Genomic DNA, 113,069 nt, shown 5'->3' on the forward strand with positions numbered 1-113,069 from the left:
CTATCCGGTCGAAACCGGTTTGCGCCCTGGAACGGCCGTGACCGCCAAGAACCACGTCCAGATGTTCGTTTTTGCGATCCTGCAGCAAATCACTGTCCTCGTGGGCCAGCCATATGGTGGCCGCACTTCACACTAGCACCGAGTGGCACGCTGACGAGCCATCAAGCAAAACTTCGCCACTGTTACGGTGTGGACTGTCTTCCGGTTCACTGTTTATGGTTAGACGACACGGGACCCTGACCGATGACATTGTCTACTGCCTCATTCGACTTGGGAAATTCTAAGCCCGGTGTCGCTGCCAACGCCGCTGCGGTTCGTAACGCTGTGGAGCAGCACCTCGAGCGGCTCGTTGCGACGCTTCCCGGCGTGCCTCCCAACCTGCAGCGTGCCGTTCGCCATGCCTTGTTGGGCCAGAGCAAGCGGGTGCGCCCGGTGTTGCTGTTCCTGGTCGCCGAACCGGGACCGGGGGAACATCGCGCCGCGCTTGATGCAGGGTGTGCTGTTGAAATGGTTCACACGGCTTCGCTGATCCTGGACGACCTACCCTGCATGGACGATGCGCAATTGCGCCGACAGCAGCCGGCCACTCATATCGCCTTCGGGCAATCGACCGCGATCTTGTCGGCCATCGCACTGCTCAGCCGTGCTTTCGGCATCATTGCCGAGCTCGAGGATGTCCCTGAAGCGACACGCGTGCGGCTGACGAGCATCTTGTCCAATGCCGTGGGGTGGGAAGGTCTGGTGGCGGGCCAGGAACTCGATGTCAATGGCCGTGAAGGTTTGGTGGGCGTTAGCGAGATCGAAGAGCTCAACTGGCTCAAGACTGGTATCCTGTTCGTCGCGGCAGCCGAGATGGGCGCCGTTTTGCGCGGCTTGGAAGACGAGCGCATCGAGGCGATCCGGCGCTTTGCCCGCCACTTCGGCGTGGCGTTCCAGACCGCCGATGACCTGCTCGACCGCAGCGCCTCGGCTGCCGACATCGGCAAGGACGTGCAAAAGGACGGCGACAAGGTGACCCTGATAACGCTTTTCGGTACCAGCAAGGCGCAATTGAGCTACGAGGAACACCTGGCGAAGGCCGAGCAAGCGCTGGTCGACAGTCGCGTCGATGCCGCCCCAATCCGCGAACTGATGCAGCGTCTGTTCGAAACGCGAAGGGCCCAGGAGCAATGAGCGAACCGGCGTTATCGCTGCATGTTGCGGACCTGCATGTCAGCTATGGCCGCCGCGAGGTCCTGCGTGGTCTCGATCTCAGCGTCGCCAAAGGCGAAATCTTCGGCCTCCTGGGCCCCAATGGGGCCGGCAAAACCACCTTGATCCAAACGATTTGCGGTCGCATCCGACCGCGGAGTGGCAGCATCTGGATCATTGGGCAGCCAGTCAGCCGGCTGGCGCTGCGCCATATCGGGCTGGCACCGCAGGAAATCGCGCTTTACCCGCATCTGACGGTGCGGGAAAATCTCGAAGTGTTCGGGCGCCTGTCGGGCCTGCGTCGAATGCAAACCGCGACGGCTATCGACTGGGCGAGCGAGGCGGCTGATATCGGTTCGCGGCTGGGTGATCGCGTTGAAATCCTCTCCGGCGGCTGGAAGCGGCGCGTCAATATCGCAGCCGCGATATTGCATCGGCCAGACCTGTTGATTCTCGATGAGCCGACGGTGGGCGTCGATGTGGAAGCGCGAAATGGCTTGCATCAGGTCATCCAGCAGCTCAGCCATGCGGGCATGGGGGTGCTGTTGGCCACGCACGATCTCGACCAGGCCGAATTGCTCTGTGGCCGAGTCGGTTTCCTGCGGGATGGGGTCATCGCGCCGCAGGGCAGCCCGCGCGCCTTGATTGCCGAAGCGTTTGGCGGTGAGCGCGAGATTATCATCGAACTGCGCCAACTACCGACGCCGGCGCAGACCAAAACGTTGCAGCGCGCCGGCTTTTTGGGCACGAGCAACAATCTGAGCTGGTCCATGATGGGCCAGGGATCGGACCGCTCGGCGACCGAACTTTCGGGGGCGCTGGAGCGGGTTGGACTCGGTATTCGCGAAATACGGCTTCGTGAACCCGGGCTCGACAGCCTTTTTCTTCTGTTATCGCGCGGCGCTTCGCTCACGTTGCAAGACCATGCAGCATGATCTGGGCTTTGGTACGGGTGATGTCCCTGGGCCTGCTGCGCGACCGCGGGGCGTTGGCTATGGCATTTGTGCTGCCGCCGACCATCTTCGTCATCTTTGCCGCGATCTTTGCCGGCGCGAGCGGCGACGAAATGCGCCCGCAGGTGGCGATAGCCGTTTCGGAGCCGTCCCAACTGGCCGGACGACTAGAAGCAGCGTTGCGCGCCGAACCATCCTTACGCATCCTCCCCAAGACCGTGGACAGCGAAGAAGAAGCGGCCAAGCTTGTCGATAGAGGCGAAGCGGATGTGGGGCTGGTGCTCAAAGCAGACCTGGGCGACGTCGCTTCGGCGCCGGTGCTGATCCTCATGGATCCTGCCAAGCTGATCGCCGGTGACATCGTGTCGGGTCAGGTGCAACGCCTGATCGGGCTGCAAATGCCGGATCTCGCCTTGTCCCAAACAGCGCCGGAAATCGACTCGATTGTCGGGGGTTTCACGCCTGAACAATCGGCCCGCCTTGCGAGTGCGATCGAGCAGTTGGCGGCGAACGGGCAAGAGCAAGAGACGCAGGCGAGCCTTGTAGAAGCGCGCACAATCGGACCGGAAAGAAGTTCGGGTGCCACCGTCAGCTATTACGCGGGCGCGGTGGCGATTTTGTTTCTGTTGTTCTCGGCGATGCAAAGCGCAGCGACGTTGATCGAAGAGCGCAAATCGGGGATCGTTGATCGCATCGCGGTCGGCCCGGCCGGAACCGATGTCGTCGTGATCGGTAAATTCCTGTTCTTGACGGGACAGGGCGTGGTGCAGGTCGCTCTCATTTTTGTGGTGGCCGCCATCGTCTATGGTGTGGATCTGATGCCCCATCTCGGTCTTTGGTTGCTGGCCACGCTGGCGGCCTCCATGGCGGCTGCGGGCCTCGGGCTGGCCGTTGCGGCGATTTGCACGACCAAGCAGCAGGCCCACACCATGGCCACCTTCGTCGTGCTCGTGTGCTCGGCGGTCGGCGGATCGATGGTGCCGCGCTTCATGATGCCGCCATGGTTGCAGGATATGGGCTGGTACACACCCAATGCCTGGGCCATCGAAGCCTATCATGGTGTGCTCTGGCGTGGTGAGACCCTGCCCGACCTGGTGCCTGAACTCACGGGGCTTGGAGCGGCGGCTTTAGCGAGTGTCGGTGTTGCACTGGTTGTTTCGAGGCTGCGGCTGCGACTCTGATGGAGCGCGAAATGGCGGCATGGACGAGCGATAAGCATTTGAGCCGGAGCGACACCGCCACCGGGTTGCTGCTGGCCGCGTTGGTGGTCGGCGCCTGGCTAGCCGTGCATGTCGGCGCCATTTTCCTGATCGACTGGACTAGCCCCGGTCTCTGGCTACTCGCGCCAGTGCTCATTGTTATTCAATGCTGGCTCAGCGTTGGCCTCTTCATTGTCGCTCATGACGCCATGCATGGTTCGCTGATGCCGCAGGTTCCGGCGCTGAACCAGGCCATCGGGCGCTTTTGCGTTTTCATCTATGCCGGCTTTTCCTATGACAAGCTCTACGAAAACCACCACGCCCATCACCGCAATGCGGGCACCGATAGCGACCCCGATTTCGACGTCGACCATTCCTCGAGCTTCTGGCCCTGGTACCTCAAATTCTTCCGCCATTATTTCGGCTGGCGGGAGTTCGGCATTCTCACCATAGCGGTCGTGATCTACCTCGTCATTTTGCGGGAGCGGTTCCCGACCATGCTCGTGTTCTGGGCGCTACCAGCCATACTGTCTTCGCTGCAGCTGTTTTATTTCGGGACCTATCGTCCGCACCGGATCGACGACGAGCCGTTCACCGATCGCCACCGCGCCCGCAGCAACAACTTTTCGCCCCTTGTATCGTTGTTGACCTGCTTCCACTTTGGTTATCATCACGAGCATCATGACGCTCCCTGGGTGCCCTGGTGGAAACTGCCGGCCCATCGCCACTCCGCCATACAGTCTGAAATGAGCTGAGACGAATGATCCAAGGTACGCTCCATTATCTGGTTCCCGCCCTGCTGGTCACGGGTACTGTCTTGTTCATGGAGTGGTTCGCCGCCTGGTCGCATGAACACATCATGCATGGCTGGGGGTGGGGGTGGCACAAGTCGCACCACGAGCCGCATGACGAGGGCCTGGAGGAAAACGACCTCTATGCAGCAGTATTTGCGGTTTTTGCCGTCTTTTTGTTTTGGGTGGGCGCGACCTGGTTCTGGCCGATATGGTGGATCGCGGTCGGCATTTCGATTTACGGCGTGCTGTATTTCTTTTTTCACGACGGGCTCGTGCACCAGCGCTGGCCATTCAAATACATTCCCCGCAAGGGGTATTTCAAACGCGTCTATCAGGCGCATCGCCTGCATCACGCGGTGGAAGGGCGCGATGGCTGTGTGTCGTTCGGTTTCGTTTATGCCGAACCCGTCGACAAACTGGTCAAGAAACTGCACGACAACAAGAGCGGATTCGACCAGGGCGCACTCGCGCAAGACGAGCAGCGGCCCGCTGATCAGGGGCGCTGATAAAGTCCGGTTCGGAGGACATCGCGCCTATCAAAGCGAGTGATGCCCACATCTGCCAAGGCCAGCCCGAGGAGCGCAAGCTTTTCCGCCTTGGTGGTCGAGACCCGAGCGTTCCACGCCCATGGCCCCCCAGCGCGCAGCTTGCTGCCGATGGCGCGATAAACGCGTCGCGCCGCGCCGACGGCCCAGGCAGAGCGTGGCGGCAGCGCCGTCATGCCGGCATAGGCGGATGCATAGTAGCGCTCCGCCAGATCCAGCAGTTCCAGAGCCGCGGCGTGCAGTTGGGGCCATTGCGAGCGATCATCCGGCCTGATCTCGACAACGCGGTGCCGCGCCAGGATTTCGGCGGGTAGGTAGACCCGGCCCATCCGGGCATCGTCGATGACATCGCGGGCGATATTGGTGAGCTGAAAGGCCAGGCCGAGATCGGAAGCACGGTCCAGCACCCTTTGGTCGCGCACTCCCATGATGATGGCCATCATGACACCGACGACACCGGCCACGTGATAGCAATAGTCGAGCGTCTCGTTGATGGTTTCGTAGCGGCGATCGACGACATCCATGTAAAAGCCGGCCAGCAGTTCCTGGGGATGGCGGGCCGGCAGCTCATGACGCTCGACCACCCGGCGCAGCGCCTCGAACACCGGATCCTCGGTATGCTCACCAGAAAGCGCCGCGGCCGTTTGCGCGCGCAACTGATCAAGGCGCCCCAGCTGGCCAGCGCGAAAATCGGCCTCCTGGGCAAATCCCAGGGTCTGGCCGTCCACGACGTCGTCGCAATGGCGACACCAGGCATAGAGCATGACCGCATCGTCGCGGGTCTTACGGTCGAACAGCCGCGCGGCGGCGGCAAAGCTCTGGGAGCCTTGGGCAATAGCCGACTCGCTGTTGGCGACTACCGCATCGCTCATGCCCGCGCATCCGCGATCATGAGCCCCGCGGTGGCCTTGGCCGAACCGATGACGCCCGGAATGCCCGCGCCGGGATGGGTGCCTGCTCCCACGATATAGAGGTTGGGGATTTTGTCATCGCGATTGTGCGGCCGGAACCAGGCACTCTGGGTCAGCACCGGCTCGATGGAGAATGCCGAGCCAAGATGGGCATTGAGTTCGTCGCGGAAATCAAACGGCGTGAAATGCCGCACGGTCGCGAGATCATCGAGCAGGCCGGGAACATAGTTGTCATTCAGATATTTGAGGATGCGGTCGCGATATTTAGGGCCTTCGACTTCCCAATCGATCTTGGCCGTGCCGAGATGGGGGACCGGGGAGAGAACGTAGTAAGCGCTCGATCCGGGCGGAGCGAGGCTATCGTCGGTGACCGAGGGGGCGTGCAGATAAAGCGAGAAATCATCGGCCAGGCCATCGACGCTGAAGATTTCGGAGATGAGTTCGCGATAACGGGGCCCGAACAGCACCATGTGGTGCTTGAGCTCGGGATGAGTGGTCTTGAGCCCGAAATAGATCACGAAGAGTGACATCGAAAAGCGCTTGGCCTCGAGCGCCTTGGCATTCCCGATGCCACGCGCCGTGCCGCGCATCATGTGCTTGTAGGTATGGACCACGTCGGCATTGGAGGCGATCTGGTCGAACCGATGACGGCTGCCATCCTTGAGTACCACCGCCTTGGCACGATCGTTGTCGATATCGATGCGGTCGATCTCGGCATTGAGGCGGAGCGTGCCGCCCAAATCCTGAAAGAGGCTCACCATGCCGGCAATCAGCGCACCGGTGCCCCCCTTGGCAAACCACACGCCCCCCTTGCGTTCAAGTGCATGGATCAGCGCGTAGATCGATGAGGTCTGGAAGGGATTGCCGCCCACCAGCAGCGAATGGAAGCTGAAGGCCTGGCGCAGTTGATCGTCCTTGATGAACTGGCTGACCTTGGAATAGACGCTGCGGTGGCTTTCAAGGCGCATCAGTTGCGGGGCGGCCTTTATCATCGACCAGAAATTGAGAAAGGGTACGGTGCCGAGCTTCTGGTAGCCTTCACGATAAAGGTCTTCCGAATAGTGCAGGAAGCGCTGGTAGCCATCGACGTCCGCAGGTGACTTGAGAGCGATCTGGCGGTCGATCTCGGCCTGATCGTCCGCATAGTCAAACCGATAGCCGTCCTCCCAGCAGAGCTGGTAGAAAGGGGTCACCGGCAGCAGCGTCACATAGTCCGCCATGCGCCGGCCCGACAATGCCCACAGTTGCTCGAGGCAATCGGGATCGGTGATAACCGTGGGGCCCGCATCGAAGGTGAAGCCATCGTCGGTGTAGACATAGGCGCGGCCACCCGGCTTGTCGCGCTTTTCGAACAGCGTGGTGGTCAAGCCCGCGCTTTGCAGCCTGATGGCAAGGGCAAGCCCCCCGAAACCGGCGCCGATCACTGCCGCTGTTTTTTCGATGCCGGTCACGGCCTCTCCGCTTTCAACAAGGGCGCCTCTCGCAGGCATGCGAGGGCGCGGTGAATGGGCACGGGAGGCTTCCCGACAAGGATGCGAACGATGTCGCTGGCAGTAGTACGTCCGGCATAGAACCGCTCGATCACTTCGCGCGGCAATTTATAAAATCGCTGCAGCACCAGATGCCGCCGATCGGGACGCGCCGCGCGAAACAGCATGCGGTTGAGCAGGCGATAAAAGCTCTGCTCCCGGTGTCGGTTCCTGGCATGCTGGCGGATCCGGGGCGCCAGCGCCGCGCTGCCGATCGGCCAGTGCATGCCGATGAGGTTGGCAAGGCGCACCGCTTCGGGAAGGCTGTAACCGGTAGTGGGATGAAACAGCCCGGCGCGCATTCCGGCCTGGGGGATATCGACCGGCTTGTCGGCCCAGAAACGATCGAAATCATGCGCCAGCGCGATTGGCAGGACGCCATTCTCCTGCCGCACGATCTTGCGGATCGACCAACCCTGCGCCTCGGCATACTGCGCGATGTCGGCTGCCAGCGCCTGCAGGTCCAGTGCCTCTCCTTCCGAATAGCGCGTGTCCTCGATCAGCACCCGCGTGCGCGAAAACGGCAGGAGGTAAACGAAGCGGTAGCCGTCTCGCTGATCGACCGAGGCGTCCATGATGACGGGGTTGGAAAGGCCATGAGGCGCATCCAGCTCGACCTCGAGCCCGACGAACTTCTGATAACCGAGAGCCATAGCGTCGTTGGCCTCGTATCCGCGGCAGTCGATGACGCAATCGGCAGCAAACTCGGAACCGTCGGGCAACACGACGCGGTCTGCAAAGACGGACCGGACACGCGTTCCGGTTCTGATCTCGACATTGGGAAGCCTGTCAATGGCTGCCGCGACCGAAGCGCTGGTCAGCGAAGCGTAACCGGATTGCAGATCACGGCGAAGGCGCTGGAAACGAACCGATTGTCCCTGCCAACGATGGGCGATCAGCAGCCCAAGCCAATTGAAATCGGCGAGCTCCACATCGTGATCGTGGAACGACCATGTGTGCTCGCCAAAGGGGTTGTCCGTCCCTTCCAGCATGACGATGCGCGGCCCCGTGCCTTGATGCGACAGCCGCTGAGCGATAAGGGCGCTGGCGAGCCCTGCTCCAACCAGAACAAGCGTGCAATCTTCGCCGCGCGGCAAAATCATCTCCCGAACCGGAAAGAGGTGTCTTGAGTGTTCATGCCGCAAATCGCGCCTGCGCCGCAATCGTTGTAGATGTAAAGTGGCAGCGTGAAACTTCCGCGCGTCAGGGCCATTGTGAACAACGCATGGTTTGGCAGGTGTGGTTTATCCTGGTGTCGGATCGAGGGCCATTTATTGCGCATAGCATTCTTTAGCCCACCTCTGCAGGGTCATCTAGCGCCCGCAGCTGGATTGGCAGCGGCGTTGAGCCGACTGGGGCACGAGTGCTTCCTCGTTCACCACCCGCAAACTTCGCCGGATCCAGGCTTTCGCTCCCTGCCTGTCGATGCCGCGCAATGTGGCTGGACGCCTGCGGGCTTCGCCAAGCATACGCGATCCCCCGGCCTGCCCTTTGGCCTGCTGCGCCTGGTGGCGGACATGACCGAAATGACCAATTCGCTTTGCCGGACCGCGCCTGACCTGCTGCGCGAGCATGGCATTGAAGCAATCGTCACGGACCAGCTCGAGCCTGCCGGCGCATTGGTGGCCGACCATCTCGGCCTGCCCTATGTGTCGCTGGCAGCGGCCCATCCCATCAATCGTGAGCCCCTCATTCCCTTGGGGGTGTTGCCGTGGCCTTATGAGGACAGCCCCAAAGCGATCGAGCGCAATCGCGTCGGCACCTGGATTGCCGACAAATTGACTGCGCGTCACGATCGGGCCGTGAGCGAATGGTCGGTGCGTTGGGGCTTGCCTTCGCGCAGCAAGGTCGTCGATTGCCTGTCGCCGATCGCCGACATCTGTCAGTTGGTGCCCGGTTTCGACTTTCCCCGGCGCGAACTGCCCCCGAGTTTTCATTATGTCGGCCCGCTGCGCGCCCCGGGGGAGCGGGAGCAGACATCTGCGCGGGATGGCGACCCAAGACCACTGGTGTTTGCAACGCTGGGGACGCTGCAAGGCCACCGGGTAGGCTTGTTTCGGCGTATTGCAAAGGCATGCCGGCAGGCTGGGGTCCGATTGGTTGTCTCTCATGCCAATTGCCTGACGGACAAGCAGGCGGCGACTATCGACGCCCATCTCGTCCTGCCTTGGGTGGATCAAGGCGAATTGCTGTCGAAGGCTGATGCGGTCATTACCAATGGCGGGCTCAATACCGTACTCGAGGCGCTGTCAGCGGGGCTCCCCATCCTTTGCCTGCCTATCGCCTTCGAACAACCCGGCATCGGGGCTCGCCTCGAACGCTCAGGAGCGGGCAAGGTGGTATCACCGAAATCAAGTTCCAGGCAAATTGCCATGGGCTTGCAGGAGATTCTGCACTCCAAGTCATATCGCCAGCATGCACAGCAACTGGCCGGCGAACTAAGAACTTCCGGAGGCTGCAGCGCTGCTGCCCAGATTGTTGACCAAGCTTTGGCCAGAGCAAGCACGAATAGTTTGCCATAACATTCTGACGAAACAGATCGAGTACCTGTATCAACCGTCGCCTGGGTGGCAGCCTGAATTTCACCGGTGCCCAACACGAGGACACCGAGAGAGTAGTGCTCCTAAAGGTGGATTACTTGAAGCCGATACAGCGCACGCACGACCGCGAACCGTGGAGCATATCGAGGCGCTAGGAACAGTGCCAATACTGCGCTACACGTGACACATACTGCGCTACATAAGACTTCCAACCTTCTCTTAAGTACCTGATTTATCTAATCTATTGACTTAACTTCGATTCCCTTCACCCGCTCCAACCAGTTCTGAACAATGGGACGAGTGTTCGCAGGAGCGATTGCCCGGGCGCGGCAGGAACGGATACGAGACATCGCCAGCTTGTGCTTAGTTGCCGAACCGTCAACCGTGCCGTTAGAGACCTGCCACACAACCTGCCGCAACATTGTCCACGCTCACGCACGCGCTCAGCTCCCGAGTTGTCAACGGCTCCGGTCATCCCAGGCGTTCCAACGACCATGACCGGCAAAGCGCGGTCGTCAGCCGGCCGAGCAGCGCAACAGAAATATTATCCAGCCGCCAGGAGACCAAAGGCAGACCCATAGACAACCCTGTTCCTGCCTTCCGCTTTTGCGGCCAACAAGGCTTCATCGGCGCGATGCAAGAGCGGCATGATGCTGTCATCGCCGGCGATGCGTTCAGAAATGCCGATGCTCACGGTCACCGGCACGCGCTCGCCAACCACCTGGATGTCGAGCGCCGATATTGCCTGGCACAGGCGTTCGGCCACTTCGATGGATGCGGCACGCGTCGTTCCGGGTAGCAGCACGCCAAATTCTTCTCCACCAAGACGCCCAAGCAGGTCGGTCGAGCGCAAACCTGCCTTGACCGTGTGTACCAGGGCCCGCAGGACCCGATCTCCGACATCGTGGCCGAAGCGGTCGTTTATGGCCTTGAAATGATCGGCATCCAGCATCAGGCAACCTAGCGGCGCGTTGGCTCTGGCCGCCAATTTAATTTCACGCGATGCCATTCCCTCGAAAGTCTTGCGCCGCAGCGCCCCCGTCAGCCCGTCCAGGGACGCGGACATCCTCAAAGTCATTTGCTCGACGACCAGCGCCGCCAAATCTTTCATCAATCCGAGCTCGCGCAGGTCCGCGGTCCGGGGCGTTGTGTCTATGGCGCAGACAGCCCCGACCGGTACGCCCTGCGGGGTGACGATCGGAAATCCGGCATAGAACCGGATGTTGGGGTCACCGGTCACCAAAGGGTTGTTGCAAAAGCGTTGGTCCAATGTCGCATCAGGGACAACGAAGGCCTCGCTGCCCAACATGGTGTGTGCACAAAACGAGGCACTGCGCGGGGTCTCCGAAACGCTCAGTCCGATCCTTGACTTGAACCATTGGCGGTGCTCGTCGACCAAGGTCACTGCGGCAATCGGCACCTGGAGCGCTGCTGCCACAATCCGGGAGATCCGATCAAAACTTTCCTCCGCGGCGGTATCCAGCAATTCGTACTGGTTGAGCACGGCGAGACGTTGAGCTTCGCTTCCAGAATATTGTGACATCGCTCGGCTCTCCTTGGAATGGCTGCTGGAGAGCAAACCTAGTGCCGAAGGTTTAAGAATGCGCTTGCGCCATTTCACAAAGGTTCTGCAAACGGGGCCGCAGGGCGCTCAGCCGATCGCGTAGCCGCCGTCGACCAAAAGAGTGGTGCCGGTGACGAAGCTGGCCAAGGGGGGAACAGCTAGAGCACGGCGCTGGCACCTTCGGGGTGTGCCCCAGCGGTCAAGCGGGGTGCGCGCCAGGATCGGGTTGGCGCTTTGCAGATGCACTCGCGATATCAACGGCTTCCTTGAGCATATTGAGCGAATTCGATCATACCTCGTCGTGCGAGTTCTCGATTCACCCAATTCATGCGTGGAAACCGGAGCAAAATCCCTTCAAAACGGCGTCATATGATTGTCATAGGATAGCGATAGATATCGCTCATATGAGCGATAGTATTCACTCAGGCGACAGGATTAGCCGTGTTCAACAGCGCCGAAGACCGTCAGGCCAAGATCATCGCGCTGCTGCGTGACGAGAATTTTCTCGACCTGCGCATGTTGACGGATCGCTTCGGCATGTCGGTGGCGACGGCGCGGCGCGACCTCGTCGATCTCGAAGAGGCTGGTGTGTTGCGCAGGACCCATGGCGGTGCTGTCAGCCTCAATCAGGTCGCTCAAGATAAACCCAATGCCGCCCGTCTGGTCTGGAACCGGGCTCAGAAGGCGGCCATCGCGGCGACGGTGGCCGGCATGATCGCTGATGGTGACACGGTGCTTCTTGATGCCGGAACGACCGCGCTCGAAGTCGCCAAGAAGATTGCCGGCCGCAAAAGCCTGACAGTGATCTCCAATGGCCTGGATATTCTGGCCGAGCTCGCGCGTAGCGAAATGCCGAACGTCTATGCGATCGGCGGAGAATTTACCGAGACGAACCGCTCCTTCCGCGGCCCGCTCGCCGAGCAAGCCATCAGACAGTTCAACGTCGACAAGCTCGTTCTCAACGCCGCATCCATCGATGTGGACCGTGGCTTGATCTGTACGTCAACGCCGGTGAACGCGAGCGTGGCCCGCACGATGATCGAGGTTTCGAGCCGCGTGATCGTCGCGGCCGACCATTCCAAATTCACCAAATCGAGCCTCTCGGTGACGACCAGAATCGAGGATGTCGGTGTGATCGTCACCGACGTCGGCGCCCGGAGCATAATCGAAACGGCGCCCGAAAAACTGCGGAGGAAGTTCGCCATCGCGAACTAGGACTCGACGTCCCCGCATCCCCAAACCGACCACCCGAGCACGGAGGACCCAATGCTCAAGACTACTCGTAGAAGCTTTCTCGTCGGGGTAAGCGCCGCAGCGGTGCTGGCTTCCACCGCCAATATCGGCCTCGCCTTCGGTCAGGACCGTCGCGAACTTCGCATCGGCGTCAATGGCCTGCCCAACTCGCTCGAGCCGGTCAACGCCATCAGCAATACCGGGCCACGTATCGTCAACCAGGTTTTCGATACGCTCATCGTGCGCGATTGGTTCGAAAACGGCGCTCCAGGCAACGGCATCGAATTGGTGCCGGCCTTGGCTGAGAGCTGGGAACGTCTTGATGACAAGTCGGTCCGGTTCGTCCTGCGCCAAGGCGTGATGTTCCATCATGGCGTCGAACTGACGGCCGACGATGTGGCCTACACGTTCTCCTCCGAACGCCTCTGGGGTCCAGACGCCGCCAAGACGATTCCGCTGGGCCAGTCCTATTCGCTCGATTTCGACGAACCGGTGGTTGAAGACAAGTATATTGTCGTCATCCGCACCAAGACCCCCAGCCCACTCATCGAACGCTATGCTGCGTCATGGATGAGCCGTGTCGTTCCCGCCGCTCTTTACAAGGAGCAGGGTGCGGTCGAGTTCGGCAACAAGCCTGTCGGCACGGGTCCCTACAAGTTCGTCGAGTTCATTGCGGGCGATCACGTGGTGCTCGAAGCCAATGACGATTATTGGGGCGACAAGCCAACTGCTGCCCGCATCACCTACCAGATGGTTGCCGAGCCCGCGACCCGTGTCGCCGGCCTCATCAGTGGCGAGTACGACATCGTCACGACACTGACGCCGGACGACGTCGCGCTGATCAACAGCTATCCCGATCTCGAAGCCCGCGGAACAGTGGTAGAAAACTTCCATATGTTCACGTTCAATATGAACCAGACAATCTTCCAAGAAAAAACCCTTCGCCGCGCTCTTGCCCTTTCGGTCAACCGCGACCTTATCAACGAGGCCCTTTGGCAAAACCTCGCTTCGATCCCGCATGGCTTCAACTTTCCCCATTACGGTGAAACCTTCGACCCGAACCGTCGCCCGTTCGAATACAACGTCGAGGAGGCCAAGCGGCTGGTTCAGCAAAGCGGCTACGATGGCTCGCCCATCACCTACCGCACCATGGGTAACTATTACGCAAACGCCATCCCCGCTCTGCTGATGATGATCGAGATGTGGAAGGAGATCGGGGTCACCGTCGTTCCGGAAATCTACGCGCCCGGCACCTCGGTTCCCGACGAAGAAAGCTGGATGCGTAACTGGTCCAACGGCCAGTGGACCACCGACGCCTACGCAACCATGATCCCCGAATTCGGGCCCAATGGTCAGGTTCAGAAGCGTTGGGGCTGGAAGGCTCCGGCCGAGTTCAACGAGCTTGCCACAAAGGTCGTGCAGATCCAGGACGGCCCGGAACGCTTTGACGCATTCAATCGCATGCGCGACATTTTTGAAGCAGAAGCGCCTGCCGTCATCTTGTACCAGCCCTACGACATCTACGGTGCTCGGAAGGACGTCAACTGGAAGGTTATCACCTTCGAGATGATGGAATTCCGGAACAATCTTACCTTCAGCTAAGCCCATCGTAGCCAGGGGCGTCGCGCTTGATGTGCGCCGCCCAAGGAGTTCTCTCAGGTGTCAAAACTTCTGACCGTCCGCGACTTGGTCGTCCAGGTGCCGGCACGAGGCCTCAAAATCCTCGACGGCGTCAGTTTCACCCTCGACGCCGGCCAAACTCTTGGGCTCGTCGGCGAGTCGGGCTGCGGCAAGAGCATGACTTGCTACGCGATCGCAAAAGCTTTGCCGCGCGGCATCGCTCAGACCGCTGGAACGGTGACGCTTGCCGCCGAGGCAATCGGCGCGACCGGCAAGACCGCGCCAAAGATCGCCATGATCTTTCAGGACCCCACCAGCAGCCTCAACCCGGTTCACACAATCGGCTACTATCTCGAGACTGCTCTGCAACGGCATCAGGGCCTGAAAGGGACCGATGCCAGACTCGAGGCCATTCGGCTGTTGGAGCGTGTCGGGATTGATCGGGCGAAAACTCGCCTGCGAGCTTTCCCGCATCAATTTTCAGGCGGTATGAACCAGCGTGTCATGATCGCTCATGCGCTCGCCGCCAAGCCCCAATTGCTGATCGCCGACGAGCCCACGACGGCTCTCGACGTGACGACACAAGCTCAAATCCTTTGTCTGTTGGAGGAACTGCGCTCCGAGACAGGCATGGCGCTCCTGATCGTGTCGCATGATTTGGGGATCATTGCCCGTCTCGCTGACCGTGCGGCGGTCATGTATTGCGGCAAAATCGTCGAGACGGCGCCTGTCGCAGAGCTGCTCGAACAGGCCGCGCACCCGTATTCTCGCGCGCTTATCGACTGCATGCCGAGCATCGACCCCGATGACATCGAGCCGCCACGTCCAATACCAGGCTCGGTTCCGCTGCTCGATAACCTACCCGACGGATGCTACTTCCACCCGCGCTGTTCGCGCGCGACGGAAGCCTGCACCAGTCGGTTCCCCGAGGCGGCAAGCGTTCGCCCGCTCCACCAGGCCGCCTGCTACCATCCGGTGCTTGCATGACGGTCCACCTCCTGCAAGCCCGAAACCTGACCAAACGCTTCCGTCTGAAGTCAGGCTTATTCGCAAAGACGGCCAGCCACACGGCGGTCGACGCCGTCGACCTCGACCTGGCGCCGCGCCAACGCATTGGCATTGTAGGGGAATCGGGCAGCGGCAAATCGACGTTGGGTCGCCTTTTGCTCGGGTTGACCAAACCTTCGGAAGGTGAAGTCAGTTTCGAGGCGAAAGCGCACGCCGATCGCAGTCACAAGGATTGGAAGCGGTTCCGCATGCGGACGTCGCTGGTACAGCAGAACCCACTTTCGGCCCTTAATCCACAAATGAGCATCGGCGAACAAGTCGCCGAGGCGGTTATTGTGCATCGGGTCGCGGACCGCCGCGGCGCTCTTGAGCGCGCCGCCTCGATGCTTGATCGCGTGGGACTTTCCAGTGCCATGATGGAGCGATTTCCGCATCAGCTGTCGGGTGGGCAGCGTCAACGCGTCGTGATCGCTCGCGCCTTGATCTTGCACCCCAAGTTTGTCGTGTTCGACGAGGCGGTTTCGGCATTGGACGTGTCGGTCCAGGCCCAGGTCGCTTCGATCCTGCGGGATCTCTGGCACGAGCTGGAGCTTGGCTACGTCTTCATCACGCACGATCTTCGTATCGTTCGACATCTTGTCGATCGCATCGCGGTCATGTATTTGGGCCGTATCGTCGAGACGGGTGATATCAAGTCCGTCTATTCCGGCCCCAGACACCCTTACACCAAGGCATTGCTGGCCTCGGTGCCGACCATGGACCCGCGGGTCCGAAACGTTGCACCCCCTCTGCAGGGTGAACTCGATATCCACCAGCTGTCTCGCGGCTGTGCCTTCCGCTCGCGCTGCCCGCTGGCGATTGAGCGCTGTGCAACGGAAGTTCCTCTCCTTCGGAAGATGGACCGTCAGTTCGCAGCTTGCCATCGCGCAGAAGAACTGCCCCGGCCGGCCATTGCGCGGATGGAGATGGCGCTATGATGTCGTTTGTGCTGGCTCGTCTGTTGCGGGCAGTTGTGGTGCTGCTTTTGACGGTCACCTTCGTGTTCATTATCCTGCGTGTCAGTGGGGACCCTGCGGAATCCATGCTGGGCGATGCGGCGACGCCTGATGCGATCGCGGCGTTCCGGATCAACTGGGGTCTCGACAAATCGATACCCGAACAATTCGCTGTCTATGTGAGCAATGCCGTCCAGGGCAATTTCGGGAAGTCTGCTGCCGATGGCCGTGACGTGTTCGCAGTGATTGCGGAACGCGTTCCCAAGACGCTCATGCTAACGGTGCCGGCTTTTATCCTCAGCCTGCTCATAGGCATCCCTACCGGTATTCTGGCCGCAGTACGCCGCGGCAAAACTCTAGACAAGGCCGTCATCACCGGTGCCGTGCTCGGGTACAGCGTACCCAGTTTTTTGCTGGGGCTCGGCCTAATCTTTACGTTCGCGGTCTGGCTTCGCGTTCTGCCGAGTTCGGGTAGTTCCACCTGGCAGCACGCGGTCCTGCCGGTGGCGACGTTCGGACTCTTCAACGCAGCAGCTATCGCACGGTTCGCCCGATCTACGCTGATCGAGGTTCTGGAGCAGCCCTACATCGTTGCCGCTCGGGCCGATGGGCTGCCAGGCTGGGACGTCATTGTCCGGCATGCTCTTCCAAACGCGGCGATTCCAATGGTGACGATGCTGGGTTTTATTGCCGCCGGTCTGCTGGGTGGCTCGGTGTTGATCGAGACCGTCTTCGCCTGGCCAGGCCTGGGCAGCGGTTTCGTGCGGGCTACGAGCCTGGGCGACCTGAACGTCGTGCAGGCGATGATCCTGCTCTTCACGGTCTTCATGGTTGCGGTCAACCTGGCCGTCGACATTCTCTACGCGGTCCTCAATCCAAAAATCAGGCTGCAAAGCAATGACGCAAATTAGCGGGGCTGCCCTTCTGAAGTCACCTGCGAGAAAGTTCGGCCAGAAGGTGCCGTTCAGCATCTTGTTGTGCGGTTTGTGGATCGCCGCGGCGGTGATCGTGGCCTTCGGCGCGCAGTGGATTGCACCCTACGACTACACGCAGCAATCCCCTCTGACACGGTTTGCCCTGCCGGGCGTGGTGCCGGGACATCTGCTGGGCACCGACTATGTCGGTCGGGATACGTTGAGCAATTTGCTGATCGCCACGCAGACAACGCTGATGATCGCATTCACCGGCTCGCTCATCTGTGCGCTCATCGGCACGGCCCTCGGATTTGCGGCTGCCCATTTCAGTGGTTGGATCGACAATCTTATCATGGGCTTTGCCGACGCCATGGCATCGGTGCCTTTCATCATTATTGCCATGGGCGTCCTGGCCTTCTTCGGATCGAGCCCACTGCTTTTTATCTTCCTCGTCGGCATTGCGTCCTGGGAGCGCTACGCCCGCCTCACCCGAGGGCTCGTCCTGAGTGCCAATCGCGAGGGCTATGCCGAAGCGGCCAGGATCGTCGGTGTGCCTTCGATGCGCATCTACCTGCGCCACGTCCTGCCCAATATCGCGGGACCCCTGATCGTCCAGCTCACCGTCAACTTCCCGGAAATCATCCTGTTGGAAAGCGGTCTGAGCTTCCTGGGCCTGGGCATCCAGCCGCCCGCAACCAGCCTCGGGCTCATGGTTTCGGACGGCAGGAACTACCTGGCTATCGCCTGGTGGCTGGCTGCCTTCCCCGGCGTGATCATCGTTCTTACCACCCTGTCCATCAGCTTGCTTGGCGATTATCTGCGCGACCGGCTCGATGCACGGCTTCGCTAACCACAGGAACCACAATGAACCCCCTACGTATGACACCAGCCGACATGCGGCTCGGCGGCCATCGCGGCCATAGTGCCGGCGCGCCGGAAAATACCCTCGCCGCTTTCCGCAAGGCGTTCGAGTTCGCCGGAAAAGACGTGACCTGTGAAACCGACCTGGGGATCACCGCGGATGGCGAACTGATCCTCATGCACGACAAGACCGTGGATCGCACGACGAACGGCCTTGGCATTGCACAGGACATGACCTATTCCGAGATCGCTAAACTCGACGCCGGACGCTGGTTTGGCGCAGAATTTGCCGGGGAACAAGTTCCCTTGCTGCGCGATGCCCTCAAGCTGGCTCAGGAGCTCGGCATCATCTACCAGCTCGAGCTCAAGATCTACGATCGCAACGATGTATTTTTCCCAAAGCTGCGTGCCCTTATCGACGAACTGGGCTGCGCCGACCGGCTGCAATTTTCGTCTTTCGACTACGTTCAGCTCAAGGCCGTCAAGAAAGCCATTCCCGAAGTTCCGACCGTCGGGCTCATGCATTCGCGCCTGATTGATCCGGCAGCTCTGGCTCTACAGGCGGATCTGGATGCTATGAACATCGAAATCTACCACTTCGAAAGCGGCGAGGCGCGGCAACTGCACGAAGAAGGGTTGGCAGCGTTTTGCTACCTGCCGGCCCGATACCACGAAAAGCTGATGCAATACGGCGTCGACGTCGAGTCCAAAATCGTTCAATGGGTTCGTGATGGCCAATTGGACCAACTGCTTGGCGACGACGTCGCTCAGGTGGCGCGGCTCAAGAAAGCAGCCAATGTCTGATCAGCATGCAACCATATCAGCACTATCCCCGATCGCGACGGTCGTCGAAAGGATCGCCCGCGAGGCGGGCAATCTTGCCATGACCCACTTCCGTTCGCTGGCAACCCTGCCGGTTGAAATCAAGGGACACCTCGACCTGGTGACCAGGGCAGACAGGGAGGTCGAAGACTTCCTGATCACCCACCTTCGTAGCGCCTTTCCGGCGGATGGCATCTATGGCGAAGAAAGCGGCGAACTTTCAGGGACTTCCGGCCGCATTTGGGTTATCGACCCTATTGACGGGACATTCAACTTTGTGCGCGGCGGGCAGAACTGGGCGATCTCAATCGGGTTGTTCGAGAATCGTCGACCCTCCTTCGGCGTTATTCATGCGCCGGCTCGAGACCTGACGCTTGTTGGGGGCCAAGCTGTGCCAACGCAGCTCAACGGAGAGCCGATCAAGCCGCTGCCGGCGTTGAATATGTTGCAGGCGTCTACTGGATTTAGCTTTCACCCGTCTGCCTCGACAGCGGACCGCCTAGAGGTCATCCGCTTCATTTCCGACGATCTGCGGGCCAGTTTCCGACTCTGCGGCGCGGCGACCCTATCGCTGATTGAAGTTGCGATGGGCGAGACGGATGGCTACGTGTCACTCGGGGATTCAACTTGGGACGTCATGGCAGCGTTGCCGATCCTGAAGAACCTTGGTGTCTCCAGCACCATCGATTGGGACAAGATCGACCTTGCCGCCAAGTTGCGCTTTGCCTGCGGCAGCGAGGACTTCCTTAAAAGGGTTCGTCCACTGATCGAGCGCGTCTCGCTCGCGGCCTGATGCGGCTCACTCCGTGCCATCGAGGGAACCCCCGTTGCCGCCCACCCACAGTGGTGTCACAGGTGTCCGTCCTGTCAAAGACGCCGGATTTGAGGACCTGATCCTTGCGCTCGGGATCGAGCCCGGACACCGCCCCCTTGTAGTCGTGTCAGCTGTGGCCATCGCCTGCGCAGTTTCGCCTCAAGTTTGGTCGCAGGTAGGCGGGCCCTACCTTGACGGTTGCCGGTCGTGGTTAGATGGCGCCTGTGTGGAAGAGCTCGGCCAGCCTTTCGAAAAGAGCTGGCGCTGCTGCGATGACGCGATTTCCTTTGCGCAGCCCGTCATCGGCAAAGAAGTCGTTGCAACGGCCACCGGCTTCGGCGACGAGCACCAGCCCAGCGGTGACGTCCCAGGCATTAAGGTGAGCTTCGAAAAAGCCGTCGAGCGTGCCCTCGGCCACTTGCGCCAGCGCCACGGCGGCCGAGCCGTTGCGGCGATACTCAGCGCCGGTGCCCAGCAGGGACAGCACGTGGGCAGCATGGCGTTCGGGGCGGACACGCGAGGAATATTCAAGCACGACAGTCGACTGCGCCAAAGGCCGCTCAGCAACGCGGAGTGGGACACCATTGCGGCGGGCGCCATGGCCACGCCGAGCGCTATAGAGCGCTTGCTGCGACGGCTGGTAGATGGCGCCAAGCTGGGCCCAGCCAGCGACGACGAGGCCAATCGAGACGCACCAATCCGGTCGGCCAGCGACGAAATTGGAGGTTCCGTCGATCGGATCGATGGCCCAGATGGCGCCGCTGATGCCCTTTATGTCGGTGCCTTCTTCGCCCAGCATGCCATCGGCGGGGAAGGCCGCCGCCAGTCGTCCAACGATCAGCTGCTCGACGGCGACATCGGCCGTGCTGACGAAGTCTTGTGCACCCTTGAGCGAGACGCCGAGCGCGGCGCGGTCCGCCAGGAGCCGCGCCGCGAGTTGCCCGGCTTCCAGGGCGATTGCCTCGGCGGCTAGCAGCCGTTGTGCCAGGCCCACCGAATCGATCGACACGTTTCCTCCTGTCGAATGAACGAAAGACGCCGCTAGCGTGTGAAAACGCCGCCGGGGCCGATATGCATGTTGGTGAGTGTGCGGTCCTGCGACGACAACCGCCAGTTCAGCATCTGCTGCGCACACTCGAGCAGCACATCGCGATAGGCGGGGTCTGCCGCCAGGTCGCGCATTTCATGGGGATCCGCCTCGATATCGAACAGCAGCGGTGGCAGCGCCGCGAAATGCACGTATTTCCAGCGCGCGTCGCGGATGACGGCATAGCAGCACTGGTCCGAGCCGAGGCCCAGAGCGTGCTCGGGGCGCTGGGTGCGCACCTCGCGGAAATCGTGCTCGAAAAACACGGCATGGCGCCAGTCGACAGGTGTCTCGTTGCGCAGGAACGGCGCCAGCGAGTGGCCGTCGCAGGTGCGCGGGACCGGCGCTCCGATTGCCTCAAGGATCGTCGGCATCACGTCAATGGCTTCGCTGAAGGCGTCGATCCGCCGGCCGCGGGCCATGCCGGGACGGGGGTCGCGGATGACGAGGGGCAGGTGAAAGGCCGGATCGAAATAGGTTTCCTTGCCCCAAACATAGTGCTCGCCCAGCGTCTCGCCGTGGTCCGAAGTGACCACGATCAAGGTGCGGTCGTATTGTCCGGTGCGCTTGAGGTGCGCGACGATGCGGCCGACCTGGTCATCGACCTCGCGCACCAACCCATAATAAGTGGCGCGCATCTGGCGGATTTCGAGGTCATCGGCGGCGATCACATCAAGCGGGTTGAGCTCGTCGGTCGCACCGGGTAGACGCTGGCTATCGATCGCGAAACGCAACAGCGGTGCTGCTGCGCCTGCAGTTCGGGCGTCTCGGCGCGCACCGGCATGTCGACATCGGCAGGATGGACCACGGCGTTATATGGCTCGGGCGCGATCAGCGGCGGGTGCGGGCGAAAGAACACCAGATGGGCGAACCATGGCTTGTCCTGCCGCACCAGAAGCCATTTAAGGAAGTGGTCGACAAGGAAAGTGGTTTCGTCATCCTCGGCCGGAAACTCGGACGGGATGAAGCGGAAACCGCGATCGGCGGGTTTTTCAAATCCGCGCTTGGGACGGAACACGTCGGCGCGGCCGTTCGGCAGCTCGTAGCCCTTGGCGATGAGATCGGCGATCCAGGGTCCAAAATCCTCGGGCAGATGCAATGGCGTAACGAAGCCGGGCATAACACCATCGTCATAGGCGGTGAGCGCCGGATCGTTGGGGTGTTTCAGGCGCGGGTCTGGGGTGGTGTCGGTATAGCCGAACATGGCGGGGTCATAGCCGGCCTTGCGCGCCTCGAGCGCGAGGTTGGTATGGCGTGCATCGAGCGGCGTACCGTTGCGTCCCGAGCGGTGGTTCATCAGATAGAGACCCGTCAGCAGGCTGGTCCGCGCGGGGCCGCAGGCTGTGCACTGGCCGAAATGGCGACTGAACAGCGCGCCGTCTGCGGCCAGTGCGTCCATGTTGGGCGTCTGCGCATTGGGGTGGCCAAGGACCGACAGACAGTCGCCGCGCCATTGATCGGCGCAGATTAGCAGCACGTTCATCCGCTCGTGCCGGTTCGGCGTGCTCGTCATGTCATCCCCCATCGGTGCTCTCGTCGAGCGTGTCATAACCTGTGTATCTGCCCGCTTTATGACAGTTTGTGACGCTTAGATGAATTTTTATGCACCCCGTTTACCCCCTTTCGGTCAACATGCAACATTCCTCAACATAAACCAACATTGGCTGAAACCTCAGCAAAGGGGCTGTCATGGGCGCGTTGCGCTTGTCCGGCATCGGGCGAAGCTTTGGCGATTTCGCTGCCGTCAGCGACCTCAGCCTTGACGTCGCCGATGGCGAGTTCGTCACCTTGCTCGGCCCGTCCGGCTGCGGCAAGACCACGACGCTGCGCATGGTCGCCGGCTTCATTTCCCCGGACCGTGGCGAGATCGCCTTTGATGGCGAGCGCATCAATGCGGTGCCGCCCCATCGGCGCGACACCGGCATGGTGTTCCAGTCCTACGCGCTGTTTCCGCATATGATCGTTGCCGACAATGTCGGCTTTGGGCTGCGGATGCGCGGCATGCCGGCGGAGCCGCGCCGCGAGCGCATCGCCGAGTCCCTGGCGATGGTCAATCTCGTTGGCCTCGAGCGGCGACGGCCGGGCGAATTGTCGGGCGGGCAGCAGCAGCGCGTGGCGTTGGCGCGCGCCATCGCGATCCGGCCGCAGATTCTGCTGTTCGACGAACCGCTTTCCAACCTTGACGCCCGGCTGCGCGAAAAAGTCCGGCTCGAAATCCGCGAACTGCAGCGCCGGCTCGGCATCACCACGCTCTACGTGACGCATGACCAGGCCGAGGCGCTGGCAATGTCGGACCGCATCGTGGTGATGGATGCCGGCCGCATCGAGCAGGTCGGCACGCCCGACGAGATCTACCGCTCGCCAGCGACGCGCTTCGTCGCAGATTTTGTTGGCGCGGCCAATATTGTCGATGGCCACAGCCTGGGTGAAGGGGTTTTCAAGACCAAGGTGGGGACGCTGCGAACGCTTGACCGCAACGTTCCCGCCGGCAAGCCGGTAACGCTCATCTGGCGCGCCGAAGATATGCAACGGGCCGGTGCCGGCACACCCGACATCCATGACGCCCGCGTCAGCGGCGTTGTCTATCACGGCGGCTTTGTCGAGGTGATCGTGGAAGTTGCGGGCGAACTGTTGCGCGCACAATTGCCGAGCGACACGCCGCCCCGGGTCGGCGACCGCATCGGCTTCGTCGTGCCGGCCGAGCGGGTGCGCCTAGTGGGTGGATCATGAACACCAGCCGCCTGCAGATCGCCCTCATGGTCCTGCCCGGGGCAGGATTTATTTTCCTATTCCTCGCCGCGGCAATGGTGATGACGGTGCTGCAGAGCGTCGGCATCTACCGCGTCGTCGGCCCGTCGCAGTTCACGCTCGCATTCTGGCAGGGGCTGTTTGACAAATCGTTCTTCGATTCATTCCTGTTCTCGCTCAAGGTCGGGCTCGGCAGCGCCATGGGCACGTTGCTGCTTTCCTATCCGCTTGCCTTGTTTCTGCGCCGCAAGCGTTTCGGCGCTTCGGTGATCGGCGCTATCGTCAAGGTGCCACTGTTCGTGCCGGCGCTGGTGGCAGCCTTCCTCATCCTCAACATGCTGGCCTTCCATGGCTTGCTCAACAGCGGCCTGCTCGCCCTCGGCATCATCGACACGCCATTGCGGCTGCTCAACGACAAGTTTGGCTGGAACGTCCTCATCATCCAGGTCTGGAAGAACCTGCCGTTCCAATTGGTGATTCTTGCCTCGGTGCTGCAGACCATCCGCTCGGACATCGAGGATGCGGCGCGCAATCTCGGCGCCAGCCCGTTGCAGGTGGTGCTGCACATCATCCTGCCGCTCTCGATCCCTGGCATTCTCATCGCCGTGGCGTTGGTCTTCATCCTGAGCTTCGGCGACTACGCAATTACCAGCATAGCGGGGCCGATCAACCCGCCCTCGCTGCCGGTGCTGATGTATACCCGCGCCTTCACCCGGCACGATTGGGACAGTGCGGCCTGTATCGGGCTGGTAATCGTGTTCACATCGCTACTGTTTGTCGCCCTCTATGCCTGGATGGCGCGGCTGCTGCAGGGGGCCGGACAATGAGCGCGCTCGCGGCACCTGTCGCAGTGGCGCCAGCCGTGGTCAAGCGCCGGCGGCTCAAGGCCTGGCAGTTCCTGACGCTGCTGGTCATCGCCCTTCTGATCGCCTGGACCGTAATTCCGCTGTTCATGGTGGTGATGTGGTCGCTGGTCAATCCTGACGATCCGTGGTCGCCCCCTGCGGTGCTACCACCCAGCCTGTCGTTGGCGCAGTGGCACTACGTCTTTGAATATTCCAACATCGTCAACTCGGTCATCACCAGCTTCACACTGGCGCCGGTGGTGACGCTGCTTTCCTTTGTGCTGTCGCTGCCTACCGCCTACGCGCTGGGCCGGCTCGACTTCCTAGGCAAGGAGGTGCTGCGCGTACTCATCCTCTTGCCCATCGTTCTGCCCGGCATGGTGATCGCGATGTTCCTCAGCCGCGCGTTCTTCGCGGTGGGGTTGGGGCAGACCTTTATCGGCCTGGCGCTGGGCCACACCCTGCTCAGCATGCCTTACATGCTGCGCATCCTGACCACCGCCTTCGAATCCATCCCGCAGGACGTGATCGATGCGGCGCGCAATCTGGGCGCCGGGCGCTTGGCCCTGGTCACGTCCATCCTCATCCCCATGGTGCTGCCGGGGCTCGTCGCCGGCGCCATCTTCACCTTCATCAATAGTCTCGAAGAGTTCAGCCTCACCTTCGTCATCGGCACGCCGACGTTCCAGACCATCCCGACCATCCTCTACGACTATCTCGGCTACCATTTCGTGCGCACCAATGCGGCGGTGGTGTCGATCATACTGCTGGTGCCCAGCCTGCTGCTGCTCTTTGCGACCGAACGCTTTCTCAAGGCGGAGTACCTCTCCTCCGCCTTCGGGAAATTCTGAGTGCCGCGTAAGCCAATCCATTCAAAACTGTACGGGAGAAATAGGATGAAATTCCTGCAGACCATGCTGGTCTCGGCCTTGGCGCTGCTTGCGCCGCTGACCGCAACCGGCTCCGCCCATGCCGCCGACGCCGTGCTGAGCAAGACCTGGGACCAGATCGTCGCCGATGCCAAGAGCGAAGGCGAGCTGACGTTCTACGCCTGGTGGGGTGAAGAGTTCTGGCGCGACGCCGCCAAGGACTTCGAAGCCAAGTACGGCATCAAGGTCAATGTCATCATCGGCGACAACACCGCCACAGTCGGCAAGATCGTCGCCGAAACCCCCAACGCCACCGGCACCATCGATGCCACGCTGGTGGGCGGCGTCAGCTTGAAGCTGCTGTTGGATGCCAACTCGCTGCTCGGCCCGATCGCCCCGGTCATCCCCGATACCGACAAGCTCGATGCCAAGCTGTCGGTCGTCCATGAAGGCTATGCCACCGGCGGCTATCTGGTGCCGGTCTACCGCAATCAGGTCGGCTTCCTCTACGACCCGGAAAAGCTCGCAACTCCACCGCAGACCTGGGCAGAGTTTACCGCCTGGCTCGACGCCAATCCGGGCCAGTTCGCCTTCAACGACCCGTCCAAGGGTGGCTCGGGCCAGGCCTTCGTGCAGGCCGCACTGGTCAATACCCTGGGCGGCGACCAAATCGCCTATGACGGCGCCACTGAAGTCGACCCGGCCCTGACCGCCACCTGGACCAAGGCCTGGGACTGGTTCAATCTCAATGAAGACAAGTTCCTCATCACCGGCTCCAACAGCGACTCGGCCGACCGCGTGAACCAGGGGGAAGTCACCATGGCCGCGCAATGGGATGACGATACCGCCATCGCACTGGCCAAGGGCACGCTGTTCAAGCGCGCCAAGCTCTACATTCCCGCGTTCGGCCTGCCCGGCGGTGGCGACAGCCTCGGCATCCCGGCCAATGCGCCGCACAAGGACGCGGCACTGCTGTTCGTTGCCTACCTTATCCAGCCCGAAGTGCAGGTGCAGCTCAACAAGACCATCGGCAGCTATCTGGCGCGCACCGACGTGAGCGGCGAGTCGGCGATCCTGCCAGAAACCGAGCGGCAGCAGAATGGCCGTCCATGGCTCCCGGGCGTGTATAAAAGCCTCTACATTGAGCAGTTCGTTTCCCAAGTGCTACAGAAGTAGATCTTGATCCGGGCGCGGTCTAAACCGACCGCGCCCAACTTTGATAGAAAGCCTGCGATGAGATCAGTTTCGTGCGCCCGTCCGGCTTGGAGCCGGTGCCGATGGTAGCCGAGCGGCGGCGCGAGGCCATCCTGGCGCTGGCGCAGGCAGGCAGCGAACTGCGGGTCGACGAGATGGCGCGGCGCTTCAGCGTCTCGCGCGAAACCATGCGGCGCGATCTCGACCTGCTGCAGTTGCAGGGCCTTCTGCGCCGTGTGCATGGCGGTGCCCTTCCAGCGCAGACCGGCGCCGAGGCGGGTTTTCGCCAACGGCTCGTCGCCAATGCCGAAGCCAAGCAGAAGATCGCCGGATTGGCGACACCCCTGTTCAACCGGGATGATACCTCTTTATCGACACCGGCACGACGACGCTGATGCTGGCCGCGGCGCTCGCCTCGGCCAACCGGCTCACCGTCATCACCAACAGCGTCGGCGTGGCCAAGCTGATAGGTGACTCCAATGTCGACCACCGCGTCTATATGGTCGGCGGCGCGTATCGTGCCGATACAGAACAGATGCTGGGTTCGGCGAGCATTGCCCATGTGGAGCAATATCGAGCCGACCACGCCGTGTTCAGCTGTGGCGCGCTGGATGGCGACGGCACGCTGATGGATTTCGATCTGGAAGAGGCGATGTTCGCCAAGGCGATCATCGCCCAGGCGCGCAGCGCCACGCTGATTATCGACAGCTCCAAGTTCGACCGCATCGCGATCGCCAAGATTTGCGATCTCGCCCCGATCACACGCCTGGTCACCGACCGGTCGCCGCCGCTGCATTATGTGGAACTTTTCCGCGCCAATAATGTGGAACTGCTGGTGGCCGACGACACGCCATAGCCGTCGGCCATTTCGCCTGATGCTCCACACACATTCGAGCCCATGTTGGCATTGCTACGCTCACGCGTTTCTAGGGATGCGCTTCGGGTGCTGTCGACATTTGGCGGATATGACGTATCTCGACCGGCGATCCGTCGCTGCGTCGGGGTGGTCAACGACAATGGCTTATCGGCAGTTCGGCAGATTTCCCTCGTCCGGCGCCTTCACGATGCAGTCTCGATAGCGCTGCATTCCTTCCTCCGCTCCGTTTTTCAGCTGATCGAATAGCCGCCATCAACCACTAAAGTGGTGCCGGTGACGAAGCTGGCGAGGGGGGAACAGAGATAGAGCACGGCGCTGGCGACTTCGGCGGGGATGCCCCAGCGGTTGAGCGGCGTGCGCGCCAGGATCGGGTTGGCGCGGGCGGGATCAGCGCGGAGGGGTTCGGTCAGGGGAGTGGCGATCCAGCCGGGGGCGACGGCGTTGACGCGGATTGCGTCCGGCGCATAGGCGATGGCCAGCGACTTGGTGAGTTGGGAAATACCGCCTTTGCTCGCGGCATAGCCGGGCACGAGGCCGCCGCCGAAAATCGACAGCATGGACGCCAGATTGACGATGGCCCCCGCGCCCGAGCGGGACAGCAGCGGACGCGCCGCCGCGCAGCAGCGCATGGTGCCGCTCAGGTTCACATCGATGACCTGATCGAAGACTGCGGGATCCAGTTCGTCACCGCGGCGGATGATGCCGGCGCAATTGACCAGTACATCGAGGCCCGGCAGGCCGGCGATCAGGGCGTTGACGGCGACACCGTCGCGGACGTCAAGCAGCTTGAAGCTGGCCGTGGCAAAATCCGGCTCGCCCAGGAGAATGTCGATTTCGCTTTGCGCAATGCCGGCGGCGGTGACTGTCGCGCCGCCGCGCAAAAAGGCGCGCGATACGGCTGCGCCGATGCCCGAAGTGCCGCCGGTGACGAGCACGCGTTTGCCAGCGAACCAGCCGGAAGGCCATTCCGAGTTATCGGGCAAGGTGCCTTGCTGATCCATCAGCGCACGAACTGGTCGACAAAGGCGCCGCCCAGGCCGATTTTTTCATAATGGGCGCGGCACATGTCGATCTTGGTGAACACGTCTTCATAGCCGACATGCCGGTTTTGCTCGTCCAGATAGACCATGGAGCCGGTAATGTTGAAAAAGGTGATCATCTCGGGGCAATCGTCCGGCACCATCAGGGTATGCACCTCGCCGGGGGGTTCGAACACGTAGGAGCCGGTTTCGGCAACCCAGTCGTGTTCCTTGTAAAACCAGCGGCCCTTGATGACGTAGCCATGCACCGGATTGGGATGCAGATGGCGCGACAGCACGCCGGCGCGGCGTACGCGCAGCAGGTTGCACCACTGCCCGGCCAAAGTATTCAGCATCAGCGGGCGAAACCACACGCCTTCGGCCTGGGGCACCCAGACGCGCTCGTCATCGGGCATGGCCGGCACCGCAATTTCGGCCGGGGCCAGCGGGTGGGCCGAACCGGCCATGTTCTGGTACATGCAGCAACTCCTCTTGTTGATGCTATTATGTTTGGCCAGCGGCAAGGCGCAATAGCGCTGTTGCTGTTGTCGCATCGACGGCCGATGCCCAATCCGTAATCTAAATCCGGGGCGGCACAAAGCTTGTGCATAGAGTGCGATGGGGCGCTTGCAAGGCCTGGGCGAATTTGTCAGACATATGTCATCTGACACGCTGGGGCGTGACATGAGCGTCGCCGTCGGTCGGCAGTTTGCCGAACGAGGGCGGAGGGTGGACTGCAACATGGAGGGAGTTGAATGAACGCCTTGTGGAAGATAGCCGGCGCGTTGGCGCTGGTGGCCGGGTTGGTGATTCCGGCGGTGGCGCAGACGACGATCGTCGCGCCGGGCCAGAACACCGCTGGCACCTATATGGATTACATGAAGACGGTTTATGCCCGCGCCACCTATGCCGAAGTGCTGCAAGTGCCGCTGACCAGCTTCGATAAGGATTTCACGCTGACCGCGCTGGGCGCCGAAAGCTGGAGCCAGTCCGAGGATGGGTTGACCTGGACGTTCAAGCTGCGGCCGGGCCTGGTGTGGAGCGACGGCGAGCCGTTGACGTCGGAGGACTATGTGTTCGCGCTGCAGCGCGCGGCGACCGATGGCTATGACTTCAACTGGTACTGGGATTTTGCCGGCGGCATCAAGAACTGGAAGGACGTGACCGAAGGCAAGGCCGGCGTATCCACCCTGGGCCTCAAGGCCGTCGACGATCTGACCATCGAGGTTACCACGGCAGCGCCCAAGCCCTATCTGCCCAGCGTGGTCAGCCTATGGTACCCGGTGCCCAAGCACCAGTACGACACGTTCGGCGACGATTGGGCGACCAATATCGACACCGTTGTTTCCTCGGGTCCATTCCTTCTGGACAGCTGGGAAAAATCCAACAACTCGGTCGTTCTGGTCAAGAACCCGACCTATACCGGGCCATGGCAATCGGAGGTCGATCGCATCGAGGTCGATCCGACGCTGGGCGCTCCCGAGGTCGGGCTGCCAGCCTTCCTTGCCGGGGATGCCGATTATTCCTTTCTCAATACCGGACAGGTGCCGGTAGCGAGCCAGCGCTATCCCGATGGCATCCGCAAGAATGCGGTGTTTGCGGTGTCCTATATCTCGTTCGACCTGAGTTCGGCGCCATTCGACAATTTGGATGTACGCAAGGCGCTGTATTATGCGGTCAACCGCGATGAGCTGACCTCGACCGTGCTCAAGGATATCGCCATTCCCGCCGGCTCGATCCTGGCGCCCGGCTATCCCGGCTACAATGCCGAGATAGCTGCCGAAGCCGTGTTCGATCCCGAAAAAGCCAAGCAGTTCATGGCAGATGCGGGTTATCCCAATGGCGAAGGCTTTCCGGAAATCGAAATCTGGTATCGCGAGGAAGGCGGCTATAACAGCGCCATCGTGCCGCCGATGGCACAGTATCTGCAGGCGCAGTTCAAGGACATCCTGGGCATCACCATGAATATCCGCGTGCTGCCGACGCAGGACTGGATGGATGGGCTGTTGACCAAGAAGAACAACATCTTCATCGCGCCCTATGAATATGACTATCTCGACCCGTCCAACTTCTTCGGCATTTTCTACAATGGTGGCCGGCATGACCATCACGTGGCCGCTTACGACAAGCTGGTGGCCGAAGCCGACAGCAATCCGGTGTGGGAAGAGCGCCTCAAGCTGTATGCCCAGGCCGAACAGGTGCTGATCGACAATGCCTCGATCGTGCCGCTGGTGCATCCGATCACCATCGCGGTGCTGAGCGACCAATTGGGCGGGGAGGCATCGACCCCCAATACGCTGGGTTTTACCCCGCTCGACCGGCTGGGCCACTACTTCTTCACCCATCTGACCAAGCAATAGACCACAACCAAGCGCTTCCCGGAGGTTTTCGGGAAGCGCGTCCATTGCGGCTCGAGAACTTCTGATGAAGCTTGTCGAAATCAGCGAACTGACGGTCAGCTTCAGCCAGCATGGCGGTGACGTAGCGGCCGTCCGCGGGGTCAGCTTTCATATCGACGCCGGCGAAAGCCTCGGGATCGTGGGCGAGTCAGGCTCCGGCAAATCGGTAACCTGCATGGCGCTGCTGCGCCTTTTGGGCGGCAATGCCAATATCCGCGCCAAATCGATGATCCTGGATGGCGTCAACGTGCTGGACGCCGATGCCGAGAGCCTCGCGCAAGTGCGCGGCCGATCCGCCGCGATGATTTTCCAGGATCCGATGACGGCGTTCGATCCGGTGTTCACCATCGGCCACCAGATCGTGGAAACCATCCGGGCGCATCGCCAGACCGGCAAGCGCGCCGCCTGGACCGAGGCCGAGCAGTTGCTGGTGCGGGTGGAAATCAAGAATGCGGCGGACGTGCTGAATTATTATCCGCACCAGTTATCTGGGGGCATGCTGCAGCGGGCGATGATCGCCATGGCGCTGTCGTGCCGGCCCAAGGTGCTGATCGCCGACGAGCCGACCACGGCGCTGGACGTGACGATCCAGGCGCAAATCCTGCAATTGATCAAAACCGTGCAGGCCGAGTTCGGCATGGCGTTGATCATGATCACCCACGATCTGGGCGTCATCGCCGAAACGGTCGATCGGGTGCTGGTGATGTATGGCGGCCAGGTTATGGAAGAAGGGCTGGTGCAGGACATTTTCGATGCGCCCCGGCATGCCTATACGCAATCGCTGCTGGCGAGCCTCAAGGCGGGGGCCAGCAAGCCGGAGGGTGTGACAGCGACGAGTGCCGAGGTGCCGGCGCTAGAATTGCGCGGGCTGTCCAAAACTTATCGCGTGCATCAGGGGCGTGGCCTGTCGCGCAAGTTTGCCGATTTTCGTGCGGTGCGTAGGCTCGATTTGGTGTTGCCACGCAACAGCATTGTGGGGCTGGTGGGCGAATCGGGGTCGGGCAAGACCACAACAGGCATGATGGCGCTGCGGCTGACCGAGCCTAGCGGCGGGCAAATCTTGATGGATGGCAGCGATATTTCCAAGTTGGCGCCGGCAGCGCTCAAGGGCTTCCGCCGGCGCCTGCAAGTGGTGTTCCAGGACAGCTATTCGGCGCTCGATCCGATGATGACGCTGGCGCAAATCGTGGCCGAGCCGCTGCACATCCACGGCATTGGTTCGGGGCGGCGGCAAGTCGAGACGGCGCTGGACTGGCTGGAAAAAGTTGGGCTGCACCGCAGTTTCGGGCAGCGGTATCCGCATGAGCTTTCGGGCGGGCAACGGCAGCGCGTGGCGATCGCGCGGGCGCTGATCCTGGGTCCGTCGGTGCTGATCGCCGATGAGCCGACCTCGGCGCTCGATGTGACGGTCAAGGCACAGATCATCGGGCTGCTGAAGGATTTGCAGCGCGAAATGGGGCTGTCGATCCTGTTCATCAGCCACGATCTGGGGACGGTGCGCACGCTGACCGACAGCGTCGTGGTGATGTATCGCGGGCGCGTGGTCGAGCAGGCCCCGACGGCGCGGATTTTCGCCGACCCGCAGCATCCCTATACGCGCGCCTTGCTCGACGCGATCCCGGCGAGCAATCCGCGCGACAAGCGGGAGCGCACGTTTCTGACGGCGGCCGAAATCGAGGCGGCGACGCCGCGCTATACGGTGATCCAGACCGGGGCCGCGCCCAATCTCGAGCCGCAACTGGTCAGCATCGCACCCCATCACCTGGTTGAAGCGGTGGTCACAACATGAGGGAGACCGCGCCATGATGATGTATATCCTGCGCCGGCTGGTCTCGATCGCGGTGACCTTCGTTGCCGTATCGATCCTGGTCTTTTTGATGATGCACGCTATTCCCGGCGGTCCGTTCGACGGCAACGACATGCCGCTGTCAGCGGCGACGCGGGCCAAGCTGATGGCACGGCTCGGGCTCGACCAGCCGCTGCATGTGCAATATCTCAACTATATGTGGGGTGTGCTGCATTTCGACTTCGGGGTGCCCTATCAAAGCCCGGGCGAGACAATATTGGGGTTATTGTCACGCGCCTGGATTCCCAGCCTGGTGCTGGGCGGCGCCGGCGTTTTGATCGGGGCGCCGCTGGGCATACTGCTCGGCATGGCGGCGGCGCTGAACCGCAATACCTGGATCGACTACCTGGCCTCGACGTTTGCCACGCTGGGGCTGACCATTCCGGTATTCGTCATTTCGCTGCTGCTGATCCTGGTGTTTGCGGTGTGGCTCAATTGGCTGCCGGCCAGCGGCTGGGGCAAGCCCGAGCGCTGGATCCTGCCCATCATCGCCTATGCCGCCATTCCGCTGGCCACGTATGCGCGCTACACCCGCTCGGCCATGCTGGATACGCTGAACCGGCCGTTCGTAACCGTGTTGCGCGCCAAGGGCTTAAGCGAACGCCGGATCATCTTTGAGCATGTGCTGCGCAATTCGGCGATCCCGCTGATCACGGTGTTCCTGCCCATGTTCATCGGCACCGCCACCGGCTCGATCTTCGTGGAAGCCATGTTTCGCATTCCCGGGCTTGGCGCTTATTTCGTGTCCAGCATCGAGACGCGCGATTATCCACTGGAAATGGCGCTGATGCTGATGATCACCATGATGTATTGCCTGGCCTACCTGGCATCCGACATCGCCTATGCGCTGCTCAATCCGCGTATTCGCAGCGGGGGCATGCCATGAGCGCAGAAACCCTGGTGCCGCAAAGCGTTGCCCCACGATACCGGCAGCGCAATCCCTTGTATTTCGCCTGGCGGCGATTTCTGGGCAACAAGGCGGCGGTGGTGAGCGGGGGCGTCCTGCTGGTGCTCATCCTGATGGCGATCCTGGCGCCGTTGATCACGCCGATCGCGCCTGAAGCGCAGGCTTTTTTGACGGAGGCGCTGGCGTTTCCATCGGCGGCGCACTGGTTCGGCATCGACGATCTGGGGCGCGATTTTTATAGCCGCATCGTTTATGGCGCGCGGGTGTCGCTGACCATCGGGTTTTTCGCCGCCGCGTTCAGCGTTTTGATCGGCATTCCGCTGGGGGCGCTGGCGGGATATTATGGCGGCAAGCTGGATTGGCTGATCATGCGCATCATCGAGTTGTTCTCGGTGGTGCCGCCGCTGCTGGCCGCCATGCTGCTGGCGACGCTGACGCGGGGCGGGTTCTTCACCATCGTTTTAATTGCGGCGCTGTTCGGCTGGGTCAATGTGTGCCTTTTGGTGCGGGCGCAGGTTAAGTCGTTCCGGGAAAAGGAGTTTGTGCGCGCGGCACAGGCGCTCGGGGCCTCGCCCTGGTACATTATCCGGCGCCATCTCATCCCCAATTCGATCTCGCCGATCATCATCGGCTTCGTGCTCGCGATCCCCCTGGCGATGATGCTGGAGGCGAGCCTGAGCTTTCTGGGAATCGGGGTGCCGCCGCCGACGCCGAGCTGGGGGCAGATGATCAATATCGGGCTCGATTTCATGTTCTTTTACTGGCACATGGCGGTTTTTCCGACCGCGGCGCTGGCCATTACCGTGCTCGCCACCACGCTGTTCGGGGACGGCTTGCGCGATGCCCTCGATCCGACCTTGAAAGGGCGTTGAAGTGTCTGAAAACCTGGCCCGGCAATTCCTCATTGCCGAGGATGTCGTCTTTCTCAACCATGGCTCGTTCGGGGCCTGTCCACGGCCGGTGTTTGCCGCCTATCAGGACTGGCAGCGCGAACTGGAGCGCCAACCCGTTGAATTTCTTGGACGAAAACTGACCCAGTACATGGCCGGCCCGCGGGTGGTACTGGCGGCGGAACTGGGAACGAGCGCGGACAATATCGTGGGGCTGACCAATGCCACGGCCGGGCTCAACATCGTGGCGCAATCGCTCGAGCTGAAACCGGGCGATCAGATCCTGACCACCGACCACGAATATTCGGCGCTGGAAAAGACCTGGGCCTATGTGTGCCGCAAGACTGGCGCAGAGGTGGTTAGTGTTAGCGTTCCGTTACCCCTGACTACAGCAAAGGCCTTCACCGAGACGCTGGTCGCGGGCATGACGGAGCGTACCAAGGTGTTGTTCCTTAGTCATATTACCTCGCCGACAGCATTGCTGTTTCCGATCGAGGCCGCGATTGCCGAAGCGCGCAAACGGGGCATCTGGAGTGTTATAGACGGGGCGCATACGCCGGGGCATATCAAACTCGACCTAGAGGCCATCGGGGCGGACTTCTATGCCGGCAATTGCCACAAATGGATGATGGCGCCCAAGGGGTCGGCGTTTCTTTATGCGCGGCCAGAACTGCAGGGGCTGCTCAATCCCTTGGTGATTTCGCATGGCTGGACGGCGCAATCCAAAGAGCCGGGCGCGGTGGGCGCGTTCGGCAATTCCCCGTTCATCGACGAAATCGAAATGCAGGGCACGCGCGATCCGGCGGCGTGGCTGGCGGTGGGTGCGGCGCTGGACTATCGGCGGGAGAACGACTGGTGGGATGTGTCCGCCCATTGCCAGGCGCTGGCGCAGGATACGGCGCGACGGCTGGCGGCGATCACCGGCCTTGCGGCGCTGAGCAGCCCGGAATTCTGTGCCCCGCAAATGGTCGCCATGCCGATCCCGGACTGCGATGTGGATTGGCTCAAGATTGCGCTGATCGAGCAATATAGTATCGAAATCCCGGTGTTCCGCTGGCAGGATCGCTGCATCGTGCGGGTATCGGTGCAGGGGTATAATTCCAAGGGGCAGATGGATGTGTTGATCGACGCGCTGAGCAACCTTCTGGAACTCCACGAAAGCGCCGCCCGCCTGGCTTAGTTCCGGGCTGACAGGCCGGCAGAACTATGATGAATGTGCCGGCGTCGGCATGGTGCCGATTTGAGGAGAACCAGGCCGTTGAACCGGGGTGCAGCGCTCAGCTATCTCGTCTCTCTGGAAACCCGTACGCGCGGCGTTGCGGTGCTCGACGCGCTGGCGGCGATGATCGAAAGCGCCGGGCTGACCATCGGCGACCGCTTGCCGCCCGAAGTGTCGCTGGCCGCCACGCTGGGCGTCGGCCGCTCGACCATGCGCGAGGCGCTGAACCGCTGGGAGGGGCTGGGCATCATCAAGCGCCGGCAGGGTGACGGCACCTATCTGACGGCGCGGGTGCAGACCTCGCGCGGGCTGGTGCCAACCATGGTGCGGCTGGAGGGCGAGGCGCTGCTGCGGCTGATGGAAGTGCGTCGGACGCTGGAAAACGACGTGGTGCGCAAGGCGGCGATCGCGGCAACGCCAGGCCAGCGCGCCAAAATCGGCCGGCTGTGCACGGTGCTGCTGATCGAGGTGGATGCCGGCCGGGCGTGGCGCAAGGCGGACCATGCTTTTCACGGCGCGATCTACGACGCCTCGGGCAATCCCATGTATGGGCAGATCCTGGCCAATCTCGACCATGCGCTGGAGCGCGGCGGGGATTCACCATTCGGCGCCGACGCGTTCGGGCTGGCCTCGTTTCCGCTGCACCGCACGCTGGCCGACGCATTGGTGGCGAGGAATGTCGATGGAGCGGTGGCGGCGATCAATGCGATACTGGATAGCGTCGAAAATGAAGTGAAGGCGATCGTGGCGGGTGGAGTGGTTTAGGAGGTGTTTGTCGGCTTGCCTGGGGAGGAGCGGAGGTATCGGGGCTGGGAGAACCCCCACCTTGATCCTCCCCCTGGAAGGGGGAGGTGTTGACTGGGGCGTTTTGCCAAGGGGCTTGATGGCGGTTCCCCGGAAGGGGCTGATGAATGGCTGGCACGATCCTGGCGGGGTCACAGGGCGGCTCCTCCCCCTACCAGGGGGAGGTTGGGCTGGGCTAGCGGCCGCCTTCGATCTTGCGGTGGCGCTGGTTGATGCCGCCGGTGCCGTAGGGGTAATCGGACATTTGCGGCTTGCTGACTTCGCTCAATCTGGCGATTTCCTCGGGGGTCAGCACGAGGCTGGCGGCGGCCAGGTTGTCGGCGAGCTGGTCGCGCGTGCGGACGCCCAGGATCACCGAGGTGACGGCCGGCTGGGCGGCGAGCCAGGCCAGGGAAATCTGGGCCGAGCTGATACCGCGGGCCTTGGCGATATCGGCGACTGCCTCGATCACCTGCCAGGTGCGCTCCTGGGCATTGCGGGGACCGTAGGATTCCGAGCCGCGATTGGGGTTTTCGCCCAGGCGTGTCGCGCCGGTCGGTGTTTCGTCGCGCTTATATTTGCCGCTCAGCCAGCCCCCGCCCAAAGGCGACCAGGGCAGCAGGCCGATGCCGGCGTCCTGGGCGGCGGGGATGACCTCATGCTCGATGTCGCGCACGAGCAGGTTATATTGGGGCTGCAGCGTGACCGGCGCGGTATAGCCATTGGCCTTGGCCATCCAGACGGCCTTGGTCAGTTGCCAGCCCAGGAAATTGGAAAAGCCGTAATAGGCAATCTTGCCGTTGCGTACGCTATCATCGAGAAAGCGCAGAGTTTCCTCGAGCGGGGTCAGCGCATCCCAGGCGTGCATCTGGTAAAGATCGATCTGCTCGACCTGCAGGCGGCGCAGCGAATCGTCGAGCGCCCGGCCGAGATGGCGGCGCGACAGGCCGATATCGTTAGGGCCCTTGCCCATGGGGAAGCGGCCCTTGGTGGCGATGACCACCTGCTGGGCCTCCGCCTTGTGCGCCTTGAGCCAGCGGCCGACGATCTCCTCGGAGGTGCCGGCGCTATAGACATCGGCGGTGTCAAAGAAATTGCCGCCGGCGGCGACATAGTCGTCCATCATCTGGCCGGAGGTGGCCTCGTCGGATTCGGCGCCGAAGGTCATGGTGCCTAGGCAATAGGGGGTCACGATCGCGCCGCTGGGGCCGAGTTTGCGGTATTCCATAATGTGGTTCCTTTGAGGATGTTTTGAAATGGGGTCGCCAATGCCGCGTCGCTGCATCCAGGAAGTGGATCAGATTATTGACGCTAAGACGGCTTCTTGTCGGGCCGGGCGAGAAATGCGGTACGTACGGCAATAGTGCACCTGGAGGGAATGCGAAGCAAGAGGCTGGGCCTTATCATCAGGCGTGCGGCCAACCCCTCACCCTGACATTTCTGCTGAACGCAGAAATGTCTGTCCCTCTCCCTCAAGGGGCGAGGGTTGGCTACGAGTTCAACCTCTCTGTCGAGTTCTCCTTCTATCCTGGTGTGAGCAGGTGGCGCGCAGCGGCGAACGAGAAGGCTAGGCGCCGACAGCCGAGCGCAGGGCGTTGCGGTATTGCAGGGGGGCGAGGGCGTATTTGCGTCGGAATGCCTTGGCAAGATAGTTGGCGTTGGCAAAGCCGGTGGCGCGAGCAATGGCGACGATGCTCATGTCGGTGGCGAGCAGCAGGCGCTCGACCCGTTCGAGCCGGCGCTCCAAAACGAAGGCGGATGGGGACGTGGCCAGGGCGGCGGAAAACTGGCGCACGAAATGGGCGCGGCTCATTTGCGCGACCCCGGCCATGCGTGCGACATTGAGCGGGCCGGCGAGGTTGGCATCGACATAGGCCGTGGCCCGGGCGATGGCGGCGGGCAGCGCCGGCCGCGGTTCGGCCCCGGTGCTGAAGACGCCATCGTGCAGGGCGACAATGGCGCTGTAGGCGGCGCCGGAGGCCTGGCCCGGCAGGATGGCGGGCTGGTCGATCAGCGCCAGACATGCGGCGGCCAGACGGTCGATCACCCCCTGGGACAGGGTGAGGACCGGGCCGGCCACGTCGATCACCGCGCGGGCGATGCGCAAGGCCTCGCGACCGTTGAGCACGATCCAGAAATATTCCCAACTCTGGCCGCGTTCGAGCCAGTAACGATGGGCATGGGGCAGGCTGAGCAGCATGGTCTGGCCCGGCGTCAGGCGATGTTGCACCCCGGCGAAGTCCAGGCGCCCCTGCCCCGCGACCGTGTGTTGCAGCACGAGGAACGGCGCCGTGCCCCGCTGCAAGCCATCCCAGGAATAGACCTCGTTGACGCGCTGCTCGTAGCCGGCGCTGATGGCCATGGCGTGCAGCGGCACATCGCTTTTCGGCAAGCGCAGGACACTCAGCTTGTGGCCATAGGCGATCAGATCATGAAGCACAAAATTACCCGCCTGCGCATAAGTTTTCTCTACACCGGTTTGCCGGGCACGGCTAGACAGGAGGCAAGAGCAAGCCTGCAAGGGAGTTTCAATTGGCCTTCAAAGTTACCATTATCGGCGCCGGCTCGGTCGGCTTCACCAAGACCCTGATTTCGGACCTGCTCAAGGTTCCCGAATTTGCCGATTGCGAGTTCGCGCTGACCGATTTGAACCAGCACAATCTGGACATGGTGCACCAGATCATCGCCAAGATCGTCGAGGTCAACAAGCTGCCCGCCAAGGTCACGGCGACGACAGACCGGCGCGCCGCAATCACTGGCGCGCGCTATGTGATGAGTTGCGTGCGCGTGGGCGGGCTGGAGGCGTTTTCGTCCGATATTTCGGTGCCGCTGAAATATGGCGTCGATCAATGCGTTGGCGATACGCTGTGCGCGGGCGGCATTCTGTACGGGCAGCGCAATATTCCGGTGATCCTCGAATTCTGCAAGGACATTCGCGAAGTGGCCGAGCCGGGCGCGATATTCCTCAACTATGCCAATCCCATGGCGATGAACACCTGGGCGGCCAATGCCTATGGCGGGGTGCAGACCATCGGGCTGTGCCATGGCGTGCAGCACGGCGCGCATCAGATTGCGCAAGTGCTGGGCGTGGCCGACAGCGAGCTGGACTATGTCTGCTCGGGCATCAATCACCAGACCTGGTATATCGATATCCGCGCCAAGGGGCGCAAAATCGAAAAGAACGAGCTGATCGCGGCCTTCGAGGCGCATCCGGTGTATTCCAAGCAGGAGAAAGTGCGCATCGACGTGCTCAAGCGCTTCGGGGTCTATTCGACCGAGAGCAACGGGCATTTGAGCGAATACCTGCCGTGGTATCGCAAGCGGCCCGAGGACATCGAAAAGTGGATCGACATGAGCGACTGGATCCATGGCGAGACCGGGGGCTATTTGCGCTATTCGACCGAGCGCCGCAACTGGTTCGAGACCGATTTCCCGATGTTCCTCGAACAGGCAGCCAAGCCGCTGGACCAGCACAAGCGCACGTCCGAGCATGCCTCCTACATCATCGAGGCGATGGAAACGGGACGGGTCTATCGCGGGCATTTCAACGTGCGCAACAATGGCATCATCACCAATCTGCCGGAAGATGCGATCATCGAAAGTCCGGGCTTCGTCGACCGGTTCGGGCTCAACATGGTGGAAGGCATCACCCTGCCGCTGGCCTGCGCCGCAACCTGCTCGGCCTCGATCTCGGTGCAGCGCATGAGCGTGGAAGCCGCGATGACCGGGGATATCGACATGCTCAAGCTGGCCGTTTTGCACGATCCGCTGGTTGGCGCGATCTGCACACCGGACGAGGTCTGGCAGATGGTGGACGAGCTGGTGGTGACGCAGGCGCAATGGCTGCCGCAATATGCGGACGCGGTTCCAGCGGCGCAAGAGCGGCTGGCCAAGGGCACGGTGGCGACCAAGGACTGGGAGGGGGCGGCGCGCAAGCGCGTACGTTCGGTGGAAGAGCTGCGCGAGGTGGTGGGCGGGCATCACTGATAGACAAAAGGCCATTAGGAGCTTATGGTACGCAAAGGTAGTACCTTTGGATAACGAGGCTCCTGATGGCCGTCTCTGTCAAACTCGACGATGATATGAAGGACCGCATCCAGTCGCTTGCCGAGAGCAAGCGACGTTCGGCGCATTGGATCATGCGCGAGGCAATCCAGGAATATGTAAGCCGGGAAGAGGCGAGGCGGAGCTTTATTGCAGATGCCGAGGAGTCTTGGCGGCATTTCCAAGAAACCGGATTGCACGTTACAGGCGAAGAGATGGACGCTTGGCTTTCAAGCTGGGGCACCGATGAAGAATTGGATGCTCCGGAATGCCACACCTAAAATATTCGGCCGAAGCTCTTGCAGCAGTACGGCGGTTTCACAGTTTTCTCGCGCCGAAGAATCCTAGGGCGGCCAAACGTGCGGGCGAGACCATTCGAGATCATTTGCGCTTGTTACGCCTGACACCCGATATTGGACGGCCAATAGAAGACACGTCGCTTCGTGAACTCATCATACCATACTCGGACGGCGGCTATATCGCGCTGTACCAGCACGACATAGCGGCCGATACGGTGTTCGTTCTGGCAATCCGCCACCAAAAAGAAGCGGGCTATTGAACGCCTTGGGAGGGGCCATGGGGCAATCGCATTTCGTTATCGTCGGCGGGGGGACTGCGGGGTGGATCGCGGCGTTCGTCATTCAGGACGAGGCACGGCGCAAGGGGCTGGATGCCAGGATTTCGGTGGTGGAATCGTCCAGGATTCCGACTGTCGGGGTGGGCGAGGCGACGACGGCGGCGTTTCGCGTGTTGCTCAAGCATTTCAAGATCGACGAGTTCGAGTTTTTTCGCAAGACCGATGCCAGCTTCAAGCTGGGCATTCGCCATGAGGACTGGCGGCGCAAGGGTTATACCTATTACGGGCCGATCGATGATCCGCATCAGGTGGTGACGCCGCCGCCGGGTGCGCCGGCGGACTATCTCAATGTCTATGCGGTGGCGGCGGGGCGGGCGGTGCAGGAGATGCATCTGTTCCAACCGTTGCTGGAGGGGAAGAAGGCGCCTTATGCGCGCAAGGCCGACGGGTCGCTGATCCCGCTGGGCCCGTTTCACCACGCTTATCATTTCGACCAGGCACTGGTGGGCAAGTTTTTCGCGAGCAAATCCCAAGGCGTCGACATCGTCGATGCGACGGTGGCGGGGGTGGAGCGCGATGGGGAGAGCGGGCTGATCACGGCGCTGATCCTGGACGACAACCAGCGCCTAGAGGGTGATTTCTTCATCGATGCGACGGGGTTTCGCAAGCAGATCATCGTCAAGGAACTGCAGGCGCCATGGATTTCCTATGCGCACGAATTGCCGGTCAACCGGGCGCTGCCGTTCTGGATCGACATCAAGCCGGGGGCGGAGCTGGCCAATTACACAAGGGCCTGGGCGCAGAGCGCGGGCTGGATGTGGCAGATCCCGACGCGGACGCGCTATGGCTGCGGCTATGTGTATTCGGATGAATTTTCGACACCCGAAGAGGCCAAGCGCGAGGTCGAGCGCGTGCTGGGGCACGAGATCGAGGTTCGATCCGATATCAAGTTCCAGATCGGGCGGCTGGAGAATGCCTGGATCGGTAATTGTATCGCGGTGGGGCTGAGTTCGAGTTTTCTCGAGCCGCTGGAGTCCACATCGATCCACGGCACGATCGTGCAGATGATGCTGTTCGCGCAGAACTATCTCAAGGCGCCAGCGGAAATGACGGACAAGGATCGGGCCGACTACAATGCGCGGGTCGGGCGGCAGGTGGATGATTTCCGCACGTTCGTGAACACCCATTATTGCGTGGAGCGGGACGACACGCCGTTCTGGCGCGAGGTCAAGGCGAGCCGCATTCACCCCGAGACCCGGGAACGGTTGACTCGCTGGCAGAGCCGGATGCCGCGGCATGAGGATTTTCCGAGCTACCTGGGCGGGTTGCCGCATATCGAGACGCAGTTGCACTATCCGGTGCTGAGCGGGCTGGGGCTGCTCAACCAAGACGTGGCGCGGCGGGAGATGGACCGCGATCCCAAGCTCAGGCGCTTTGCGCAGGAGACGTTCAACGCGCTGGTGAAGGAATATCGCGCGGCGGCGGTCCAGGCGCTGGGGCATGCGGAATTTTTGGCTGCCGTGCAGGAGATGGCGTGAGCGATCTGATGCCGTTCGTCCTGGCGGTGCTGGCGCTGCTCGCGGTGCCGGGGCCGACCAATACGCTGATGGCGGCGGCCGGCGCCAGCCGGGGGGTGTTGGGATCGCTGCCATTGCTTGCGGGTGAGCTGGGTGGCTATTTCATCGCGATCACAGTCTGGACGGAGATCGTCGGGGCGGCGGCGAACACTCAGCCGCTGGTGCCGGCGGTGGCCAAGTTCGTCGCGGCGGCGTTTTTGCTGTGGTCGGCGTGGAAATTGTGGCGTGCGGCGGGATCTGCGGATGGGGTGCAGCGGGGGATTACGCTGGGGCGGGTGTTTGCGACGACGCTGATCAATCCCAAGGGACTGGTGTTTGCGTTTGCGATTTTTCCGACGGTGGGGTTTGTCGGGAGGCTGTCGTATCTGGGGGTGTTTGCCGGGTTGGTGGTGGTCACGGCGATCGGGTGGATGACGTTGGGGATGGTGGCGGCGCGATCGTCGCGGGGGGTGTTGACATCGGCGCGGGTGGAGCGGGTGACGGCGGTGGCGCTGGCAGCGTTTGCGGCGGGGTTGGTGGTGCAGACGGTGCAGGGATTGCTGGGGCATTGAGTGCCCGACCTCGTGGTTCGAGGCTCGCGAAGGGCTCGCACCTCACCATGAGGTCTCCGAGAGTGAAGCTCGCGTAGCAGCCTAATCTACAGTAGCCCTCATGGTGAGGTGCGCCGCTTGGCGCCTCGAACCACGAGGGCGTGGCACGATGCTACCAAAAACCAATCGGCCCCGGTGCTTGCGCATCGGGGCCGTTTTGCAGACAGGCAGGGCTAATCCACGGTCGCTCAAGCGACTTTTTGCTTAAGGGGGCTGCGGGCCCATTCGGGGAGCCAGGTGCCGTGGGCGGAGGTGAGGTCGTCGACGAGGTTCCAGATCTGTTCGAGATCCAGCTCGGCAGCGGTGTGGGGGTCCATCATGGCGGCGTGGTAGATGTGCTCGCGGTTTTGGGTCATCAGGGCCGCGACGGTGAGTTCCTGCACGTTGATATTGGTGCGGATCAGCGCCGTCAGCTGCGGCGGCAGATCGCCGATGAACGTGGGCTGCAGGCCGCTGTCGTCGACGAGGCAGGGCACTTCGACGGCGGCATTGTGGGGCAGATTGGTGATGACGCCGTTGTTACGCACATTGCCGTAGATCACCGAAGGCTCGCCGGTCCAGACCGAGTTGACGATGGAGGAGGCGTATTCCTTGGACTGCTTGACCTCGATGCGGTCGGCATTGCGGTAGTCCTCGGAGGTCTTTTTCCACTTGGCGATCTGCTCGACGCAGCGCTTGGGATATTCATCGAGCGGAATGCCGAATTTCTCGATCAGGTCCTCGCGGCCTTCCTTGATGAAATAGGGCGTGTATTCGGCGAAGTGCTCGGAGCTTTCGGTGACGAAATAGCCCAGCCGGGTCAGCATTTCGTAGCGCACCTTATTGGGGCAGCGCGGGTTCCAGGTGGGCTTGGGCGCGCGGCCTTCGCGGTAGGCGCGGACCAGGTCGGGATAGAGATCGCGATAGGAGCCGTCGGCCTGGCGATGCTCGAACTTGAGGTAGAAGGCCATATGGTTGATGCCGGCCGAGCGATAGCGGATTTCCTCGTAGGGAATATCGAGATCGTTGGCCAGTTCCATGGCGGTGCCCTGCACCGAATGGCAGAGGCCGACCTGCTTGATGGTGGGGTATTTTTCGGCAATGGCCCAGGTGTTGATGGCCATGGGGTTGACGTATTGCAGCATGACCGCGTCAGGGGCGACCTGCAGCATGTCCTCGCAGATGCTCCAGAGATGGGGCACGGTGCGCAGACCCCTCATGATGCCGCCGACGCCCAGCGTATCGGCGATGGTCTGGCGCAGGTTGTACTTTTTCGGCACGTCGAAATCGACGACGGTGGAGGGCTCGTAGCCGCCGATCTGGAAGCAGACAACCACGAAATTGGTGCCGTCCAGCGCCTGGCGCTGGTTGGAATAGGTCTCGACGGCCGCCGAGACGCCCAGAGTGGCGATCAGCTTTTTGGCAATGACTTCGCTTTCTTCCAGGCGGGTGGGATTGATGTCCATCAGGCGGATGGTGGCGCCGGCCAAAGCGGGGCGCTGCAGAATGTCGCCGACGATATTCTTCATGAACACGGCGGAACCAGCGCCGATAAAGGTGATCTTGGGGTTTGCCATAAAATGCTCCTAGGCAGCTATTTCGAAGGCGGCCCGAACGAGCCGCCGGGTGTAATCGGTTTGCGGATTGGTCAGGACATCGGCGACCGGGCCCTGCTCCACGATCTTGCCGTTTTGCATGACCATGACCCGGTGGCAGAGAGCGCGCACGACCTTGAGATCGTGGCTGATGAACAGGTAGCTCAGCCCCTTGTCGTCCTGCAGCTTGCGCAGCAGGTCGATGATCTGGGCCTGAACGCTGAGGTCGAGCGCCGAAGTCGGCTCGTCGAGGAGAATAAATTCTGGCTCCAGCGCAATGGCGCGGGCGATGGCGATGCGCTGGCGCTGGCCGCCGGAAAATTCATGGGGAAAGCGATTGAGGATGGTGTCAGGCATGCCGGCGTCCTGCAAGGCCTGGCGCACCCTGTCGCCGCGTTCGGCACGGTTGGTGCCGATATTGTTGACGATCAGCCCTTCCTCGATGATCTGGCGGATCGACATGCGCGGATTGAGGCTGGAAAACGGGTCCTGAAAGACGATCTGCATGCGGCTGCGCAGGGGGCGCATGGCCTGGCGGTCCTTGGTGTCGATACGCTCGCCATCAAAGAAAATCTGCCCGCCCTGGTTGTTGATGAGCCGGATCAGCGCCTGCCCGAAAGTGGTCTTGCCCGAACCGCTTTCGCCCACGATGCCCAGGGTTTCGTGGCGCTGCAGCTTGATGTCGAGATCGTCCACGGCGCGCAGTTCGAAATAATCGGGCTTGAAGAAGCCGCCGCGCTTGAGGGTGAAGGCCACCTTGACGTTCTTGCCCTCGAGCACCGTCTCGCGCATATCGCCCAGGGGATTGGCCGTGCCCTTGGGCTCGGAGGCCAAAAGGTGCTTGGTATAGGCGTGGGTTGGATTGGCGAACAGGGCTTCGGTCGCATTATGCTCCTGCACGGCCCCGTTCTGCATCACATAGACATAGTCGGAAAACTGGCGGACGACGGTCAGGTCATGGGTGATCAGGATCACCGCCATGCCGTACTTGTCCTTGAGGTCCTTGATCAGGTTGAGAATCTGGGCCTGCACGGTCACGTCGAGCGCAGTGGTCGGCTCGTCGGCGATCAACACGTCGGGACGATTGGCCAGGGCCATGGCGATCATGACGCGCTGGCGCTGGCCGCCCGACAGCTGATGGGGATATTGCAAAAGCCGGGCGCCGGGATCGGGGATCTGGACTTCCTCAAGCAGGTCGCGCGCCTTCTCCATCGCCTGGCGGCGGTTCATCCTGTTGTGGAGGTGGATTACCTCGCAGAGCTGCTGGCCGATAGTATAGACCGGGTTGAGCGAGCTCATCGGCTCCTGGAAGATCATGGCGATGTCGTTGCCGCGCAGCTTGCGCATGTCGCGATCGCTCATGGAAACGATGTTCTTGCCGGAAAGGGTGATCCGGGTCTGCGGGGCAATGGTGGCGCGCTTGGTCAAGAGCTTCATGAGGGTGCGGGCGGTCACCGACTTGCCCGAGCCGCTTTCGCCGACCAGGGCGATGGTTTCGCCCTTGTGCAACTGGAACGAGACGTCCTTGACGGCGTGGACGATGCCGCCTTCGACCTTGAAGTCGACGGCGATATTGCGGGCGTCAAGGATCAGTTCGCGGCCATGGCTGCCAAGGTCGTGGCGGTCATTGGAGATGGGGGTGTCAGTCTGGCTCATGATACGCCCCATTCAATACGGATCGACGGCGTCGCGCAGGCCGTCACCCAGCGCGTTGAAGGCAAAGACGGTGATCAAGACGAACACCACCGGCGACAGGATCCAGGGATAGGAGCCGATCACCGAGAAGGTGCCGGTATCCTGCAGCATCAGGCCCCAGGAAATCAGCGGCGGCTTGACGGCAAAGCCGAGGAACCCAAGGAAGCTTTCGAGCAGCACGACGCTGGGAATGGCCAGCGAGATCGCCACGATAATGTGGCTGAGCACGTTGGGCAGGATGTGGCGGGTGATGATGCGTGCGTCGCTCGATCCCACCGCGATGGCGGCGCGCACATATTCGATGCGAGCCAGCGACAGGGTCTTGGAGCGCACTTCGCGGCTGAGCTGCGCCCAGCCCAGCACGGCCATGACCGCGATGACGAAGGTGAGGAACACATTGGAGGGCGCCGTCACCGGGATCAGCGAGGTCAGCGCCAGGTAGAGCGGCAATTGGGGGAAGGCCAGCACGAACTCGACGAAGCGCTGCACCCAATTGTCCACCCGTCCGCCCAAATACCCCGAAGTGATGCCCACTAGCGTGCCGACAATGGTGGTCAGCGTGACGACGGCAAGCGCGATCATGAGGGAAATGCGCGAGCCGACAATGCCGCGCGACAGGATATCGCGGCCGAACTTGTCAGTGCCGAGCAGTTGGATCGGCCGCCCATCGGTGGCGCCGAAGAAATGGATGTTGGAGGGGATCAGCCAGAGCACTTTGTAGGGATAGCCGGACACGAAGAACCCGGTCGGGGTGGGATTGGTCTTGTCGGCGCCGGTCAGCGGCTGGAAGGTGATGGGGTCGAACTCGCCGCTGTCGCCAATGGGATAGACATGGGGAATGAGGCTGAAGGCACCAGTGGGGTCTTCGAAGGCGATGACATCGGGCGGCGCGAACGGCAGGTTGGCTTGCTTGGGGTCCATCGGCGCGAAGAAATCGGCGAAGATGGAGACGACCAGCAGCAGGCTGACCAGGATCAGCCCCAGCATGCCCATGGGCGAGCGCTTGAAACGGCGCCAGACCAGCGTGGCATAGCTTTCACTGCCGTGGGAAAACCGGTTCTGCACCGGATTGACGGCTTCCGCGGCCGGGGTGGGCATAGCCGCGCCGGCATCGGTGGGCAGGGGAATGGAGGCGGTGGTATGGGGTTCGTGGGTCATCAGGCGTCGCCTCCGAGCCGGATGCGCGGATCGATGGCGACCAGCAGGATATCGGAGATGATGTTGCCCACGATCAGGGTGGCGGCGAGCACCAGCATGAAGGTCGCGGTAACGAAAACGTCACCCACGGCCATGGAGCCGACAATCGCCGGACCGACGGTGGCAAGACCGAAGACGATGGCCACCTCGATCTCGCCGCTCAGCATATAGGGCAGCACGACGCCCTGATAGGCGACGAGCGGATGCAGGGCATTGGGAACGGCGTGCTTCATGATCACCGCAGCTTCGGGCAGGCCCTTGGCGCGGGCGGTCTCGATATATTGGGCATTGAGCACGTCGAGCAGATTGGCGCGCATGACGCGCATGTTGTAGGCGAGGCCGCCAAAGGTGGCGATGAAGATCACCGGCCAGATATGGGTCAACAGATTGACGAACTTGTCCCAGCTCCAGGGCGCGCCGCCGTAGCGGGCGGAAAAGAACATGCCCACTTCGCTGACATTGAGCCGGAACACCAGCAGGTAGAGGATGATGATGGCCAGCAAAAACCGCGGAATGGTCATGCCCAGAAAGGACACGACGCCCAGGGCGGTATCGACCCAGCTGTATTGTCTGGTGGCCGCAATGATGCCGAGGCCAATGCCCAGAACCGAAGCCAGGATGTGGCAGACCAGCGCCAGGGCGATGGTGGCGGGAAGCCGCTCGGATATAACGTTGCCGACAGGCTTGTTGTAGTAGAGCGAATGGCCGAAATCGAAGCGGGTCAGGATGCCGCCCATCCAGTTGAAATACTGGGTGACCAGGGGTTCATCCAGACCATTGGCCTTGCGATAGGCCTCGGCCTGCACTTCGGCCTGTTCGGGGGTCGCGCCGCCCTGGTTAATGGCCATGGAGCGGATGTAGTCGCTGTAGTCGCCCGGGGGCGCCTGGATGATGGCGAAGGTGACGACGCTGAGCAGCAGCAGCAATGGAATGGCGCCCAGGATGCGCGTCGTTAGAAATCGGAGCATCGCGCCGGCCTTTTCAGTTTGATCGGTGGGCAGGGAGCAACCCCCCCTGCCCGTTGTCGTGGCGGTCAGCGGTTTATTCGCTGATCGGACCGGCGGAACCCGGAGCACCCGGAAGCGTCTGCGGGAACAGCTCATAGGCCTGCTGGCTGTCCTTGGGCACGAAGACGCGCTCACGGATGATGTTGTCCTCGGCCCAGTTGAACATGAAGACCGGGGCGCCCGCCGGGATATTGGCAAAACGCTTGTTGACGATCAGCGCGCCGGGATACTGGGTCAGGCCGACCGAGTAGACGTTTTCGGTGAAGGTGCGCTGGTATTTCTTCATCAGTTCGGCGCGTTCGGCAGGATCCGCGGAGACGATGAACGCGTTGACGTCATCGACCAGATCCTGCTCGAACGGGAGCAGATCGACCGTGCCATCGGTACCCGCCTTGTGGAAGGTATGGGTGCGCGGACCGGTGGGCGCGAGCGCCGTGGTGCTCTGGACAACGGCGACCATTTCGGCCCCCTGCCGCTCGACGTGCCAATCGAACTGGCCGGACTGGGCCATGTCGTCGCGCGCCGTGCCGGCCTGGAAGTTGGCGATGACACGGATGCCAAGGGGCTCCATCTGGGCGATCACGCCTTCGGCAAGGTTGGTATCGGTGCCGTAGTCGGTATTGGCCAGGAGGGTGATTTCCACATCGGCGCCATTGGCGGTGCCGGCGGGGAAGTTGCGGATGCCGTTGCCATCGGTGTCGGTCAGGCCAATGCCGTCGAGCAGCGCGTTCGCGGCGGCGACGTCATAGCCGTAATAGACCGTCGAGGCCTTGTCATAGAAGGTGGTGCCGGCATAAAGGCCGCCGGGATAGATGGCAGTGAACGGACCCCGCACCAGGCTGTCGCCCAGGCGCTGCCGATCGATCGCCATCGAGACCGCCTTGCGGAAGTCGAGCTGACGATTGAGTTCGCGCACGGCCTGGCCGCGCGCATCGGGTTCACCCCAGCCATTGCCCGACAGGTTCATCCGCAGGGCATAACCGATGGTGCGGGCACCAAACTGCAGGCGAGCCGGAGCGGTGGGTTCGGCGGAGCGCTTGAGCGCCTCGACATAGCTTTCGGCCTGTTCGAGGTTGGAGAAGTCGCCCGAACCGGCCACGGCCTGCACGTCGCGATCGGCCCAGGTGCTGAGGCGATATTCCAGCTCGTCGAGATAAGGCAGCTGATTGCCGTTCTCGTCGGTCTTCCAGTAATAGGGATTGCGGCGCATGACGATGATGTCGTCGGGACGGTATTCCACCGGCACCCAGGCGCCCATTACCGGCATGTTCATGTATTCGGGCGGAAAGGCGTTCTTGTACTGATCGTAGGTATTGGCGGTGTTGTATTTGGGATGCTGGGGCTTCAGCAGGTGGCTTGGCCCGGGGCAGAAGGAGTCGTAGGCCATCGCGTACAGATATTGCGTGGGCCGGACTTCCTTGAAGGTCCATTTGATGGTGTAGGGATCGAGCGCTTCAAGCGTGGTGCCGACGCCAAAGCGTTCGGGCGTCCCGGTGCCGGAGGGAACGGCGCTGACATTGGGATCCTGGACGTTGTCGTTCCAATAGAACATCACGTCATCGGCGTCGAAGGGGTCGCCGTCAGACCATTTGGCGCCTTCGATCAGGTGCATGGTCAGTTCGTGGCCGTCTTCGGACCATTCCCAGCTCTTGGCCAGGTTCGGCAGGGGCTCGAGTTCGTCGGCCTTGACCTCGAACAGGGGGCCGGTGCGCGTCAGGCATTCGGAAAGCCCGATATCGATGCCGCCCCAGCCCTGGGACTGGCCGCCGATATAGTTCCAGCCTTCGGGCCGGCCACCGATGACGTGACGCATCACGTCGCCATAGACACCGATCCCGTCGGGCATGTTGGCAGTCTTGAACACCAGGGGTTCCTTGGGCAGGCGCTCGGCGACCGGGGGAAGTTTCCCGTCGGCGACGAACTTGTCCATCCATTCGGGCTGGTGGTATTCGGGCAGCGCCTTGTATTCCTGGATGTCGGAAACGCCCACGAATACCGGCTCGCTTTGCGCGGCGAATTCGGGGGGATCGGGCAGTTCGGCAGTACCCGCCGTCTGGGCATGCGTGGCAATCAACGAAACGCCCAGCAGCAATCCGGCCCCGCCAAGGGCAATTGCATGTTTTCTCATCATTCCTCCCATAGCAACGGAACGAGATTGATCATCGCGCCGAATAGATGTTTCGGCCTTGGGTCCGTGCTTGTGATAAAATCCTTACGCCTTGCCAGCGGGTAAACAATCCGGTTTGTTAGAGACTTCTTCCGGGATTCAAAGATATGGACAAGTTGCGTGGATGAGTTGAACGCTGCCGGGGATCTGGTGCGGATCGGACGCGGCCGGCCCCCCCGCCCGACCCCGCGACCGGACCGCAAATTTTATGCCTCCGGTCGCGCCTTTGGCCGGTTCGGGGTGCGCTCGTTTCCGCCCCAGGTGATGCCCGAACCCCACAGCCATGGCCATATCGAATTCAACTGGCTGACTGCGGGCACCATGGACTACGTCATCGACGGGCGACCGATAACGATCGGCGCCGACCGGCTGGTGGCGTTCTGGGCTGGCATTCCCCACCAGACCCTGGCTCTCAGTGCAGCAACGGCGGGCAGCCGGCAGGTCAATATCTACCTGCCGGTGGACGCTTTTCTCGACATGCCGCAACTGGGCTTGCTCACCGAGACATTGATGGGCGGGGGCGTGGTGCAATTGCCTGCCGGCGCGATCGGCATCGACACACTGGATCGCTGGCATGGCGATTATCGCAGCGGCAATTCGCTGCGCACCGATATCGTCCGCGTCGAAATCGGGGCCATGTTCCGGCGCGCCGCGCTGACCGGGTGGGACCTGCTGCTGCCGGCCTGGGTGGAACATTCGAGCGCGCGCACCCGCACCGCCTCGCCGGTGCGCTATGTGGTGCGCATGATGCGCCATATCGTGGAGAACCTGAGCGAACCGCTGACGGCCCAGTCGATCGCCGACGTGGTGGGGCTGCACCCCAACTATGCCACCAACCTGTTTGCCAAGGTCATGCATATCCCGATCCAGAAGTTCGTCGTGCGCATGCGGCTGATCCGGGCGCGCTCGCTCCTGTTCGAGGGCAACCTGTCGATTTCCAACATCGCGTTTCAATCGGGGTTCAGCTCGCTGACGCAGTTCTATGAGCACTTCCGCAATGCCTATGGGATTACGCCAAGCGAGATGCGGCAGGATGTGATCGACCGGTAGGGCTTGCTCCACTTCTCCCTCGGTGGAGAGGTCGCCCCTCTTGGGTCGGATGAGGGGGCCTTTTCCGGGTTCAGCGTTTGGGAAAGGCCCCTCACCCGTCGCTGCGCGCCGACCTCTTCCCCAAAGGGAGAGGTGAAGTGCCCCTACAACCGCAACGCCCGGCCGCCGGCATCGAACAGATGCACCAAGGCTGGGTCCAGGGCGACATGCACCTGGGCGTGCAGTTGCAGGTCGGTGGCGCCGTCGAGCTTGACGGTCAAGGTTTCCCCGGTCGGCAACAGGACGTGGATCAGGGCGTATTCGCCGAACTGCTCGATGACTTCGACCGTGCCGGTGAAGTGGGCGCCGGCCGCGTCGGACAGGGCCAGATGCTCGGGGCGTACGCCCAGGCTCGCCGCGTTGGCGGCCTGGGGGTTGGCGGTGGTTATGGCTTTGCCGCCGGGCAAGGCCAGAACACTGCCCCGGGGCGTCACGGCGACGAAATTCATGGTGTGATTGGCGATGAAGCCGGCAACGAAGGTGTTGACCGGGTGGCGGTAGAGGTCGAGCGGCGTGCCGACCTGCTCGATGCGGCCGGCATTGAGCACGACGATACGGTCGGCCAGGGTCATCGCCTCGACCTGGTCATGGGTGACGTAGATCATGGTGGCATCGAGCGTATCGTGCAGCCGGGCAATCTCGACGCGGGTCTGGCCGCGCAGCGCCGCGTCGAGATTGGAGAGCGGCTCATCGAACAGGAACACCTTGGGCTGGCGCACGATGGCCCGGCCGATGGCGACGCGCTGGCGCTGGCCGCCCGACAGCGCCTTGGGCATGCGATCGAGATAGGGCTCGATCTGCAGGATGCGCGCCGCCTCGCGTACGCGCTGGTCGACTTCACCCTTGGGCGTCCTGGCGAGTTTGAGGCCGAAAGCCATGTTGTCGTAAACGCTCATATGGGGATAGAGCGCGTAGGACTGGAACACCATGGAAATGCCGCGCTGGGGCGAAGGCACATCGTTGACCACCTTGCCGCCGATGCGCACCTCACCGCCGGTGATGTGTTCGAGCCCGGCGATCATGCGCAACAAGGTCGACTTGCCGCAGCCAGAGGGCCCGACAAAGACCACGAACTCGCCCGACTTGATGGTCAGATCGACGCCGTGCAGCACCGGGACATTGCCGTAGGATTTGTGCACGCCGGTCAGTTCAACATCGCTCATCGTGGTCTCCTTCGCCTTCGTCTTTTGCCGGCCTGGTTGCAAGCCGTGCTATCCGCTCTTTCGTCCCCTCGCCCCTTTGGGGAGAGGGTTAGGGTGAGGGGTGAGATACTGGGACATCGCTCTTGCTCCGGCATCGTACCCCTCACCCGGCGCTGCGCGCCGACCTCTCCCCAGAGGGGCGAGGTGATCCTGCGATAGGCCTTCACACCGGATGAGGGGGCCTAGGCTACCTCAACCATCAGCGTAGCGATCTGGAATGGCCGTAATTCCAGCACGACGGTATTGTTCACCACCGAGACCTTCCCCTCGTCGCCCTCCTCCATCAGGTTGACCAGCCTGGCGGATTTGATCGGCAGGCCGAAGGTGATGGTCGCGGTGGCTCGGGTGTTGGCGGTCTCGAAAATTCGCAGCACCAGGGCGTCGGATTTTTCGGCTTTCTTGACCGTTTCGATGGTGACGTTGGCTGCGTCCACCGTGGCGAGGGCAAAGCTTGCATCGGGGGCGCCGGTGGCGGGCTTGGGCTGCAGGGAGCCCAACACGGCAATGGGATTGTTGAAGCGCTCGGCCGCCCGATGTACCTCTGCCAAATCGGCCACGCCGTCATGGATAAAGAGGCCATAGCGCAGGCGATGTTCGCCAATATCGGCATCGGGGCTGGGGAAAGTGGGGCCACGCAGCAGGGTCAGCCGCACGGTCTGCTCCAGCGCGTCATAGGCATATTTGCAGTCATTGATCAGGGCAGCGCCGAAATCGTTTTCGCTCATATCCACCCAGCGGTGCATGGAGGCTTCAAAACGCGCCTTGTCCCAGGAGGTATTGCGGTGCGTCGGGCGCTTGACATGGCCGAACTGGATTTCCGAGCGAATTTCGGAAGTGTTGAGATCAAGGGGGAAGCCGGCCTTGAGCACGGTGGCGCGCTCCTGCCAATCGGCGAAGGTATCGAACTCGATCTGCCGGGCGCCCGCCTCCAGCGAAACCACCTGCACGATGCGTGACAGGTTATAGGTTCGCTCGATGCGGATGGCGGCGCGGTGCGGGCCGGTTTCGACCACAATGATGCTGGCCTTGGCGTCCGCCAGCGGCCAGGACTGTTCCTCGAAATAGCGATCAATGTCCCAGGCGTCCCACTCCATGGGCTTGTCTTCATAGGCTATGAGGCGATTGGCCGTCTGTCCGGGGGCGATGACCTCGCGGTTGCGCGTCTTGTCGAGGATGGAGGTGATTTCCCCGGCCTTGTCGAATTGGATGCGCAGCTGGGCATTTTCCAGGTGATCCTTACCCACCGACAGGCTCGACCTGGTCGAGGCGACGCCGCTGACCAGTTCGACGCCGGTCCAGCCGAGCGGGGCCAGCGCGGTGACCGGGGCCGCATAGGTGGTTTCGCCGCCGGCGCCAACCAGGGCCTGCAAGGGCTGCGTCACCCCGCCCTGGGCGAGGCCGGCGCCTTCGAGGGCCCGGTCGCTGCCCAGGCTCACCAAGGCGTTGGGGCGGGCCTGGCTGATGAAGTTGAACAGCCGCGTGCCGCCGCTGCCGCCCGGAATGGCGGCGGCTGCCGCGTGCCAGGGGCCATTGGCGGAAGCGAGCGTCGAGAACATTTCGCCATATTCATTGTCGCTGTCGACATAGACCTCGGGGATCGAGGTGCCCGGCAGGATATCGTGGAACTGGTTAATGAGGACGGTTTCCCAGAAGGCTTCGAGCTGGGCATGGGGATAGCTGGCCCCGCTTTGGGCCAGGGCCAGGGCGGCCAGAAGTTCGAGTTCGCGCAGGACGCGTTCGGACTTGCGGTTATTGGCCTTGTTCCTGGCCACCGAGGTCAGGGTGCCGCGGTGATATTGCAGGTAAAGCTCACCGTTCCATTCGGGGAAGCGGGCCGGATCGGCAGTCATGGCCCGGCCCAGGCGATCAAGGAACGGGGCAATGCCTTCGAGCTTGAGCCGGGGGGCGCCGGGAATGCCGCGCTCGAGGCGCGTGCCGCGCTCGATCATGGCGCGGGTGGGGCCGCCGCCGCCATCGCCAAAGCCATAGCAAAGCAGCACTTCGTCATAGGCGGCCTTGGGCTCGTAGCGTTTCCAGGCACCCAGCACTTCGCTGACCGATAGGTCGGAATTGTAGGTGGTGAAGATTTCCTCGCTTTCGAAGCGCTGCGCGGTGATCAGTTGCGCCTTGGTTTTGGTGCCATCGATGCCGCGCCAGAAGAAGGTGTCGTAGGGGTGCCGGTCAGTGTCGTTCCAGCTCAGCTTGGAGGTGACGAAATAGTCCAGCCCGGAGCGGGCCATGACCTGGGGCAGGTTGGCCGAATAGCCGAACGTATCGGGCAACCACACCGTCTTGGGGGTGACGCCGAACTCCTCGATGTGGAAGCGGCGGCCGCGCATGATCTGGCGTACCAGCGACTCGCCCGACACGATGTTCACATCGGGCTCGACCCACATGGCACCTTCGATTTCGAACTGGCCGGACTTGACCTTGTCCTTCACCCGGGCCCAGGTTTCGGGGTAATCGGTCTTGAGGAAATTGAACAGGACCGACTGGTTGTACATGAAGACGAACTGGGGATATTCGCTCATCAGCTCGATGACGGTGGCAAAGCTGCGGCCGGTCTTGTCGCGGGTATGCAGGACGCGCCAGAGCCAGCCGACATCGAGATGGGTATGGCCCACCGCCGAAATCAGCGGCTGCACTTGCGTATCCTTGAGCTGGTAAATCCTGGCGGCGATCCGTTCGGCCGCGCCCAGCGAAGCCTCGAAGGCCGCAGTATGAGCCCCGCGCCGATCCAGCGCGCGCAGCGCGTCGTTGACCAGGCGCAGGATAGCATGGCGGCGCGGATCGGTCTGGTGCAGGCGGATGGCCACTTCGAGCGGGGTCTGCAGGTCATAATAGAGCTTTTCGGCGCGCTCGTTGCGCACGAAGAACTCGGTGGCAAAGCCCACCAGCGGACGTTCGAAAAAGGTGAAGGCATTGACGTGCACGACCCGTTTGGCACCGGCCCTGGCATTGCGCATCACCACCAGTTCGGTATGGTTGCCATCGAGCGCCTGGGCGGTCGAGCCATCGATATAGGCCAGGCATTGGGGATCGGTGGAGCCGGGGCGCTGCTGCCATTGCGAGCTGACGCGCAGCACGAAGGTCTTGCCGGCTGCCTCCCTGGGCACGGTGATTTCGGCGGCAAACCAGGTATTGTCCTGCTTGCGGGCCCAGACGGTGCGATCGTCGAAGGGCTTCCAGGCGTGCCAATCGGCCTTGAGCGCGTCGGCGGCGCCCAGCCCCTGTTCGAGGAAACGCCAGGCGAACGGGGTGTCCAGCGGGGTCACGATCTTGGCATGCAGGTCGGCGCAGAGCCGCAGCAGTTTCCCCTCGGTCTTGAGATCGTCGTCCAGCAAACCGAGCTTGGCCGACAGGGGATTGGAATAGGTCATCCTTTAACTCCGACACCGGCGAACCCTGTGTTCATGTTGCGCCGTAACAAGAAATAAACGCCGACCGCCGGCGCTGCGTAGATAATGGAATAGGCCGCGAGAAACCCATACTGGATCGCCCCGTTCTGGCCAAAGGCAGCATAGAGCCCCACCGACATGGGAAAACCCTGTTCGGTGCGCGAAAAGATCAGCGGCAGCAGGAACTCGTTCCAGGCGCCGGTAAATGTGAAGAACCAGACCACGGCAATGCCGGCGCGCGACAGCGGCAGGACGATGCGGGTAACGATATGCCAGAGGCTGGCGCCCTCGACGTAAGCCGCCTCCTCCATCTCGACCGGCACGGTATCGAAGAAGTTTTTCAGCAGCAGCAGGGTGAAGGGCAGGTTGAGAATGGTCAGGGCCAGCACGACGCCGTAATTGTTGAGCAGGCCCATGGATTGGGACACGAAGTACATCGGCACCAGGACGCCGATGGAGGGCAGCATGCGCATGATCACCAGCGCCCACAGGAAGGCATTGCGGCCGGGGATTTTGAGCCGCGACAGGGGATAGGCGGCGGCGATGCCGACGATCACGGTCAGGGTGGCGGTGCCGGCGGCGATATAGATCGAATTGAGGAATTGGCGGCCGGTATTGCCGCTCATCGCCTGGGCAAAATTGCCCAAGGTGACGCCTTGCGGCACGGCCAGGCGGCCGGTCGCCGCCGGATCGAACGCATTGAGGATGAGCCAGGCAAAGGGGCTGATCCAGATCAGCGCCATGAACGATAGCGCCAGCGCCATGGCGCGGGAATGGCCTTCATTTTCCATTATTTCGGCTCCCGCAAGAGGCGGAGATAAATCAGCGACAGGGCACCCACGATCAGCAGCATGGCCACCGAAATGGCGCTGCCATAGCCCAGCTTACCGGTGCCGAAACTCTGCTTGTACATGAAGATGGCCAGCGTCTCGCTCTGGCGCCCCGGGCCACCGCCGGTCAGCGCATAGATCAGCGGGAAATAGGTGAAGGTCCAGATGGTGATGAACAGCATGTTGGTGGCGATATGCGGGCGGATGATCGGCAGGATGACCAGCCAGATGCGCTGGAACGGCGTCGCGCCATCGACCTTGGCGGCCTCGACGACCTCGCGGGACACGGAGTCCAGCGCCGCCGAGAACAGCAGGTAGCTCCAGGCGGTGCCTTTCCAGATATTGGCGATGGTCACGACAGGCAGGGCGAATTCGCTGATGAAATTGACCGGCTTGAAGCCGAGCGGGGTGATGATCAGGTTGTTGATCAGCCCGGTCTGGGCGGTGGTCGCCGACCACAGGAACGCCGCCACGATATCGGGCAGCAGCCAGCCCAGCATGATGGCGACCTCGATGAAGCTGCGCAGGTTCGATTTGGTGGTGCGCAACGTCGCCGCTAACAGAAACCCCAGCACGCTCTGGCCGACAATGGCGGAAAAGAACGTGAAAACCACCGTGGTCCAGAGCGCGTCGAGGAAGCCCTTGCGGGTCCAGAGGCGCACATAGTTCTCGAAGCCGACCCAGTTCCAGTCGATTGACTTGCGGCCGACCAGTTCCAGGTCGGTGAACGAGAAGCTGAAGGCCCAGGCGGTGAAATAGATCAGTGCGGCGAGCAGCAGGAAGGCGGGCAGCATGCCGATGACCAGCAGCCAGAGATTGGAGGCCAGCCAGGGATTGATCTGGTTTTTCATGGTTGCTGGCACGATCCTGCAAATAATAGTCGGTGTCATTCCGGCGCAGGCCGGAACCCATCCTGAGATGGTGTCGGGTTTCGCCATCTCGGGATGGGTTCCGGCCTACGCCGGGTGACACCGCGGCTAAACAAACATGTCTAGACACCCGTACCGGCGGCGTCCGGGTTGGTTCGGAGCGCCGCCGTGCCGGGAGGGCCTCTGCTTACTCGTAGGTCATGACCGCGTCTTCGCCGAACTCGTCGACCAGGGCGTCATGATATTCCTTGACCACGTCCTCGACGCTGCCACCGTCGAGAATGTCGGCGGTCGCCTGCTGTACCAGGGCCGAAACGGTCTGGTAGCCGGGGACGGTGTCGCGGCCGGTGGTGGTGGCGGCAAGGGCCGTCGCCTTGGCGAGGTAGGCGTCGGCGGTATATTCGGGGGATTCCGAAATATCGGTGCGCACGCCCATGCGGTGATTGGCGATGGTCCAGGCCTCGAAATTGGCCTTGTCGAAGATGGTTTCGACCAGCTTGAACGCCAGATCCTTATCGGCTGCCTTTTCGTTGACGCCGACGGCCCAGCCGCCCGAGATATTGGTGGTGGCATTGGTGCCGGGATCCCCCGAGCCCGGCCACGGCGTCCAGCCGACCAGCGCGTCGCGTTCCTCACGGCTGGGGACATTGGCGCCGGTGCAATCCCACAGGCAGGCATCTTCCCATGAGCCGGAGGCAAGGATGCCGATGGTGTCGTTGGCCATGGCTTCACGCACCGAAGCGGAGATATCGGTGGCGTAGTTCAGGTCGGGCGCGGTCAACTCCTTGCCGACATAGACGTCGTGATAAAGCTGCAGCGTCTTGCGGATGGCCGGGCTGTCACCGATCCACTTGCCGCTGGTGCGGTCGCGCAAGCGGTTGCGATCGCCCTCGGGCACGTCGGCGCCGAGCAGGGCCATATAGAAGCCCTGCATGGTGGTGGCTTCACCCTGCTTGGTGCCGGCGGGGAGCTGGAAGGCATATTCGACGCCCGCGTCCTTGAGCTTTTGCGCGGCATCGAGCACTTCGGCCCAGCTCTTGGGCTCCCATGGCAGGGCAATGCCGGCCTTTTCGAAATTGGCCTTGTTGTACCACAGCATGCGCACGTCGGTATCGGTGGGCAGGGAATAGACCTTGCCGTCATAGGAGCCGACTTCGATCAGGCCCTTGAGATAATACTGGTACTGGTCCCAGCCGGCCGCGAGTTCGTCCAGCGGATGCAGGTAGCCGGACGAGGCGAGCTCGCTCACCATGAAGCTATCCATCAGCACCACATCGGCAGCGGTGCCGGCCGACAGGTCCAGCGCCACGCGCTGGTCATAGCCCTGGTCGGGCAGCTTGACGGCGGTGACCGTTTCGCCGGTGTCTTGTTCGAACGTGGCAATGGCCGGCTCCACCAGGCCCGACAGCCAGGTGGCGTACATAAAGGTGATTTCGGCATGTGCCGGCATAGCCGAAGCCGCGGCCATGGCGACAGCGGCGACGGTCGCCATCAGGTTGCGTTTGAGCATGAACTCCTCCTCAGGTGCTCGCACCGCGACATTGCGCGGCCCTTGCGCCGAACCCTCCCCCGGCGCCAGCAAAGCTAATCATGTTAATTGCAACGTTGCAATGGTGCTGAACAAAACCTGCGCCTTGTGATGGCATTCTGACTTTTTTCGTGTTATTTTTCCGTAACTTAATGCCTGTTTGATCTGTGAACATCGGGGCATGAGGGACGTGCCTCAGGCTGCATCGTTGCAAAATCTTCGTTGTTTTGAATCGGTCGTCCAAGGTGTAAAAGATCGCGGCAGACAATCGGACGGGTTATGGCCGGCACAATCAAATCCAGCGGACAGGGCACGACGCCAAGCGGGCAGCGTGCGACGCTGCGCACGATTTCCGAGCTCACCGGGCTTAGCCAGTCGACGGTATCGCTGTCGTTGCGCGGGGGCACCGCGCTCAAGGAAGAAACGCGCCGCAAGGTGGCGGAAGCCGCCGAAGCAGTGGGCTATGTGCCCGACCGGGCGGGGGTGCGGCTGCGCACCGGCAAAACCAATGTGGTGGCGCTGGTGCTCGACGGAGGCGACGATTCCATCGATTTCGCGCGCCAGATGATCCAGGGGATCGGCAACGCCATCAGGGGTTCGCGCTACCATCTGACGGTGATCCCCGAATTCGTGCGCACCCAGTCGGTCGATACCGTGCGCTACATCCTGGACAATCGCACCGCCGACGGCGTGATCATCACTCATACCGCGCCGCGCGACCGGCGCGTGCAATTGCTGATGGATGCGGGGTTTCCCTTTGTCAGCCATGGCCGCACCGAATTTTTCACCCAGCACGCCTATCACGATTTCCATTCGGAAGTTTTTGCCAGCCTGGCGGCCGAGCGGCTGGCGGCCAAGGGCTGCAGGCACCTGCTGCTGCTGGTGGGAGACGACAGCACCACCAACCACCACAATATCGTCACGGCCTTCCAGCGGGCCACGGCGCGCCTTGGCGTGATCGGCACGGTATTGGACAGCGCGGTCGCGCGCGGCCGGCCCGACGACATCCGCCAACTGGGTCAGGACATCGCGCGCCAGACCGACCGTCCGGACGGCATCGTGTGCGACAGCGAAATGCGGGCCATTGCGCTGATCGGTGGCTTGCAGGACGGCGGACTGATGCTGGGCCGCGACATCGAGATGATCTTCAAGCAGACCTCCGACATCCTGCCCACGCTGTTTCCCAAGCTCGACAGTATCGTGGAAGACGTGTTCACCGCCGGGGAAGAACTGACGCGCCTGCTGGTGCGGCGGATCAACGGGGAGGCACCCGAAATGCTGCAGACGCTGTTCGAGCCGACGCCGCGCTGGCGTAGCTAAGACAGTTGTGCCGCCGGATTCCCCAGCACGTGAATGGCGCTATTGCGCCGCCTTGGCAGCTTCGACGACAGGGAACACCTGTGGTTTGGGCACGGCCGGATTGGTGCGGCTGACCCGATGCTCCGTCTTGGCCCAATAAAACGGGCGATCGATCAACTGGTACAGCGCGCGCAAGGTCGCCATGCCCGCCAATAGCCAATATAGCGGCAAGGCCAGTTGGGCCAGCAGCAGGCGATAGCGGCGCTGCCGGCACAAGCCGGCGATCGTCACCGCCAGGGCGGTGGCGTAGCCCAGCATGAGCATGGCGATGTGCAGGGTCAGCCAAGCCGCGCCCGCGCCGGCGAATAGGGGAATACCGAGCGCCAACTGCCCCAGCATCAGCGCCAGCAAGGCAGCGTGCAGCAGAGGCGAGACGATCATGCTGAGCACGGTGACCTCGAACACCAGCATCGGAACCAATCCCATTTGCCGCAGCAGCAGGCGGGGATTGCGGTTATGGACGATGAAGGTCTGCATCCAACCCTTCATCCAGCGGGTGCGCTGGCCCATCCAGACGCGCAATTTTATCGGGGCATCTTCCCGTGTGCGGGAGGCCAGCACGGCCGTGCGATGGCGCAGGCGCGCCAGCCGCATGCCGATATCGGCATCCTCGGTCACGTTGAAGGCGTCCCAGCCACCAAGGTCACGCAGGGCTTGGATGCGAAAGTGGTTGGAGGTGCCGCCCAGGGGCAATGGCAAGCGCCAGGCCGCCAGAGCCGGCAATTGAATGCCGAACAGGCCAGCATATTCGCCGGCGAACAGGCTGGTCAGCCAATTTTCGCCGCCATTCTCGATCACCAGTTCGGCCTGCAGGCAGTGTATGTCCGGCGCATCGCGGAAGGCCAGCGCCGCGCGCCAGAGCTGATCGGGATCGGGGATGTCTTCGGCGTCGAACACCACGACGTGATCGCCACGGCACAGAGGCAGTGCATAGTCGAGCGCCTTGGGCTTGGTGCGCGGGGCCGCATCGGGCACGGCGACGAGGGAAAAGCGGGGATCTTGCGGCCATTGACCGGCCGCCTCCAGGGTGGCCTGCGAGCGGTCCTCCACGACGAACTTGATGTCGAGTTTTTCGGGCGGATAATCGAGAGCGCACATGGCGGCGTGAAGCTGGGGCACCATATGGGCCTCGTCCCGCAGCGGGATCAGCACGGAATAGACCGGCAGTTCGGCATCGTCGGGGCGCAGCGGTGCCGGTTTTGGCGGCGTTCGCCGCAGCCAGCGCCATACCGCCGCCATGCGCAGGGCAGCGGGCGCCACCAGAGCCAGCACGGTCAGCGGCAGGAGCCAGAGCTGGCCGGCGAACGGCTCCAGCAGCACCAGGACGAACAGCAGGATCAAGCCCGCGACGAAGCTGATGCGTGCCGGCCGCGTCAGCTCCAACTGGGCAGTGGCGAAGGGCCAGCGCCGCGCCAGCGACTGGCGCGAGCCATCGATCAGGGCGGTGGCGCTGGCGCGGACCAGATAATCGCGCAGCGCATTTTCGGGCACGAAGCAGAGGCGGTGGTGCAGTTGCGGTCGCTGGCGCAGGCGGGCCGCGAGCGCCAGGATTTCGAGATAATTGGGCGCCGAGAACAAGACGTCGCGATCGAGCAGACGCATGGCAAGCACGCGAGCATTGGCGAGCTCTTCCAGCCGAACGGGAGCGGCCTGGCCGGTCAGGCCGCGCGGCACCACCTCATAAAACGCGAAGCCGGCCCAAGCGGCTGCGCGTTCCATCACTATTGCCTGGCCCAAACCCAAGGTGGCGGCGCAATAATGAAGCGGATCAACTTCGCGCTCCAAGGCCGCTTCGAGAATCTGCCTGGCGCCCAATCCGGTGGTGCCGCTCACGGCGACGATCAGGTCGAGCGCGTCGGACACCGCTAGCGTCCCGTACCGGAATTTGCCCAAGGCGGAATGGTCATGCGCGCTGCTCGCGCATGGTGCGACGGTGGAAAGACGATCACTGGCGCTGCCCCGCCATTGGATTGGAGGGCATATTGTACGTTCACGTACAAGTGCGCAAGTGCCTGTCAGAACGGATTTATCCAATAAGGATCGCCACCGGCGCTCCCGTTTTCAGGTCCTCAGGTCAGTGCTTGGCGTCGAATTGATGGGGGTTGAAGTGGTAGGCGGTCGAGCAGAATTCGCAGACGACTTCGATCTGGCCATCGACGGCCATTTCCGCGCGATCTTCAGCGCCGAAGCTGGTGGCAAGCATGGCCTCGATACGATCGGGCGAGCAGGTGCAGCGCTCGACCAGCGCCGCGGGGGTGAACACCCGGACGCCCGTTTCGTGATAGAGGCGGAACAACAGCCGCTCGGACGACAGGTCGGGATCGGCGAGTTCGAGATCTTCCAGGGTTGCCACCAAGGTCTTGGCTTCGGTCCAGCCATCGGGCTCGACGAAATCGGGATCGACGGCGTGCGGATTGGAAAAATCGCCATCGCCGGGCAGGTCGGCCATCACTGCCTGACCGTGCTCGGGCAGATGCTGGATCAGCAGGCCCCCGGCGCGCCAATGGGGGCGGTGATCGCCCTTTTGCTGGAATTCGGCGACCGCCAGCCGGACCATGGTGGGGATCTGTTCGGACTGCATGAAATAGGTATGGGCGACGTCCTCGAGCGATTCCCCCTCGAGCGCGACGATGCCCTGGTAGCGCTCCATATCGGCGCCCTGATCGATGGTCATGGCCAGATGGCCATGGCCCAGCAGCTCACCGGGGGCGGTGCGCCCTGACTCGGCGGCCTTGACCAGAGCGTCGTGGTCAAACCGCGCATAGCCGCGCAGCCCGTCGGGCGCATCGAAATCGACGACGATCAGGTTGACGGGGCCATCGGTATGGGTCTGCATGATGAAGCGGCCGTCGAACTTCAATGACGTGCCGATCAGGGCGGCGAGCACCACGGCTTCGCCCAGGAGGCGAGCGACGGGGGTGGGGTAATTGTGGCGGCTCAGAATAGTATCCAAAGCGGTGCCCAGCCGCACCGAGCGGCCACGGGTATCGAGTTTATCGAGCGTGAACGGCACCACAGTATCGTCGCCGGCCTCGGGGCGGTCGAGGCCAAGGGAATTCATCACAGTGTCAGGCATGGCGGTCGCGTCCGTCGTCATGATTTCGGTTTCTTTTGGCAGGCCGAGCCGCTCAGCGTCGATCCAATCCTCGCCAGCAATCCCGTGCAAGCGGGAACCCAGAACAGGGTCCCGCCGGCGAGGGGATAACGGCGCGGGAGAACAAAAAACGGTTAAAGCCGGCAGTCCGTTCTCAATTGGTCTCGATGCCGAAGGCCCAGCACAAAATGGCCTTTTGGGCGTGAAGGCGGTTTTCGGCTTCGTCAAACACCACCGATTGTGGGCCGTCGATAACTTCGTCGGTCACCTCGTCGCCGCGATGGGCGGGCAGGTCGTGCATGAAAAGAGCGTTCTTGTCCGCCAAGGCCATCAAACTGGTATCGACCTGATAGGGTTTCAAGACCCGGCGGCGTTCGGCGACATCGACATCGCCCATCGACACCCACGTGTCAGTGATGACCAGATCGGCGCCGCGGACGGCCTCGCGCGGGTCCTCGATCAGGGTGACGTAGGCGCCAGCGCGGCGAATGTCGTCCATCAGGTCCTTTTCGGGGCTGTATTCCTCGGGCGTCGCGACCGTCAGGTGGCATTCGAACAGTTCGGCCGCGTTGACCCAGGAGTGCAGCACGTTGTTGCTGTCGCCGACCCAGGCGACCCTGGCGCCCTTGATGTTGCCCCGATGCTCCTCGAAGGTCATCAGATCGGCCATGATCTGGCAGGGATGGGCGCGGCGGGTCAGCCCATTGATCACCGGCACGGTGGCCGCGTCGGACAATTCGATGAGGTCGGCATGGGACAGGATGCGGATCATGATGGCATCGACATAGCGGCTGAGCACCTTGGCGGTGTCGGACAGGGTTTCCTCGCGGCTCAGCTGCATTTCCTGGCCGGACAACATGATGGTCTCGCCGCCGAGCTGGCGCATGCCGACATCGAAGCTGACGCGGGTGCGGGTGGATTGCTTGTCGAAGATCATGGCCAGGACCTTGTCCTTGAGCAATTGGGGCCGGTCCCCGTCCTTCATGCGCCCCTTGAGCGAGACGGCAGTGTCAAGCATGCCGCGCAGTTCGCCATAGGTGAAATCATCGATCGATAGAAAATGCCTGGGTGTGCCGGTCGTGGTCATGGGCCGGGGTCCTTTGTGACGCGTGGAATTTGCCGGCTGGCGCCGAACGACTTCCCCTCTCGCAAGGAGAGGGGCCGGGGGAGAGCGCTCAAAGCCTGGCTCATGAGCACGCTTTCCCTATCCTGTTCTTCCCCTCAGGGGGGAGGGAACAGGCCGCGTCGTCGGCGCTCAGGATGGTCACCACACATCGCGATCAATCCACGGCCGGAACCGAGGCCGCCTCGGCCTCGATGGCATCGAAGGCGGCGGCGAGCTTGGCCATGGCCTCCTCGATATCGGCTTCGGTGACGATCAGGGGAGGAATCAGGCGCAGCACGTTGTCGCCCGCGCCGATGGCCAGCAATTGGTGATCGGCGCGCAGCCGGGCGACGAAATCGCGCACCGGCGGGGTGATCTTGATGCCGGCCAGCAGGCCCTTGCCGCGCAGTTCGAGCACGTGTTCGGGATATTTCTGGGCCAGTTGCTGGAGCTGCCAGGCCAGCCTTTGCCCCATCTGGTTGACATTGTCGATGAAGCCGGGGGCCAGGATGCGGTCGAGCACGGCGTTGCCGACGGCGGTCGCCAGCGGATTGCCGCCATAGGTGGAGCCGTGGGTGCCGGGCACCATGGAGGCGGCCACATCGCCCTTGGCGAGGCAGGCGCCGAGCGGGAAGCCGCCGCCGATGGCCTTGGCGACGGCCACGATATCGGGGACGATGCCGCTCCACTCGAAGGCAAAGAAGCGCCCGGTCCGGCCGTAGCCGCATTGCACTTCGTCAAGGACCAAGAGCATGTCGTGCTCGTCGCAGAGCCGGCGCAGGCCTTGCATGAATTCGGGCGTCATGGCGGTGACACCGCCCTCGCCCTGCACGGTTTCGATCAGAATGGCGCAGGTCTGCGACGTGATCAGCGCCTCGACCGCGGCCAGATCGCCAGGCGCAGTGTGCTTGAAGCCGGGCATGGGTGGGCCGAAGCCTTCGAGATAGCTCGGATTGCCGCCGGCGGCGATGGTGCCCAGCGTGCGGCCATGGAACGAGCCGGTAAAGGCGATGATTTCGTAGCGGTCGGTCTCGCCCTTGGCGTAGAAATAATGGCGCGCCGTCTTGATGGCACATTCGAGCGCTTCGGCGCCCGAATTGGTGAAAAACACCTTTTCGGCAAAGGTCGCATCGACCAGGCGCTGGCCCAGCCGTTCCTGCTCGGGAATGGTGAAGACATTGGAGGTGTGCCACACCTTGTCAGCCGCCGCCTTGAGCGCGGCCACGACATGGGCATCGCCATAGCCCAGCGCGTTGACTGCAATGCCGGACTGGAAATCGAGATAGGCGACATCGTTCTGGTCGTACAGTCGCATGCCCTCGCCCCGCTCAAAGGCGAGGTCGGAGCGGGCATAGGTGCTGTAGAGCGCAGACATGGCGAGCGGTCCTGATGGCTGGTGTTACACGGAAGTCACAGAGGCGGGGCCGAATTGAAAAACGACCCCGAAAAAATCAAAAACGCGCCGGTTTTTGCAGCGCGTTTGCCCTTCACATAGGCCATTTTTGCTTTCAAAGTCAATGTTTGCCGCCCAAGTGACTGAATTGACTCAAGCTTTCTTTACGCAACGTTAAGCACTCGTTTTTCCGGGGAAAGTGGGCCCGGACTCTTGATCCCGATTCACCCCATGGCGTACTATGGAAAACGTTGGGGACACGACATCTCGTGTGGCGGACCCGCTCAACATACGATGGATAGAGATAATTGGCGACCAGGCCTTTCTGGGAGCACAATGAAGGATTCTACTTTGACGATGGTTTCAGGAGCGCAGCCGCTGGGCTGGACCGACGAGCGCGTCGAACTTCTCAAGAAGCTCTGGATGGACGGCCTCAGCGCCAGCCAGATCGCGGGCGAACTCGGCGATGGAGTGACGCGCAATGCGGTGATCGGCAAGGTGCATCGGCTCAAGCTTTCAACCCGGGCCAAGCCCACCAATGCGGCCCCGCGCACGCGTCCGGCCGTGCGCCCCGCGCCGCGCCGGGTCTCGAGCCCGGCCTCGAGCATCGGCAATGCCATGGCGGGGATGAACAAGGTTCGCGCCAGCATGAACAGCCGGCCGCAGACCATGGGCGCTACCGCCCTGGCGGCCAGTCCCGAGGTCGAGACCCAGCTTTATGTCGCGCCGGCCAGCCAGGAAATGTTTATCCCCGAAGACAAGCGGCTCAGCCTGTTGCAATTGACCGAAGCCACTTGCAAATGGCCGATCGGCGACCCGCTGGCCAAGGATTTCTACTTCTGCGGCGGCCACGCGCAGGACACCGGCCCCTATTGCGAATTCCATGCCCGCAAGGCCTATCACCAGGTCGACCGCAAGCGGCGCTGATCCTTTCTCCCGACCAGGGCGCCCCGCGGGGCGCCCTTTTCGTTTGGTGCGCTCGCGGCATCATAATTTGGCGCCAGTGCCCGCCCCATAGCGCAATCCATCGACCAGCAGCGCCACCATGCGGCGCGCCTGGCCAAGCTCGCCATTGGGGGCGGATCGGCTGAGCCCGCCGACAGCTTCAAGCAGATCATCCGGATCGGTATCGCCGCGAATTTCGCCAGCGGCGGCGGCAGCATCGAGCAGGGTTTGCAGCGCCGGGCGTAGCCGTTGGGAAAAATAGGCCGGCAGGGGTTCGAACACCGGGTTGCCCGAGTGGAGCGCCGCGGCAAGCCCGCGTTTGGTGTTGATGAAATCCACATAGCGCTGCATCCATAGCCCCAGGGCCTCGCCGGGCGGATGGGCCCGGGCAAGCACCGGTGCAGCATCGGCGCAGGCATCGATCTCGTTGCGGAACACTGCCACCACCAGATCCATACGTTGCGGGAAATGCCGATAGAGCGTGGCGACGCCAACGCCGGCCTTTTCCGCAATCTCGCGCACCGGCGCATCGACGCCGGAACTCATGAACACTGCCATTGCCGCCTTGAGCAAAGCGTCAAGATTGCGTTGTGCATCGGCGCGCGGAGCCCTGGATTTGCCGGGCTCGCGTAGCGCACTCTCGCCTTTTGAAGGCACGTCCATGCTCATTGCAAAAGTTTCCACTTGTCAAAACGGAACAATGTTCCATATAAAGACGGAATGTTGTTCCGTTTTGTGTTTTAGCGCGAAGCGGCGCCATTGACCACAATGCACGTCAAAAAGGAAACGACCATGACTGATAACCGCATCGCCCTTGTCACCGGGGCAAATCAGGGCATCGGCCTGCAGCTCGCCAAGGAACTTGTCGCCAATGGCGTCACCGTGCTGCTCGGCTCGCGCAGTGCTGAAAAAGGCGAAGCGGCCGCCAAGGACATCGGGGCAGGCGCTGTTGCGATCCAGATCGATGTGACCGATGCAGCCTCCATCGCCGCCGCCGCCGAACGCATCCGCGCCGAGTTCGGCCGCCTCGACCTGCTGGTCAACAATGCCGGCATTTCCAATACCCGCAATGGCGACTTCGAGCTTGCCGAATTCAGCAATAACAGCCGCGCCAGCAATGCCTCGCTCCAAGAAGTCCGCGCCATCTGGGACACCAATGTGTTTGGCGTGCTGGCCGTGTATCAGGCCATGCTGCCGCTGCTGCAGCAGGGCGTCGCTGCCCGCATCGTCAATGTGTCGAGCGGGGTCGGCTCGCTGACGCGGAACGCCGATCCGGCCTTCCCCTATCGCTCGATCTTCGGCCCCGGCTACGCCGCCTCCAAGACGGCGCTCAATGCCATGACGCTGGCCATGATGATCGAACTCGAAGGCACAGGCATCAAGGTCAACCTGGTTTCGCCCGGTTTCACCAGCACGGCGCTCAACAATTACGCGGGCACCGAGTCGGTCGAGGACGGCTCGCGCGAAGTCGTGCGCGTCTGCCTGCTTGGTCCCGATGGTGCGACCGGCACCTTCACGGGCTGGAACAATTCGACGATTCCGTGGTGAGCAACGAGGCCGCAGGCGCCATGGCTTGACAGCCTCGGGCGTGGCTTCGACCTGGGGCAGCGTCGGTGCGCCCCCGGCATGTCACATGAACTTGCGGCCCGCCACCCAGATGCCCTTGATCACCGGCAGGCCATCGAGCACGCCTACCCGCAGCAAATCGGCGCGCAGACCGGGCGCGATTTGCCCGCGGTCGGCAAATCCCAGGATCGCGGCCGGACGGGCGCTGATCATGGCGATGGCGTCATGCAGTTCGAGACCGCGCTGGGCCAGGACGAAGGCGGCGTGCAGCATGCTGGCCGGGACATAGTCCGAGGTCAGGATATCGAGCAAGCCGTCATCGGCCAGCGCCAGAGCGCTGACATTGCCGGAATGAGAGCCGCCCAGCACGACATTGGGCGCGCCCATGACGATGCTCATGCCCAAGTCGCGCGCCCGCCGGGCCGCTTGCGGGGTGGTGGGGAATTCGCTGATGGCGATGGCGTCGGCGTGGGCGCGCTCGACATCGTCGGGCGTGGTGTCGTCATGGCTGGCCATGGGAGTGGCACGAGCCTTGGCTGCGTCGGCAATCCAGGCGCGCGAGGGCGTCACATGCAGCGCCTGCATGGCCTGGCGGCCGGCAATATAGCCGTCCCATTCGGCATCGCTCCAGACATAGCCGCTCTTCTTGCGCCGATATTCGCGGTAGATGTTGACATCGTGCCACTGCCCCTGCCCCGGGGTGTGATCCATCAGGCTGACCAGGCGCAGCGCGGGATTGTCCATGTGGCGCGGCACCAGGTCGAGCAGGGCCGCATCGGACAGCTCGCAGCGGAAATGGAAATAATGATCGCTGTGAAGGAGGCCATCGGCCTTGGCCTGACTGATGGCATCGATGGCGGCGTCCAGCATGGCGCCGCGCTGGCCCTTGCTGTCGTAGTCGCCGATGGACAGCGAATCCAGCACCGTGGTGATGCCGGCGCCGAGCACCTGCCAATCGTGAGCCAGTACCGCCGCCAAGGACGAGGGCCAGCGGACTGCCGGGCGCGGGTGCAGGTGATGCTCGATATTGTCGGTATGCAGGTCGATGATGCCGGGCACAAGGAAATCGCCGTCGCAGTCGATGCCATGGTCGGTGCCGGCCTCGGGGCCGACGGCCAAGATGGTTTGATCCTCGATGGCGACCGAGCCGGTGATGGTGCGATCAGCCAGCACGATCCTGGCATTGCTCAGTGTCTGTCGCATCGATGATTGTGCCTATCTGATGGGAGAAGCGCGATTAGGACGCGATCGTGACGGGGCAATGACAAAGCCGCAGCTTTAGGCGCGGTCCGGTCAAAGCCAGGTCACGGCAGCAGGACGTCGACGCGCATGCCCTCGCCAGGCTTGCTCTTGATGACGAGCTGGCCGCGATGGCGATGCACGATGTGCTTGACGATGGCAAGGCCCAGGCCGGTGCCCTTTTTCTTGCGGCTGGTATCGGCATCGATGCGGTAGAACCGTTCGGTCAGGCGTGGCACATGTTCGGGCTCGACACCCGGGCCATGATCGGTGACGCTGACCAGATGCTGATAGCCCGGCCGCCCGGCGGGGGACAGCGCCACTTCCACGGTTTTGCCGTTGGCGCCGTACTTGACCGCGTTGTCGATCAGGTTTTCGAACACTTCATAGAGCTGGTTGCGGTCCCCGGTGGTGGTCGCCGCGCCTTCGGGCAGGCTCATGACGATCTCGACATTGGCGGTGCGTGCCTGGGTCTGCAGGCCCTCGCGCACCTCGCGCAGCAGCGCGGCGATATCGATGCTGCCGGTGGGGCGGATATGCTGGTGCATCTCGATGCGCGAGAGGCTCAAGAGATCATCGATCAACTTGCTCATGCGTTCGGCCTGACCGCGCATGATGACGAGAAACTTTTCGCGCGCTGCCGCGTCCCTCGACGCCGGCCCCAAAAGGGTATCGATAAAGCCCAGCAGGGAGGCCAGAGGAGTACGCAATTCATGGCTGGCATTGGCGATGAAATCGGTGCGCATGGCATCGACGCGCTTGAGTTCGGTCAGGCTCTGGAAGGTGACGATCAGCAGGCGATCCTCATCCTCGAACCATTCGGTATCGGGCCGCCGCAGGGGCGCGACGACGACCTTGTCCCAGGTTTCGGACGGCAGCGTTTCATGCAGTTCGAACGTGCGCACTGCCCCGCCCCGGCCGGCGCCGTCGATGGCCTGGACCAGGTCGGGATTGCGCAGCACGAAGGTGACGGGATTGCCCGGGATGACGTTAGGAAACTTGCGCGTCGCCGCCATATTGGCATGGATCACCACGGCGCGCCGGTCCAGCAGCAGGCAGGGATCGGTCAGGGCGTCGGCAAAGGCGGCAACGAACTGAGTGCCATCGCCGGGCCCGCTGGCGACCGGCACCATGGTCTCGATCCGGATTTCGGTGCCCGGCAGCAGGCTTGCCACCAGCGCCATGGCGGCAAACGCCAGCGCGGCATGGGGCCAGGCCAGGGATGCCGACAAGACCAGCGCGATCAAAATACCCGCGAGCACGGCCAAGAGCGTGGCGTGGCTTGCCAGGCGGCTGAGGGCGCTCACGGCGGGACGGCCGCGCGGGGAGAAACTGCGATCGACCATGAAGACCGTAAACAAACCAAAGCGGCGGGCGCCACTTGCACATCGTCGGTCTTCATAGCACGTTGAATGCGACAAGGGAGAGACAGGTGAGCGATCCGTTCGACGACTTCGATATCGAAAACCCCAAGCTGCCCAAGGCGATCAAGAAGAAGGCCATGGCTTCGGGGGGCTATCCTTACGAGGATAAGCTGGATTGGGGGGTTTACGAAGCCGAAATGCTGGAGCTGCAAAAGCAATTGGTGCTGCTGCAGGCCCATCTGGCCAAAACCGGCGAACGGGTGATGCTGGTATTCGAGGGGCGCGACGCCGCCGGCAAGGGCGGGACCATCAAGACCTATCTGGAAAACCTCAATCCCCGGTTCAACCTGATCGCCGCGCTGCCCAAGCCCAATGACCGGGAAAGCACGCAATGGTACTTCCAGCGCTATATCGACTGGTTTCCCGCGGCTGGAGAGACGGTGTTGTTCGACCGCTCCTGGTACAACCGGGCCGGCGTCGAGCGCGTGATGGGGTTTTGTACGCCCGAGCAGACCGAGCATTTCCTGGACGAAGCGCCCGAATTCGAGAAGCGCATCACCAATGACGGCATCCATCTGTTCAAGTTCTGGCTGTCGATCGGGCGCGAAATGCAGCTCAAGCGCTTCCATGACCGGCGGCATGACCCGCTCAAGGTGTGGAAACTGTCGCCGGTCGACCTGGAGGCACTGGGCAAATGGAATGCCTATTCCCAGGCACGCGACGAGATGCTCAAGCGGACCGACCACAAGCATGCCCATTGGACCATCATTCGCGCCAACGACAAGCGGCGCGGCCGGCTCAACGTGATCCGCACGGTGCTGGACCGGCTCAGTTATTCGGGCAAGGATGCAGACGGTATCGGCAAAATCGATCCGCAAATCCGCTTGAGTGCCGAGGCTTTCCTGGCGCTGGACGGGGTGGACGCGGCATAGCGGCGCCGATTATCCACAGTGCCCTTTGACAGTTGTGGCAAAACACTTTCATCTGTCATTAATCTTTCGCATGCCGGTGAGGGCCGGCGCTGAAGATGGGGAATCCGGATAAACGATCCGGCTGGGGCACACCATGTTTGACGAACGCGCAGACACTCGCCTCGAGGCGAGCCAGCTGCCGCCGGCAATCACCATCAATGGGCAGGGGCGCTCGCCCTTCGTTGTGGTATGCGACCATGCGTCCAACCGCATGCCGGAACGCTATGGCGATCTGGGGCTGTCTCTGAGCCAAAGACTGATGCATATCGCCTGGGACCCGGGTGCCCTGTCGGTATGCCAGCGCCTGGTCGAACTGCTCGATGCGCCGCTGGTACATTCGACCGTGTCGCGCCTGATCATCGATTGCAATCGCGAAACAGACTCGCCCGAACTGATCCGCACCCTGTCAGAAGACAGCGTGATCGCTGCCAATATCGGGGTGAGCGCCGAGGAGCGGGCGCGGCGGATCAAGGATTATCACGCACCCTTCCATGAGGCGATCGAGTCGCTGCTGGAGCAGCGCGCCAGTGCGGGGCTGCGCACGGTGCTGGTGTGCATGCACTCCTTTACCCCGGTTTACCTAGGCGTGCCGCGTCCCTGGCCGATCGGGCTGATCCATGGTCGGGACACCGGCTATACGCGGGCGCTGCTGGACGCGCTCAAAAACGACGCGCCGGAGCTCAATGTCGGTTGGAACCAGCCCTATGCGGCGCTCAATGGGGTGACGCTGACGCTGGAGCGCCATGGCGACAGGCGCGGGCTGGACGCCACGATGATCGAATTGCGCAATGACGAAATTCTCGAACCGGCCGGGGTTGCCCTCTGGGCGAACCGGCTGGCCCGCTGCCTGACACAAGCGCATGCGGCGCAGAACCGGGCGGCGGCAGGCTAGACGAGCAGATTGGGGACGCAACACAGGGGCTTGGACGATGACGGACAGCAAAAGAATGGGCAGCGTTGCCTATGCGACGCGCGACAAGGATTATTTCGAAAAACGCGGACTGACCCGCTATGCGGGGATCTGGCAGCTCTGGGCGCTGGGGGTCGGCGCCGTGATCTCGGGGCATTTCTCGGGCTGGAACTTCGGCTTCATGACCGGTGGCTGGGGCGGCATGCTGGTGGCCGGCGCCATCATTGGCGTGATGTATCTGGGGCTGGTGTTCTCGATCGCCGAGATGAGCCCTGCCCTGCCCCATACGGGAGCGGCGTATTCGTTTGCCCGCACCTCGATGGGTCCCTGGGGCGGGTTCGTCACCGGGCTGTTCGAGAACGTCGAATACGTGCTGACGCCGGCGGTCATCGTCACCTTCATTTCGGGCTATTTCGGCTCGATCACCGGGATCGATCCGGCGCTGTACCCGATTTTATGGATCGTATTCTATGCCATATTCCTCGCGCTCAACATCTATGGGGTGGCGCTGTCGTTCAAGGTGACGCTGGTGGTCACGCTCATTTCGCTGGCGGTGCTGGTGGTGTTCTGGATCAGCGCCATCACCCACATGGATTTCGGGCGCTGGGCGCTCAACATCGGGGCGGGACCGGATGGCAAGCCGGTGGAATTGCCCGAGGGCAATGGATCGTGGTTCCCGTTCGGGTTTTCCGGGGTCCTGGCGACGTTGCCCTTTGCGGTGTGGCTGTTTCTGGCCATCGAGCAATTGCCGCTGGCGGCCGAAGAATCGGTCGATCCAAAGCGCGACATGCCGCGCGGCATCATCCTAGGGTTTGGCACGCTGCTGGTTTCGGCCTTCATGATCGTGCTGCTCAACCCATCCGTCGCGGGGATCGGATCGTTTGCGCTGGGCACGTCGCTGGAGCCGCTGCTGGACGGATTTCGCGCCATTTACGGCGATAGCGGCGCCGTGGTCCTGGGCATCGTGGCGCTGACGGGGCTGATCGCCTCGTTCCACACCATTCTTTATGCGCAGGGGCGGCAAATCTTCTCGCTCAGCCGGGCGGGGTATTTCCCTTCGGGATTGTCAGTCACCCATCCCAAATACAAGACGCCGCACGTGGCCATGGTCACCGGGGCGCTGGTGGGGCTGGCGGTGATGCTGATCATCTGGTTCGCCAATGGCGGGGGCGGCACGGGGGAAACCCAGCTTGGCGATGACATCATCGGCACGGTGCTGCTCAACATGGCGGTGTTCGGGGCGATGCTGAGCTACATCATGCAGGCGCTCAGCTTCATCCTGCTGCGGCGCAACCAGCCCCAGATCGAGCGGCCGTTCAAAAGCCCGCTCGGGATTGGCGGAGCGGTGGTCACCATCGTTATCGCAGCGGTTACGCTGGGCTACCAGATGCAGGACCCCAATTTCTTCAAGGGCGTGATCTGGGTGGTGCTGTGGTGCGCAGTGGGCGTGGCCTATTTCGCGGTGATCGGCCGCAGCAAGCTGATCCTGTCGCCCGAGGAAGAATTCGCGCTGGAACACCAGAAGGCATGATCCATAAGGGCCGCGGTGCGCCGCGGCCCCATCATTCCGTAACGCCGGGAACAGTTTACCATGGCCGCCTATTCGCTCGACGCGCTGCGCACGGACATCGCTGCCGGGACAATCGACACCGTCCTTGTGGCCTTTCCCGACATGCAGGGACGGCTGATGGGCAAGCGGCTGCAGGCCGAATACTTTCTCGAGACCGCCCATGACGAAACCCATGGCTGCGATTACCTCCTGGCCGACGACATCGACATGGAGCCGGTGCCCGGCTACGAGGCTGCCAATTGGGGCAAGGGCTACGGCGATTTCGTGCTGAAGCCCGATCTGAGCACGCTGATGAAGGCCAGCTGGCTGGAGGGCACGGCGCTGGTGCTGTGCGATCTGTTCGATCACCACCATCACGCGCCTATTCCGCACAGCCCGCGCGCCATTCTGAAGCGCCAGATCGAGCGGCTGGCGGCGATGGGCTATACCTGCAACGCCGCGACCGAGCTGGAATTCTACCTGTTCGACGACGATTTCCGCACAGTACACGAGAAGGGCCATCGCAACCTTCTGACGTCCGGCTACTATATCCAGGATTACCACATCTTCCAGACCAGCAAGGAGGAAGGGGTGATGCGCGCGCTGCGCAAGCATCTGCAGGCTTCGGGCATTCCGGTGGAGAGCTCCAAGGGCGAGTGGGGGCCGGGGCAGGAAGAAATCAACGTCAAATATGCCGATGCGCTAACCATGGCGGACCGGCATGTGGTGCTCAAGAACGCCACCAAGGAAATCGCCTATGCGCAAGGCAAGGCGGTGACGTTCATGGCCAAGTGGGATTATGACCTGGCCGGCTCGTCGAGCCATATCCACATGTCGCTGGCCGACGGGACTGGCAGGCCGGTCTTCGCCGATCCGGACGCGAGGTACGGCATGAGCCAGACCATGGCCCATTTCATGGCCGGGCAGATCGCCCATGCGCGCGACATCACCTATTTCCTGGCGCCCTACATCAATTCCTACAAGCGGTTCCAGGCCGGCACGTTTGCGCCCACCAAGGCGATCTGGAGTTCGGACAATCGCACCGCCGGCTTCCGGCTGTGCGGGGAGAACAGCAAAGCCATCCGGGTGGAATGCCGGATCGGCGGGGCGGATCTGAACCCCTATCTGGCCATCGCCGCGCTGATCGCCGCCGGCATCAAGGGCATCGAGGACAAGCTGCCGCTGGAGCCGGCTTTTGTCGGCGATGCCTATATCACCGAGACGCTGCGCGAAATTCCCAAGACGCTGCGCGAAGCGACCGAAACGCTGCGCCACTCGGTGCTGCTGCGCGAGGTGTTCGGCGAGGATGTGGTGGGCCATTATGTCCACACGGCGGAATGGGAACAGTTCGAATACGATCGCCGCGTGACCGATTGGGAACTCAAGCGCGGGTTCGAACGGAGCTAATTGCAATGTTACCAACACCGCGTCATTCCCGCGCAGGCGGGAACCCATTCTTTTGTTGACGCAGTCCCATCGACAGAGTGGATTCCCGCCTGCGCGGGAATGACGCCGTGGAATTGAAGGGTAAGCCATGACGGAGACGGTTAAAATCATCTCGCCCATCGATGGCAGCGTCTATGCCGAGCGGGCGGCGGCCAGCTGGGCCGAGATCGATGCTGCGGTGAGCCGGGCCAAGGCGGCACGGCGGGGATGGGGCGAGGTGACGGTGGCGGAGCGGGCCAAGATGATGGGCCACTTCGTCGATGCGCTGCTGGCGATGAATGAAGAGATCGTGCCCGAACTGGCCTGGCAAATGGGCCGGCCGGTGCGGTATGGCGGGGAAAAGCGCGGCGTCGAGGAGCGGGCGCGGCACATGATCGAGATTGCCCAGGCGAGCCTGGTGCCGGTGGAGAAGCCCGAGAAAGCAGGGTTTTGGCGCTATATCACACGCGAGGCGCTGGGCACGGTGATGGTGATTGCGCCGTGGAATTATCCATTCCTGACAGCGGTCAATTCGATCGTGCCAGGGCTGATGGCGGGCAATACGATCATTCTCAAGCATGCCAGCCAGACGCTGCTGGCGGGCGAACGATTTGCCCAGGCGAGCCAGCAAGCCGGATTGCCAGATGGGGTGTTCCAGAACCTGGTGCTGGGTCACGCGGACACCGAGAAACTGATCGGCTCGGGCGCGATCGACCACGTCAACTTCACCGGCTCGGTCGAAGGGGGTCGCCGGATCGAAAAGGCCGCCGCGGGGACATTCGCCACGCTTGGCCTCGAACTGGGCGGCAAGGACCCGGCCTATGTGCGCGCCGATGCCAACCTGGACCATGCAGTAGAAAACCTGGTGGACGGCTCGTTCTTCAATTCGGGGCAGAGCTGCTGCGGGGTGGAACGCATCTATGTCGATGCACGCATCCATGACGGGTTCGTCGAGCGCTTCGTGGAGGCAGCCAAGGGTTGGACACTGGGCAATCCGCTCGACGCCGGGACCGTGGTCGGACCGATGGCGCGGGGGAGTTTTGCCGATCATGTGCGCGGGCAGACGGCGGACGCCGTGCGCGACGGGGCAAGGCGGCATTTGAATGGTACGCACGCACGCGACAAGGCCGGCTCGCCCTATCTGGCGCCGGAGGTGCTGACCCAGGTCAATCATCAGATGAGCGTGATGCGCGAGGAGAGTTTCGGGCCGGTGGTGGGGATCATGAAGGTGGGCGACGACGCCGAGGCGATCGGGCTGATGAACGACAGCCCCTATGGGCTGACGGCCTCGATCTGGACTGCGGATCTGGATGCGGCGGCCCGGATCGGCACACGGATCGAAACCGGCACGGTGTTCGCCAATCGGTGTGATTATCTCGATCCGGGACTGGTGTGGACCGGGGTCAAGGATACCGGCAAGGGTGGCGCGCTCAGCGAGATCGGCTACGCTAATTTGACCCAGCCGAAGAGTTATCATTTGAAGCACGGCTAGGGCCACGCCCTCGTGGTTCGAGGGTCGCTGCGCTCCCACCTCACCATGAGGGCTACTGGGAGCTCGATTCCGAGTAGCCCTCATGGTGAGGTGCGAGTTCTTCACGAGCCTTGAACCACGAGGGCGTGCCACCGGAGGCCACATGACCAAAGCCAACTGGAACTACCCCACCGCCATCAAATTTGGCCCCGGCCGCATCGCCGAATTGCCCGAGGCGCTCAAGACGGCCGGGATCAGCAAGCCCCTGCTGGTGACCGATGCGGGGCTCGTCAATCTGCCGGTGACGCAGAGCACCCTAGCGCTGCTGAAAGCTGCCGGGATCGATGTTGGCGTGTTTGCCGATGTGAAGCCGAACCCCATTTCGGCCAATGTCGAAGCCGGCATCGCGGCGCTACGGGCCGGCGGCTATGACGGGGTGGTCGCCTTTGGCGGCGGCTCGGGGCTCGATTGCGGCAAGGTCATCGCCTTCATGGCGGGCCAAACCCGGCCGATGTGGGAGTTCGAGGATATCGGGGACTGGTGGACCCGCGCCGATCCCCAGGGCATCCTGCCGATCGTGGCGGTGCCGACCACGGCGGGAACAGGCTCGGAAGTGGGGCGCGCCGGGGTAATCACCGACGAGGCGACGCATACCAAGAAGGTGATCTTTCATCCGCTGATGATGCCCAGGCAGGTGATTGCCGATCCGGAGCTGACCGTGGGCATGCCGGCCTTCATCACCGTGGGCACGGGCATGGATGCCCTGGCGCACTGCCTCGAAGCCTATTGCGCGCCCGGATACCATCCGCTGGCGGACGGCATCGCCATCGAGGGGATCAGGCTGGTGCTGGAAAACCTGCCCAGGGTCTATCGCGATCCCAACGATATCGCGGCGCGCGGACATATGATGAGCGCCGCGGCAATGGGGGCAACGGCGTTCCAGAAGGGGCTGGGTGCCATCCACGCACTGAGCCATCCGGTGGGAGCGCTTTACGATACCCATCATGGCATGACCAATGCGGTGTTCATGCCCTATGTGCTGGCGGTCAACCGCACGGCCATCGAGCAGCGCATGGCGCGGCTGGCGGCCTATCTCGGGCTATCGCCCAGCTTCGAGGCGTTCCAGCATGCCGTGCTGGCGCTGCGCAGCCGGCTCGACGTGCCCAACACGCTGCGGGACTTGGGGGTGGATGACGCCAGGCGCGATCTAATCGGGGACATGGCGATCGTCGATCCGACGGCGGGGGGCAATCCAGTGGAATTGACCAAGGCGCGGGCGCTGGAGATTTTCGATCGAGCGCTGAACGGGTGGGTTTGAGGGGTTGGGTGCGGCGATATCGAGCATCAATGCAGCATCGTTCCCCTCACCCGGCGCTGCGCGCCGACCTCTCCCCGGAAGGGCGAGGTGAGCTGGTGCTGATCGGCTGGTCGGGCGAGGTGGTAGCGGGATGGCATAGTCGACACCTCCCCTCGAGGGGGAGGATCAAGGTGGGGGTGGACTGGCGCGGATATCGGGGCGCCCATACCCCCACTCAGCCTCCCCCTGACAGGGGGAGGGGTCGCGCTGTGCAAGCGGCAAGATCGTGCACAGTTCACAGGCTCCCTGGCGACAACCCGTTGTCCTAAGTTCCCGTAACCAAATACTGGCCCATGAACCACACTTCGCGGGCGAGGAACGGCAAAGTGGTTTGCCAGCTTTGGTAGCGGCTGGTGGGGGTTGGGGAGGGTTGGGCCATGATGCCCAAGCGGGCCGCGATCATCACGGCGCGGCGCATGTGCAGCGGATCGCTGACGACCAGCACGGTGTCGATGGCGTTCGCGGCCAGCACCGGCTTGGCGAAGGCGAGATTTTCGATGGTGGTGCGCGAGGCGTCTTCAAGCAGCACATCTGCGGATGCAATGCCTTGCGCCACCAGCCAGTTACGGCTTGCTTCTGCCTCGGTCAAGTCGTCCTCGGGGCTCAGGCCGCCGGTGACCACGATCTTTTGCACCTGGCCGGTCTGTAGCAAATCCGCCGCATGGCGCAGGCGTTCCCGCAAGACCGGGGTCGGGGTGGAGCCGATTACCGCCGCTCCCAGGACCAGCGCCGCGTCGGCCGTGCCGGGTGCGGTTTCGCCGGCAAAGCGCCAGATGTCGACGGCCATGCCTCCGCCGACCACAAGGACGAGGACGAGCAGGGCGATGAGCGCGCGGTAGATGCGGCGGGCTAGGCGCATGGTCGGAGCATGCTCAATTGCAAGGACACCTGCCTGCTATTGCGCCGAGCCGGGGATTGGGCGTTGGGAGCCCCTGCCCCGCAAAGCGATGCCGGCCATGGCTCTTGCCAGGAGACGACGCCGATCGGAAACAAACGAGCTTTGGACTAGGCCCATTCGCCCTGACGCATGACGGGCTCGGTGGTGCCATCGGCGTGGACACCGTCGATGTCGATCTTGTCCGACCCGATCATCCAGTCGATATGGATCAGGCTCTTGTTGCCGCCCTGGGCGAAAATCTGGTCCTGGCTCAATTCCTTGCCGCCGACGAAACAATCGGCATAGCACTGGCCCTGAGCGATATGGCAGGAGGCGTTCTCATCATAGAGCGTATTGAAAAACAGGATGCCCGAGGCGGAAATCGGCGAGGAATGGGGCACCAGCGCCACCTCGCCCAGGCGGCGCGAGCCCTCGTCGGTGTCGAGGACCTTGTTGAACACGTCCTGCCCCTTGCTGGCCTTGAGCTCGACCAGCCGGCCGTCCTCGAAGCGCCCCTGCATCTCCTCGATCAGCGAACCATTGTGCGATAGCGGCTTGGTAGCGGCGACATAGCCCGATACCCGCTCCCGATGGGGGGTGGTGAACACTTCCTCGGTCGGAATATTGGGATTGCAGGTGATGCCGTTCTTGGCTTCGGAGGCGCCGCCCTTCCAGCGATGGCCATCGGCGAGGCCCACGGTAAGGTCGGTGCCGGGTCCGGTATAATGCAGGGCGGCGAATTTCTTGCCGTTGAGCCAGGTCCAGCGCTGCTTGAGGTTGGCATTGTGCTCTTTCCAGGCGGCGATCGGATCATCGCGATCAACGCGGCTGGCGGCAAAGATGGCGTCGGCGAGCTTGCCCACGGCAACATCGTCGCCGTCATTGGGAAACACCAGCTTCGCCCAGGCCAGCGTGGGGTAGCTGACGATGTTCCAATTGATATCGAACCCGGTGATCAGTTGCAGGGCCGGCTGGTAGGCCGCCGAATTGGCGCGATTGGCGCGCGACACCTTGGCCGGGTCCTGCCCCGCCAGCATCATCGGATTATCACCCGAAATCGCCAGGCGCGCCGCATTGTTGCGATAGGCCTCGGCCATGCCGGCATAAAGCCAGCCGGCAGCCTTGTCGAAACTGGCGTCATTGCCGTGCTGGTAACGCATCAGGGTAGCCTGCTCATCGGAATAGATGGTGGTCACGAGACCCGCGCCGGCCTTGTAGGCATGCTCGGTGATGCGGCGCACCAGCGGCGCCGCGGTCATCGGGGCGGTGATGATGAGGTCCTGCCCCTGCGCCAATTGCAGGCCCACCTTGATGGCGACTTCGCCCAGCTTGTCGAGTTTGACGGGATCGATGGGGTTCGTCGTGGTCATGGGATCGTCCGAAGCAGGTGTTGATGGTGCGGGTACCCTAACGGGCGTTCGCGGCAAGGCAAGGGCAAGAATGGACATGCCAAAGCCGGCTGGAGCTGCTTTGGGAGAGAAGGATCGCGGGGATACACGAGCGAGGGTGTTTGCCCAAGGCTATTGCAATGCTGCAACACTTCTCACATGCCCGTGATTTTCCCGGTTGGCAAAGGTGAACTGTTTGGGTACAAACCGTCCACCGCAGCATATCGAAGTTCGGGGAGGCGTTATATGGCAGACATGTTTACCGGCGTCCCCATGGGCAAACCGCGACTTCGTCGCCGTTAGGTTCCCATTCGCGGCCCGCCCGGGTCATTGATCCCGGGCCGCTCGCGGTCTTTCCATCACAACCTATCCGATCTGACGGGATCATTTGGCTCCCGTCCCGGTTGTGCCCCTTTCTATCCAGTCTCGAAGGCCGGCGCGCGCAAAGCGGCCGGGTCATCATCATGTCGTCCAAAAAACTCGGATTTCGTGCCGACGCCTTTCGCAATGTGCTCGGCTTCACCTTTGGCTATTGGCGCCGCCAGCCGCTGCGCGCGCTCCTGATTGGTACGCTGGTGCTGCTGGCCACGCTGGCAGAAGCCCTGAGCCCCCTGTTTGCCGGCCGCATGGTCGATGCTGTCGCATCGGGCAATGGCCAGGATGGACAGGTCTGGGGCGCCGCGGTCACGGCATTCCTCGTCATGTCGGGGCTGTACCTGACCTCGGTGGTGCTGCGCCAGTTCGTGTTTTTCAACATCATCACCTTTACGCTGCACATCATGAGCAATGTGACGGCAAATGCGTTTCACCGGGTACAGCGGTTCTCGACCGACTGGCATGCCAACAGTTTTGCCGGCTCCACCGTGCGCAAGATCACGCGCGGCATGGGCGCAATCGACCTGCTCAACGACGTGCTGCTGACCGCCCTGCTGCCCTCGCTGACCATGCTGGTGGGGGCCTCGGTGATCCTGGGGCTGGCCTGGCCGGTGATGGGGCTGGTGGTGGGGCTGGGATCGCTGGTCTATGTGTTCGTGACGGTATGGCTGTCGGTCAATTTCGTGGCGCCGGCGGCAACGCTGGCCAATGCCTGGGACACCAGGATGGGCGGGGCGCTGGCCGATGCTGTCAGCTGCAATCCGGTGGTCAAGGCCTTTGGCGCCGAAACGCGCGAAGAGGCAAGGCTGACCCATGTGATCGGCAAATGGCGCAAGCGCACCCGCCGCACCTGGCAGCGCGGCACGCTCAATGGCGGGGTGCAGGGCCTGATGATGGCCATCATGCAAACGGCGATCCTGGGCACCGCGCTGTGGCTGTGGCAGCAAGGCGCGGCCACGCCGGGCGACATCACCTTCGTTCTGACGATGTTCTTCGTTCTGTCGGGGCATTTGCGCGACGTGGGCCAGCACGTGCGCAATCTGCAGCGTTCGGTCAACGACATGGAAGAGCTGGTGGCCCTGCACAGCCAGCCGCTCGGCATCGACGACAGGAGCGACGCCAAGCCGATCGCCATCGGCAAGGGGGCCATCGCCTTCGAGGCCGTGACGTTCCAATACGGCTCGCACAAGACGCCGCTCTACAAGGATTTCTCGGTGCGCATCGCGCCGGGCGAGCGGGTGGGGCTGGTGGGACATTCGGGATCGGGCAAGACCACGTTCGTCAAGCTGATCCAGCGGCTCTACGACGTCAATACTGGCCGCATCGTCATCGACGGGCAGTCCATCGCCGAGGTAACGCAGGCCTCGCTGCGCCAGCAGATCGCCATCGTGCAGCAGGAGCCGGTGCTGTTCCATCGGTCGCTGGCCGAAAACATCGCCTATGCCCGTCCGGGCGCCGGCAGAGCCGAAATCGAGCTGGCGGCGCGGCAGGCCTCGGCGCATGATTTCATCATGTCGCTGCCCAAGGGGTACGAGACCATGGTGGGCGAGCGGGGCGTGAAGCTTTCGGGCGGGGAACGCCAGCGCGTTGCCATCGCCCGGGGGTTTCTGGCCGATGCGCGCATCCTGATCCTGGACGAAGCGACCTCGAGCCTCGACAGCGAGAGCGAGGTGCTGATCCAGAACGCGATGGAGCGCCTGATGGTGGGCCGCACCACGCTGGTCATCGCCCACCGCCTGTCGACGGTGCGGGCGCTGGACCGGCTCCTGGTGTTCGACAAGGGGCGTATCGTCGAGGAGGGCAGCCACGAGAGCTTGATCGGGCTCAAGGGCGGTATCTATCGCCGCCTGTTCGAGCGGCAGGCGCTGGAGCTGACGCGCGGGCTCAAGATCGCCTGAGAAAGCGCCGGGACGTGAGTGGCGTCCCGGTTCTTCTGCTGGCGACATCGAAATTAGCGGTTTCATCGTCCCCTCGCCCCTCAGGGGAGAGGGCTAGGGTGAGGGGTGCGATGCTGGGATATAGCGCTGTATTGCAGCATCGCACCCCTCACCCGCCGCTACGCGGCGACCTCTCCCCTGAGGGGCGAGGTGAGCAGAAACATCGTGCCAGGAGAACGTTCAGACCACGTCGAGCGTCACGTCGAAACCGTTGCGGCTGACTTCGCTATAGGGGCAGATGATGTGGGCACGGCGCACCACGTCCTCGGCCGTGGCCTTGTCCAGGCCCGGCAGGTGCACCTGAAGCGCTGCCTGGATCCAGTAGCCTTCGCCATCGTCGCGGTCGCGGAAGCTGACTTCGGCGGTGACGGTGGAATCTTCCGCAATAACGGTCTTGCTCTGGCGGGCGGCGCCCTTGATGGCGCCGAGGAAACAGGCCGAATAGCCCACCGCGAACAATTGCTCGGGATTGGTGCCGCGGGCGCCATCGCCACCCAATTCCTTGGGCGTGGTCAGGGTGACGTCGAGCACGCCGTCATCGGTCGCGCCATGGCCTGCCCGCCCGCCGGTCGAGGTCGCCTTGGCCGTGTACATGATCTTCATTTTCGTCTCCCGATCTGGTTCGCCCGCAAACGAGGCATGCGGCTTGTAGCTTTTTTTCGTTGACACAACAGCGTCAGTCGCAGGCTTTTGAACATCAGGCAACGGCAAAACGCGCCCCGCTTTGCCCGAGATGTGACGAACACTGCCTTCGATCGGGCAGTGATGGTGGAAAATGGGCGTGTGACTATATCGAAGGTTACGCACTCAAGCCCGAGGCCATCATGATCGACGCCAGTATCCAGAGCGATGTTCGCTCCGCTCCCATCCTGCCGCTGAGCACGCGGCTGGGGCCGGTGCACATCGCCGTCACCGACCGCGCCAGGGCGTTGGCGATCTGGAGGGACGTGGTGGGGCTCGAGGTCCTCGCCGAGGCAGGCAATCTTTTGACGCTGGGTGCGGGCGGGGTGGCGTTGATCGTGCTGGAAACGGGGGCGATCCGCCCGTCGGTGCCCCGCACGATCGGGCTCTATCATGTTGCCATTCACGTGCCCACGCGCATCGCTTTGGCGCAGATGGCGGTGCGGGCGCTGCAGCACCCGGTGCGCATTTCGCCCACCGACCATCTGGTGTCCGAGGCGATCTACCTGTGGGACCTCGACGGCAATGGCATCGAGATCACCTTTGAAACGCCCTGGCGGGGGAGCCTGGCCGATCCGGCATTGGGGCATTATGCGCTTACCCGGGACGGCAAGCCGCATTCGGGGCGGGAGCCGATCGATCTGCAGGCTCTGTTGGGTGAACTTGACGGGCTGGAGGTGGTGCCGTCCGCCATGCCCGCAGGCACACGGGTGGGGCATGTGCATGTCCATGTCACCGACCTGCATCGGGCCATGACATTTTATCGCGACGTCATCGGCTTTGCGGGGTTGCTGCTCATCACCTCGTTCGGCATGGGGGATGTGGGGCTGGATTATGCCCCGCACACCATCGCCTTCAACACCTGGTCGGGGAGCAATGCCAAGCTGCCGCCCGCCGATGCTGCGGGGTTGCGCTGGTTCACGATCGTGGTGCCGGACATCGCGACGCTCGAGGGCGTCCGGGCGAGGCTGATGGCGGTGGGCGCTCCGGTATCGGCTGTCGCAGGCGGGATCGAGAGCCAGGACCCGTTCGGCAACCGCATCCAGTTGCTGAGCTAGAGCCCCCATCCCTCGTGGCGGGCAATACAGGTTTGGCGCGCAACCATGACTCCAGGCCGGCGTTCAACGGCAAAGGAGTGTGGCGTATGGAACCTTCAGGACCGTTTTTATGGCTCATCGCGCTGGTTGGTGGCCTTATCGTGCTCGGCTTGGCCATGGCCTATGGCATGTCGCGCAATAGCACCCGGACGCCGGGCGAAAAGCAGGTTACCGAGGACGCGACCCGGGCGCGCTACGACGCCGACGACAAGGATCATTCCTAAGGCGCGCGATCAGGCAGAGCCCAACAGGCCCGGATCGACCAGGGCGCCGCGCTGGCCGATGACGATGCCGGCAACACGGTGGGCGGCAGCGGCCGCCTGCTCCAGCGATTGGCCGGCAAGCCGCGCCGACAGATAGGCGCCATTGAAGGAATCCCCGGCTCCGGTCGCATCCACCATGACCGCGCCGGGCTGGGGCGCTACCTGCACGTGCTCGGTGGCGGTGGCGATCACCGCCGGATGGGCGCCATCCTTGACCACGACTTCGGCGACACCCAGATCCAGATAGCGCCTGGCGGTGCCTTGAGCGTTGGCATCGCCAAACAGCGGCGCTTCGTCGCTGTGGGTGGGCAGGACGATATCGCACAGGCTCGCCGCTGCCGTCAGGGTCGAGCCCATCACGCGCTCGCTGCTCCATAAGGCCGGGCGCACATTGGGATCAAAGGCGATGGTCGCGCCCGCTTCGCGGGCCTTGACAATGGCGCCGAGCAGGCGGCCGCGTGCCCGCGGATGCAGGATGGCCAGCGTGATGCCCGAGAAATAGACCATGCTGGCGCCTTCGAGCGCCGTGGCCAGTGCCGCCTTGTCCTCGGCCATCAGCCGCGCCGCCGACTGGTCGCGCCAATAGGTGAAGTGGCGGTCGCCATGCTCCTGATGGATCATGTAGAGACCCGGACGGCGGCCCTTGACGGTGCCGATGAACTGCGTGCCGATGCGGTTGGCATCGAGAAATTTGCGCATGTCGCCGGAATAGCGATCCTCGCCCAGGGCGGTGAAATAATCCACCGACCAATCGGGTGGCAGCAGCGCGCGCATGTACCAGGCCGTGTTGAGCGTATCGCCCGCATAGCCCAGCCGGTATTGCCGGTCTTCCCCGCCCGCCATTTCGATCATGGCTTCGCCCATGCTCACGAACCGCTGTTGTGCCAAGCTCGGTTTCCCCGTTGCGTTGGGTGTTTATGCCGTCAAACCGGCTTGTGCCGCAAGCTTGCACGGCTGATTTTCCCGGCCTTCCATACAAGATCGGAAGGCATTATGGTGCGCCGCGATATTTGGAGATTCTGCCGCCATGAACCGCCTGAGCGCCAAGACCCTGAGCGGATCGCCGACGGCATTCGCCGTTCCCGATTATGACCGCGCCCGCGTGACGCCGGGCATCGTGCATCTGGGGATCGGCGCGTTTCACCGCGCTCATATGGCGGTTTATGTGGATGACCTGCTCAGGGACAGTCCCGACTGGGGCATTGTCGGGGCCAGCCTGCGGAGGCCCGATACCAAGGAAGCGCTGGAGCCCCAGGACGGGCTTTATACCATCGCGGTGCGCGACGCGTCGGGCACGAAGGCGCGGGTCATCGGCTCGATCCTGCGAGTGCTCGACGCCAATACGCAGCGCCGTGAACTGCTGGACCTGATGGCCTCGCCGGAAATCCGCATCGTGTCGCTGACCGTGACCGAAAAGGGCTATTGCTACGCTCCGGCGACCGGCGAACTCGACCCCGGCCATCCCGATATCGTCCATGACCTGGCCAATCCGGACGCCCCGCGCAGCGCGCCGGGGATGATCGTGGCGGCCCTGGCGCAGCGCCGTGCTGCCGGCATCGCGCCGTTCAGCGTGATGAGTTGCGATAACCTGCCCTCCAACGGGCCGACGACGAAGCGCATCGTGGCGCGTTTTGCCCAGTTGCGCGACCCGGAGCTGGGGGCCTGGGTCGCCGAGCACGTGGCGTTTGCCGGCACCATGATCGATCGCATCGTGCCGGCAACCGCCGATGCCGATCGTGCCATGATCACCGCGCTGACGGGATTGGAGGATGCCTGGCCGATCATGACCGAGCCGTTTACCCAATGGGTGATCGAGGATCATTTTCCCGCCGACCGGCCGCCGTTCGAAGCGGCCGGTGCGCAAATGGTGGAGGATGTCGAGCCGTTCGAGCGCATGAAGCTGCGCATGCTCAATGGCTCGCATTCGACCCTGGCCTATCTGGGTTATCTTGCGGGCCATCAATACGTGGCCGAGGCCATGGGCGATCCCGCTTTCGTGCGGCTGATCCACGGCTTGATGACGCAAGAGGCGATCCCGACGCTCGACATGCCCGGCGTCGACCTGGCCTCGTATCGCGACCAGCTGCTGGAGCGCTTCGGCAATCCGGCCTTGCAGCACCGGACCTGGCAGATCGCCATGGACGGCAGCCAGAAACTGCCGCAGCGCCTGCTCGGCACCATCCGCGACCGGCTCAAGGCGGGTGCCCCCATCGCCCATCTGGGCCTCGGAGTCGCCGCCTGGATGCGCTACGTCATCGGCATCGATGAGAACGGCGACAGCATCGACGTCAAGGACCCCATGGCGATGCGGATGATGGCGATTGCCGCCGGAGCCGGCGACGATCCGGAAGCGCTGTTCGAGGGGCTCGTGGCGCTGACCGAAATCTTTGGCACCGACCTGCCGGAGAACGCGGTGTTCCGCGACACGGTGGTGGAGCACCTGGAGAGCCTGTTCGAAGTCGGAGCGGCCCAGACGGTTGCCGCGCTCACACACACCTGAAATCCAGTTACGCCGTCCAGCCACCGTCGATGACGTGAATCTGGCCGGTCGTGTAGGTGGCGCCGGCCAGGTAAACCGCGAGGTCTGCGACCTCTTCGGGGCGGGCGATGCGGCCGATGGGCTGGCGGGCGATGAAGGCTTTTTTCGCCGCTTCGAAATCGCCGGTGGCGTGCCAGCGTTCGTGCAGCGAGGGAGAGTCGACCGTGCCGGGGCAGATGGCATTGACGCGGATACCCTGGGTGGTGAAATCGGCGGCAATGGATTTGGTCAGCCCGATCACGGCCGCCTTGGAAATGGAATAGGCAGCGCGGTTGGGCACGCCTTTGACCGAGGAGGCGACCGTGGCCATGTTGACGATAGCGCCGTCCCGGCGCTCCAGCATTTGGGGCAGCACGGCCTGGATGGTGCGGATCTGCGCCTTGAGGTTAAGGTCCCAGGCGAAATCGAGGTCGTTGTCGCTCATCTCCAGCACGCTGCCGGAATGGACCACGCCGGCGCAATTGAACAGGATATCGATGCGCCCTATTGCGGCCACGGCGGCGGCGACCGCTTCGGCCGACAGCACATTCAGGACGCGCGTGGTGACATCGGGCACCCCGTCCAGTTCCTCGAGCTTTTCGGCGTTGATGTCGGTGGCGATCACCGTGCAGCCCGCCTTGCGGAAGGCCTCGACCGAGGCGCGGCCGATGCCCTGGGCAGCAGCGGTGATGAGGACGATTTTTCCGGTCAGATCGGACATGGGGATTCCTGATTGGGTATTGGCACGGCTACGGGTATCTGGATGGTCGGGCGTGCCATGGTCAAGGGGCAGGCGCTGGCAATTGGCTGGTGACCGGTTACGATAGGCCCGCCCGACAGCGAAGGAATTGCGCATGCGCATCGTCGATACCCATCTGCACCTGGTCTATCCCGAGCGGTTTTCCTATCCCTGGCTGGCAGGAGCGCCGGCAATCAACCGGGCCTGGCCGGTGGAAACCTATTTTTCCGAAGCACGCGGGCTGGGGATCACCGGGGCGCTGCATATGGAGGTGGATGTGGCGGCTGCGGACATGATGGCCGAAACCGAATTCGTCTTGAGCTTGCCTGGCATCGTGGGGGCGATCGCAGCCTGCCGGCCCGAGGGCATGGGGTTTGTCGACCAGATTGAGCAGTTGAGCGAACATGCCCATGTCAAGGGCGTGCGGCGCATCCTGCACGAAGTGCCCGACGATGTGAGCCAGAGCGATCTGTTCGTGGAAAACATCCGGCATCTGCCCGACTACGATCTGAGCTTTGATCTGTGCCTGCGGGCCGATCAACTGCCGCTCGGGAGCCTTCTGGCGCAGCGGGCACCGGACGTGCAGTTCATCCTGGACCATTGCGGGGTGCCCAAGGTGGCCGCACAGGAGCGCGATCCTTGGCGGGCCTACATCAAAGACATCGCCAGGCTGCCCAATGTGGCGGCAAAGATTTCAGGGATCATCGCCTATGCGGGCGCGGACTGGAGCGTGGCGGACCTGCGCCCGTTCGTTGAACATGTCATCGAGAGTTTCGGTTGGGACCGGGTGGTCTGGGGGTCGGACCATCCGGTACTGACACCCAATGGCAGCCTGACACGCTGGGTCGAGGCGACGCGCGAGATCGTCACGGGCGCCAGCGCGGACGAGCAGGCCAAACTGTTTCACCGCAATGCGGAACGGATTTACGGGGTCTGACTCCTCGTCAAGCCCAGGATCGCGACGGGTGACCCCATCCATCTGGCACGGCGCAAATTTTGTGCCCGATGGCTTGAACCGGCCATCGGGCCGGCGCAGTGTCCCCAGCGTTAGACACAAGGGACTGTTCGCCATGGCCAACCCCGCCGACCGCATCGCGGTTTCCACCTGGTCGCTGCACCGCATGCTGGGCACCACCTATCCGCACAACCTGGACAGCCAGGCGATCGGGCCGGTGCAGGAGACCTATGGCGAGGGCAGCGAATCACTGCTCGATATTCCCTCGGCGATCGCCAACCGTGGCATCAACAGGCTGGAACTGGTATCGTTTCACCTGCCGAGCCACGATCCGATCTATCTGGGCGAGTTGCGCGATGCCCTGGCGACGGCGGAGGTCACGCTGCAGACGCTGCTGATCGATGCCGGCGATATCAGCGATCCGGCGACCAGCGCGCGCGACACCGATTGGGTCTGGCGCTGGATCGAGACAGCCAATGCATTGGGTGCGGAACGCGCGCGGGTAATCGCGGGCAAGCAGAAGCCGACGCGCGATGCGCTGGACCTGTCGGTCAAGGCGCTCACCACGCTGAGCGAGCGCAATGCCGGCTCGTCGGTGCGGCTGACGACGGAAAACTGGTTCGATCTGTTGGCCGAACCGGCGCAGGTGCACTACCTGCTCGACAAGCTGGACGGGCGGATCGGGCTCAATGGGGATTTCGGCAATTGGGGCGGCCCAAGCAAGTATGACGACCTGCGGGCGATATTCGGGCGGGCGGAAACCTGTCATGCCAAGGGCAGCTTCACCGATGGCAAGCTGGACGAGGCCGATTACGGGCAATGTCTGCAGGCGGCGGAAGAGGCCGGCTACAAGGGGCCCTATACGCTGATCTTTGATGCCGACGCGCCCAGTGAATGGGACGGGATCGAAATCGAGCGGGAATTCATCTTGGAAGTTCTGAGTAATTAGTCCAGCGGCTTGAGGTCGGCGAGCAAGGTGGGGATCAGCTCGCTCACCGTGGGATGGATGTGCACGGTGTGCTGCATGACCGTATAGGGTAAATCGCCGGCCATCAGTTGGAGCAGGGCGTGGACGACTTCGTCGCCGCCGATGCCCAGGATGGCGGCACCGAGGACGCGGTGGCTTTCGGCGTCGACCAGCACTTTCATCAGGCCCTGGGTTTCGCCTCTTTCGCGGGCGCGGCTGACCTTGGCCATGGGCATGGTGCCCATCAGCACGTTTTTGCCCGAGGCGCGGGCTTCGTGTTCGGACAGGCCGATGCGGCCCAAAGGTGGATCAATGAACAGGCCATAGACCGGGATGCGGTGGGCAATCGAGCGATTGCCGTTGTCGAGCAGGTTGTCGGCGACGATCTCGAAATCGTTGTAGGAGGTGTGGGTGAAGGCGCCGCGGCCATTGATGTCGCCCATGGCCCAGATGCCAGGCTGGATGGTGCGCAGATTGTCATCGACCGGGATGTAACCGCGCTTGTCGGCGGCAAGGCCGGCGGCGGGGAGGTCGAGATCGGCGCTGTTGGGCGTGCGGCCCAGTGCGATCAGCAGATGGCTGGCCTCGATAACGGTGCTGGCGGCCGTTCCGGTTAGATCAAGACGAACCCCCTGCCCGGCCTTGGCGACGCTTTGAACCGTGGTGTCGAACAGGAACGAGACGCCATCGGCTTCCAGAATCTGGCGGATGGCGGCCGAAATGTCCTCGTCCTCGCGCGAGGCGGGGCGCGATCCGCGTTCGATGATGGTGACCCGGGCGCCGAAGCGGGCGTACATCTGGGCGAATTCCAGGGCGATGTAGCTGGCGCCGGCGATCACCAGATGCTCGGGGAGCGTGTCGAGGTCCATCATGGTGGTATTGGTGAGATAGGGGACGTCCGAGAGGCCGGGCCAGTCGGGAATGCTGGGGGCGGCGCCGGTATTGATGAAAATCTTCGGGGCGGTCAGGGTGCGCCCGTTGACGGCTACCGCGTTGGGCGAAACGAACTGGGCCGAGCCCCAGATGACTTCGAGATGCTCGAGGCCACCCAGCCATTCGGTCAGGCTTTGCACCGAGGCATTGACCACAGCGTCCTTGCGGGCCTTGACCGCCTTCATGTCGACGGTGACCGGGCCGGTAATGTTCACGCCCCAATTGGCGGCATGGCGGGCCGACCAGGCCGCACGCGCGCTGGCCACCAGGGTCTTGGTAGGGGTGCAGCCATCGTTGATGCAGGTGCCGCCCAGATGGGTGCGCTCGATCAGAGCGGTCTTCCAGCCGGCTTCGGCCAGCTTTGCCGCAAGGAAAGGGCCGGACTGGCCGGCACCGATGATGATGGCGTCGAAGGTTTCGCTCATGGTGGGACCCGTGGTTTTAGGGGCAGCTTAGGGAAGTGGAAGGGTTTGCGCTAGGCGGAAGGCCCCTCATCCGCCCTTCGGGCACCTTCTCCCACGAGGGGAGAAGGGGTCGACTGAAAATTTGCGGCTTTATCCCCTTCTCCCCTCGTGGGAGAAGGTGGCGCGCAGCGCCGGATCAGGGGGCCTTAGTCCGATATCGGGGCAACGGGAACGGTGCGGGGCATGCGGTTCCAGGCGTCGAGGGCGGCGATCTTGTAGGCTTCGGCGAGGGTGGGGTAGTTGAAGGCGTTCTCGACGAAATAATCCAGCGTGCCGCCCAGGTTGAGCACGGCCTGGCCGATATGGATCAGTTCGGTCGCGCCTTCGCCCACGATGTGGGCGCCGAGCAGTTTGCGGGTATCGAGGGCAAAGATCAGTTTCATCATGCCCGATTGCAGCCCCATGATATGGCCGCGCGAGGTTTCGCGGAAGCGGGCGATGCCGTTTTCGTAAGCAATGCCCTGGGCACGCACTTCCTGTTCGGTCAGCCCGATGGTGGAAATCTCGGGGACGGCATAGATACCATAGGGAAAGAACTGCGGGGCGGGCGGCATGGCGGCGCCGCAGGCGTGCAGCGCGGCGATGCGGCCTTGCTCCATGGAGGTAGAGGCCAGCGAAGGAAAGCCGATGACGTCGCCGGCGGCATAGATATTGCGCACATTGGTCTGGAAGGTCACCGGATCGACCTTGAGGCGGCCGCGATCGACGGGGACGATGCCGCAGGTTTCCAGGCCGAGGCCGGCGGTGGCGCCGGTGCGACCGGCGGCATAGAGCAGCATGTCGGAGCGGATACGGCGGCCATCGGTCAGAACGGCAATGGCCCAGCCCTGTTCGTCGAGTTCGACATGATCGACCTTGGAGCCGAAGCGGATGGTCATGCCGCGCTTGCGCATCTCGTGGGTAAATTCCTCGACGATTTCACGATCGATGAAATCGAGGATGGAATCGCGGGGCTCGATGATGGTGACCGGCACGTCCAGCGCCGAAAAGATGGTGGCATATTCGATGCCGATGACGCCGGCACCGACCACGGTCAGGCTGCGGGGTACGCGCGGCTCGCTGACCAGGCTGTCGCTGTCGAGCACCGAGCGATCGTTGAAGGGCACATTGGCCGGCCGGTAGGGCGCGGTGCCCACGGCGATGACGGCGGCACGGAAACCAACGATGGTTTCGTCGCCCTCGGGCGCCGTGACGGCGATGCGACCGGTATCGAGAAAACGGGCCATGCCGCTTTGGGTGCGCACGCCATTGCGGGCAAACTGGTGCTCCAGCACTTCGATTTCATAGTCCAGCGTCATGCGCAGGCGGGCGCCGAGGTCCTTGCCCTCGATATCCTTCTTGACGCGATAGGCGAGGCCGTAAAAGCCGCGCTCGCGCCAGCCGGAGAGGTTGAGCACGGTTTCGCGCAAGGTCTTGGAGGGGATGGTACCGGTATGGACGGAGACGCCACCGAGGCGAAGCCGGTTTTCCACCACCAGTACGGACTTGCCCAGCTTGGCGGCCTGAATGGCGGCGCGACGGCCGGCCGGGCCGCTGCCGATGACGACGAGATCGTAAGTTTCCAATTGTATCCCCAAATCACGCCCGGGCAGGCGTTACAGCGCCAGTGTGACACTGGCGTTGCAGCGGAGGCAATGGCCAGGCGCGAGAGGCTGGGATGCGCGGGCAAGACCTTGCGATCGGCCGGAGTCCTGATCGCGATGTCAGAGACCAGCCAATCCTGGACCTGAGATCGGCGTGGCTTGGGCAACGAGTGCCGCACCATCGACAGGTGGGTGCACGATTGTTGATTTATGGTCGAGCGGCGGTATGTCGAGTGGTGTTCACCGCGTCAGCCCCACTCCTCCGAGCAAAGCTGCCGTCAACTCAGAAGATGCCGGGAACCAGGCGATACCGTACGCGCGCGGCGAAATCACGGTATTTGCTGTCGGCGGTCAACAGCTTTTCCTCGGCAATGATACGGCCAATCTGGGCGATGAAGCAGATGCCATAGGCCAAGGCGTTCCGGGCGCTCGGATTGGTCAGAAGAAAGCCGATATGGGTCATCAGGTAACCGGCATACATGGGATGGCGCACCAGCCGGTACGGGCCTCCAACCTTGACGCCGCGATTGGCTGCCACAGCCCCAAAGCTGCGCCGCAGGGTCAGCTTGGCCGCAAGTTGGACGACGAGGCCGACCAGCATCAGGATAGAGCAGAACGCGAGCAGCGCGGCACTCCCGTTGGCACCAGTCGGCTGCACCAGCAGGGGCGCAGCCGAGCCCACCAGCGCCAGCCCCCAATCGGCGGGATGAAACGACATATCGTTGGTAAACCGACGCAGGAGCACAAAGACCAGTGCCGCGCCTTCCGAAACCAGCAAGATCGTCGTGGTAATGGAGCCCCCGTTCAGCCAGGCCAGGACGAACGTCCACACCATATAGCCGAACAGCGCTGCCAGAACGATGCGCTCGCCGAAGTCGAGGACGTGCAGAAAATGCGGCGATTGACGGATAGCTGAAATCATGGCGGACGCTCCGGAGCAACAGTGCACGCCGAACCTAGCCCACGGACCTGAAGGAAGCCGTCAACGCAGGATCGAAATCGGTGGCGATGTTGAATGAAAGTTTAACGGCGGCTTCGATCGACAGTCGGCAATTGCGCGGCAGGTCGTCCTGGCTTGGCGAAAAACCGATAATTCCCGGAAAGTGGTCGAGCCGTCGCTCTTCGCTTCACCAGCCCGGCGCCGCTCCAGCGTCCGGCAGCTCATAAAACTTGCGGATCACGTCCCAGCCCTCTTCGGCGCTGTCGACAATGGTGAACAGGTCGGGATCGGTGGGAGCAATGGTCCCGGCTTCGGCGAGGGCCTGGAAATTGATGACCTTGCCCCAGAATTCGGCCCCGAACAGCAGCAGGGGCACGCGCTCCATGCGGCCGGTCTGGATCAGGGTCAGGGTTTCGAAGAACTCATCGAGCGTGCCGAAGCCGCCGGGGAATACGGCAACGGCGCGGGCGCGCAGCAGGAAATGGATCTTGCGGGTGGCGAAATAGTGGAAATTGAAGCTGAGGGCGGGCGTCACGTAGTGGTTGGGCGCCTGCTCGTGGGGCAGCACGATATTGAGACCGATCGAGGGGGCGCCGATATCGGCCGCGCCGCGATTGCCGGCCTCCATGACGCCGGGGCCGCCGCCGGTGACGACGACGAACTCCTTGAAATCGAGCGATCTTGAGGTCAGCGCGGCCAATTGGGCAAAGCGGCGCGCCTCGTCGTAATAGCGCGACGCGATTTCCAGATTGGCCTTTTGCGTTTCGTTGCGGGCGGCCCAGGCGGGCTTGCCCGGTTCGGGAATGCGGGCGCCGCCGAACAGCACCACGGTGGAGGTGATGGCCTGTTCGCGCAGGCGGCTTTCGGCTTTCATGTATTCGAGCTGGAAGCGGATACCCCGGGTTTCCTCGGCGGCCAGGAAATCATCATCGGCATAGGCCAAACGGAACGCGGGCGACTCGGTTTGGGGAGTCTGGGGAACGCGTTTGGCGACGGCCGCGTCCTGGCCGGCAGTGCGTAACGGGGTGGGCGGGGCTTTGGCCAAAACGGCTCTCCAATCGATGGCGTCGCGGGGCGCAGCCGAATTCACTGTTGATGGCGCAACCGCATGGCGCGCCGGATTGACAGGGGCAGTTGCCTCGTTATGGTCCCGCGCCAACAGCCCGCCACAAGGACAAGCCATGTCGCACAACGATCTTGCCAACACAATCGATGCGGCCTTCGAGGCACGTGCCGAGATCAATGCGGGCACGGGGGGCGCGGTACGCGAAGCGGTAGAGCAGGCGCTGGCGCTGCTGGACAGCGGGCAGGCGCGGGTAGCGGAAAAGATCGAGGGGCAATGGCAGGTCAATCAATGGCTCAAAAAAGCGGTATTGCTGAGCTTTCGCCTTAATGACAATCAGATGATCGACGGCGGTCCGGGCGGCTCGTCCTATTGGGACAAGGTGCCGACCAAGTTCGAGGGATGGGGCGAGAACCGGTTTCGCGATGCCGGCTTTCGCGTCGTGCCGGGCGCGGTGGTGCGTCGCTCCGCCCATATCGCCAAGGGCGTGATCCTGATGCCCAGCTTTGTCAATCTGGGCGCCCATGTGGGTGAAAACACCATGGTGGACACCTGGGTCACGGTGGGCTCCTGTGCGCAGATCGGCAAGAACGTGCATATTTCGGGTGGCGTCGGCATTGGCGGCGTGCTGGAGCCGCTGCAGGCCGGACCGGTGATCATCGAGGACAATTGCTTTATCGGGGCACGCTCGGAAGTGGTCGAGGGCGTGGTCGTGGGCGAAGGCTCGGTGATCTCGATGGGCGTGTTCATTGGCGCCTCGACCAAGATCGTCGACCGGGCGACCGGGGAAATCCATATCGGCAAGGTGCCGCCCTATTCGGTGGTCGTCTCCGGCAATTTGCCGGGCAAGCCGCTGCCGAACGGCGCGCCGGGGCCATCGCTTTATTGCGCGGTGATCGTCAAGACGGTGGACGCGCAAACACGCAGCAAGACCGGGATCAACGAGCTGTTGCGGGATTGAGAGTGTTACTGGAAACGAATGGATGGGACTGGTGACGGACCTTGCGGCTGGCGACCCTCTCCCCTTGCTCAAGGCGCTGATTGCGCGCCCCTCGGTGACGCCGGAGGCGGCGGGGGTGCTCGATGTGTTGGGGGCGGCGCTGGCCAGCATCGGGTTTACCGTGACGCGGCTGCGGTTCGAGGGGGACGGGTCCTATCCGGTGGATAATCTGTTCGCGGTGCGCCAGGGCGGCGGGCGGCGGTTGCTGTTTGCGGGGCATACCGACGTGGTGCCGCCGGGCAATCTCGAGCACTGGAGCGGCGATCCGTTCGTGCCGCGCGAGATCGACGGCAAGCTTTACGGGCGGGGCGCCGCCGATATGAAAAGCGGCGTGGCAGCGTTCGTCGCGGCAGCGGCGCAAGTGCCGACACAGGCGGGCACGATCATGGTGGCCATCACCAATGACGAGGAAGCGGACGCCATCAACGGCACAGAAAAGCTGATGGCCTGGGCCCGGGACCAAGGGCATAGCTTCGATTTCGCCATTGTGGGGGAGCCCAGTTCGGCAACTCGATTGGGCGACAGCATCAAGATCGGGCGGCGCGGATCGCTGAGCGGGACGGTGACGGTGGAGGGCGTGCAGGGGCATGTGGCCTATCCGGACAAGGCGCTCAATCCCCTGCCGGTGCTGGCCGCGATCGTGACGGCACTGAGCGCCGAGGCCATGGACGCGGGGACGGCGCATTTTCCGGCCAGCAACCTGGAAGTGACCTCGATCGATGTCGGCAACCGGACGAGCAATATCATTCCGGCGGCGGGAACGATCCGGTTCAACATTCGCTACAACGATCTGTGGACGCCGCAGACGCTGGGCGATTGGGTGCGCGGGCGGCTCGCCACGGTCGAGGCGGGCGGGGCCAGGGTGAATTTTCAAGTTGCCGGCGCGCCATCGCAATCGTTCCTGTCGCCGCTGGGTGATGGGGTCGATACGCTGGGGGACGCTATTTTTGCGGTCACCGGGCGGCGGCCAAGCCTATCGACGGGCGGCGGGACGTCGGACGCGCGGTTCATCGCGCACTATGGGCCGGTCGTGGAATGCGGGGTCGTCGGACCCTCGATGCACCAGGCTGACGAGCATGTGGCGATCGCCGACGTGACCAACCTCACAGCGATCTACGTGCAGTTCATGACCCGGTTCTTCGAGGGTGCGCAGTGAAGCTTTGGGCGGCATTGCAGCAGGCCTGGCTGGGCTGGGTCGATATCGTGCGGGGACGCGAGGGCTGGCAGACCCAGTTCGGGTTTTCGGTCGGGGCGCTGGCCAAGGCCCTGGTCATCTTCGTGCTGTTTGCATTCTTGGCGATCGTTGTCGCCTCCATCCAGACCGGCATGCCCTCCGTGCCGGGGCTATTGACCAACCTGGTGGTGCAGGGACTTGGCGTCCTGGCGCTCGTTATCAGCATCGTGGTGACGAAGCTGGCGGTAAAGTCGGCAATACCGGTGCTGGTCGTGCTGGTGCCGGGCGTTTATGGCCTCGTGTTCTACCTCGTGGTCGGCTCGATCCTGGCGGCGATCAGCATCGAGACGGTGGCGATCGCGCTGCTGGGACTGGTCTTTTTGTTGTATAGGCTGGGTCGGGCGGCAGGGAACTGGACGCTGGGCGTGTCGTTGGCATTTTCGGTTTTAACCGTCGTACTGCTTGTGGGGATGCCGCTGACGCTCTACATGCTGGGCACGCCCGCCGCCGCTTCCACCTGATCGAGTGCATGAGTGTCAGAGAACTCCTCGAGCTTTTTCGATGAACTGCGCGATGCCGCGCGTGGGTTCATCGCGCTGTTGCTGGGCAACCGGCAGGCCGCGACGCATTTCGATTTCAGCCAAAGGGGCCTTGCCGGCTCGTTCATCGCGTTTCTGCTCGCCAGCGCGCTGGGCGCCTGGGGCGGCCACCTGTTCGGGCTGCAAAGCCCGCCGGGCGCAGCGACGCAGGGCCTGATCGTGGGCGCCGTCCTGTTCCTCGTCCAGATGGGCGTCAGCTATCTGGTGCTGCGGCAAATGGGACGGCTGGACGGGTTCGTGCCGTTCCTGGTCGCGGACAATTGGGTGACATTGTTTACCTCCATCGCGGCCCTGCTGCTGTTGGGGTTGGGCGGGCCGAACGATATCATCATCATTGCCATCGGCATCGTGGTCATCGTCGTCGAAGTCAATATCGCCCGGTTGATCGTGACTCTCGCCCCTCTGCAGATCGCGATGTTCATTGGCGCGCAATTGGTGGCCACCGTGATCGGCATGGTGCTGCTGGGCGGAAGCCTTCCCGCTCCACCGCCGGCCTGATCAGTAATCCACCTTGACGAGATACAGCCCGGCCGATGGTGCCAGGGCGCCGCAGCGGCTGCGATCGGTGGCGTCGAGCGCGGCCCGGAGGTCAGCGGGACGCCATTTGCCCTCGCCCACCAGCTTGAGCGAGCCGACCAGCGAGCGCACCTGATGGTGCAGGAAGCTGCGGGCGCTGGCACTGACCAGGATATGATCGCCCTCGCGCCGCACATCGAGCCGGTCCAGCGACTTTACCGGGGACTTGGCCTGGCATTCGGCTGCGCGGAAGGTCGTGAAATCATGGGTGCCCAGGATGAGTTGGGCGGCCGCATGCATGGCGCCGGCGTCCAGGGGCATGGGCAGGTGCCAGACCCGGCTGCGCTCCAGGATGGCGGGGGCGCGGCGATTGAGGATGCGATATTGATAGTGGCGGGCGCGGGCGGAAAAGCGGGCCTCGAAACTAGCGGGTACGGCTTCGGCCTCGATAATGCCGATGGGGTGGGGGCGCAGATGAAAATTGAGCGCCTCGCGAATGCGGAACGGGTCCCACTCACGCGCAAGGTCGAAATGGGCAACCTGGCCGGTGGCGTGCACGCCGGTATCGGTGCGCCCGGCAGCCTGGGTGATAACGGCTTGCCCGGAAAACCCGAGGATCGCGGCTTCGAGCGCCGCCTGCACGGACGGGCTGTGGAGCTGGCGCTGCCAGCCGTGGAAGGGGGTGCCATCGTATTCGATGGTGAGGCGATAGCGGGGCATCAGAGCCGGACGCCGAAAGCCCGTTCCCGCTGTCGTGGGAGCGGCGCCGTGAGCGGTGGGAGCGGAGCGACCGAGAGGGCCTTCATGAGACGATTTTCGGCAAGGCCCCTGCCCCGCGCAGGAACGTCGGGGCGTCCATGGCGGATTTGCCTTCGCGCTGGATCTGGACCAGGCGCACGGCCCCGGTGGCGCAGGCGATGGTGAGATCGGGCAGGATGGTGCCGGGGGCGGCGGAGCCATTGGCGAGCGTGGAGCGAAGGGCCTTGACGCGCACCGGCTTGCCCGCCAGCTCGAGCTCGAACCAGGCGCCGGGAAACGGCGAAAGGCCGCGAATGTGGTTGTGGACCGCGATGGCCGGCTGGTTCCAATCGATGCGGGCCTCGGTTTTTTCCAGTTTCCTGGCGTAGGTGGCGCCGGTTTCGGGCTGGGGCGTGAAGTCGAGACTGCCCCGATCGAGCGCGGCCAAAGCACGCCCCATCAGGTCGGCGCCGATCCGCATCATGGCGTCGTGCAGTTCGCCCGCGGTCATATCTGGGGTGATGGGGATGACTTCGCCCAGGGCAACGGCACCGGTATCAAGGCCTTCGTCCATGCGCATGACCATGACACCGGTCTGGGCATCGCCGGCCATGATGGCGCGCTGGATAGGCGCGGCGCCGCGCCAGCGCGGCAACAGCGAGCCGTGCAGGTTGAGACATCCCAGGCGCGGCGCATCGAGAATCGGCTTGGGCAGCAACAGGCCATAGGCGACGACCACGGCCAGATCGGCAGCGTGGACCGCGAACACCGCCTGCTCGTCGCCGCCCTTGAGGGAGCGCGGGGTGAGAACGGGAATGCCCGCCGCCTCGGCGGCCTGGTGCACGGGGGATTTGCGTTCGGCCTGGCCCCGACCAGCCGGCTTGGGCGCGCGGGTATAGGCGGCCACGACCTCATGGCCGGACGCGATGATTTCGAGCAGGGTGGGGACCGAGAAATCGGGCGTACCCATGAAGACGATGCGCATCTATGTCGCTTTCTTGCCGTCTTCCGCCAAAGGAAGAGAGCGCCCTAGCCTACGGCGCGCTTGGCGGCCTTGTCGAACTTCTTGACGACGCGGTCGCGCTTCAGGCGCGAGAGGTAGTCGATGTAGAGCACGCCATCGAGGTGATCCAGTTCGTGCTGGACGCAGACGGCCAGGCGGTCCTTGGCCTCCAGCTCGATCGTCTGGCCGTCCAGATCGGTATAGCGAACGGTAATTTCGGAAGGACGCTCGACGTCGTAATACAGCTCGGGAATGGACAGGCAACCCTCCTCGGTGATGGTGGTCTCGTCCGAGAACTTGAGGATTTCGGGATTGATCAACACCATTGGCGCAGGCTTTTCGTCTTCCTTGGCCAGGTCCATGACGACGACGCGCTTCATGACGCCGATCTGGGGCGCGGCCAGGCCGATGCCGGGCGCATCGTACATGGTATCGAGCATGTCCTTGGCCAGTGCCCTGATGTCGTCGTCGACCGCGTCGATGGGATCGGCGACGGCGCGCAGGCGCGCATCGGGCAGAACGAGAATGGGGCGGATGGCCATGGCGGAACGTCCAACTGAGGTTAAGCCCCTCGATATGGTATTTTCCGGCGCGCGGTCAACTGCCCCAGGTGGAACGGGACCGGCGGAGCGCCGTTGGCGGGGTGGTCAGAGGAGATCATGATGGACGATATTCATCGCGGCGGCTGCCGTTGCGGCGCCGTGCGGTTCGAGGTGCGCGGGGCGCCGCTGACGGTCGGCCTTTGCCATTGCAGCGATTGTCGCCGCGAAACCGGGAGTACCTTTCTATATTACGGGGACTGGCCGGCGGAGCGCTTTTCCGTCACCGGGCATTACGGCACCTATGAGGGGCGCAGCTTTTGCCCGCTCTGCGGCGCGCCGGTCTTTCACCTCAACACGGCACGCGCCGAGATCGTGCTGGGGGCGCTCGACGATGTTCAGGCAGGTTTTGCGCCGACTCGTGAAGGCTGGGTCAAGCGACGCGAACCCTGGCTGGAGCCGGTAGGCAAGGCGGCGCAGTTCGAGCAAGACCCCGCGGACTAGAACATTTGACGAACAAACGAATCGCGTTAGGGTAGCGCGCATGGACATTGTGCTGTTTATCCTGGGCGATATCGCGATCACGCTGGGCCAGGCGATCATCGGCGGGCTGGGGCTCGCCGGATTGCTGCTGATGGCGGCGCTGATCGGCACGATGCGGGCCGGCGCGCGGCGCGCGGCGGCGGCCGCCCTGATTGCCACCGACCAGTTGCGCGCCAGTTTCATGACGCAGATCGCCGAGCGCGACGGCCGGATCGACCAGCTTCAGCACGCCGTGTACCAGGAGCGCGAACGCGGCTCGGATGCCTTGCAGGTGGAACGCGACAAGACGTCCGAATTGCTGGCGGAAGCCTCGGGGCTGCGCGCGCGGATGGCTGAGCAGACCCGGCAGTCTGAGGCAAACCTGGCCCGTTATGCGCAAGCGCGCCAGCAGATGACCGACGACTTCAAGCTCATTGCGGGTGACGTGCTCAAGAGCCATGGGGAGACATTTTCCAGGCAGAACCGCGAGCAGGTCGACGTCTTGCTCAAGCCGTTGCAGGACAAGATCGGCGAGTTCCATACCGGGCTGGTGCGGGACCGGGCGACCATGAACGAGCAGATCCGGGCGCTGGTGGCCAGCAATCTGCAGATCACCGCGGAAGCCAATAACCTGACCCGGGCGCTGAAGGGCAATGCGCAGACGCAGGGCGCCTGGGGCGAAATGATCCTCTCCACCATTTTGGAGCGGTCCGGGCTGCGGGAGGGCGAGCAGTTCATCACCCAAAAGAGTCATACCAGCGAAGATGGGGGCCGGGTGCGCACCGATGTCGAAGTGCTGATGCCCAATGACGACCGGCTGGTCATAGATTCCAAGGTTTCGCTGACGGCGTTCGAGGCGTTTTCGTCGTGCGAGGACGAGGGACGCGATGTGCATCTGGCGGCGCACCTGACATCGGTGCGCAGCCACATTCGCACGCTGAGCGAAAAGGCGTATCAGCGCCATGCACGCAGCAAATTCGACTATGTGATGATGTTCGTGCCCATCGAAGCGGCCCTGGCAACGGCAATTCACGCCGATGCGGGCCTGGTCGAGTTCGCCATGGGGCGTGGCGTGATGCTGACGACGCCGACAACATTGATGACGGTGCTGCGCACGGTGCGCAATGTCTGGGATATCGAAAAACGGCACCAGAATGCCGACGAAATCGCCGAACGGGCCGGCGCGCTTTATGACAAGGTAACAGGGTTTCTTGCCACCATGGACAAGGTGGGTGGTCATCTTGACAAGGCGCAGCAGAGCTATAGCGATGCCAAGGGACAGCTCGCGACCGGCAAGGGCAGCGTAGTGCGGCAAGTGGAAATGCTGCGCGAACTGGGTGCCAAGACCAATAAGCAATTGCCAACGGGTTGGGAGGACGGCACGGCTTCGCCACCGCAATTGCGGCTGGTCGGCGATGAGCCGGTCGATCTTGCGTAACGGACCGGCGGTTCAGTCGCGGCTGAGTTCGCTGGCGCTTTTGAGAATTTGATCGCCGTCCTGCTGCTCGATCAGATAGGCCGGCTCTTCCTTGCTGGCCTCGCGGACCACCTTGGTGCCCTGCAGAGTGCGGGTGACGCGGGCGTTAAAGCGCTCGACGATCTTGCCGTGGGCAGTGTTGGCTCCCCAGCTCCAGCTGACTTTGGAGCCTTTGCGCAGATTGGCCATCGACGTGCCTCCCTTGGTTGCAGCGACAATGAACGGGGCACACATCGGTTCCCGCAACAATCGGGCGAACCTCCATCGCGGTGGGGCGTTGTGGCGCCATGACTGCTTGCACACGATGGGAAACCCCGATGAGCCAGAGACATAATGACCGCAGCCTGCTGCCGCAGGACACCAGCTTTGACAATGCCGACCAGCCGGGCCTGGCGCAGCCATTCAGCCAGGCGGAAGTGGACGAGTTGCTGTATGGCACTGATCGCCGGGTCGAGGAACGCCTGGGACGCTTGCGGGAAATCCGCGATGAACTGGCGGGCCGCGAAAGCGCCGACTGGGGCGACGAGGACCCCGCAGCGCTGCTCGCCGAAGTGGACCGGGCGATCGAGGCATTGGGGACCGACGAGGCCAATGCCGACGATACCGACGACTATGCCGGTTTATCGCCCGCCCTCGTGCCGGAGGACGATCTGGAAAGCCTGTCGCCCGATGACGTGGACGCCCGGGCGGCAATCGAGGGCCCCGACGAAGATGACGACGATGCCGAGGAGCCCGGCATCCTGGATGAAAGCGAATGGGACGATGGCGACGATTTCCGTCCCGAACGCGGCGTGCATTAGGCGAGCTTTCACAATGGCGTGACGGTCATGGGCGCGTCGGCTGGCGCGCCCTATGGTTTGTCCGCACCAACGAGGAGACGGCAATGACCGAGCGCGATCCCACCGACAAGCCTGCGGTAACCCAGGACATGATTGCCCTGTTCGATGACTACACGCACCTGTCGCTGGACCGGCGCAAGTTCATGGACAACCTGGCCAAGATGGCCGGCTCGATGACTGCGGCGGTGACAGTCGCTGGATTGATGGCGTCCAATGCCCAGGCACAGGGACTGGTGCCCGAAACCGACGAGCGCCTCTTGATCGAGGACGTGACCTATCCGGGCGCCGACGGCGACATGAAGGGCTACCTGGTTACGCCCAAGACGAGCGGCCCATTTGGCACGGTCGTCGTTATTCACGAGAACCGCGGGCTCAACGCCCATATCAAGGATGTGGCCCGGCGCGTGGCGCTGGAGGGCTTCGTGGCGCTGGCGCCCGATTTCCTGTCGGACCAGGGCGGCACGCCGGCCAACGAGGACGACGCGCGGGCATTGTTTGGAACGCTGACGCCGGCGGACGTCACGGCGGACGGGGTGGCCAGCATGGCCTACCTCAAGACCCTGCCGTCGGCCAATGGCAAGGTCGCCGCCATGGGCTTTTGCTGGGGCGGCGGCACGGTCAATGCGCTTGCCGTCGCCGCGCCCGATCTGGCCGCCGGGGTAGCCTATTACGGCGCGCAGCCGCCGGCCGCAGACGTGCCCAAGATCAAGGCCAGGTTGCTGTTGCATTATGGTGGGCTCGACGAGCGGGTCAACGCCGGGATCCCGGCATTTGAAACGGCGCTCAAGGCAGCCGGTACGGATTATGAGCTTTTCGTTTATGAGGGCGCCAATCACGCGTTCAACAACGACACGAGCTCGGCGCGCTACGACAAGGCAGCCGCCGACCTGGCATGGTCGCGCACGGTGGCGCTGTTCAAGGAAACATTGGCTTGAGATGAGCTGATGGGCCGCCGAGGGCCCCATACCCGACCCTCCCATCGGAGGGGAGGGAGCAGGTCGGCTAAATCTGGGTGCGGGCCTTGAGGGCCTGGCTTAGCGTGCCCTCATCGAGATAGTCGAGTTCGCCACCGACGGGAACGCCGTGGGCCAGCCGGGTCACCTTGGGCGCGCCCGGCCCGAGGCGATCGGTAATATAATGCGCGGTGGTCTGGCCTTCGACCGTCGCGTTGACCGCCAGGACGATCTCGCGATATTGGGGCGCCCGCGCCAGAAGCGCTTCGATGGACAGATCGTCGGGGCCGACGCCATCGAGCGGCGACAGTACGCCGCCCAGCACGTGGTAACGCACCGCGCCGATGCCGGCGCGTTCGAGCGCCCACAGATCGGCGACGTCCTCGACCACGATCAGCATGCCGGTTTCCGCCCGGCGCGGATCGGCACAGATGGCGCAAGGGCTTTGGGTATCGACATTGCCGCAGATCTCGCAGGAGCGCACGGCGATGACGGCGCGGTCGAGAGCGGTCGAGAGCGGGATCATCAGCTGATCCTTCTTCTTGATCAGGTGCAGCACGGCGCGCCGGGCCGAACGCGGCCCCAGCCCAGGGAGGCGGGACAGCAACTGGATCAACTGCTCGATTTCTGGTCCGGCGAAGGCCATCTCTCTATTCTTTCTCCCTTCTCCCCCTGCGGGAGAAGGTGCCCGAAGGGCGGATGAGGGGTCGCGATGTTTCGGCGGCCAGTGTGTGCGGGACCAACCCCTCACCCGACTTGGCCGCTGAACGCGGCCAAGTCACCCTCTCCCGCAAGGGGCGAGGGGTGGCCCGGTGGTCTGGACTAGGTCAGAACGGTAGCTTCATCCCCGGCGGGATTGGCAACCCGGCGGTGACTTCGGCCATGCGGGACTGGGTTTCGGCTTCCAGCTTGCCCTTGGCATCGTTGTGGGCTGCCAGGATCAGGTCCTCGAGCACGCCGACATCATCTTCCTTGAACAGCGATGGATCGATGGTCAGGCCTTTCATGTCGCCCTTGCCGGTCAGCGCCACACTGACGAGGCCGCCGCCGGAGCGACCCTCGATGACCATGTCGGCAAGCTGGGCCTGCATGGTTTCCATCTTGGCCTTCATTTCGCCAGCGGCCTTCATCATGCCCATGAGATCTTTCATTCGTCGTCCTCTTCAGGTTCTGGCGGGGCGATGGTTTCGGGAAGTGCGGTCGCCGCATCGTCGCGCAGTTTGACGTTGACCACCTTGGCGCCCGGAAAGGTTTCGAGAATGGCCTGCACCAGCGGATCGTCATGGGCCTGGGCGTGCGCCGCCTGTTCGCGGGCGACGCGCTCCTCGCGCAGGGTCTTGCCCTCGGGGGCTTTGTTGGAGACGTTGACCAGCCAGCGCTCACCGGTCCAGGCCTGCAGCCGCGCCGAAAGCGTGGCGATGATGGCCGGATCGGTGCCGTCGCTCAGCGCCACCTCGATGCTGCCTTGAGTAAACGCGATCGGCCGCATGCTGGATTCCAGCGCGATCTTCAGCACGATGTCGCGCTTGGCGCCGGCCAGGGCAATCAGCTCGGCATAGGATTCAATGCGTGCCAGCGCCGAGGGCACCGATGGCTGGCTCTGCGGGGGGGCAAGGGCGGGCGCCCGCTGGGGGACTTCCTGGCGCAGGGCCGAAGAGCCGCCGGAAGGGACACGCGGGGGCAGCGGCGCCATTGGCGGCAAGGCCGGTGCGGGCTGGTTGGCGAGCTTGGCAATCAAATCGTCGGGACTGGGCAGATCGGCCGCATATGCCAGGCGGATCAGCACCATTTCGGCGGCCTGGATGGCGTTGCCGGCGCGAGCGACCTCGTCATAGCCCTTGAACAGGATTTGCCAGGCGCGAGTGAGGGCGCGCATGGACAATTTGGCGGCCATGTCAGCGCCGCGATGGCGCTCGTCCGGGGTCAGGGAGGCATCGTCGGCTGCGGCGGGAACCACCTTGATGCGGGTGACCAGATGGGTGAAATCGGCAAGATCGGCGACCAGGGTCTGCGGATCCGCGCCAGCATCATAGAGGCTGCGCAGGGTTTGCAGCGCCTCGGCAATGCGACCGCCCAGCAGGTCCTCGAACAGATCGATGATCCGCGCCCGATCCCCCAGGCCCAGCATGGCCTTGACCGTTGCGGCGGTGACGGTGCCATTGCCGTGGGCAATGGCCTGATCGAGGAGGGACTGGTTGTCGCGCACCGAGCCCTCGCCGGCACGCACGATCATCGCCAAGGCCTCGGGCTCGGCTGGGATGGCTTCCTTGGCTAGCAGATCCTGCAGATGGACGGTCATCACATCGGGCGTGACGCGGCGCAGATCGAAGCGTTGGCAGCGCGACAGAATGGTGATCGGAACTTTGCGGATTTCGGTCGTGGCGAAGATGAACTTGACGTAGGGCGGCGGCTCTTCAAGCGTCTTGAGCAGGCCGTTGAAGGCTTGCGTCGAAAGCATGTGCACTTCGTCGATGATGTACACTTTATAGGGCGCGGAGGCGGGCGCGTATTTGACGGAGTCGATGATCTCGCGGATATCGCCGATGCCGGTATTGGAGGCGGCGTCCATTTCGATGACATCGACATGACGCCCCTCGATGATGGCGCGGCAATGAACGCCCTCGACGTCGAGATCGAGCGTGGGGTGCTTGCCCGAGGCATCCTCGTAATTGAAGGCGCGCGCCAGGATACGGGCCGTCGTGGTCTTGCCGACGCCGCGCACGCCCGTCAAGACGAACGCGTGGTGGATGCGGTTCTGCCGGAACGCGTTATCCAGGGTCTGGACCATGGCGTCCTGGCCGATCAGCGTCGAAAAACTGACCGGGCGGTATTTGCGCGCCAGCACGAGATAGGGCGACGATGGCGTATCAGGGGCAGCCATATTGCCCTTTCGCGACGATGGTTGGGGAGAATCTGCTCACAATCATCGGAGCATAGTAGGAGGCTGGCATCGACCCGTGAAGGTCTCGTTGGGGCTGCTTCCTTCCGGACCTGACCCGGTTGGCGAGGAACACGTCCGCGCCAACCTCCCGGGGGTTATATGTGAGAGAAATGCGGCGAAGGCAAGAGGGTGCCGGATCGGACCTGCGTCGCTCCAAGCCTAATCCTCATATAGATCTCGTGCCGCTTGGAGCGTCTGCGCCAGAACTATACTCTCGATCCGCCCAAGTTTCCTGATCAGTCGATGCCTGTCGAGCGCACGCGTTTGCTCCAGCAGAATAAAGCCATCGACGCCTCCAAATTGCGCAGGTACGCGAAAGGGGGCTGGACGGCTGCCCGACGTCATTGGCGCGATCAGCACGACGCTCAGATGATCGTTGATTTCGGACGGGGAAATCACGAGGCAAGGTCGGGTTCTTTGAATTTCGTTGCCGACAGTTGGGTCGAGTACAGCAAGCCACACGTCGCCGCGACTTACCATGTTAGATCATCGTCTCCGTCATTGCCGAATTCTGGCCAGACGAGCTTGTCGTCGCCGGCGGCGGCTATGGCTGCCGCTGCTTCGGCCCAACCTTCGCGCGGATGACGACGTTCTTTCTGTATGATGATCTTGCCGTCTTCGATCCGCATATCGAAGCTGTCGCCGGCCTCAGCGCCGATCTCGGACAGCAGGGATTTCGGGATTATTACGCCGGTGGAGTTGCCGAACTTCTTGAGCGATATGATCATGATGCCCTCGTGCCACAAAACACTAGCACGAGGACGCATCCGTTACAACAATGTTATCACGAGACCCTACTTGCGCGGGTCCCAGCCTTGCAGGGTGATTTCGAGGGGCGGGGTGAAACTGTTGGCGATGGCGGCCCAGTCGACAAGCTTGAAGTTGGACGAAGCGGTTTCGCCATCGAGGCCGTTCAGGTCCGCGGCGTAGCCATCCTGGGTGATGAAGAGGCCATTCTCAAAGCCCGGCAGCGCCACCGAGGTCACGTCGGCGCCATCGCTTTCCTGCACGGCATCCATGTCGCCTTCGGCGGCGACGCGGAAGGAGCCGAGCAGCTCGAGCTGGTCGCCAATGGCAAAGGCCGCAAAGCTATCGTCGTAGGGCGCATCGGGCGCCGGGGCATCGCCATGCGCGCCACCCTGGCTCGAGGCCAGCAGGTATTTGGTGCCGCTGGCGGCGTAATAGATGGTGAAGCCTTCGATATCGCGCGAGATGACGCTGTCGGGATTGTTGAACGGGCTCTTGGAGGAGCCGCGGGTCTTGTAGACCAGCACCGGCTCGCCGCCGGTGACCGGCACGGTCCAGACGCCGACATCTTCCTGGCCGGCATAGACGATGCCGGTGGTCCGATCGATCACGGTGCCCTCGAACTGCGGGCTGAAATCGAGCAGCGGATCGTCTTCGTTTTCCTCGAACAGGTTCTGGCCGGATTGCTCGGCGGGCGCGCGGAAATCATGATCGAGCACGGCGAGCGCATGGCCTCCGGCGGTCGCGGTGAGCTTGAAGACGCCGACGGTGGGCTGGCTGCGCTGGGTGCCGACCACCCAGACGGTGCCGGTGACCAGATCGTTCCAGGCGGCGAGGCCATAGACGGTATTCTGGTCATCGACCGGATTGTCCTCGGTTTCGGCGGCATCGGGCAGATAGCGCTTGGGGAAAGCGCGGGACGCGGCCGGGTCGGTGATCTCGCTCAGCGGTTCGGCGGCGGCCGGATCGATGCGCCAGGTGCGGATGATGTCGAGCCCACGGTCGGAGCCGACGATGACATCGGCCTTGGCGCCGTCATCAAGGGTGAAGCCATAGACGATGTCGACATTGTTGATACGGCCGTTCTCGGCCGGGATGATGGTCTGGATCAGCTTGCCGTCGAGGCCATAAACGCGGATGCCACCATTCTTGGCGGCGGCGACGACGAGGCTTTTGGCCGCATCGGTCGGGTTGATGAAGATGGCCGGATCGTCGGCATCGGCATCGTTGTCGGCCTCAGTCAGGATCGGCGTCTGCAGGGTTGGCTTGATATCAGCCACCGGCCAATCCTGGGCCATTGCGGCCAGGGACGTCGCGCACAGCAGTGCCGCAGTCAGGATCGTGGTTTTCAGCATGGTATTGCCCGCATCTGGAGCGGCGTTGGCCGCAAGGAAATCATCCCTAGATGCGAGGTGTCTGCAACGGCTTGATGACAGCGGCGGCGGTTGCCTTATCTGGCACCGGCCGCCGGATAAACGCCCAGGACGTGGAACTGGTCGGTAAAAAAGCCCAGTTCCTCGAAGGCGTGCTGGACGCCGATATCGGATGGATGTCCCTCGATATCGGCATAGAACTGGGTGGCGGTGAAAGCGCCGCCGACCATGTAGCTTTCCAGCTTGGTCATATTGACGCCATTGGTGGCAAAGCCCCCCATGGCCTTGTAGAGCGCGGCGGGGACGTTGCGGACGCGGAACACGAAAGTGGTCTTGACGCCCGGCGCCGGGGCAGCTTCATTTTTATCGCGCGACAGCACGAGGAAGCGCGTGGTGTTATGGGCGGCGTCCTCGATATTTTCGGCCAGGACCTGCAGGCCGTAGAGCTCGCCGGCAAAGCGCGAGGCAATGGCGGCGACGGATTTGTCGCCCTGTTCGGACACCTGGCGCGCCGAGCCTGCGGTATCGACAGCGTTGATGGTGCGCAGGGCATGGTCGGCGATGAACTTGCGGCACTGGCCCAAGGCGACGGACAAGGACTGTACCGATTTGATATCGGTCAAAGTGGCACCGGGCAGGCCCAGCAAGGTCATCTCGACCCGCAGATAGGTTTCACCAACGATATAGAGACTGCTTTGGGGCAGCAGATGGTGAATATCGGTGATGCGGCCATAAAGGGAATTTTCCACCGGGACCACAGCGAAATCGGCCTTGCCGGTCTGCACGGCGGCGATGGTTTCCTCGAAGGTCGTGCAGCCGAGCGCCTCCTCGCCGGGAAAGACATTGTTGGTGGCGGCATGACTGAAAGCGCCGGGTTCACCCTGGAAGGCAATCTTGATGGTCATCGTCGATCCTGCTCTGCTCGGCAGGCTTTTGAACCCGGCCCTGAAGGGAGTCAATTGCGCCTTCCGGACCGCGCGAAAAACCTCGGTGGGGAATTGTCGCAGGCAGGAAAGCACTGTTGCGCCAGCAAAGCCTTGATACTATCTTCAGCGCGCACAAACCCGCCGTTGCGGCGATTTCGCTTGCGAAGTCGAAAGTTTAGCGGGTTTGCCGCATCGTCCGCAGGGGACGGACTGGCAGAGAGTTTCAAATGGATTCGTTCGAACTTAACAAGATCATCGGCGCCGTGCTCGGCACCCTGCTGTTCGTGATGGGCATCGGCTTCGTGGCCGAGGCGATCTATGCGCCCAAGGAAGATATCGGGCCCGGTTACCTGCTGCCGGAGCCGGAACCGGTGGCGACCGCCGATGCCGGCGCACCCGCAGAAGCCGAGGTGCCGCTGGGCACGCTGCTGGCCAGCGCCGACGCCACGCGCGGACAGGCCGCCGTGCGCAAGTGCCAGTCGTGCCACAATTTCGGGGAGGGCGAACCCAGCAAACAGGGCCCGCATCTCTATGGCGTGGTGGGGCGGCCCGAAGGCGGGGTGGAGGATTTTGCCTATTCCGACGGCATGATGGCCCATAACGCGGCCGGCGATGTGTGGTCCTTTGAAAACCTCAACACCTTCATCACTGCGCCCAAGGTTTACGTGCCCGGCACCAAGATGACCTTTGCCGGCGTCAAGAGCCCGCAGGAGCGCGCCGATATCCTGGCCTATCTGCAGTCGCTGTCGGCGGACCCGGTGCCGTTCCCCGCTGCCGATGTGGCACCGGCCGCACCGGCGCCAGGCGATGCCGCTGCGCCGGCCGAAGCGCCCGCAACCGATTCCGACCCGAGCGACCCGGCGACGGCAGCGCCTGACAACGTGACCGAGCCTGTCGCTCCGGCCGGTGCCGTCGCCACGCCGACCGAAACGCAGAGCGAAACGCCGGTGGTCGGCACGCCCAGCACCAGCGGTACGCCGGCAACGACGCAGGCGCCGACGGCCAATCCGTCTTCCTCGGAGACCGAGCCCGATCCGGCAACGCCGGAAACCGCACCTGCCGCGCAGTAAGCGCCGGCTGGAACGATAAACGATGGCGAGCCGCACCCCAGGGTGCGGCTTTTGTTTTGAGGGGACACCATGTTGCTGCTGCATTTGAGCGATGTCGAGGAAACGCGTTGGGCCGAAAAATTTCGCGCGGCCCTGGCGCCCTACCCCGTGGTCCAGCGCGGCGACGAATTTGCGCCTGGTGACGTGCGTTACATCTTTGTATGGAAACCCAAGGCAGACGCTTTCGAGGGCCTGGGCAAGCTCAAGGCCATCCTGTCGCTGGGGGCCGGTGTCGATGCACTGCTCAAGCATCCCAAGCTGCCCGATGCGCCCATGGTGCGGTTTGTCGACGATGATCTGAGCCAACGCATGAGCGATTACGTGGTGGCCCAAGTCACCATGCACCATCGGCTTCATAGCCGGTTTCAGGCCGACCAGGCGGCGCGGCGCTGGAGCCAGCTGTATCCGCCGGCTGCCGCGGCACGTTGCGTCGGCATCATGGGCATGGGCGTGCTCGGGCAGGATGCCGCGCGGCGGCTGTTGGCGCTGGGGTTTGCCGTGCGCAGCTGGAGCCGAACGCCCAGGACAATCGAGGGGGTCGAGGGGTTTTGCGGTGCAGAGGGTT

At 63.0% G+C, this 113,069-nt stretch carries 106 protein-coding genes, 1 other RNA gene and 1 pseudogene (2 of these 108 cut by a window edge); 58 read left to right on the forward strand and 50 right to left on the reverse strand.

Annotated features, from left to right (window positions below):
• A protein-coding gene (fni, locus tag ACFE8X_RS03300) for a type 2 isopentenyl-diphosphate Delta-isomerase (RefSeq protein WP_375450029.1) crosses the window boundary here: on the reverse strand, window positions 1–88 show its 5' portion. The gene continues 944 nt to the left of window position 1, outside the view; the window shows 88 of its 1,032 coding nt (coding positions 1–88); its start codon is at window positions 86–88; its stop codon lies off the left edge, out of view.
• A gap of 155 nt (window positions 89–243) precedes the next feature.
• On the opposite strand from fni, the gene ACFE8X_RS03305 reads away from it, so the two are divergent.
• The 6 genes and pseudogenes from ACFE8X_RS03305 to ACFE8X_RS03330 all read left to right on the forward strand — a co-directional run bounded on the left by ACFE8X_RS03305 (window position 244) and on the right by ACFE8X_RS03330 (window position 4,643).
• A complete protein-coding gene (locus ACFE8X_RS03305; protein ID WP_375450030.1) occupies window positions 244–1,173 on the forward strand; it encodes a polyprenyl synthetase family protein in 930 nt (309 codons plus the stop codon).
• A pseudogene (locus tag ACFE8X_RS03310) lies at window positions 1,170–1,598 on the forward strand (ATP-binding cassette domain-containing protein); the annotation flags it as partial. The gene ACFE8X_RS03305 and the pseudogene ACFE8X_RS03310, both read left to right, overlap by 4 nt.
• Window positions 1,599–1,688: 90 nt before the next feature.
• Window positions 1,689–2,126 carry a hypothetical protein gene (locus ACFE8X_RS03315; protein WP_375450300.1) on the forward strand — a complete coding sequence of 146 codons (438 nt, stop codon included), beginning with the start codon at window positions 1,689–1,691 and terminating at the stop codon, window positions 2,124–2,126.
• Window positions 2,123–3,325, forward strand: a complete 1,203-nt coding sequence (locus tag ACFE8X_RS03320) for an ABC transporter permease (RefSeq protein ID WP_375450031.1) — start codon at window positions 2,123–2,125, stop codon at window positions 3,323–3,325. Before ACFE8X_RS03315 ends, ACFE8X_RS03320 begins: the two co-directional genes overlap by 4 nt.
• 11 nt (window positions 3,326–3,336) lie before the next feature.
• The gene (locus ACFE8X_RS03325; protein WP_375450032.1) at window positions 3,337–4,098 is read left to right on the forward strand and encodes a fatty acid desaturase; all 762 of its coding nucleotides are present in this window, start codon (window positions 3,337–3,339) and stop codon (window positions 4,096–4,098) included.
• A gap of 5 nt (window positions 4,099–4,103) precedes the next feature.
• Window positions 4,104–4,643 carry a sterol desaturase family protein gene (locus tag ACFE8X_RS03330; protein ID WP_375450033.1) on the forward strand — a complete coding sequence of 180 codons (540 nt, stop codon included), beginning with the start codon at window positions 4,104–4,106 and terminating at the stop codon, window positions 4,641–4,643.
• Here ACFE8X_RS03330 and ACFE8X_RS03335 read toward each other — a convergent pair.
• Genes ACFE8X_RS03335 through crtY form a run of 3 tightly spaced genes read right to left on the reverse strand, consistent with a single transcriptional unit; the run spans window position 4,631 to window position 8,219 of the window.
• Window positions 4,631–5,554, reverse strand: coding sequence for a phytoene/squalene synthase family protein (locus ACFE8X_RS03335; protein WP_375450034.1), 924 nt, complete (start codon window positions 5,552–5,554; stop codon window positions 4,631–4,633). The genes ACFE8X_RS03330 and ACFE8X_RS03335 overlap by 13 nt on opposite strands.
• Window positions 5,551–7,083, reverse strand: coding sequence for a phytoene desaturase (locus ACFE8X_RS03340; RefSeq protein WP_375450035.1), 1,533 nt, complete (start codon window positions 7,081–7,083; stop codon window positions 5,551–5,553). Before ACFE8X_RS03340 ends, ACFE8X_RS03335 begins: the two co-directional genes overlap by 4 nt.
• Window positions 7,041–8,219, reverse strand: a complete 1,179-nt coding sequence (gene crtY / locus ACFE8X_RS03345; RefSeq protein ID WP_375450036.1) for a lycopene beta-cyclase CrtY — start codon at window positions 8,217–8,219, stop codon at window positions 7,041–7,043. The genes ACFE8X_RS03340 and crtY overlap by 43 nt, the downstream gene beginning before the upstream one ends.
• A gap of 420 nt (window positions 8,220–8,639) precedes the next feature.
• Here crtY and ACFE8X_RS03350 point away from each other — a divergent pair, with 420 nt between their 5' ends.
• Window positions 8,640–9,644 carry a glycosyltransferase gene (locus tag ACFE8X_RS03350; protein ID WP_375450037.1) on the forward strand — a complete coding sequence of 335 codons (1,005 nt, stop codon included), beginning with the start codon at window positions 8,640–8,642 and terminating at the stop codon, window positions 9,642–9,644.
• Between the two features lie 562 nt (window positions 9,645–10,206).
• Here ACFE8X_RS03350 and ACFE8X_RS03355 read toward each other — a convergent pair.
• Complete coding sequence (locus ACFE8X_RS03355; protein WP_375450038.1) at window positions 10,207–11,205, reverse strand: diguanylate cyclase; 999 nt, start codon at window positions 11,203–11,205, stop codon at window positions 10,207–10,209.
• 462 nt (window positions 11,206–11,667) lie between these two features.
• Here ACFE8X_RS03355 and ACFE8X_RS03360 point away from each other — a divergent pair, with 462 nt between their 5' ends.
• The 8 genes from ACFE8X_RS03360 to ACFE8X_RS03395 are packed head-to-tail and all read left to right on the forward strand — an operon-like array spanning window position 11,668 to window position 19,472.
• Window positions 11,668–12,441, forward strand: coding sequence for a DeoR/GlpR family DNA-binding transcription regulator (locus ACFE8X_RS03360; protein ID WP_375450039.1), 774 nt, complete (start codon window positions 11,668–11,670; stop codon window positions 12,439–12,441).
• 51 nt (window positions 12,442–12,492) lie between these two features.
• On the forward strand, window positions 12,493–14,061 hold the full coding sequence (locus ACFE8X_RS03365) for an ABC transporter substrate-binding protein (RefSeq protein ID WP_375450040.1): 1,569 nt from the start codon (window positions 12,493–12,495) through the stop codon (window positions 14,059–14,061).
• Between the two features lie 57 nt (window positions 14,062–14,118).
• Window positions 14,119–15,066 (forward strand): ABC transporter ATP-binding protein, encoded by a 948-nt coding sequence (locus ACFE8X_RS03370; protein WP_375450041.1) that lies wholly within the window; start codon window positions 14,119–14,121, stop codon window positions 15,064–15,066.
• On the forward strand, window positions 15,063–16,064 hold the full coding sequence (locus ACFE8X_RS03375) for an oligopeptide/dipeptide ABC transporter ATP-binding protein (protein WP_375450042.1): 1,002 nt from the start codon (window positions 15,063–15,065) through the stop codon (window positions 16,062–16,064). The genes ACFE8X_RS03370 and ACFE8X_RS03375 overlap by 4 nt, the downstream gene beginning before the upstream one ends.
• A complete protein-coding gene (locus tag ACFE8X_RS03380) occupies window positions 16,061–16,993 on the forward strand; it encodes an ABC transporter permease (protein WP_375450043.1) in 933 nt (310 codons plus the stop codon). The genes ACFE8X_RS03375 and ACFE8X_RS03380 overlap by 4 nt, the downstream gene beginning before the upstream one ends.
• Entirely contained in the window at window positions 16,980–17,846 is an 867-nt protein-coding gene (locus tag ACFE8X_RS03385) for an ABC transporter permease (protein ID WP_375450044.1), read from the forward strand. Before ACFE8X_RS03380 ends, ACFE8X_RS03385 begins: the two co-directional genes overlap by 14 nt.
• Before the next feature lie 14 nt (window positions 17,847–17,860).
• Window positions 17,861–18,661 carry a glycerophosphodiester phosphodiesterase gene (locus ACFE8X_RS03390; protein WP_375450045.1) on the forward strand — a complete coding sequence of 267 codons (801 nt, stop codon included), beginning with the start codon at window positions 17,861–17,863 and terminating at the stop codon, window positions 18,659–18,661.
• Window positions 18,654–19,472, forward strand: a complete 819-nt coding sequence (locus ACFE8X_RS03395) for an inositol monophosphatase family protein (protein WP_375450046.1) — start codon at window positions 18,654–18,656, stop codon at window positions 19,470–19,472. Before ACFE8X_RS03390 ends, ACFE8X_RS03395 begins: the two co-directional genes overlap by 8 nt.
• A gap of 232 nt (window positions 19,473–19,704) precedes the next feature.
• Here ACFE8X_RS03395 and ACFE8X_RS03400 read toward each other — a convergent pair whose 3' ends face one another.
• From ACFE8X_RS03400 to ACFE8X_RS03410, 3 genes are read right to left on the reverse strand one after another with little or no spacing between them, the layout of a single operon-like run.
• Window positions 19,705–20,502 (reverse strand): inositol monophosphatase family protein, encoded by a 798-nt coding sequence (locus ACFE8X_RS03400; protein ID WP_375450047.1) that lies wholly within the window; start codon window positions 20,500–20,502, stop codon window positions 19,705–19,707.
• Between the two features lie 32 nt (window positions 20,503–20,534).
• Window positions 20,535–21,314: a sulfatase-like hydrolase/transferase gene (locus tag ACFE8X_RS03405; RefSeq protein WP_375450048.1), complete on the reverse strand. Its 780-nt coding sequence runs from the start codon at window positions 21,312–21,314 to the stop codon at window positions 20,535–20,537.
• On the reverse strand, window positions 21,248–22,093 hold the full coding sequence (locus tag ACFE8X_RS03410) for a sulfatase-like hydrolase/transferase (protein ID WP_375450049.1): 846 nt from the start codon (window positions 22,091–22,093) through the stop codon (window positions 21,248–21,250). Before ACFE8X_RS03410 ends, ACFE8X_RS03405 begins: the two co-directional genes overlap by 67 nt.
• A gap of 176 nt (window positions 22,094–22,269) precedes the next feature.
• Here ACFE8X_RS03410 and ACFE8X_RS03415 point away from each other — a divergent pair, with 176 nt between their 5' ends.
• From ACFE8X_RS03415 to ACFE8X_RS03440, 6 genes are all read left to right on the forward strand, one after another.
• Window positions 22,270–23,310, forward strand: coding sequence for an ABC transporter ATP-binding protein (locus tag ACFE8X_RS03415; RefSeq protein WP_375450050.1), 1,041 nt, complete (start codon window positions 22,270–22,272; stop codon window positions 23,308–23,310).
• A complete protein-coding gene (locus tag ACFE8X_RS03420; RefSeq protein WP_375450051.1) occupies window positions 23,307–24,155 on the forward strand; it encodes an ABC transporter permease in 849 nt (282 codons plus the stop codon). Before ACFE8X_RS03415 ends, ACFE8X_RS03420 begins: the two co-directional genes overlap by 4 nt.
• A complete protein-coding gene (locus ACFE8X_RS03425; protein ID WP_375450052.1) occupies window positions 24,152–25,024 on the forward strand; it encodes an ABC transporter permease in 873 nt (290 codons plus the stop codon). Before ACFE8X_RS03420 ends, ACFE8X_RS03425 begins: the two co-directional genes overlap by 4 nt.
• A gap of 45 nt (window positions 25,025–25,069) precedes the next feature.
• Window positions 25,070–26,218 (forward strand): extracellular solute-binding protein, encoded by a 1,149-nt coding sequence (locus ACFE8X_RS03430; RefSeq protein WP_375450053.1) that lies wholly within the window; start codon window positions 25,070–25,072, stop codon window positions 26,216–26,218.
• A 71-nt stretch (window positions 26,219–26,289) separates the two neighbouring features.
• Window positions 26,290–26,631 (forward strand): DeoR family transcriptional regulator, encoded by a 342-nt coding sequence (locus ACFE8X_RS03435; protein WP_375450054.1) that lies wholly within the window; start codon window positions 26,290–26,292, stop codon window positions 26,629–26,631.
• Window positions 26,631–27,092: a DeoR/GlpR family DNA-binding transcription regulator gene (locus ACFE8X_RS03440; RefSeq protein WP_375450055.1), complete on the forward strand. Its 462-nt coding sequence runs from the start codon at window positions 26,631–26,633 to the stop codon at window positions 27,090–27,092. The genes ACFE8X_RS03435 and ACFE8X_RS03440 overlap by 1 nt, the downstream gene beginning before the upstream one ends.
• 251 nt (window positions 27,093–27,343) lie before the next feature.
• On the opposite strand, the gene ACFE8X_RS03445 is transcribed toward ACFE8X_RS03440, so the two are convergent.
• A complete protein-coding gene (locus tag ACFE8X_RS03445) occupies window positions 27,344–28,114 on the reverse strand; it encodes an SDR family NAD(P)-dependent oxidoreductase (protein WP_375450056.1) in 771 nt (256 codons plus the stop codon).
• Window positions 28,114–28,611 (reverse strand): 2,4'-dihydroxyacetophenone dioxygenase family protein, encoded by a 498-nt coding sequence (locus tag ACFE8X_RS03450; protein ID WP_375450057.1) that lies wholly within the window; start codon window positions 28,609–28,611, stop codon window positions 28,114–28,116. Before ACFE8X_RS03450 ends, ACFE8X_RS03445 begins: the two co-directional genes overlap by 1 nt.
• A 276-nt stretch (window positions 28,612–28,887) precedes the next feature.
• On the opposite strand from ACFE8X_RS03450, the gene ACFE8X_RS03455 reads away from it, so the two are divergent.
• From ACFE8X_RS03455 to ACFE8X_RS03480, 6 genes are all read left to right on the forward strand, one after another.
• Window positions 28,888–30,492 (forward strand): ABC transporter substrate-binding protein, encoded by a 1,605-nt coding sequence (locus ACFE8X_RS03455; protein ID WP_375450058.1) that lies wholly within the window; start codon window positions 28,888–28,890, stop codon window positions 30,490–30,492.
• A gap of 64 nt (window positions 30,493–30,556) precedes the next feature.
• On the forward strand, window positions 30,557–32,320 hold the full coding sequence (locus ACFE8X_RS03460; protein WP_375450059.1) for an ABC transporter ATP-binding protein: 1,764 nt from the start codon (window positions 30,557–30,559) through the stop codon (window positions 32,318–32,320).
• A gap of 13 nt (window positions 32,321–32,333) precedes the next feature.
• On the forward strand, window positions 32,334–33,263 hold the full coding sequence (locus ACFE8X_RS03465) for an ABC transporter permease (protein ID WP_375450060.1): 930 nt from the start codon (window positions 32,334–32,336) through the stop codon (window positions 33,261–33,263).
• Window positions 33,260–34,156: an ABC transporter permease gene (locus tag ACFE8X_RS03470; RefSeq protein ID WP_375450061.1), complete on the forward strand. Its 897-nt coding sequence runs from the start codon at window positions 33,260–33,262 to the stop codon at window positions 34,154–34,156. Before ACFE8X_RS03465 ends, ACFE8X_RS03470 begins: the two co-directional genes overlap by 4 nt.
• 1 nt (window position 34,157) lies before the next feature.
• Complete coding sequence (locus ACFE8X_RS03475) at window positions 34,158–35,354, forward strand: aminotransferase class V-fold PLP-dependent enzyme (RefSeq protein ID WP_375450062.1); 1,197 nt, start codon at window positions 34,158–34,160, stop codon at window positions 35,352–35,354.
• A 78-nt stretch (window positions 35,355–35,432) separates the two neighbouring features.
• Window positions 35,433–36,158 (forward strand): FadR/GntR family transcriptional regulator, encoded by a 726-nt coding sequence (locus ACFE8X_RS03480; protein ID WP_375450063.1) that lies wholly within the window; start codon window positions 35,433–35,435, stop codon window positions 36,156–36,158.
• A gap of 214 nt (window positions 36,159–36,372) precedes the next feature.
• Here ACFE8X_RS03480 and ACFE8X_RS03485 read toward each other — a convergent pair whose 3' ends face one another.
• Window positions 36,373–37,404, reverse strand: a complete 1,032-nt coding sequence (locus tag ACFE8X_RS03485; RefSeq protein ID WP_375450064.1) for an aldo/keto reductase — start codon at window positions 37,402–37,404, stop codon at window positions 36,373–36,375.
• Between the two features lie 339 nt (window positions 37,405–37,743).
• Window positions 37,744–38,616: a helix-turn-helix domain-containing protein gene (locus tag ACFE8X_RS03490; RefSeq protein WP_375450065.1), complete on the reverse strand. Its 873-nt coding sequence runs from the start codon at window positions 38,614–38,616 to the stop codon at window positions 37,744–37,746.
• Between the two features lie 92 nt (window positions 38,617–38,708).
• Here ACFE8X_RS03490 and ACFE8X_RS03495 point away from each other — a divergent pair, with 92 nt between their 5' ends.
• The 5 genes from ACFE8X_RS03495 to ACFE8X_RS03515 all read left to right on the forward strand — a co-directional run bounded on the left by ACFE8X_RS03495 (window position 38,709) and on the right by ACFE8X_RS03515 (window position 42,925).
• Window positions 38,709–40,163, forward strand: coding sequence for an alpha-glucosidase/alpha-galactosidase (locus ACFE8X_RS03495; protein WP_375450066.1), 1,455 nt, complete (start codon window positions 38,709–38,711; stop codon window positions 40,161–40,163).
• A 65-nt stretch (window positions 40,164–40,228) separates the two neighbouring features.
• Window positions 40,229–40,501, forward strand: coding sequence for a CopG family ribbon-helix-helix protein (locus tag ACFE8X_RS03500; protein ID WP_375450067.1), 273 nt, complete (start codon window positions 40,229–40,231; stop codon window positions 40,499–40,501).
• Window positions 40,489–40,779 (forward strand): type II toxin-antitoxin system RelE/ParE family toxin, encoded by a 291-nt coding sequence (locus ACFE8X_RS03505; RefSeq protein ID WP_375450068.1) that lies wholly within the window; start codon window positions 40,489–40,491, stop codon window positions 40,777–40,779. Before ACFE8X_RS03500 ends, ACFE8X_RS03505 begins: the two co-directional genes overlap by 13 nt.
• A gap of 17 nt (window positions 40,780–40,796) precedes the next feature.
• Window positions 40,797–42,335 carry a tryptophan halogenase family protein gene (locus ACFE8X_RS03510; RefSeq protein WP_375450069.1) on the forward strand — a complete coding sequence of 513 codons (1,539 nt, stop codon included), beginning with the start codon at window positions 40,797–40,799 and terminating at the stop codon, window positions 42,333–42,335.
• Window positions 42,332–42,925: a LysE family translocator gene (locus tag ACFE8X_RS03515; RefSeq protein WP_375450070.1), complete on the forward strand. Its 594-nt coding sequence runs from the start codon at window positions 42,332–42,334 to the stop codon at window positions 42,923–42,925. Before ACFE8X_RS03510 ends, ACFE8X_RS03515 begins: the two co-directional genes overlap by 4 nt.
• A 227-nt stretch (window positions 42,926–43,152) precedes the next feature.
• Here ACFE8X_RS03515 and ACFE8X_RS03520 read toward each other — a convergent pair whose 3' ends face one another.
• The 5 genes from ACFE8X_RS03520 to ACFE8X_RS03540 all read right to left on the reverse strand — a co-directional run bounded on the left by ACFE8X_RS03520 (window position 43,153) and on the right by ACFE8X_RS03540 (window position 50,565).
• The gene (locus ACFE8X_RS03520; protein ID WP_375450071.1) at window positions 43,153–44,520 is read right to left on the reverse strand and encodes an alpha-glucosidase/alpha-galactosidase; all 1,368 of its coding nucleotides are present in this window, start codon (window positions 44,518–44,520) and stop codon (window positions 43,153–43,155) included.
• Window positions 44,521–44,529: 9 nt separating this feature from the next.
• On the reverse strand, window positions 44,530–46,194 hold the full coding sequence (locus tag ACFE8X_RS03525; RefSeq protein WP_375450072.1) for an ABC transporter ATP-binding protein: 1,665 nt from the start codon (window positions 46,192–46,194) through the stop codon (window positions 44,530–44,532).
• Window positions 46,195–46,206: 12 nt separating this feature from the next.
• Window positions 46,207–47,331 (reverse strand): ABC transporter permease, encoded by a 1,125-nt coding sequence (locus ACFE8X_RS03530; RefSeq protein ID WP_375450292.1) that lies wholly within the window; start codon window positions 47,329–47,331, stop codon window positions 46,207–46,209.
• Window positions 47,332–47,390: 59 nt separating this feature from the next.
• A complete protein-coding gene (locus tag ACFE8X_RS03535) occupies window positions 47,391–48,398 on the reverse strand; it encodes an ABC transporter permease (RefSeq protein WP_375450073.1) in 1,008 nt (335 codons plus the stop codon).
• A 73-nt stretch (window positions 48,399–48,471) separates the two neighbouring features.
• On the reverse strand, window positions 48,472–50,565 hold the full coding sequence (locus ACFE8X_RS03540) for an ABC transporter substrate-binding protein (protein WP_375450074.1): 2,094 nt from the start codon (window positions 50,563–50,565) through the stop codon (window positions 48,472–48,474).
• A gap of 159 nt (window positions 50,566–50,724) precedes the next feature.
• Between ACFE8X_RS03540 and ACFE8X_RS03545 the strand changes: the two genes are divergently transcribed.
• Complete coding sequence (locus ACFE8X_RS03545) at window positions 50,725–51,654, forward strand: helix-turn-helix domain-containing protein (RefSeq protein ID WP_375450075.1); 930 nt, start codon at window positions 50,725–50,727, stop codon at window positions 51,652–51,654.
• 143 nt (window positions 51,655–51,797) lie between these two features.
• Here ACFE8X_RS03545 and ACFE8X_RS03550 read toward each other — a convergent pair whose 3' ends face one another.
• The 5 genes from ACFE8X_RS03550 to ACFE8X_RS03570 form a co-directional block, all read right to left on the reverse strand.
• Window positions 51,798–52,856, reverse strand: coding sequence for an ABC transporter ATP-binding protein (locus tag ACFE8X_RS03550; RefSeq protein WP_375450076.1), 1,059 nt, complete (start codon window positions 52,854–52,856; stop codon window positions 51,798–51,800).
• A gap of 221 nt (window positions 52,857–53,077) precedes the next feature.
• Window positions 53,078–56,275 (reverse strand): alpha-mannosidase, encoded by a 3,198-nt coding sequence (locus ACFE8X_RS03555; RefSeq protein ID WP_375450077.1) that lies wholly within the window; start codon window positions 56,273–56,275, stop codon window positions 53,078–53,080.
• The gene (locus tag ACFE8X_RS03560) at window positions 56,272–57,084 is read right to left on the reverse strand and encodes a carbohydrate ABC transporter permease (protein ID WP_375450078.1); all 813 of its coding nucleotides are present in this window, start codon (window positions 57,082–57,084) and stop codon (window positions 56,272–56,274) included. The genes ACFE8X_RS03555 and ACFE8X_RS03560 overlap by 4 nt, the downstream gene beginning before the upstream one ends.
• Entirely contained in the window at window positions 57,084–57,974 is an 891-nt protein-coding gene (locus ACFE8X_RS03565; protein WP_375450079.1) for a carbohydrate ABC transporter permease, read from the reverse strand. The genes ACFE8X_RS03560 and ACFE8X_RS03565 overlap by 1 nt, the downstream gene beginning before the upstream one ends.
• Window positions 57,975–58,179: 205 nt before the next feature.
• On the reverse strand, window positions 58,180–59,502 hold the full coding sequence (locus ACFE8X_RS03570) for an extracellular solute-binding protein (protein ID WP_375450080.1): 1,323 nt from the start codon (window positions 59,500–59,502) through the stop codon (window positions 58,180–58,182).
• A 297-nt stretch (window positions 59,503–59,799) separates the two neighbouring features.
• Between ACFE8X_RS03570 and ACFE8X_RS03575 the strand changes: the two genes are divergently transcribed.
• A complete protein-coding gene (locus ACFE8X_RS03575) occupies window positions 59,800–60,840 on the forward strand; it encodes a LacI family transcriptional regulator (RefSeq protein WP_375450081.1) in 1,041 nt (346 codons plus the stop codon).
• Window positions 60,841–60,879: 39 nt separating this feature from the next.
• Here ACFE8X_RS03575 and ACFE8X_RS03580 read toward each other — a convergent pair whose 3' ends face one another.
• From ACFE8X_RS03580 to ACFE8X_RS03595, 4 genes are all read right to left on the reverse strand, one after another.
• The gene (locus ACFE8X_RS03580; RefSeq protein ID WP_375450082.1) at window positions 60,880–62,742 is read right to left on the reverse strand and encodes a glycosyltransferase family 2 protein; all 1,863 of its coding nucleotides are present in this window, start codon (window positions 62,740–62,742) and stop codon (window positions 60,880–60,882) included.
• Between the two features lie 211 nt (window positions 62,743–62,953).
• Window positions 62,954–63,955, reverse strand: a complete 1,002-nt coding sequence (locus ACFE8X_RS03585) for an Hsp33 family molecular chaperone (protein WP_375450293.1) — start codon at window positions 63,953–63,955, stop codon at window positions 62,954–62,956.
• Between the two features lie 172 nt (window positions 63,956–64,127).
• On the reverse strand, window positions 64,128–65,060 hold the full coding sequence (gene argF, locus ACFE8X_RS03590; protein WP_375450083.1) for an ornithine carbamoyltransferase: 933 nt from the start codon (window positions 65,058–65,060) through the stop codon (window positions 64,128–64,130).
• Between the two features lie 193 nt (window positions 65,061–65,253).
• Window positions 65,254–66,453 carry an aspartate aminotransferase family protein gene (locus tag ACFE8X_RS03595; protein WP_375450084.1) on the reverse strand — a complete coding sequence of 400 codons (1,200 nt, stop codon included), beginning with the start codon at window positions 66,451–66,453 and terminating at the stop codon, window positions 65,254–65,256.
• A 396-nt stretch (window positions 66,454–66,849) separates the two neighbouring features.
• Here ACFE8X_RS03595 and ACFE8X_RS03600 point away from each other — a divergent pair, with 396 nt between their 5' ends.
• The gene (locus tag ACFE8X_RS03600) at window positions 66,850–67,398 is read left to right on the forward strand and encodes a GcrA family cell cycle regulator (protein WP_375450294.1); all 549 of its coding nucleotides are present in this window, start codon (window positions 66,850–66,852) and stop codon (window positions 67,396–67,398) included.
• Between the two features lie 60 nt (window positions 67,399–67,458).
• On the opposite strand, the gene ACFE8X_RS03605 is transcribed toward ACFE8X_RS03600, so the two are convergent.
• The gene (locus tag ACFE8X_RS03605) at window positions 67,459–68,085 is read right to left on the reverse strand and encodes a TetR/AcrR family transcriptional regulator (protein ID WP_375450085.1); all 627 of its coding nucleotides are present in this window, start codon (window positions 68,083–68,085) and stop codon (window positions 67,459–67,461) included.
• Window positions 68,086–68,208: 123 nt separating this feature from the next.
• Between ACFE8X_RS03605 and ACFE8X_RS03610 the strand changes: the two genes are divergently transcribed.
• The gene (locus tag ACFE8X_RS03610; RefSeq protein ID WP_375450086.1) at window positions 68,209–68,964 is read left to right on the forward strand and encodes an SDR family NAD(P)-dependent oxidoreductase; all 756 of its coding nucleotides are present in this window, start codon (window positions 68,209–68,211) and stop codon (window positions 68,962–68,964) included.
• An 81-nt stretch (window positions 68,965–69,045) separates the two neighbouring features.
• Here ACFE8X_RS03610 and ACFE8X_RS03615 read toward each other — a convergent pair whose 3' ends face one another.
• Both ACFE8X_RS03615 and ACFE8X_RS03620 read right to left on the reverse strand, forming a co-directional pair.
• On the reverse strand, window positions 69,046–70,185 hold the full coding sequence (locus tag ACFE8X_RS03615) for an alpha-D-ribose 1-methylphosphonate 5-triphosphate diphosphatase (RefSeq protein WP_375450087.1): 1,140 nt from the start codon (window positions 70,183–70,185) through the stop codon (window positions 69,046–69,048).
• A gap of 101 nt (window positions 70,186–70,286) precedes the next feature.
• A complete protein-coding gene (locus tag ACFE8X_RS03620) occupies window positions 70,287–71,567 on the reverse strand; it encodes an ATP-binding protein (RefSeq protein ID WP_375450088.1) in 1,281 nt (426 codons plus the stop codon).
• Window positions 71,568–71,653: 86 nt separating this feature from the next.
• On the opposite strand from ACFE8X_RS03620, the gene ppk2 reads away from it, so the two are divergent.
• From ppk2 to ACFE8X_RS03650, 6 genes are all read left to right on the forward strand, one after another.
• Window positions 71,654–72,517, forward strand: coding sequence for a polyphosphate kinase 2 (gene ppk2 / locus ACFE8X_RS03625; protein WP_375450089.1), 864 nt, complete (start codon window positions 71,654–71,656; stop codon window positions 72,515–72,517).
• Window positions 72,518–72,650: 133 nt separating this feature from the next.
• On the forward strand, window positions 72,651–73,448 hold the full coding sequence (locus ACFE8X_RS03630) for an N-formylglutamate amidohydrolase (RefSeq protein ID WP_375450090.1): 798 nt from the start codon (window positions 72,651–72,653) through the stop codon (window positions 73,446–73,448).
• 37 nt (window positions 73,449–73,485) lie between these two features.
• Window positions 73,486–74,997, forward strand: a complete 1,512-nt coding sequence (locus ACFE8X_RS03635) for an amino acid permease (RefSeq protein WP_375450091.1) — start codon at window positions 73,486–73,488, stop codon at window positions 74,995–74,997.
• A 60-nt stretch (window positions 74,998–75,057) separates the two neighbouring features.
• Window positions 75,058–76,422 carry a glutamine synthetase family protein gene (locus ACFE8X_RS03640; RefSeq protein ID WP_375450092.1) on the forward strand — a complete coding sequence of 455 codons (1,365 nt, stop codon included), beginning with the start codon at window positions 75,058–75,060 and terminating at the stop codon, window positions 76,420–76,422.
• A 127-nt stretch (window positions 76,423–76,549) separates the two neighbouring features.
• Window positions 76,550–77,932, forward strand: a complete 1,383-nt coding sequence (locus tag ACFE8X_RS03645) for an aldehyde dehydrogenase family protein (RefSeq protein ID WP_375450093.1) — start codon at window positions 76,550–76,552, stop codon at window positions 77,930–77,932.
• A 142-nt stretch (window positions 77,933–78,074) separates the two neighbouring features.
• Entirely contained in the window at window positions 78,075–79,229 is a 1,155-nt protein-coding gene (locus ACFE8X_RS03650) for an iron-containing alcohol dehydrogenase (RefSeq protein WP_375450094.1), read from the forward strand.
• 304 nt (window positions 79,230–79,533) lie between these two features.
• Here ACFE8X_RS03650 and ACFE8X_RS03655 read toward each other — a convergent pair whose 3' ends face one another.
• Window positions 79,534–80,127 (reverse strand): YdcF family protein, encoded by a 594-nt coding sequence (locus tag ACFE8X_RS03655; protein WP_375450095.1) that lies wholly within the window; start codon window positions 80,125–80,127, stop codon window positions 79,534–79,536.
• Window positions 80,128–80,273: 146 nt separating this feature from the next.
• The gene (locus ACFE8X_RS03660) at window positions 80,274–81,515 is read right to left on the reverse strand and encodes an aminopeptidase (RefSeq protein WP_375450096.1); all 1,242 of its coding nucleotides are present in this window, start codon (window positions 81,513–81,515) and stop codon (window positions 80,274–80,276) included.
• Between the two features lie 482 nt (window positions 81,516–81,997).
• On the opposite strand from ACFE8X_RS03660, the gene ACFE8X_RS03665 reads away from it, so the two are divergent.
• Window positions 81,998–83,806, forward strand: a complete 1,809-nt coding sequence (locus tag ACFE8X_RS03665; protein ID WP_375450097.1) for an ABC transporter ATP-binding protein — start codon at window positions 81,998–82,000, stop codon at window positions 83,804–83,806.
• Window positions 83,807–84,025: 219 nt separating this feature from the next.
• Here the strand turns inward: ACFE8X_RS03665 and ACFE8X_RS03670 are convergent, their stop codons facing one another.
• Window positions 84,026–84,448, reverse strand: coding sequence for an organic hydroperoxide resistance protein (locus ACFE8X_RS03670; RefSeq protein ID WP_375450098.1), 423 nt, complete (start codon window positions 84,446–84,448; stop codon window positions 84,026–84,028).
• Between the two features lie 221 nt (window positions 84,449–84,669).
• Between ACFE8X_RS03670 and ACFE8X_RS03675 the strand changes: the two genes are divergently transcribed.
• Complete coding sequence (locus ACFE8X_RS03675) at window positions 84,670–85,584, forward strand: VOC family protein (protein ID WP_375450099.1); 915 nt, start codon at window positions 84,670–84,672, stop codon at window positions 85,582–85,584.
• Window positions 85,585–85,670: 86 nt separating this feature from the next.
• The gene (locus ACFE8X_RS03680) at window positions 85,671–85,847 is read left to right on the forward strand and encodes a hypothetical protein (protein WP_375450100.1); all 177 of its coding nucleotides are present in this window, start codon (window positions 85,671–85,673) and stop codon (window positions 85,845–85,847) included.
• Window positions 85,848–85,856: 9 nt separating this feature from the next.
• Here ACFE8X_RS03680 and ACFE8X_RS03685 read toward each other — a convergent pair whose 3' ends face one another.
• The gene (locus ACFE8X_RS03685; RefSeq protein ID WP_375450101.1) at window positions 85,857–86,774 is read right to left on the reverse strand and encodes a sugar kinase; all 918 of its coding nucleotides are present in this window, start codon (window positions 86,772–86,774) and stop codon (window positions 85,857–85,859) included.
• Between the two features lie 139 nt (window positions 86,775–86,913).
• Between ACFE8X_RS03685 and ACFE8X_RS03690 the strand changes: the two genes are divergently transcribed.
• The gene (locus ACFE8X_RS03690) at window positions 86,914–88,386 is read left to right on the forward strand and encodes a mannitol dehydrogenase family protein (RefSeq protein WP_375450102.1); all 1,473 of its coding nucleotides are present in this window, start codon (window positions 86,914–86,916) and stop codon (window positions 88,384–88,386) included.
• Window positions 88,387–88,393: 7 nt separating this feature from the next.
• Here the strand turns inward: ACFE8X_RS03690 and ACFE8X_RS03695 are convergent, their stop codons facing one another.
• Window positions 88,394–89,125: an SDR family oxidoreductase gene (locus ACFE8X_RS03695; RefSeq protein WP_375450103.1), complete on the reverse strand. Its 732-nt coding sequence runs from the start codon at window positions 89,123–89,125 to the stop codon at window positions 88,394–88,396.
• Window positions 89,126–89,258: 133 nt separating this feature from the next.
• On the opposite strand from ACFE8X_RS03695, the gene ACFE8X_RS03700 reads away from it, so the two are divergent.
• Complete coding sequence (locus tag ACFE8X_RS03700) at window positions 89,259–90,080, forward strand: amidohydrolase family protein (RefSeq protein WP_375450104.1); 822 nt, start codon at window positions 89,259–89,261, stop codon at window positions 90,078–90,080.
• Between the two features lie 133 nt (window positions 90,081–90,213).
• Window positions 90,214–91,047, forward strand: coding sequence for a sugar phosphate isomerase/epimerase family protein (locus tag ACFE8X_RS03705; protein ID WP_375450105.1), 834 nt, complete (start codon window positions 90,214–90,216; stop codon window positions 91,045–91,047).
• On the opposite strand, the gene ACFE8X_RS03710 is transcribed toward ACFE8X_RS03705, so the two are convergent.
• The 4 genes from ACFE8X_RS03710 to ACFE8X_RS03725 all read right to left on the reverse strand — a co-directional run bounded on the left by ACFE8X_RS03710 (window position 91,044) and on the right by ACFE8X_RS03725 (window position 96,030).
• On the reverse strand, window positions 91,044–92,423 hold the full coding sequence (locus tag ACFE8X_RS03710; RefSeq protein ID WP_375450106.1) for an FAD-containing oxidoreductase: 1,380 nt from the start codon (window positions 92,421–92,423) through the stop codon (window positions 91,044–91,046). The genes ACFE8X_RS03705 and ACFE8X_RS03710 overlap by 4 nt on opposite strands.
• 185 nt (window positions 92,424–92,608) lie before the next feature.
• Window positions 92,609–94,027, reverse strand: a complete 1,419-nt coding sequence (gene sthA / locus ACFE8X_RS03715) for a Si-specific NAD(P)(+) transhydrogenase (RefSeq protein WP_375450107.1) — start codon at window positions 94,025–94,027, stop codon at window positions 92,609–92,611.
• 301 nt (window positions 94,028–94,328) lie between these two features.
• Window positions 94,329–94,967: a methyltransferase family protein gene (locus tag ACFE8X_RS03720; protein ID WP_375450108.1), complete on the reverse strand. Its 639-nt coding sequence runs from the start codon at window positions 94,965–94,967 to the stop codon at window positions 94,329–94,331.
• A gap of 205 nt (window positions 94,968–95,172) precedes the next feature.
• Window positions 95,173–96,030, reverse strand: a complete 858-nt coding sequence (locus ACFE8X_RS03725; RefSeq protein ID WP_375450109.1) for an LOG family protein — start codon at window positions 96,028–96,030, stop codon at window positions 95,173–95,175.
• A 136-nt stretch (window positions 96,031–96,166) separates the two neighbouring features.
• Here ACFE8X_RS03725 and dapD point away from each other — a divergent pair, with 136 nt between their 5' ends.
• From dapD to ACFE8X_RS03745, 4 genes are read left to right on the forward strand one after another with little or no spacing between them, the layout of a single operon-like run.
• On the forward strand, window positions 96,167–97,009 hold the full coding sequence (dapD, locus tag ACFE8X_RS03730) for a 2,3,4,5-tetrahydropyridine-2,6-dicarboxylate N-succinyltransferase (RefSeq protein WP_375450110.1): 843 nt from the start codon (window positions 96,167–96,169) through the stop codon (window positions 97,007–97,009).
• A gap of 22 nt (window positions 97,010–97,031) precedes the next feature.
• Window positions 97,032–98,204, forward strand: a complete 1,173-nt coding sequence (gene dapE / locus ACFE8X_RS03735; protein ID WP_375450111.1) for a succinyl-diaminopimelate desuccinylase — start codon at window positions 97,032–97,034, stop codon at window positions 98,202–98,204.
• Window positions 98,201–98,743: a hypothetical protein gene (locus tag ACFE8X_RS03740; RefSeq protein WP_375450112.1), complete on the forward strand. Its 543-nt coding sequence runs from the start codon at window positions 98,201–98,203 to the stop codon at window positions 98,741–98,743. The genes dapE and ACFE8X_RS03740 overlap by 4 nt, the downstream gene beginning before the upstream one ends.
• 12 nt (window positions 98,744–98,755) lie before the next feature.
• Entirely contained in the window at window positions 98,756–99,319 is a 564-nt protein-coding gene (locus ACFE8X_RS03745; protein WP_375450113.1) for a hypothetical protein, read from the forward strand.
• Here the strand turns inward: ACFE8X_RS03745 and truA are convergent, their stop codons facing one another.
• From truA to ACFE8X_RS03760, 3 genes are all read right to left on the reverse strand, one after another.
• Window positions 99,320–100,057, reverse strand: a complete 738-nt coding sequence (gene truA, locus ACFE8X_RS03750) for a tRNA pseudouridine(38-40) synthase TruA (RefSeq protein WP_375450114.1) — start codon at window positions 100,055–100,057, stop codon at window positions 99,320–99,322.
• An 82-nt stretch (window positions 100,058–100,139) separates the two neighbouring features.
• Window positions 100,140–101,060, reverse strand: a complete 921-nt coding sequence (gene fmt, locus ACFE8X_RS03755) for a methionyl-tRNA formyltransferase (RefSeq protein ID WP_375450115.1) — start codon at window positions 101,058–101,060, stop codon at window positions 100,140–100,142.
• Window positions 101,061–101,104: 44 nt separating this feature from the next.
• The gene (locus ACFE8X_RS03760; RefSeq protein WP_375450116.1) at window positions 101,105–101,620 is read right to left on the reverse strand and encodes a peptide deformylase; all 516 of its coding nucleotides are present in this window, start codon (window positions 101,618–101,620) and stop codon (window positions 101,105–101,107) included.
• Between the two features lie 117 nt (window positions 101,621–101,737).
• On the opposite strand from ACFE8X_RS03760, the gene ACFE8X_RS03765 reads away from it, so the two are divergent.
• Both ACFE8X_RS03765 and ACFE8X_RS03770 read left to right on the forward strand, forming a co-directional pair.
• A complete protein-coding gene (locus ACFE8X_RS03765) occupies window positions 101,738–102,121 on the forward strand; it encodes a GFA family protein (protein ID WP_375450117.1) in 384 nt (127 codons plus the stop codon).
• Between the two features lie 40 nt (window positions 102,122–102,161).
• Complete coding sequence (locus ACFE8X_RS03770) at window positions 102,162–103,577, forward strand: DNA recombination protein RmuC (RefSeq protein WP_375450118.1); 1,416 nt, start codon at window positions 102,162–102,164, stop codon at window positions 103,575–103,577.
• A gap of 12 nt (window positions 103,578–103,589) precedes the next feature.
• Here the strand turns inward: ACFE8X_RS03770 and ACFE8X_RS03775 are convergent, their stop codons facing one another.
• Window positions 103,590–103,805: a DUF2945 domain-containing protein gene (locus tag ACFE8X_RS03775; protein ID WP_375450119.1), complete on the reverse strand. Its 216-nt coding sequence runs from the start codon at window positions 103,803–103,805 to the stop codon at window positions 103,590–103,592.
• A gap of 128 nt (window positions 103,806–103,933) precedes the next feature.
• Here ACFE8X_RS03775 and ACFE8X_RS03780 point away from each other — a divergent pair, with 128 nt between their 5' ends.
• Window positions 103,934–104,416, forward strand: coding sequence for a hypothetical protein (locus ACFE8X_RS03780; RefSeq protein ID WP_375450120.1), 483 nt, complete (start codon window positions 103,934–103,936; stop codon window positions 104,414–104,416).
• Window positions 104,417–104,499: 83 nt separating this feature from the next.
• Window positions 104,500–105,390: a dienelactone hydrolase family protein gene (locus tag ACFE8X_RS03785; protein WP_375450121.1), complete on the forward strand. Its 891-nt coding sequence runs from the start codon at window positions 104,500–104,502 to the stop codon at window positions 105,388–105,390.
• 67 nt (window positions 105,391–105,457) lie between these two features.
• On the opposite strand, the gene recR is transcribed toward ACFE8X_RS03785, so the two are convergent.
• From recR to ACFE8X_RS03825, 8 genes are all read right to left on the reverse strand, one after another.
• On the reverse strand, window positions 105,458–106,054 hold the full coding sequence (gene recR, locus ACFE8X_RS03790) for a recombination mediator RecR (RefSeq protein ID WP_375450122.1): 597 nt from the start codon (window positions 106,052–106,054) through the stop codon (window positions 105,458–105,460).
• Between the two features lie 181 nt (window positions 106,055–106,235).
• The gene (locus ACFE8X_RS03795; RefSeq protein WP_375450123.1) at window positions 106,236–106,559 is read right to left on the reverse strand and encodes a YbaB/EbfC family nucleoid-associated protein; all 324 of its coding nucleotides are present in this window, start codon (window positions 106,557–106,559) and stop codon (window positions 106,236–106,238) included.
• The gene (locus ACFE8X_RS03800) at window positions 106,556–108,289 is read right to left on the reverse strand and encodes a DNA polymerase III subunit gamma/tau (protein ID WP_375450124.1); all 1,734 of its coding nucleotides are present in this window, start codon (window positions 108,287–108,289) and stop codon (window positions 106,556–106,558) included. Before ACFE8X_RS03800 ends, ACFE8X_RS03795 begins: the two co-directional genes overlap by 4 nt.
• A 54-nt stretch (window positions 108,290–108,343) precedes the next feature.
• An RNA gene (gene ffs, locus ACFE8X_RS03805) (signal recognition particle sRNA small type) lies at window positions 108,344–108,439 on the reverse strand.
• A 69-nt stretch (window positions 108,440–108,508) separates the two neighbouring features.
• Window positions 108,509–108,829: a type II toxin-antitoxin system PemK/MazF family toxin gene (locus ACFE8X_RS03810; protein ID WP_375450125.1), complete on the reverse strand. Its 321-nt coding sequence runs from the start codon at window positions 108,827–108,829 to the stop codon at window positions 108,509–108,511.
• Window positions 108,823–109,077 (reverse strand): AbrB/MazE/SpoVT family DNA-binding domain-containing protein, encoded by a 255-nt coding sequence (locus ACFE8X_RS03815; protein ID WP_375450126.1) that lies wholly within the window; start codon window positions 109,075–109,077, stop codon window positions 108,823–108,825. The genes ACFE8X_RS03810 and ACFE8X_RS03815 overlap by 7 nt, the downstream gene beginning before the upstream one ends.
• 66 nt (window positions 109,078–109,143) lie before the next feature.
• Window positions 109,144–110,451: a phytase gene (locus ACFE8X_RS03820; RefSeq protein WP_375450127.1), complete on the reverse strand. Its 1,308-nt coding sequence runs from the start codon at window positions 110,449–110,451 to the stop codon at window positions 109,144–109,146.
• A gap of 95 nt (window positions 110,452–110,546) precedes the next feature.
• Window positions 110,547–111,374, reverse strand: a complete 828-nt coding sequence (locus ACFE8X_RS03825; protein ID WP_375450128.1) for a prephenate dehydratase — start codon at window positions 111,372–111,374, stop codon at window positions 110,547–110,549.
• A gap of 248 nt (window positions 111,375–111,622) precedes the next feature.
• Between ACFE8X_RS03825 and ACFE8X_RS03830 the strand changes: the two genes are divergently transcribed.
• Window positions 111,623–112,465: a c-type cytochrome gene (locus tag ACFE8X_RS03830; protein ID WP_375450129.1), complete on the forward strand. Its 843-nt coding sequence runs from the start codon at window positions 111,623–111,625 to the stop codon at window positions 112,463–112,465.
• Window positions 112,466–112,534: 69 nt separating this feature from the next.
• Window positions 112,535–113,069, forward strand: the 5' portion of a protein-coding gene (locus ACFE8X_RS03835; RefSeq protein WP_375450130.1) for a 2-hydroxyacid dehydrogenase. The gene runs 404 nt beyond the window's last position; only the first 535 of its 939 coding nucleotides appear in the window; its start codon is at window positions 112,535–112,537; its stop codon lies beyond the right edge, outside the window.

The organism is uncultured Devosia sp. (assembly GCF_964244875.1).
GTDB lineage: Bacteria > Pseudomonadota > Alphaproteobacteria > Rhizobiales > Devosiaceae > Devosia.

Excerpts from the sequence above, each read along its gene's own strand:
- ACFE8X_RS03305 (WP_375450030.1), top strand. The coding sequence starts at position 244 with ATGACATTGTCTACTGCCTCATTCGACTTGGGAAATTCTAAGCCCGGT.
- ACFE8X_RS03320 (WP_375450031.1), top strand. The coding sequence starts at position 2,123 with ATGATCTGGGCTTTGGTACGGGTGATGTCCCTGGGCCTGCTGCGCGAC.
- ACFE8X_RS03325 (WP_375450032.1), top strand. The coding sequence starts at position 3,337 with ATGGCGGCATGGACGAGCGATAAGCATTTGAGCCGGAGCGACACCGCC.
- ACFE8X_RS03330 (WP_375450033.1), top strand. The coding sequence starts at position 4,104 with ATGATCCAAGGTACGCTCCATTATCTGGTTCCCGCCCTGCTGGTCACG.
- ACFE8X_RS03335 (WP_375450034.1), bottom strand. The coding sequence starts at position 5,554 with ATGAGCGATGCGGTAGTCGCCAACAGCGAGTCGGCTATTGCCCAAGGC.
- ACFE8X_RS03340 (WP_375450035.1), bottom strand. The coding sequence starts at position 7,083 with ATGCCTGCGAGAGGCGCCCTTGTTGAAAGCGGAGAGGCCGTGACCGGC.
- ACFE8X_RS03350 (WP_375450037.1), top strand. The coding sequence starts at position 8,640 with ATGACCGAAATGACCAATTCGCTTTGCCGGACCGCGCCTGACCTGCTG.
- ACFE8X_RS03355 (WP_375450038.1), bottom strand. The coding sequence starts at position 11,205 with ATGTCACAATATTCTGGAAGCGAAGCTCAACGTCTCGCCGTGCTCAAC.
- ACFE8X_RS03365 (WP_375450040.1), top strand. The coding sequence starts at position 12,493 with ATGCTCAAGACTACTCGTAGAAGCTTTCTCGTCGGGGTAAGCGCCGCA.
- ACFE8X_RS03375 (WP_375450042.1), top strand. The coding sequence starts at position 15,063 with ATGACGGTCCACCTCCTGCAAGCCCGAAACCTGACCAAACGCTTCCGT.
- ACFE8X_RS03380 (WP_375450043.1), top strand. The coding sequence starts at position 16,061 with ATGATGTCGTTTGTGCTGGCTCGTCTGTTGCGGGCAGTTGTGGTGCTG.
- ACFE8X_RS03385 (WP_375450044.1), top strand. The coding sequence starts at position 16,980 with ATGACGCAAATTAGCGGGGCTGCCCTTCTGAAGTCACCTGCGAGAAAG.
- ACFE8X_RS03390 (WP_375450045.1), top strand. The coding sequence starts at position 17,861 with ATGAACCCCCTACGTATGACACCAGCCGACATGCGGCTCGGCGGCCAT.
- ACFE8X_RS03395 (WP_375450046.1), top strand. The coding sequence starts at position 18,654 with ATGTCTGATCAGCATGCAACCATATCAGCACTATCCCCGATCGCGACG.
- ACFE8X_RS03410 (WP_375450049.1), bottom strand. The coding sequence starts at position 22,093 with ATGACGAGCACGCCGAACCGGCACGAGCGGATGAACGTGCTGCTAATC.
- ACFE8X_RS03415 (WP_375450050.1), top strand. The coding sequence starts at position 22,270 with ATGGGCGCGTTGCGCTTGTCCGGCATCGGGCGAAGCTTTGGCGATTTC.
- ACFE8X_RS03420 (WP_375450051.1), top strand. The coding sequence starts at position 23,307 with ATGAACACCAGCCGCCTGCAGATCGCCCTCATGGTCCTGCCCGGGGCA.
- ACFE8X_RS03425 (WP_375450052.1), top strand. The coding sequence starts at position 24,152 with ATGAGCGCGCTCGCGGCACCTGTCGCAGTGGCGCCAGCCGTGGTCAAG.
- ACFE8X_RS03430 (WP_375450053.1), top strand. The coding sequence starts at position 25,070 with ATGAAATTCCTGCAGACCATGCTGGTCTCGGCCTTGGCGCTGCTTGCG.
- ACFE8X_RS03440 (WP_375450055.1), top strand. The coding sequence starts at position 26,631 with ATGCTGGCCGCGGCGCTCGCCTCGGCCAACCGGCTCACCGTCATCACC.
- ACFE8X_RS03445 (WP_375450056.1), bottom strand. The coding sequence starts at position 28,114 with ATGGATCAGCAAGGCACCTTGCCCGATAACTCGGAATGGCCTTCCGGC.
- ACFE8X_RS03450 (WP_375450057.1), bottom strand. The coding sequence starts at position 28,611 with ATGTACCAGAACATGGCCGGTTCGGCCCACCCGCTGGCCCCGGCCGAA.
- ACFE8X_RS03455 (WP_375450058.1), top strand. The coding sequence starts at position 28,888 with ATGAACGCCTTGTGGAAGATAGCCGGCGCGTTGGCGCTGGTGGCCGGG.
- ACFE8X_RS03460 (WP_375450059.1), top strand. The coding sequence starts at position 30,557 with ATGAAGCTTGTCGAAATCAGCGAACTGACGGTCAGCTTCAGCCAGCAT.
- ACFE8X_RS03465 (WP_375450060.1), top strand. The coding sequence starts at position 32,334 with ATGATGATGTATATCCTGCGCCGGCTGGTCTCGATCGCGGTGACCTTC.
- ACFE8X_RS03470 (WP_375450061.1), top strand. The coding sequence starts at position 33,260 with ATGAGCGCAGAAACCCTGGTGCCGCAAAGCGTTGCCCCACGATACCGG.
- ACFE8X_RS03485 (WP_375450064.1), bottom strand. The coding sequence starts at position 37,404 with ATGGAATACCGCAAACTCGGCCCCAGCGGCGCGATCGTGACCCCCTAT.
- ACFE8X_RS03500 (WP_375450067.1), top strand. The coding sequence starts at position 40,229 with ATGGCCGTCTCTGTCAAACTCGACGATGATATGAAGGACCGCATCCAG.
- ACFE8X_RS03505 (WP_375450068.1), top strand. The coding sequence starts at position 40,489 with ATGCCACACCTAAAATATTCGGCCGAAGCTCTTGCAGCAGTACGGCGG.
- ACFE8X_RS03510 (WP_375450069.1), top strand. The coding sequence starts at position 40,797 with ATGGGGCAATCGCATTTCGTTATCGTCGGCGGGGGGACTGCGGGGTGG.
- ACFE8X_RS03520 (WP_375450071.1), bottom strand. The coding sequence starts at position 44,520 with ATGGCAAACCCCAAGATCACCTTTATCGGCGCTGGTTCCGCCGTGTTC.
- ACFE8X_RS03525 (WP_375450072.1), bottom strand. The coding sequence starts at position 46,194 with ATGAGCCAGACTGACACCCCCATCTCCAATGACCGCCACGACCTTGGC.
- ACFE8X_RS03530 (WP_375450292.1), bottom strand. The coding sequence starts at position 47,331 with ATGCCCACCCCGGCCGCGGAAGCCGTCAATCCGGTGCAGAACCGGTTT.
- ACFE8X_RS03535 (WP_375450073.1), bottom strand. The coding sequence starts at position 48,398 with ATGCTCCGATTTCTAACGACGCGCATCCTGGGCGCCATTCCATTGCTG.
- ACFE8X_RS03540 (WP_375450074.1), bottom strand. The coding sequence starts at position 50,565 with ATGAGAAAACATGCAATTGCCCTTGGCGGGGCCGGATTGCTGCTGGGC.
- ACFE8X_RS03550 (WP_375450076.1), bottom strand. The coding sequence starts at position 52,856 with ATGAGCGATGTTGAACTGACCGGCGTGCACAAATCCTACGGCAATGTC.
- ACFE8X_RS03555 (WP_375450077.1), bottom strand. The coding sequence starts at position 56,275 with ATGACCTATTCCAATCCCCTGTCGGCCAAGCTCGGTTTGCTGGACGAC.
- ACFE8X_RS03560 (WP_375450078.1), bottom strand. The coding sequence starts at position 57,084 with ATGGAAAATGAAGGCCATTCCCGCGCCATGGCGCTGGCGCTATCGTTC.
- ACFE8X_RS03565 (WP_375450079.1), bottom strand. The coding sequence starts at position 57,974 with ATGAAAAACCAGATCAATCCCTGGCTGGCCTCCAATCTCTGGCTGCTG.
- ACFE8X_RS03570 (WP_375450080.1), bottom strand. The coding sequence starts at position 59,502 with ATGCTCAAACGCAACCTGATGGCGACCGTCGCCGCTGTCGCCATGGCC.
- ACFE8X_RS03575 (WP_375450081.1), top strand. The coding sequence starts at position 59,800 with ATGGCCGGCACAATCAAATCCAGCGGACAGGGCACGACGCCAAGCGGG.
- ACFE8X_RS03585 (WP_375450293.1), bottom strand. The coding sequence starts at position 63,955 with ATGCCTGACACTGTGATGAATTCCCTTGGCCTCGACCGCCCCGAGGCC.
- argF (WP_375450083.1), bottom strand. The coding sequence starts at position 65,060 with ATGACCACGACCGGCACACCCAGGCATTTTCTATCGATCGATGATTTC.
- ACFE8X_RS03595 (WP_375450084.1), bottom strand. The coding sequence starts at position 66,453 with ATGTCTGCGCTCTACAGCACCTATGCCCGCTCCGACCTCGCCTTTGAG.
- ACFE8X_RS03605 (WP_375450085.1), bottom strand. The coding sequence starts at position 68,085 with ATGAGCATGGACGTGCCTTCAAAAGGCGAGAGTGCGCTACGCGAGCCC.
- ACFE8X_RS03610 (WP_375450086.1), top strand. The coding sequence starts at position 68,209 with ATGACTGATAACCGCATCGCCCTTGTCACCGGGGCAAATCAGGGCATC.
- ACFE8X_RS03615 (WP_375450087.1), bottom strand. The coding sequence starts at position 70,185 with ATGCGACAGACACTGAGCAATGCCAGGATCGTGCTGGCTGATCGCACC.
- ACFE8X_RS03620 (WP_375450088.1), bottom strand. The coding sequence starts at position 71,567 with ATGGTCGATCGCAGTTTCTCCCCGCGCGGCCGTCCCGCCGTGAGCGCC.
- ACFE8X_RS03630 (WP_375450090.1), top strand. The coding sequence starts at position 72,651 with ATGTTTGACGAACGCGCAGACACTCGCCTCGAGGCGAGCCAGCTGCCG.
- ACFE8X_RS03635 (WP_375450091.1), top strand. The coding sequence starts at position 73,486 with ATGACGGACAGCAAAAGAATGGGCAGCGTTGCCTATGCGACGCGCGAC.
- ACFE8X_RS03640 (WP_375450092.1), top strand. The coding sequence starts at position 75,058 with ATGGCCGCCTATTCGCTCGACGCGCTGCGCACGGACATCGCTGCCGGG.
- ACFE8X_RS03645 (WP_375450093.1), top strand. The coding sequence starts at position 76,550 with ATGACGGAGACGGTTAAAATCATCTCGCCCATCGATGGCAGCGTCTAT.
- ACFE8X_RS03650 (WP_375450094.1), top strand. The coding sequence starts at position 78,075 with ATGACCAAAGCCAACTGGAACTACCCCACCGCCATCAAATTTGGCCCC.
- ACFE8X_RS03655 (WP_375450095.1), bottom strand. The coding sequence starts at position 80,127 with ATGCGCCTAGCCCGCCGCATCTACCGCGCGCTCATCGCCCTGCTCGTC.
- ACFE8X_RS03660 (WP_375450096.1), bottom strand. The coding sequence starts at position 81,515 with ATGACCACGACGAACCCCATCGATCCCGTCAAACTCGACAAGCTGGGC.
- ACFE8X_RS03665 (WP_375450097.1), top strand. The coding sequence starts at position 81,998 with ATGTCGTCCAAAAAACTCGGATTTCGTGCCGACGCCTTTCGCAATGTG.
- ACFE8X_RS03670 (WP_375450098.1), bottom strand. The coding sequence starts at position 84,448 with ATGAAGATCATGTACACGGCCAAGGCGACCTCGACCGGCGGGCGGGCA.
- ACFE8X_RS03675 (WP_375450099.1), top strand. The coding sequence starts at position 84,670 with ATGATCGACGCCAGTATCCAGAGCGATGTTCGCTCCGCTCCCATCCTG.
- ACFE8X_RS03680 (WP_375450100.1), top strand. The coding sequence starts at position 85,671 with ATGGAACCTTCAGGACCGTTTTTATGGCTCATCGCGCTGGTTGGTGGC.
- ACFE8X_RS03690 (WP_375450102.1), top strand. The coding sequence starts at position 86,914 with ATGAACCGCCTGAGCGCCAAGACCCTGAGCGGATCGCCGACGGCATTC.
- ACFE8X_RS03695 (WP_375450103.1), bottom strand. The coding sequence starts at position 89,125 with ATGTCCGATCTGACCGGAAAAATCGTCCTCATCACCGCTGCTGCCCAG.
- ACFE8X_RS03700 (WP_375450104.1), top strand. The coding sequence starts at position 89,259 with ATGCGCATCGTCGATACCCATCTGCACCTGGTCTATCCCGAGCGGTTT.
- ACFE8X_RS03705 (WP_375450105.1), top strand. The coding sequence starts at position 90,214 with ATGGCCAACCCCGCCGACCGCATCGCGGTTTCCACCTGGTCGCTGCAC.
- ACFE8X_RS03710 (WP_375450106.1), bottom strand. The coding sequence starts at position 92,423 with ATGAGCGAAACCTTCGACGCCATCATCATCGGTGCCGGCCAGTCCGGC.
- ACFE8X_RS03720 (WP_375450108.1), bottom strand. The coding sequence starts at position 94,967 with ATGATTTCAGCTATCCGTCAATCGCCGCATTTTCTGCACGTCCTCGAC.
- dapD (WP_375450110.1), top strand. The coding sequence starts at position 96,167 with ATGTCGCACAACGATCTTGCCAACACAATCGATGCGGCCTTCGAGGCA.
- dapE (WP_375450111.1), top strand. The coding sequence starts at position 97,032 with ATGGGACTGGTGACGGACCTTGCGGCTGGCGACCCTCTCCCCTTGCTC.
- truA (WP_375450114.1), bottom strand. The coding sequence starts at position 100,057 with ATGCCCCGCTATCGCCTCACCATCGAATACGATGGCACCCCCTTCCAC.
- fmt (WP_375450115.1), bottom strand. The coding sequence starts at position 101,060 with ATGCGCATCGTCTTCATGGGTACGCCCGATTTCTCGGTCCCCACCCTG.
- ACFE8X_RS03760 (WP_375450116.1), bottom strand. The coding sequence starts at position 101,620 with ATGGCCATCCGCCCCATTCTCGTTCTGCCCGATGCGCGCCTGCGCGCC.
- ACFE8X_RS03765 (WP_375450117.1), top strand. The coding sequence starts at position 101,738 with ATGATGGACGATATTCATCGCGGCGGCTGCCGTTGCGGCGCCGTGCGG.
- ACFE8X_RS03770 (WP_375450118.1), top strand. The coding sequence starts at position 102,162 with ATGGACATTGTGCTGTTTATCCTGGGCGATATCGCGATCACGCTGGGC.
- ACFE8X_RS03775 (WP_375450119.1), bottom strand. The coding sequence starts at position 103,805 with ATGGCCAATCTGCGCAAAGGCTCCAAAGTCAGCTGGAGCTGGGGAGCC.
- ACFE8X_RS03780 (WP_375450120.1), top strand. The coding sequence starts at position 103,934 with ATGAGCCAGAGACATAATGACCGCAGCCTGCTGCCGCAGGACACCAGC.
- ACFE8X_RS03785 (WP_375450121.1), top strand. The coding sequence starts at position 104,500 with ATGACCGAGCGCGATCCCACCGACAAGCCTGCGGTAACCCAGGACATG.
- recR (WP_375450122.1), bottom strand. The coding sequence starts at position 106,054 with ATGGCCTTCGCCGGACCAGAAATCGAGCAGTTGATCCAGTTGCTGTCC.
- ACFE8X_RS03795 (WP_375450123.1), bottom strand. The coding sequence starts at position 106,559 with ATGAAAGATCTCATGGGCATGATGAAGGCCGCTGGCGAAATGAAGGCC.
- ACFE8X_RS03800 (WP_375450124.1), bottom strand. The coding sequence starts at position 108,289 with ATGGCTGCCCCTGATACGCCATCGTCGCCCTATCTCGTGCTGGCGCGC.
- ACFE8X_RS03810 (WP_375450125.1), bottom strand. The coding sequence starts at position 108,829 with ATGGTAAGTCGCGGCGACGTGTGGCTTGCTGTACTCGACCCAACTGTC.
- ACFE8X_RS03815 (WP_375450126.1), bottom strand. The coding sequence starts at position 109,077 with ATGATCATATCGCTCAAGAAGTTCGGCAACTCCACCGGCGTAATAATC.
- ACFE8X_RS03820 (WP_375450127.1), bottom strand. The coding sequence starts at position 110,451 with ATGCTGAAAACCACGATCCTGACTGCGGCACTGCTGTGCGCGACGTCC.
- ACFE8X_RS03825 (WP_375450128.1), bottom strand. The coding sequence starts at position 111,374 with ATGACCATCAAGATTGCCTTCCAGGGTGAACCCGGCGCTTTCAGTCAT.
- ACFE8X_RS03830 (WP_375450129.1), top strand. The coding sequence starts at position 111,623 with ATGGATTCGTTCGAACTTAACAAGATCATCGGCGCCGTGCTCGGCACC.